Here is a 110,817-nt window from a genome sequence, read left to right as displayed (position 1 = left end):
AACTCCGGCACTCTTCAGCAGGAAAGTCGTCATCGACTTGTCGACGCAGCGCTCTATCGCCTGCGCTGAATTCCAGACGGGAACGCCAAGCTTGCCGAGCGCGTGCAACACGCCAAGGCGGCGCGTGACCGCCTCGAAAGATCCGGCCGAAATCGAGCGGACGATGACGGCATCGGGCAATTCGCCTGCGTCGAAGCCGGGAATGGCGAGGCCACTGTGGCTCGTCGTGTCGAAAGCGATGGTGGAAAGCGAGGCCGTCGTCACCTCAAAGCCTCTTTCACGCAAGGCAGAGAGGAGCCGTTTCGATTGCGGCCCGGCATTGTCGTTGACGACGAGTATTCTGGCCTTCACGCAATGATTCCCTTGCCGGCGCCAAGTTGTTGTTTCGACGCGTGATCTTCGGTGCCGCAGTCTGCAGCCTTTCGCGCCGGCTTTCGACCTGGCATCATGCGTCAGCCGAGGCTTTTTTCCAGCATTGCGAAATCGCGGCCGCCGCTTCTGAAGGTATCGCCGGTCTCGATTGCCGTCACCAGGACCTGCGCCGGGCTGAACAGCAGCGGGTCGATGGCATAAAAATCGCCTTTGAAATGCTTGAAGATGTCGGCGAAGGGGCGGCCATGATCCCGCGAGGCGCTGCTCGGCAGTTTATCGGCAAGCGCCTGCGCATCCTTTGCCGTTCCGCGCACGAAAAGCTGCGCCACGCCGCCATAGATGATGGCATCGTTGGTGCGGCCCATCGCGGTCAGGAAATCCGGATGGGGCGCCGGAATGGGGGCAGTGGCAACACCGTCGATGATATTGTCGAGCGGGAATTTGAGATCGTTGGCCTTGTGCAAGGCTACCTCAAGCACGCGGCTGACAATCTGCACCGCACCGGCAATGCTCTGGGTTGGCGCGTAGATGAATGTCAGTTTTTCGGGAGCGAGGCTTGTTGCCTTTGCCACCTTTTCGACGACCGATTCGGGTGGCGGCTTTGCGGTTTCCAGAATGATCACCGAAGCATTGGCGGTCTCGCGATAGGCGAGCGTGGAGAACAATGGCTCGACCCGTGCCAGCGCGCGAACAGGCCCGGAACCCATGGCGAAATACTCGCCGCTGGAAAGATTCCAGCCGGCATACTGGCTGGCGAGGCAGGCCAGGACAGGTTGCGAGGAACGGACTTCGACATGGAGCGGCCACTTGTCCGAACCCTGGTCCAGATTGGTGGTGATGACGCCGAGCCCGCCCATGGCCGCCTCGGCCATGCGCAGGCCGGCTTCGACACTGCCTTGCGCCTTTGCGCCGGCGTCGATCAGGCATTCGCCGAGAGGGCCTTTCGAAACGGAAACGCGCAAGCGCTCAGCATCGCGGATCATGTCCTGGACGATGCGTTGCGCATTGTCGTTGAGATATGCGGAACCGTCCTTCATGACGGGTCTCCTGCCCATTGGCGTTGCAATTCCCGCACGCGGCGGTTCAGGGCATGTTGGGCGACATGTGCACTTGGGCCGTTTGCGAAGATGGTGCAGACCGGATCACCGGCATCGAGGCTGGACCCGGCGGACTGGCGGTCGGCCACCCATTGGGGCCATGCCATCTGCGGAAAACTTGGAATCGGGCGGTCGGTGTAGGCAATCGTCGACGCCATGCAATCGGAAAAACCGGGCAGGCGGGGCGCTTCGCCGCGCGAGGCGCGCAGATGAGCTTCCATCAGCGGTGCCTCATCGGTGTCGAAGATGTCCAGCGTCGCGCCCGGGCGCGGATTGATTTCCAGAAGGTGATAGCCATTGTCGTTGCGAATGAAATCGGCGCTGCACAGGCCGACGAGGTCGGCTTGAGCGGTGAGTGCGGTCAGCCAGCCGCCAATCATTGCCGCATCCTTGCGGTCGAAGCGGCGCAGCCGTACCGCCCCGCCATAGCGATAGGGGGCGTGGGGTGCTGGCGACAGAAATTGGCGGCTGAAGCCTACGACGCGCGCGGAGCTTCCGTCGCCGACAAACAGCGCAGAGATGCTTTTGCCCGGAATGAAGCGCTGGAAATAGCGGCCGGCTTTTGCCTTCTCATTCTTCGCACGATGAATGTGCGTTCCGCCGGCGGCGCCTGCCGTCTTGACCAGCCAGTTCTCGGGATCAGCCGGCGGGTCGCGCCGCAGTTCCGGGTGCGGAATGCCGAGTGCCGAGCAATCGGCGGCGAAAGTCTCGGGGTCTTTTACCCGGCGAACGGCTTGCCCGCTGCTGCCGGCAAGCGGGAATTTCCTGGCGATCCGGTCGAGCGTGCCGGGCAGGCGCTCGAAGCCCGACCCGCAAACGATGGCGAGGGGCTCCTCACCGGCGGTGAGCTGCGAAAGCGTATCGATCATGCGCGCGCCGTCGATGCCGCTGTGCAGGTTGCCCGGCAGCCTTATGGCGCGGTCCGCCAGTTCCACGGTGTCGGCATCGCAGAACATGTCGGCGACCAGCGCGCGATAGCCGGCGCGCCGCGCCGCCGTTGCGAGCGCACGGCCGGAAATTGCCGCGATGACCACGGCCTTGGAGTTATTTTGCGATCTCGCGGGCAAGGGAAAATGCGTCCTGAAAATCGAATGCGACCGGCTTCTTGGCGTCGATCATCTTCTGAAACAAACCGAACTCGGTCTTGTATTTGACATTGCCGATGGCGAGTGCGCCGATGCCCAGGGCGCTCGCACCATCGATCGGATCGCTGTTGGCGTTGACCGTGAGGCCTTCTATGCCGGCGGGTGGGACGGCGTTCACATCGGCCGCAAGCAACAGCTTTCCCGCCCCGTTCAACTGCGCTTTCGAAAGCACCTGGACGCCTGCCTTGGCTGCGGCGAGTACGACTTCGCTGGCTTCCAGGATCGCCGTCTTCTTGGCTTCGGATGAGCCGTCTTCGGCATGGACCTCGACGCCGAACCGGCTCTTGATTTCCGCCGCGATCTTGCCGACGCGCTGCAGGCCGTCATGGCCGACGACCGTGACGTGCGCACCTTCCTTGGCAGCGATGACGGCGGTGCAGAAGCCGACGACGCCGGTGGCGCCGAAAACAGATATGCGCGTGTCCTTCAGCTTGCGGTCAAACTTCTTGTCCAGCGCCTTCTCGACCTTGGCGACCATGGCGGCTGCCGTGGTGAAGGAACCGGCCGGATCTGCGAACACCGAAACCACGAAGGGCGGCACCATGGCCTGCTTTGCCGCGTCGAACATGTCGAGTGCCAGCGAGACATCCTTGCCGGCAATGAAGATGCCGGTATTGGCACCCGCATCCGGCGGGCGCGAGAAGATGGCGTCCTGAACCAGGCCGGTGACTTCGGCGAGCGTGACGCCGGTGTAAGGCACGACCGCGTCGAAGCCGGCATCCACCGCCATGTTGACGTCGAAGGGGCTCATCTGCCGGAGCGGCGTGAGCATGTGCAGAATGTGTTTGGTGGCCATGTGTGGTCTTTCCGACGTTTCGGGTGGTGCCCTTCGACGTCTCAGCTTCCAACGAGGTCGAGTTCTGATGGCGCGATCTCCGCGCCCGAATTGCGACCCCGGACAATCTTTATCTCCACGCCGGTTTCGGCTGTTCCGGCAGCGGCACGCACCATCGCTTCGGCGGCGTCCTGCGAAGGTGCAAAGGCAAAACCTGTCGGCCCCCACGAACTCTGGCCGATGCCGACGGCGCCGGCTTCCGCCAGTCTGTTCGCGACGGCTTCCACCCTTTTGCTGGTGAAGACCCCGCCCTGTGCCGGCGCGAAGTAGGCACCGATGGTGGACTGGATCGCGGTGATGGCGGTGCCGAAGGCTGCGAGATTGTGCTCGATCATTGCCGGCATGACGCCCATCAGCACATGGCGGCAGATCTCGCCGGCGCTCGTCGTCGGGAATGGCGGCAGCGCGCGAAAGGCCTCGATCTCGTCTGCGCCATGAATGCCATTCAGGTGCGAATCGAGGATCAGCAGCACGCGCCAGTCGTCCGGGAAGGGCAGGCGGGCGATCACCGGCGGCTGCTTGCCGCTGTCATCCTTGCCGGCATCGATGATCAAGCCGCCGCTTTCAAAGCTGGCGATGCCTATGCCGGAGCGCTCGCCGCGGCCGAGAAGGATTGCGTCGGTGCCGGTTTCCAGCGGCAGGCGGTGCAGCGTTCGCAAGGCCGCCGCGACGGCGATGGCGATCTGGGTGCCGGAGCCGAGGCCGGCATGGCGCGGTATGGCCTGCTCGATCGAAAGCCGATGATGCGAGCGTATGCCGAGATGTCCGGAGAGCGTCGCCAGATGCTCGGCGGCGCGAGCGCTGTCCGGCCCCTCGACGATTGTCTCGGCGGCGCGCGAAAGCGTCAGCACCATTTCCGGCTCGCTCAGGGGCAGCCCAAGGCTGCCGAAGCGCCGTACGGCTTCGCCGCTCAGATCGAGGAATCCGAGATGCAGTCGCGCCGGCACCTTTATCGTTACGGAATTAGACATCTGCCCCCATGTGGGTGCATCATACATGCATCACAGAAGTTTAGGTGCCCGCCATCATGATAACTGCTTTCATCGATGGAGCAAGCGGGGGGAGAGGATATCTCTGCTCTTTCCGCGCACGGAGAAGCAACGGCATTCTGTGCAACAGGTGGAGACGGCAATGAGCGACGATGATGGAAAAGCCGCGAAAGAGCAGGTTTATTCGGAAGCTGAGGTTACCGAACGGCTGAAGAAGGACCTGCCGAACTGGCGCTACGAAAACGGCTGGATCAGGCGAAAGTACAAGACGCACAGCTGGAAATCGACGCTGATGGTGATCAACACAGTCGGCCATCTGGCCGAGGCGGCCTGGCATCATCCCGACATTGCGGCCTCCTATGCCTTCGTCGAGGTGAAGCTGATGAACCACGCGGCCAAGGGCATAACCGACAAGGATTTCGAACTCGCCCGGAAAATCGAGGATGTCGTGCAGTGGCAGCCGGCCAAGGAAGGCGGGGCGCTGGAAGGCACGCCGGCTACCGACCAGCGCTTCGCTTACGTCAAATACGACTGACGGCGCGGCAAAACGTCCGCACCCGGTTGTCTCGAGTGGGGTTTGCGCTCGAATTATTTTTAGCTACAGTCTGATCGGCACCAGAAAGTAAGCATTGCATGGCGGTTGCGTGGATCGGCGACCGGGATGTGCCTGTAGCGCAGGCGGCAAAGCATGCCGCCGGGCTTTTGGTGTCCAGTCTCAGTCCGGTTTTCAGTTTCGATACGGATGTGCACGGCACGCGCGCGGCGATCGCGCTCGCCGAGCGCGTCGGTGCGGCCTATGACCATATCGGCGGTGAAGCGCTGGCGCGGGAGACCGCGCTGTTCACCGACAAAGGCGGTATGTTCATCGCACCCGGCGAAACGCGGCGACGGGCCGATGTCGTCGTCATCGCAGGCAGCCTGCCTGCCCATCACCACGAGTTCGTCGCGGAGCTTGCAAGCACGGTTCCCGATCTTGGCGGCGGTGCTTCCCGACAGTTTTTCCTGATCGGGGCTGAAACCAAGGCGGCATATCTCAGCAAGGCCAAGCCGACGCGGCTTGCCGTGGCGGGTGCAGGCATTGACGCCACGCTGGCGGCACTTCGGGCTCAATGCGCCGGGCGCGGGGTGGCCAAGCCGGTGTCGAATTTCGAGCGCTTTGCAAAGGCACTGGCTGAGGCAAAGTTCCCCGTCTTCCTGTTTTGCGGCCAGTCGCTCGATCTGCCCGGGCTGGACATGCTGCAGGGGCTGATTGCCGACATCAACCGCAAGTCGCGCGCCTCGGCGCTTCATCTTCCCGCAAGCGAAAGCGGCTGGGGCAGCACGCTCGCCTCGACCTGGATGACCGGCTTTCCCATGCGCACCGGTTTTGCGCGAGGGATGCCGGAGCTCGATCCATGGCGCTTCGACGTGGCGCGGATGCTCGCTGCGGGCGAGGCCGATCTGCACCTCTGGACATCGGCGAAGGACCGGGTGCCTTCGATTATTAAGGGCGTTTCGTTGATCGCGCTCACGAAAGGCAAGAAGCCCGCGGCCGGCGCTGCAGTCACTATTTCCATCGGCGAACCGGGTGTCGACCACGATGCCGTTGCCTGGTCGAGCCGGATCGGTACGCTAGCCGCCGTCAAGGCGCAGGCCGCGACTGATCTGCCGGATGCTGCCTCGGTCCTGCGGCTGATTGCCGAACACCTGCCTGACGGAAAGGCGCTGCCATGCTGACGCGGATCAAGGGCGGCGAGATTATCGATCCCGTCAACGGACGGCTCGGCAAGGGCGATCTGTGGATCGAAGATGAGGCGATCGTCGAGGCGCCAGCCGGCAGGCGGGCCGACCGGACCATCGATGCCACCGGCTGCGTCGTCATGGCCGGAGCCATCGACATCCATTCGCATATCGGCGGCGGCAATGTGAACACAGCGCGCCTGCTGCTGCCTGAGCATCACGCGGCGCACGCGCCGAGACCAGCTCAGACACCGCTTTCCAATGCGGGATGGTCGACCTTCCAGACCGGCTGCCTCTACGCCAAGATGGGGTTCACCACCGTGGTCGAGCCGGCGATGTCGCCCGGCAGCGCTCTGCATACGCATCTTGAGCTTGCCGACATCCCGATCATCGACAAGGCGACACTGGCGATCCTTGGCAACGACGATTTCCTGCTGTCGATGATCCGCGACAAGGCGTCCTCGCAGATGATCGAGGATTACGTCGCCTGGACGGTCTCATCGAGCCGGGCGCTTGGCGTGAAGGTCATCAATGCCGGGGCCGCCGCGGCCTTCAAGGAGAATGTGCGGACCTTCTCGCTGGACGATGTCGTGCCGTCCTATGGCGTCAGTTCGCGCAAGATCGTGAAAACGCTGCAGGCGGCGGTGACCAAGCTCGGCATTCCGCATCCGCTGCATGTCCATTGCAACAATCTCGGCGCGCCGGGCGCGGCGGACACCGCTGCCGCAACGATTGCCGCCGCCGAGGGTGTGCCGCTGCATCTGGCGCATCTGCAATTCTATGGCTACGGCACCGAAGGCAAGCGCCGCTTCTCGTCGGAAGGCGCGCGGCTTGCCGAGCTGGTGAATTCGACGTCGGAAGTGACCATCGACATCGGCCAGGTGATGTTCGGCCAGACGGTGACGATCTCGTCGGACGTGATGCGGCAGTTCACCTCGCGCGGCACGGCGAGCCCAAAGAAGACGGTGATTTTCGATGGCGACGGCAATGGCGGCGGCATCGTGCCCTATCGCTACCGAGAGGATTTCTACGGTTCTGTGCAATGGGCGATAGGGCTGGAGCTTTTTCTCTTGATTAACGATCCATGGCGGGTGTTCTTCACCACTGACCATCCAAACGGCGCGCCGTTCACCGCCTATCCCGATCTGTTTGCGCTGCTGATGAGCCGCGATGCCCGCAATGCTGCGGCGGCCAACCTTTCGCAAAAGGCGTTGGCCCTCACCACCCTTGGCTCCATCGACCGCGAATACACGTTCGAGGAGATAGCGATCATGACGCGGGCAGCGCCCGCCAAGCTGCTTGGCTTGAAGGATCGCGGCCATCTCGGCGCCGGCGCGCTGGCCGACGTTGCCGTCTATCGCAAGGGCAAGGATATCGCGCAGATGTTCCGCGAGGCCGCCTTCGTCATCAAGAATGGCGAGGTGGTGGTCGAGGATGGCGCGATCAAGAATTATCGCTGGGGCAGGGCGCTGCGGCTCAACCCGCCACCGGACAAGGCGATGGTGCGGCGGCTGGAGGCCTATCACCAGGACCGCTACGGCCTGTCGCTCGACTGGTTCGATTTTCCCGATTCCGCCATCCGGCGCGATGAACCGTTCGGCGAGGTGTCATGCAACGCTTGATGGTCAATGGCGTGGCGATCGACGACACCTTCGCGGAAGCCTTCGGCATGCGCGCGACCGCCATCATCATCACCGGGCCGAACCGCAAATGGGCGCGGCAGGCGGCGATTTCGATGACCGGCTTCGCCACCTCGGTCATCGGCTGCGGCTGCGAGGCGGCGATCGATGTCGAGCTTCCGGCTTCGCAGACGCCGGACGGTCGGCCAGGCTGCCGGGTAATGATCTTTGCCGTCAGCACAGACGAATTGCAGAAGCAGCTGCAGAACCGGCTCGGCCAATGCGTGCTGACCTCGCCGGGTAGCGCGTGCTTTGCCGACCTGAAAGGCACGGCGGACCTTAAGCTCGGTTCGGCGCTGCGCTATTTCGGTGACGGCTGGCAGGTGTCGAAGAAGTTCGGCGGCAGGCATTACTGGCGCGTGCCGGTGATGGATGGTGAGTTCCTGTGCGAGGCGACGACCGGCCTGACCAAAGAGGCGGTCGGTGGCGGCAATCTGCTGCTGCTTGCCGAAAGCAATGCCAAGGCACTCGCGGCGGCGGAAGCGGCGGTTGCGGCGATCGAGAAGGTGCCGGGTGCGATCATGCCGTTTCCCGGCGGGGTCGTGCGCTCCGGCTCCAAGGTCGGCGGCAAATACAAGGGCATGACCGCCTCGACCAACGACGCTTTCGCGCCAACCTTGCGCGGCGTGGTGAAGAGCGAGCTCGATCCCGGCATCAACGCCGTGCTGGAGATCGTCATCGACGGGCAAACCAGCGATGCCGTGGCTGCCGCGATGAAGGCCGGGCTGGGTGCGGTCACGAAGCTCGGGCCGGCCAAGGGTGCCGCGCGCATCAGCGCCGGCAATTACGGCGGCAAGCTCGGCAAGTTCCACTATCATTTGAGGGATTTGCTGCCGTGAAAGCGCTGACCTTCACCCTTCGCGAAACGCCGCCGGAACGGCTCGACCTTTCGCTGCTGACGCCGGAAAAGCTCGCCGGCATGGATAAGAGCGAGATCGGCAAGATCCGGCTCGGTATGTCCAAGCACGGCTTGACCGTCGGCGATCTGTTCAAGGTTTCCGGCGGCGATTTGCAGAGCATCGTTTTCGAAGGTGGCAGCGAGCGGTTCGATCGTGTCGGCACCGGGCTGGTCGATGGCACGATCCGCGTCGTGGGCGATGTCGGCGCGCAGGTGGGTCGCCAGATGCGTGGCGGAGTTCTGACGATCGAAGGCAATGCCGGTCCTCACGCGGGCTCATGCATGCGCGGTGGTCGCCTCGAAATTATGGGCAATGCCGGCGATCATCTCGGCGGGCCGCTGGCCGGCGAACTCGCCGGCATGAATGGCGGCGTGGTGATCGTGCGCGGACGCGCAGGCGCTTTTGCTGGGGACCGGATGAGGCGCGGCGTGGCGGCGGTGTTGAAAGGCTGCGGCGAGTATGCCGGGGCGCGGATGATTGCCGGGACGCTGGTCGTCACTGGCGGTGTCGGGCGATTGCCGGGCTATCTCATGCGGCGCGGTTCGATCCTGCTTGATCGCGAGCCCGCAGAGCTGTCGCCGAGTTTTGTGGAGTGCGGTGCGCCTGACAGCAGCTTTGCGTCGGTCATGGATCGCTATCTGGTGACGGATGGTATTCTGAAGCGGCCGCTTCTCGGCAGGGCGCCGGGCAAGTTCGGCGGGGATAATGCTGTGTTCGGGACGGGGGAGATTTTGTTTCGGCGGTAGAGATTGATGCTGAGAGGTTGGCGCTGCCCCTCATCCGACCCTTCGGGCCACCTTCTCCCCGTAAACGGGGAGAAGGAAGAAACGGCAAGGTTGCGGCCAGCCTTCCTCTCCCCGTCGCTATACGGGGAGAGGATGCCGGCAGGCAGGTGAGGGGCAGCACTGACCTGAAACCAGAGACACTCTAGAGCTCTAATGCTCATGCTCGCAAAGATCGTGGTTCGCCAGCGCCTGGATGACGTAGCAATCCTTGACCTGATCGCCATGGCAATGGCTGGTGATGCGTTCCAGCTCGCTTTCGAGCCGCTTCAGCTTTTCGATCTTTGCGCGCACCGCCAGCAATTGCTCGGCGGCGATGCGGTCGGCTTCGGTACAGGGCTGTTCGGGGTGGGCGCTTAGCTCGATCAGTTCGCGGATCGCCTCGATCGTCAGGCCGAGGTCGCGGGCGTGGCGGATGAAGGAGAGGCGGTCCCGCTCCTCGCGCGTATAGCGGCGCTGGTTGCCTTCGGAACGCTCGGCGGCCGTAATCAGGCCCATCTGCTCATAGTAGCGGATGGTCGGAATTTTCACGCCGGTTCTGCGCGACAGGTCGCCGATGGTCAGCATTTTTGACTCCCTGAATAGCTCTAGTCTCTGGAGATGTGGAGCCTTTCTCGACGCAGGTCAAGCACGTGGCGCAGATCTGAGGGCCGGAAGCGAAAACATGAAAAAGGTCAAAAAGCCTCTTGTAGCTCTAGTTGCTATAGATGTTACGCCGCTTCTGAATGAACAGGAGCCGAACCATGTCTGCCCGGAAAACTACCCACTCTCACGCCGCTGAACCTGCGTCCTGCTGCGGTCATGACCATTCCGGGCATGCGAAAATTATCGAACATTCGCACAAGCACGATGACCATGGGCATTCCCATAGCCATGACCACGCGCATGATCATGACCACGATCACGGTCCGCTGCCGGTTGCGCCGACGGCGGCACAGAAAGCCTCCGGCCGCAGCTTTCGCGTCTTCGGCATGGATTGCGCCGAGGAAGTTGCGACGCTGAAGACGGCGGTCGGCCCGGTCGTCGGCGGCGACAGACACCTTGCCTTCGACGTGCTCAACGGTCGCATGACGATCCTCGACAGCGCCGGTTCGGTGCGAGATGCCGCGATCGTCTCGGCGGTGGCTGCGACCGGCTTGAAGGCCGAACCGTGGCAGGAGGGCGCACCGCCGGCCAAGGATGCGCGGCTGGGCGAACAAAAGCTCTTCACCACGCTCAGTGGCATCTTCCTGCTCGCCGGCTTTGCCGTGCATGTCGCGACGTCGCCGGGTCAGTCTTTCCTGGAAATCATGGGCGGTCATCACACCGCCGGCACGCCGCTGGCCGAGCAGGCGGCACTGCTGCTGTCGGTAATCACCGGCGCGCGCTTTGTCGCTATCAAGGCATGGTATTCGCTGAAACGCCTGTCGCCCGACATGAACCTGCTGATGATGGTCGCGGTAGCCGGTGCGCTGATCATCGGCGAATGGTTCGAGGCTGCGACCGTCGCCTTCCTGTTTGCGCTGTCGCTGCTCCTTGAAAGCTGGAGCGTCGGGCGGGCACGCAACGCGGTCTCGGCCTTGCTCGATCTGGCGCCGCCAGTGGTGCGGGTCAAGGACGCCAGTGGCGAGCGCGAAATGAAGGCAGCGGAGGTTGCCGTCGGCAACCGCTTCATCGTTCGCGGCGGCGATCGCATCGCGCTCGACGGGCGCATCGTTGCGGGCACGAGTGCCGTCAATCAGGCGCCGATCACCGGTGAGAGCATTCCCGTTTCGAAAGAGATCGGCGACGAGGTGTTCGCCGGCACGATCAATGGCGACGGGCTGCTGGAGGTCGAATCCACCAAGGCGGCCACCGACACGACGCTGGCGCGCATCATCCGCATGGTGTCCGATGCGCACAGCCGCCGCGCCGCTGTGGAGCAGTGGGTCGAGCGTTTCGCGCGGGTCTACACGCCTGCGGTCATGGTGCTGGCGCTGCTGGTTTTCGTGGTGCCGCCGCTGCTGTTCGGCGGGGCATGGGGCGCCTGGTTCTACAACGCGCTGGTGCTGCTGGTCATTGCCTGCCCCTGCGCGCTGGTCATCTCGACGCCGGTCTCCATCGTGGCTGCTTTGGCTTCCGCAGCGCGCAACGGCGTGCTCATCAAGGGCGGCACCTTCATCGAGCTGCCGGCAAAGCTCACGGCACTTGCGATGGACAAGACCGGCACGCTGACCAAGGGTGAGCCGCAGGTAACGCGCGTCATTCCGCTTTCCGGCCATTCCGAGGAAGAGCTGTTGCAAAGGGCAGGAGCTTTGGAGGCGAGAAGTTCGCACCCGCTGGCGCAGGCCGTCACCCAGTATCTCGCTACGAAGCAGGTCAAGGCGGTTGCCGCAGAAGACGTGAAGCTACTTCCCGGCAAGGGCGTGCAAGGGTCGTTCAACGGCAAGACCTATTGGCTGGGCTCCTGGCGCTACGTGGTGGAGCGCGGGCAGGCGGACGATGCGGTGGCGGCGCGAATTGCCGAACTGGAAAGTGCGGGTGCGACCACGGTCATCATCGGCAATGACGAGCATCTTTGCGGCATCATCGCGCTCGCCGACACGATCCGGCCGGAGGCGAAGGCGATCCTCTTGGCGCTCCATGCCGAAGGCGTGAAGGAAGTCATCATGCTGACCGGCGACAACCGCGCCGCTGCCAATGCCGTGGCGCAGGCTGTCGGCATCGATACCGTGCGGGCCGAATTGCTGCCGGAACAGAAGGTCGAGGCCATCGACGCGCTGACCAAGCGCCATGCGATGGTTGCGATGATCGGCGACGGCGTCAACGATGCGCCGGCCATGGCGCGCGCGCATTTCGGCATTGCCATGGGCGCGATCGGCAGCGATGCGGCGATCGAGACGGCCGATATAGCGCTGATGACGGACGATCTCTCCAAGGTGCCGTGGCTGATACGTCACTCGAGGCGAGCGATGTCGATCATCCGCCAGAACATTGTGTTTGCGCTGGGCGTCAAGGCGCTGTTCGTGGCCTTGACCGCATTCGGCATCGCTACGATGTGGGGCGCGATCGCTGCCGATGTCGGTGCTTCGCTGCTGGTCGTCGGCAATGCCCTGCGCCTGCTCAATGCAGGGGAGAAGACGGCTGCCGGCGGGGCACCATCAACTCTTCGTTAATCATGCTGACCAAGAATGGCAGCGATGATATGAACCGCCATGCCCGCAGTTCTGCCACACAATTATGGCAGGTCGAGGCTGGGTGACGGGTTTCCTTGGACGGATCGGGTTGGATTTGCTGCGTAGATTTGCGATTCTTTTGGCGATGGTGGTGCTCTCGGCAGTCCTTTCGGGCTGCGTGTCGAGCGTACTCGACGTCGACAAGAGAGCGATCCAGCCGATACCGGCCAAGCTGATGGGCCAGATGAATGCCAAGCAGATGAAGCCGTCTGATCCGATCCTGGTGCGCATCTTCAAGCAGGAAAGCGAACTGGAGATCTGGAAGCGTACGCGCAGCGGTCGCTACGCATTGCTGAAGACTTATCCGATGTGCCGCTGGTCCGGGAAGCTCGGGCCGAAGGTGCGGAACGGCGACCGTCAGGCGCCCGAAGGTTTTTACACCATCTCGGTGTCGATGCTTAATCCGAAATCGCAATATTATCTGTCGTTCAATCTTGGTTTCCCGAACCGGCTTGAAAGCGCGCTCGGCTACACGGGCGAGGCGCTGATGGTGCATGGTGCCTGCTCGTCGTCGGGCTGTTACGCCATGACCGACGATGGCGTCGCTGAAATCTACGCGGTCGCCCGCGAGGCGCTGAAGGGCGGACAGACATCCTTCCAGGTCCAGGCCTTTCCGTTCCGTATGACGGCGCAGAATATGGCCAAGTATCGTAGCGATCCGAACATCGAGTTCTGGAAGAACCTCAAGGAAGGCTACGACATTTTCGAAGTGTCGCGCCGCCAGCCGACGATTTCCGCCTGCGGACGCCGCTATGTCTTCGACGCGCAGTTCGAGGGCGGCGAGCCTGCCGATCCACTGGCTGCCTGCCCGCCCATGACGACGATCGAAGAGCCGGCCCTGCTCGCCAAGCGTGACGCCGAGATGCGCGCCATGGAGACGGCGATGACCACCAGCACGCCCGTTGCCGTTCATGCCTATTCGGATGGTGGCATGCATCCGAGCTTCCGGGCCATCCTGCAGCGCAACGGCGCCAAGGAACTCGCCAAGAAGACGTCGCGCACGCTGGTGCCGATCAGCCGACCCGATGCAGCGCTCGCCGATCCGCACACTCCAGGCGATTGACTTCGGGACGAGCCAAGCCGCTGATTTGACTGCCATTCACGTCTTTTTGATCGCGCGCTAACCTGTCGGACAGGGTTTTCATCGATAGTACGAAGCATGGGTAACATGCTGCTGCGATGCGTTGTGGGTTTCGTCGTGGCGCTGGTCATGACGATGCATGCCGGCGCAGCGGGTCGCATTGCATTTTCCGCTTTGCCCCATGAATCGGCACGGCCATGCGCGAAGGCGCAGCTCGCGGAGGCTGTTCTATCGGACGGCCAAACGGACGGCGATGAGCAGGAAGGCCGTCCGCCGCGCAAGACGTTCTGCAAGATAGATATGACCCATATTGTCGACGAGCCGGACGAAGCCGCGGTTCCGGCGGTACCTCTGGCGCGTCCGTTGGACGATTCACCTGCGGTTGCCGCCATATGGCCGGTTTCCGACAAGCCGCCGAACCTTCGAAGCTGCTGATCATCAAATCAAATTCGTGATCCACGTCTTCGAAGGGGTAAGACAATGTTCAATCGTCGTGTTTTCATGCTTGGCTTGGCGGCCAGCGCACTTGCACCAGAAGCGGCACTGGCCGCGAAACCAAAAAAGCAATTCGCAATCGATCCCAAATTCATGCCGCAGCTGGTCGATTTTCCGAGTGGCTATCCGATCGGCACCGTCGTTGTCGATCCGCGAAACAGGTTCCTCTATCTGGTCGAGGGGTTCGGGGTGGCGCGCCGCTACGGTGTCGGGGTCGGTCGGGCGGGGCTTGCCTGGTCGGGCAAGGCCGAGGTTGCCCGCAAGGCGAAATGGCCGAGCTGGACGCCGACCGCCAACATGATCAAGCGCCAGCCTGACAAATACGCCAAGTACTCCAACGGCGTCCCTGGCGGGCCTGGCAATCCGCTCGGTGCGCGGGCGCTCTATCTCTATCGCAACGGCCGTGACACCTATTACCGCATCCATGGCACGACGGAACCCTGGACGATCGGGACGGCGGTTTCAAACGGCTGCATCCGGCTGGTCAACGAGCATGTCGCAGACCTTTATGAGCGGGTGCCGGTCGGCGCGGCTGTCGTGGTTCTCTGACAAGAACTGGAACTGCGATACCAAAATGCCAACGGCTCCCCATGCGATTGCACGGGGAGCCGTTTTTATTGTCGCTTGCGGCTGGGATCAGCCAGCGTTGCAGAAGTGTTCCTGGCCGTCATAGCCGACATAGGTGCCCGACCGCGCGTCGAAGGTGCGGTAGCGGCCCTCGCAGTAGCGGTACCAGGCTGGCGACCAGGGCTCCAGCGGCGCTGCGTATTCCTGAACGTAGACCCGGCGGGGACGCTCGCGATAGACGCGGCGCGGCTCGACATAGGTGTAGTCCGGCTCGGCGTAGCGGTAGTCGGGCTCATAATAGCGGTAGCGCGGCGGGGGCGGCGGTGTATTCAGCGCGCCGACAGCCAGTGCGCCGACCGCCAGACCGAGCACGCCGGCCGCGAGTGCGTCGCCACCGTGGTTGCGGTGATGATAACGCCAGCGATCGTCTGCATTTGCCGCCGAAAAGGCTGTCAGCGTGGTTGCGACCACAGCGGTGCCAAGGATGGCGGTCTTGAGAAAGCGATTCATTTTGGTCTCCTTCACGCGAGCCCGATTTCTGGGGCGGGCCAAGCGTTGAGACGAGAAATAGGGCACCGCACCTGAATGCAGGCTGAACGGCTTTTATGTCTTAGTTAAGGTTTTCCGCTTTTCGGTGAATCTGGCAGCGAATGCGCCATGTCAGGCAAATACGGGCCGCTTTGCCTTATTGTCCCGGCCTCACGGCCAGGACATTCAAACCTTGTGGAGCCGCCAAACGGGCAATGCCGACGGCGTCAGGCGCCTGCGAGGGCTGGAGCCCCGGCACAGGCTGACGGGCCTCAACCGACCGTCAGATTGACCGCCTTGGGACCCTTGCCGCGCTTGTCCGGCTCGGTGTCGAATGTAACTTTCTGCCCATCTTCGAGACCGGGAAGGCCTGAGGCCTGTACCGCCGAGATGTGGACGAAGACATCCTTCGCGCCATCGTCCGGCGTGATGAAGCCGAAGCCTTTGGCATGGTTGAAGAATTTGACAGTGCCGGTCTGCGGCATGGGAAACTCCTTATTATCCCCTCATAGTCCAGTTCAGCCGGGACGAATCCCATGCTGTCGGACGCTTACAGGAGGAGAAGAAACAGTTTATCGCGCCGGGGCTCTGCCGAGGCCCTCTCGTTTCGCGATCCAGCCAGGAGTGCCTTGCAGCAACCCTCCCGGTGCAGGCCATTCCAGTCTCCGGGCCGGCAAATGCCCGAAGTCGAAATTTCTCCATTATTTTAGCGGTTGGGGCAAGCAAAAGTTTTTGCGCCCGGCGGCGGGTCGAATCGCACGCGGAGTTTTGTCCGGCGACAATTGCGGACAAAAAAGGCGAGACCGCGAGGTCCCGCCTTTTTCAAAAAAGCTGGAATGCCATCGCCGGGATGGCAGAAAGGCTCAGGCTGCGCTGAGGTTTACCGCCTTGGGGCCCTTGCCCATGCGGTCCGGCTCGACGTCGAAGGTGACCTTCTGGCCGTCGACCAGCGTGCGCAGGCCGGACGCTTCGATGGCGGAGATGTGGACGAACACGTCCTTGGCGCCGCCGTCAGGCGTGATGAAACCAAAACCTTTGGTTGCGTTGAAGAATTTTACAGTTCCGCTCTGGGACATTGGGAGAACTCCTTCACCCGTTTCGTTGGTCAGTCCCGGTCTTCCGTCTGGCGCCGGAGGCCGGGTTGGTGGCTGCTTGGCGGTCATGCATTGGCGCATGGCAAAACCCCCCGCCAATGAACGGGGCTGTCAGAGATTCACAGTGTCGGGGAAAGGGCTCGTGCAAAACGTTCCAGTCTCCGGGTCAGCAAACGCCCGAACGCAAAATTTATTGCACGGAAACGTGATCCTTGCAAGATGCCGGTACCGGGCGGAAAAACAGGGGCTTTGCAAAGCATAACGAAATCAGTCCCATGCACGGAATCCCGCAACGCCGGGGATTGCATTTAGCGGCAAAGTTGCGAGGATCGAAAAGCAGCGGCAAGCGTTGCTTTGGCGGATGGGGCCAAGGGAGAGGTCATGAATTTCTTTGCGACATTGTTTTCGCGCCGCGGCGCGGCGATCGTCGGCGCGGCCATGCTTTCGGCCTGTACCGTGGTCGAAGGGCCGGGTCCCGGCCCGGGGCCGTATCCTGGCCCGCGCCCGGAGCCGGGCCCTCGCTTCTGCACCCGCGAATACCAGCCGGTGTGCGCTCGCAGGGGTGGTGAGCGCCAGTCCTTCCCGAATGCCTGCGAAGCCGACCGCGCCGGCTTCCGCGTGATCCGCGACGGCCAGTGCCGTGGCGACGATGGCGGCGGTGGCATGGGGCCGGGCCCGCGTCCGCCTCGTCCGGAGTACCCGGGCACACGCCCGCCACGCCCCGAATATCCCGGTCCGGGCACGCGCCCGCCGAGGCCGGAACCTGAGCAGACCTTCTGCACTCAGGAATACAGGCCGGTCTGCGCGACGCGTCGCGGCAGCACCCGCACCTTCGGCAATTCCTGCGAAGCACGCGCGGCCGACTACCGCATCGTCGACCAGAACGGCCCCTGCTGAGGGACGGCTCACTGCATATGCCCTGCCGGACATGACCGGCAGGGTGCGATCGATGGCCCTCTTCGTTCCCGTCATCAGGCGCTGTTGACGCGATGTCATTCGGCCCGCCGAACATTGGGAGAAAGGCTTCGTTCGACTGGTGTCGGGTCACAATCGGAAACGCGATGAAAGTGCCGCGCCAAGCGCGCCCGTTCCGACACGTCATGTGTGCGGATGTCGGAATGGCAACCGCCGACCGGAATTGCCTGGATGTCGTCTTCTATGCTCGGAGGCGGCGACATTGCGGTGCTCGTGGCAGCAAAGCCGGCTGCTGCCGAAAGAATGAGGGCAAAGGCGGTGGGCGGGAATTTCGTCATGAAAAAGCGTCTCCGACTATATCGTCACAGCGCCGCACGCCCATCTGGAGGCAGGCCACGCTGAAGGTGTTCGAATCTGCGCGTCATGTTTGCCGAAGGCCGGGATCGGCTTTCGGCAAGCATGACGCGACAGGCCCAGTTTAACGGTGTGTTAAGCGGAGTGTTCTCCTCACGTTTCGTAACATCGCTGTAAGGTTAACGCACTGCGCGAACGGCCTGCTTCCCTGCGCGCCTGGGCTGTGCAGGCTGCGCCGGCACCAGTGCTTCGCGGGTGCTTGCCGCGCGGCGTTCCTCCAGTATCCAGGACAGGGCCATGCCCTCGCATACGGCCTCGAACCTCTGCACCAGAGCGTCCGGCCAATGCGCGCCGCAGGGTGGGCCTTGCTCGCCGATCGTCCCGGCCCGGCAAATGCCGCCGCGCCGGCAGGCGGCGTCGGCGCATTCTTCCGGGATGCCGGCATCGGTCGCCATGGCATGCAGGAGCGCCAGCATCTCGTTGCGCGGCCACTCGCGTGGCGCAAACAGCGCGGCGATCATTGCCGGTAGTTCGCCAACGATCTTTTCGATCTCCATCATGCGGTAGTCGGGGTAGGGGCGGTTGGTGATTTCGGACATTGGGTTCTCCTTTGGGGTTGGGGGTTGGCGTCCCTCCCCCTTGAGGGGAGGGTGGCCCGAAGGGCCGGGTGGGGTCGCTGCGGCAGTGCTCGACGCTTCTTTGCGTTGAACTCGGCATGAACGCCCCCCTCTGGCGCTTCGCGCTCCGGCCCTACGCTAGGGCTCCGGGCGTTCGTCACTCGAAAAGCCAAATCGTTGGCTTTTCGTTCGCTTCGCGAACCGTTCCTCACCCCCTCAAGGGGGAGAAGGAGAGGCGCGCTTCATCATCGCCACGCCCGGTTTTCACCGTCTGGCCATTGTCAAAGATCGGGAAGCGGGGCGCTTGGCCGTGCCTTCCTAATGTTAGTACGTGGCGCGACTTTCGCGCGCCGCTCGGTGTCTGTCCCGAAGTTGGCCGGTCACAACGCCCGCTCCATGTACATTCCATGGACAAGACGCCGCGGGTTCTCCGCATCCTGCGCGATCTGCCCTTGGTCCTTCCGCTGCAAGCTTATCACTTGCAGCTTCCAGCCAGGGCATGCGGCCGCAGGACGCCGGCCTGTGTCGGGCCCTCGGGTTCCTGGCTACCACACCAGGGCGGGAGGTCACCGCCGCTCTCCCCGATCCCGGTTCCAGAACCCGGTCCCGCAAGAGCGATGGGGAGGATTATGTGCGAGGTGTCTTGGGGTGGGGAAAGATTGGAGGTGAAAAAATGTGTGGGGTGAGTGGAAACAATGGGTTGAGGGGAAATTGGGTGGAAATCTTTCCCCCACAGTTTCCGCTGGTTTCAGCTTCGGCAGTTCTGCACCGCAGTGAACTTCATTGATGTTCCGGCATGGATTCCCGACACTCTCCGCTCGTTCCTCGCTCACGAGGTCGAGAATGACGAGCTTGTTGTTTGCCCGGGCGGCAAGCCGCCGACGTTGGAGATGGGCTGAGCTTGCTGGTTGCCCGGTGGCAAGCCGCCGACGGTGGAGATGGGCGGAGCTCGTTGGTTGCCTCGCCCGCAAATCGTCCGAGATCGGCAGCGATTCTTAGCTGCCGTGCCGGCAACTCACCAAGGCCGAAGATTAGCGGCAAGCCCAAATGCAATTCGTCATTCTCGACCTCGTGAGCGAGGAACGAGCGGAGAGTGTCGGGAATCCATGCCGGAACCGAGACGAGCTTCGGCGGTGCAGAACGCGCGTCAACATCAGGACCGGGCCGTGCTTGACGACGATCAGGCTAATGGGTCCCGGATAACCTCCGCTTCGCTCCGGTTTCCGGGATGACTGCGGAGAGGCACAGTCTTCCCTCATCCTTCGACAGGCTCAGGATGAGGGAAGAAAGGGCTCAGGATGAAGGCCGAGAGTAGCCCGTCAGGCCTGCTTCACCGGCGCGTTCATGGCCCAGTGGATGCCGAAAGGGTCGCGGAGCTGGCCCCAGCGGTCGCCCCAGAACATGACGTCGAGCGGCACTACCACTTCCATGCCGGCCTTGACCGCGCGGTCCCACCAGGTGTCGATGGTGTCGGTTTCGAGCAGGAGCTGCATGGTGTAGCCCTGCGGCGCCTGATGCGGATGGCCATGCTCGGGATAGGCGTCGCACAGCATCAGCGACGAGCCGTTGATGTAGAGATGGACATGCATGGTGCGGCCCTGCTCGTCCGGCGGAACGGCGAAGACCTGCCTGGCGTCGAAGGCCTTGGCGTAGAACTCGGCCACCTTCAAGGCGCCGTCGACCTGCAGATAGGCGACGAGGCCGCCAAGCACTTTCGGTGCCGGCTGTTCGAGGGTCTGGGCGGTTGCTTCGGACATGAAAATCTCCTGTCGTTCGGGTTGTGCCGTGCACGGCTGACACTATGACGAACGGGGAGGACGGAAACCGACAGGCGGTGGGAGATTTTTTGCTGCCATAAGGTGGCGGGGCTTCCGGGCTACTTCTCCCGTTGCGGGTAGATCGTTTCGCCGCGTTTGAGCATGTCGACGAAGGCGGCGATCTTCTTCCTGCGGCCGGCTTCGGTTTTCATGTTATGGGTGCGGAACGCCAGCGCGAAGCGGTTCTGTGCGCTGAGTTTTGCCAGCATCGCCTTGGCTTCCGGTTCGGCATCGATCGCGGCCTGAAGATCGTCGGGGATCTTCATGTCCTTGCCGCTCTTGTAGGCGCGGTCCCAGCGGCCGTCGGCCTTGGCGGCTTCGACTTCGCGCAGGCCATGCGCGGTCATGCGGCCCTCCTCGATCAGGCGGGCGACGTTGTCGACATTGATCTGGCTCCAGATGCTCTTCTTGCCGCGCCGCGTGTAGCGCTGCAGGAAGCTGTTCTCGTCGAGGCCCTTTCGTATCGCATCGATCCAGCCCCAGCACAGCACGACATGGATGGCCTCGACCGGCGTGATGGATTTCAGGCCGGAATTCACCTTGTGAATCCTGATCCAGACTTCGTCTTCACTGTCGTGATGCTGTTCGAGCCAGCGATAGAACACCTCGGCAGTCTCGAATGCGTGAACCTTGTCCGGATCGACCTTGAATGGTGCCATGGGCGGAATGCTCCTGTGCGGAAGACTCTGTGTCAAGCGGGACTGGCAGCGGCATGGAGCGCAAACCAGTTCTTTTTAATTCCTAGACTGCTTGCAAAACAAAATCAGTTATGGCATTGCTTGACTGGTTGTTAAAAGCAATCAGTTTGGAGGATCGAGACCGCGCAGTTTCTTCATGTCTTCACCTCGCTCGCTGGCGAGGAAGCAGAAAAATGAAGAAACAATGTCGGAATCGGCCTCGCTGAAACGTCCTTTGGACGTCAAACCGCAGAGGAGATCGAAAAATGTCTTATGTCGACGGGTTCGTGCTTGCCGTGCCGAAGAGCAAAATCGACGCCTACAAGGCGATGGCAAAAGTGGGGGGTGACGTGTGGATGGAACATGGTGCGCTGGCCTATGTGGAATGCATCGGCGACGATGTGCCCTATGGCGAGCTCACCTCATTTCCGCGCGCCGTGCAGGCCAAGGACGACGAGGTCGTCATCTTCTCATGGGTCGTCTATGCCTCACGCGAGGACCGGGATGCGATCAGCAAGAAGGTGATGGCGGACACACGCCTTAACGAATTCATGACCGACATGCCCTTCGACGGGAAGCGCATGATCTTTGGCGGGTTCCAGAGCTTTATGGCGCTGGAACAGGGCGGCCTTTAGATCGCTGCTCGGCTTCGCGTTGGTAGACGGCGAGGAAGGCCTTGCCCATGAGCGAGCTCTCGCCGTCGATCGCCTTTTGCAGAACCGTGGCGCGGATGGCCTGAATGCTCTGATCCTCGGGGGCGGCTGCGCCGGCGAACTCGGCGAGTTGCACGGCGAGGCGGGATTGTCCCGCCTCGGACAAGGCTGCTGCCCGTTCGGCCAGTTTTCTTGCGCCGCCGACGAGACCGGCCAGTTCCGAAGCGAGGTCGGATGCCGGAGCCGGCTTGAGATGCGCCGGGTTGCCGTCGAACCAGCCTGCGTAAAAATGATAGATGCTTCGGACCAGGAATTCCGGGTCATCGTATTTCGCGAGCAGGTAGGGTTTTGCGAGAAATTCAGCGGGCATCTTCACCGCTTGAAGAACCTCGTCAAGCGTGGCGCCCTTGTTCATCAGCGCCAGCGTCTCGCGCACGAGATATTCGAGCGCTTCGGCGCCATCCGCCAGTATCTGCTTTGCCCGCGCCTCTCCGAAAACCACCGGGCCATGGCCGGGGATTAGGACCGCGGGCCGAAGCTGCTCCATCTGCCGGAGCGCGACGGCCCATTCCGCCGCGTAGCGCTGCACCTTGCGGGGATTTCCGGCGTTGGGAAACACCCAGATCACGAAATCGCCGCTCGCCAGAACGCGCCGTTCGGGCAGCCAGACGAATGTGGCGTCGTCTGTTTCCCCGCGGCCATGAAAGAGCTCGATCCGCTCTCCTCCGACGGTAAGCGACGAGGTGTCGTCATAGACCTCGTCGGGGCGGCGCTGGCCGATTGGATAGACGTAGCCCGGCATGTTGAACTGCTGGCCCTGCACGATGCTGTTGAAGCCGTGCGACGCCTCATACCGCTCCATGCGCCGCTTCACGTTGCGATGGGCAATGATCCGGGGACGCGAAACGCCTCTTGCATCGGCCTCCGCGTCGATGGCGGTGACGCCGCTCGTGTGGTCGATATGGCCGTGGGTGAAGATGACGGTGTGGATCGGGCCGTCGTCCCAAGAGCGCACGACATCCAGCGTCTGCTTCGCCGTGTCCGGCTTCGCGGTGTCGATCAAGACCAGCCCTTCGGACGTGCGTATCGCCGTCACGCTGCCGCAGAAATAGGTGGTGTGGACCGTAATGATATTCTCGGCGACATGCGTGATTGCGCCGTGCGAAACCGCGGCGGTCCATTCCTCCATCTTGGCGCTGCCATCCCAAAGCCGCTCAAACAACGGGTCTTGGGTCATAGGAAATCCTCAGTGAAATCGTGTTGGCGCGAATGGAAACCGGCGATGCGGTTATTGCGCCGGCCGACCCGAGATGGTTCTAGTTCTAGGGTGTCGCGACTGCTGGTTCGCAGGGGTTGTCGGCGGCGGCAACCTTCACGTTCCCGCAGTCTGCCTCTTGAGTAACTACCGGATCGTTCCAGCCGAAGAACATCACGCCCAGAATGCTAAGGCCCATCGCCATCGCTACCCAAATCCCCGGTTCTCGCCACTTGGTTGCCATGCCGCTACCGCCCAGGCCGGCCCGTCTTGCCCGGACGCCGTTTCTGGCGGCGGGCATCAGTGGGGTCTTCGTAGGAGCCTATGCCGGCGCGCTCGCGGTTGATGGGTTTGGGGGAGTTGTCATCGGCCGCGTCGGCGCTGCCCCTCATCCGGCCATCCGGGCCACTACCCGGGGCCGAGCCGCGGGCCTCGGCCCGTCCCTCGGACCCCCGTGAACGGGGAGAAGGAAGATCCGGCTTCGCCGGCTTGACTCCTTCGACCGGCTTTTCGGTGCGGCGGACGGTCATTTCGTCGAGCGAGTTCTTCTTGAACAGCGATTTGTGGGCATCGTCGGGCAGGCCGTAATCGGCACCGTGGGCTTCCTGGGCCGACTGCTTCTTGAACAGCGAGCGCGACACTGCGCCGGCGGGTGTCGTCGCGTCGGTGCCGGGTCCCATGTCGTCGAGCGAGGGTTTGGCGAAGAGCGGCTTGGATGGCGGCGTCTTGCCGGCGCGGGTGGTGTGGTCGCCGGCGCGACCCATCTCGTCCAGCTCGGGCTTGGCGAAGAGCGACCGGCCCGAGGCCGCGCGCTGCTTGGTGCGCTCTTCCTGCGGGGAGGGCGCATTGTCGTCCACCGCGCGGTGGATCGCGCGGCCCTTGTTGTGCTTGCCCTTTTCGCGGCCGGAAACCGGGCTTTCCATGTCGGCATATTTGGCCAGCGGATCGTCGGAGACGGCCAATTCCATTTCGCGCAGGCGCTTGATCTCGTCGCGCAGGCGGGCGGCCTTCTCGAAGTCGAGATCGGCGGCGGCGTTGCGCATCTGCTTGTCCAGCGCTTCCAGATGGGCCTTGAGATTGTTGCCGACCATGTTGCCGTCGGCGGCGAAGTCCGAAATGTCGGCGCGGACGTGGTCCTTCTCGTAGACCGAATCCAGAATGTCGGAGATGCGCGACTTGACGCTTTCGGGGGTGATGCCGTTGGCCTCGTTCCACGCCACCTGCTTCTCGCGGCGGCGCGCGGTCTCGGCCATGGCTCGCTCCATCGAGCCCGTCACATTGTCGGCGTAGAGGATGACCTTGCCGTCGACGTTGCGCGCGGCGCGGCCGATGGTCTGGATGAGCGAGGTTTCGGAGCGCAGGAAACCTTCCTTGTCGGCGTCGAGGATGGCGACGAAACCGCATTCGGGAATGTCGAGGCCTTCGCGCAGCAGGTTGATGCCGACCAGCACGTCGAAGGCGCCGAGGCGCAGGTCGCGCAGGATCTCGATGCGCTCCAGCGTGTCGATGTCGGAATGCATGTAGCGCACGCGGATGCCGTTTTCATGCAGATATTCGGTGAGGTCTTCGGCCATGCGCTTGGTCAGAACCGTCACCAGCGTGCGGTAGCCGGCCTTGGTCGTCTCGCGGATTTCGCCGACGACATCGTCGACCTGGGTCTTGGCCGGGCGGATTTCCACCGGCGGGTCGATCAGGCCGGTCGGGCGGATGACCTGCTCGGCGAAGACGCCACCGGCCTCCTCCATCTCCCAGCCGCCGGGAGTGGCCGAAACGGCGACGGAAAGCGGGCGCATGGCGTCCCATTCCTCGAAGCGCAGCGGGCGGTTGTCCATGCAGGAGGGGAGACGAAAACCGTATTCGGCCAGCGTCGCCTTGCGCCGAAAGTCGCCGCGATACATGCCGCCAATTTGCGGAATGGTGACGTGGCTTTCGTCGACGAAGACGAGTGCGTTGTCGGGAATATATTCGAACAGCGTCGGTGGCGGATCGCCGGGCCGGCGGCCGGTGAGGTAGCGCGAATAGTTCTCGATGCCGGCGCAGGAGCCGGTAGCCTCCAGCATTTCGAGGTCGAAGCGGGTGCGCTGCTCCAGCCGTTGGGCTTCCAGCAGGCGGCCGGCCTTTTCCAGTTCGACAAGGCGGCCCTGAAGCTCTTCCTTGATCGACTTGATCGCCTGGTTCAGCGTCGGGCGAGGCGTGACATAGTGCGAATTGGCGTAGATTTTTACGCTTTTCAGGTCGCCGGTCTTGTGGCCGGTCAGCGGGTCGAATTCGGTGATGCTGTCGATCTCGTCGCCGAACATCGAAATGCGCCAGGCGGAATCCTCCAAGTGGGCCGGGAAGATTTCGATCGTGTCGCCGCGCACGCGGAACGAGCCGCGCACGAAGTTGATGTCCTGGCGCTTGTACTGCTGGGCGACGAGGTCGGCGAGCAGCGCGCGCTGGTCGAGGCGGTCGCCGACCGTCATCTGGAAGGTCATGGCGGTGTAGGTCTCGACCGAGCCGATACCGTAGATGCAGGAGACCGAGGCGACGATGATAACGTCGTCGCGCTCCAGCAGCGAACGCGTCGCCGAATGGCGCATGCGGTCAATCTGTTCGTTGATCGAGGATTCCTTCTCGATGAACGTGTCGGTTCGCGGAACGTAGGCTTCGGGCTGGTAATAGTCGTAATAGGAGACGAAATATTCCACCGCGTTTTCGGGGAAGAATTTCTTGAACTCCGAATAGAGCTGGGCGGCCAGCGTCTTGTTGGGCGCGAGGATCAGGGCAGGGCGCTGCGTCTCCTCGATCACCTTGGCCATGGTGAAGGTTTTCCCGGAGCCGGTGACGCCGAGCAGAACCTGCGTGCGATCATTGTTGCCAACGCCTTCGACCAGATCCTTGATCGCGGTCGGCTGGTCGCCTGCGGGCTCGAAGTCCGACACCATCTTGATCGCCACGCCGCCTTCGGATTTTTCCGGGCGGGCAGGGCGGTGGGGAATCCACATCTCGCCATTCTTGTGCAGCGGGTTGCCGGATTCGATAAGGGCGGAGAGTGCGGCGACCGTGGCGGTAACACCGCCCGAAGCCGACATCTTCTCGGCGTCTTCCAGTGAAATGTCGAGGCCGGCAACGGGATTGAGGCCGGCGGCCGAACGTTCGCGGGCGGTAGCTGCGCCGCCTATGGAGGTGCCGCGCGCCGATTTGGTGGGAGCGGACGAGCGCTCGGGGACGCGCTTGGGCGCCTTTCCCTCCCCCTTGAGGGGAGGGTGGCCCGAAGGGCCGGGTGGGGTCGTTGCGGCAGCGCTCGACGTTCCTTTGCGTCCAGCGCTTCCTGTACCGACCCCCTCTGTCGCCTGCGGCTCCTGCCCTTCGCTATGGCTCCGGGCGTTCGTCGCTGGAAAAGCCAAATCGTTGGCTTTTCCTCGGCCTTCGTCCGACCGCTTCTCACCCCCCTCAAGGGGGGAGATTCGCTCTGCCTCCTTCGAAATCTGCTCTGCCCAATCCGAAATCGAGCCGGTAAGCGGTGCGCCGGTGAACTCGGCTTGCGGCGCTTCGGAAAAGCCCTTGCGCTCCAGCGGTTCGGCGGCATCCATGAAATCGGTCAGCGCGCTGCGGCGCACGCCCTTCGCGGGGCGGTCGTCACGAGCGGCCGCTTCGCGCGGCGATTTCTTGTCGGGAGATTTGGCCATGACCGGAATATGGTGGGAGTCCGGTAAAATGAAAAGAGAAAGGTACATGAAAGGCAGGCGCAATGTTCGGCTGCTGACAGTAGGGTGTCAGGAGTCGGCAGTGGTTTGACGCGACAAACAAGCTGCGGCCGCTACGCCATAATTGCGCTATGAGGAGATTTTAGGGAAGACTCGTGAACGCCTTTGCGCAAAGGCAAATAACCCCATATGAGGGGTGCGGAAAAATCGACGCGCCCCACGCGGCTTTTCCTGCAATTGCAATTGATGGCCGCACAGGCCGATCGGAAAAGCCGACCGTTTATGAAGATAGCCCATCTCATAAGCCATGATGTCCTGAATGGCGTTGCGACGAGTACCAAAACCTTGATCGACAATCAGATCAAGGCTGGTCATGAGGTGATGCTGATTCACCCGCGCAAGAGCTGGATCGAGCGGCAGAAATTCGCCGGCCCGGTGAAGATGCTGCAAAGCAGCTTCCGGACCAACCCGACCGATCTGCGCAACACCGGCTATCCGATACGCGACTGGGGCCGCACGCTGGTTCATGCGCATGGCAGCCGGGCCAACAAATTCCTGATGATCTTCACCATTGCCGACGGCGCCCCTGCGGTGATGACGGCGCATACGCGGCAGTTCCAGATCCCGTGGCGTTTCGCCCATGCGGTCGTGGGACTCAGCCGGCAGACGGCGGACTATTACATCAAGCGCCTGCTGGTCTCCCCAGCCAGAATGCATATCGTGCCGAACATGTTCGACAGTGCGGCCTTGCAGCCGGTTTCACCCGAAGCCAGAAATCTTGCGCGCCAGAAACTGGGCATTCGAGAGAACACTTTCCTTCTGGGTTCCGTCGGCCTGATAGGGGTGCGCAAGCGCCAGATCGACATGCTCGCTATCCTGAAGCAACTGCTCGAGAAGGGCATCGATGCGGAGCTGATGCTTGTAGGTGGGCTGGACGGAAAAGAGGGCATGCCGGGCTGGCATGCGGCGCTCAAAGACCCCATCCTGAACGGCAAGGTCCACCTTGTCGGCCCTCGCGAGGATGCCGTGGAACTGGTGGCGGCGATGGATCTTTTCCTGTGCACGTCGATAGCCGAGGAGGCGCCTATCGCGCCGCTGGAAGCGATGGCACAGGCAATTCCCGCCATTTCCACCGATGTTGGCAATATGGAAGATCTGCTTCCGGCGGACCGCCTTTTCACGGTCGGTGACGTGGACGGCCTTTCGAAAGCGGCGGAACGTTTTGCGCGCAATCCGCAATGGCAGGTTGAGGCCGGCGCGGCGGACAGGCAAAAGGTCACCGAGCAACTGGCGCCGGAGGCGATGCTGCCGCAGATCGAGGATATCTATCTCGCCGCACTCAGCCGGGCGCGCGACCGCGGCTGGAAATATTTCAAGAACCCGGCCGACAGATGGGTGCCTGGCAAGGCGAGGTAAGCGCTAAAACTGCGCTGCCTCACTCGCAGTTGCCGATGGCGTTGCGGATCGTTTCGCCATGGCCGTCGAGATCGAAGGTGGCGAAGGTTTCAAAGGTCGAGCTGTCGGCTGCGGTCGTTGGGTTGAGATCGAAGGCGAGCGTCAGGAGTTTGCCGGCGGTCAGCGCACCGATCAGCGCGTCATCCAGCGGGGCCATGTAGCCTTCCGCCTCCTTGCCTTCGGAAAACAGCACGACCGCGTCGCCCGAACCGGCGGCGACCATTGGGAAGGCGCTGCCGTCGATGTCTGCGCGGATGAAGCCTGGCTTGTAGAAATAGTCGACGACCTCGCCGCCGGCGGCCGGTTTTATCGTGCCGTCGCCGCCGGAATAGACGTCGATAGCCGCGCCGTCGACGCAGTGGAGGACGACGGCCTGGATGGTGCTGTTGGTTTCCTTGGGAACCGAAGATATGCCGCCATCGATCTCCTGCCAGGCGGCAATTGCCGGACTGGACAAGAACAGCGCAAAAACAAGCGGCAGCACGGTTTTCATGGCCTGAAACTTACTCACGAAAACCCCGGCGCGACAAGGCCGTGCCGGGGTGAACTGCCTGGAGCGGTCCAACCGCTCCAGGTATTTGTTTTTACGCAATTCCGGACGGAAAACCGTTTCACACTTTTCCTGGAATTGCTCTGGGCGGCTGCTACCTTTACGGGCAGGGGAAGCCGGGTGCGATCTTGCAGTGGTTGCCAGGACGCGGCGGTCGCGGCTTCGGCGGCCTTGGCCGGTGCGGCGGGCGGTTCCAATGTGGAGGACGGTTCCAGTGCGGGGGCCGGTAATGCGGCGGGCGCACGATGATGGGTGGCGGAACGACGACCACCGGCGGGCGATAGCTTGCGCCCGACAGGTAGTTCGCCGAAACCCAGCCACGCAGGCCGCCGCCGCGGATGTTGCACCAGTTGGCCTCGCAGCCGCGCACATTGACCGTGGTGCCGGCACTGAGCGTTCCGATGCGGTCATAGCCGGTGCCCGGGCCCGAGCGGACATTCACATTGCCGGTGACATAGGCGTTGGCTGCGTTTGCTGCCGCAGGCAAAAGCACCACCCCGGCCAGCACGGCCGCGGCGGTGACCAGTTTTCGAAAATTCATGGACTGCCCCTCCAGAGCGGATTGCATTTCGAAGCGGATACAACCTAGCGCCGATTCCCCGCCTCTCCAATATGGCAGCGCGGTTATGCTTTATGCCTGGTAACGGGGCCTTCGCGTGCGTGCGCGCGGCTTTCTGTTGATGACTGATCAATCCATAGGCAGACGGCACAAGCTATGGTTGACGTAAGGTAAATTTGCTGATCTTTTGAGCAACAGGGCACCGGCATAGGACAGCGCACACGCGATGTGGCTGTCCTGATGAATCCCATAGGGAGGGAATTCACATGCCATTGCTCACCGCACTTGCACTCAGCGTTGGAATACTCGGCGGCATAGCCACCTGGCTTTTCGTCGGGCCATTGGCCGGACTTGGCCTGCAGATATGGGCGGCCTTCATCGCCTGGGGCGCCTATTACCATTCGGGCGGCAAGGAAGGCTCGCTCAAGACCAATATTCCAGCCCACATATGGGGCGCGATTCTCGGCTGGATCGCGCTTTACGGCATATCGCTGCTTGCCGGCTCGCTCGGCGTACCGCTAGCGGCGGGCATATCGGTTGCGGTCACCGTCATCGTTCTCATCATGGGTGCGAATGCGCCGCTGTTGGCCCAGATACCGTCGGCGGTCTACGGCTTTGCCAGTGTCGCAGCCTATGCGCTGCTCGCCGGCAAGATGGCGACGCTGACCTCGGCATCCCTCGTCGACAATCCGCTGATCAACATCATCGTGTCGATGATCGTCGGGGCGCTGTTCGGCTGGCTGTCGGAGAAGATCGCCGGGGCGTTGGTGGCCAAGCCTGCGGGGGTGGCTGCGTAGATCGTTCAGGTCTCGACGGAAACTGCCCCTCACCCTTACCCATTCCGGGGCGAGCCACGGGTCTCGCCCGTCCTTCGGACCCCCGTAAGTACGGGGAGAGGGGGTGCCAGCGTTGCGGCCAGCCTCCTTCTCCCCGTCACTATACGGGGAGAAGGTCGCGGCAGCGGGATGAGGGGCGGCTCTACCTGAGCCGGAAAGGCTCCGGGGACCGCACGCAGTCTCCACCGATCCTTCCGCGCGCGCAGCGCGGAAGGATTTTAACCGGGCATCCGTTGCTGTAGCGTGCGCGCAAAATCAGCGGGCGGCGCGGTGTCGAATTTTCCACTCTCTTACAAGCTGTCATGGCTGCCGCGTTTCCTGCGTCCGTCGCTGGGGGGCGATCGAACCGGTTTTGCGCCGATGGCGCGGCCGGCGCCGGCGAATGGCCGGCTGGTGCGGCTGGTTTTCCTCGGCGACATTTCGGCGGTTGCCAACCGGCGCGCGCCGCTGGTCGACCCGGCGCTCGGCAGGATCATCGCATCGGCCGATCTGGTGATCGCCAATTGCGAGAGCCCGGTGGTTGAAAAGCTATATGCGCCGTTCGGGACGAGTCTCGGGCTGCGTCACGCGATGACGCCGGCCTTTCTCGAAAGCGCCTTGGCTGCGTTGGACATCACGCCTGAAAAGCTTGTCCTGTCGCTGGCCAACAATCATGTGCTCGACCAGGGCGTTGCCGGTTTTGAGGAGACGGTGGCGACTCTCGGGCGTCTTGGCATCCGCACCATCGGCACGGAGGCAGACGGCTGGGTGAAGCCCTTCGAAGCCGCCGGGCTGACGGTGGGGTTCTCGGCCTTCACGCAGTGGCGTAATGCGGCGCGCGAGGATTTCGCCGGGCGGGTGCTGATGGTGGAGGATTTTGGCGGCTGGGATACGGAGGCGAAAGCGGGCGTCGATCTCATCTGCGCCGTGCCGCACTGGGATTTTGAGTTCCGGCATTTTTCGCAAGCAACGACGCGGACGTTTGCTCGAAAACTGGCGGCTGCCGGGGCAGGGTTGGTCGTCGGGCACCACGCCCATGTCGTGCAGCCGCTGGAGCAGATCGAAGGGGCGCTCATCGCCTATGGGCTGGGCGATTGCCTGGGCACCGCATGGGCGCGGCAGCCCTGGCCGGGGAGGATCGGCGCGATGCTGGTGGCCGATATCGGCACGGAGGGTGCGCGGCGCGGGCGGATTGCCGGCTTTGAGACGGTGCCGTTCATGCGGCTGCGCGCGGGCGACCGCGAGTGCCTCGTGCCGGTCGAAGCGCTGGAGGGCCGGCTGAAGGAAAAGGTCTCGGCGCGGCTTGGAGCGGTCTATCCGCCGGTCTGAACGGCGCGGCCGTAATGCAGTTTCATGCCGACGATCGCGACGATGAAAAGGAACGTCACGGCGTTGGCCATGATGACCGGCCACGAGCCGATGAACAGGCCGTAGAGCGTCCACAGGAAGACGCCGGTGGCGATCGTGCCGATGGCGACGAGCGAGATGTCGTCGGCCTTCTTTTCGCGACGGATTTTCAAAAGCTGCGGCAGCCAGCCGAGCGTGGTGATGACGGCGGCCAGCGAGCCGAGGATTTCGACGACGGGGTGCACGGAGCGACTTTCGAAAAGAGCGGAGGATTTCCCGACACTCATGCCAGAAAGCCCGATTCTTGTGAAGCGGGATCGTGAGGCTGGCCCAATCTTAGAATGCCGGGCCTTGCAAAGTCCCCCTCTCCGTCGCGCTTCGCGCGCCACCTCTCCCCCACTTCGTAGGGGCGAGGAACCCAAGTTCTGTGACGCCGCGACCTCGGAATTCTCGCGACCTCGGCGAGTTCCGGTTCCTCGCCCCGCTTGCGGGGAGAGGTGGCTCGGCGAAGCCGAGACGGAGAGGGGACTGGCTTGGACGCAATCATGCGCGCGCTTCGCCGTTATGTGATGCGCCTTATGGTTTTCCTTAAAAACCCGCGCTATCGGTGACGCCTTGAGGGAGATCACCATGGCGGATGGGCGCAAGAGATTTGGCATTTCGCGGCGGCTGCTGCTTGGCGCGGCAGTGCTGGGCGGTGCGGCGGCCTGGGGCGGCACGACGCTGGCGCGGCTGGCGCGCGACCCTTCCGGGGCGAAGGACGCCGGGCGAATTGCCGATATCGATGGCGTTTCGCTGCCATTGCAGCCGCTCGCCAATCCACCCGCCTTTGATGCCTCGCTGCCCTGGCTTTCGAAGGGCGGAACCATCAACGATGCCAGCGCGCTTTCGCGCACGCCGGTTTATGGCGTGGTCGAGGTCGGCGAGGAGGGTCATGTCGCGCGGGCGCTGGTTTTTGCGCGCGAGAGCGGGCTGAAGGTTTCGATCGCGGCGGTGCGCCACTCGATGGGCGGGCAGGCTTTTGACGACAACGCGCTGGTGCTGGACATGCGCAAGTTCAACAAGGTCACTGTGGATGCCGAGGCGAAGACCATGACCGTGCAGCCGGGCGCGACATGGCACGATATCCAGAACATCTTACATCCGCGCTTTGCCGTGAAGGCGATGCAGTCGACCGACATCTTTTCCGTCGGCGGCTCGATTTCGGTCAATGCGCATGGCATGGACCATCAGGCGGGATCGGTGGCGGGCTCGGTGCAGTCGATGCGGGTGATGCTGGCCGACGGCTCGGTCGTGACCTGTTCGGGCAGTGAGAATGCCGAGCTGTTTCGGCATGTGCTGGGCGGCTACGGCCTGTTCGGCGTCGTGCTGGAGGCCAAGCTCGATATCGTCGACAATGCCGTCTACCGGACCTCCCGCGAGATCATCCGCTCCGATGATTTCCCGGCCTTCTTTGCCGAGCATCTGGAGCAGGACAGGAATATCGGCCTGTTCTACGGGCATCTTTCGACGGCGCCCGGCAATTTTCTCGAGGACATGATCGTCTATCGCTACGACAAGGTGGGCGACCAGCCGCCGGCGGATATGCCCGCACTTGGCGAGCCGGACGGTGTCGGGATGAAGCGGGCAATCATGAATCTCGCCAAGCTGGGCGATACGTTCCAGAGCCTGAAATGGTACGCCGAAAAGAACCTCGAACCGAAATTCGAAAGCTGCACGGTGCCGCGTACGGCGGCGATGGGCGAGGGCGAGGCGTGCCTGGTGACGCGCAACAACCCGATGCATGATTCCGTGCCCTATCTGTTCAACGATCTCGCCTATGAGACGGATATCCTTCACGAATATTTCGTGCCGCGCGGCGAGTACGACGCCTTCATCGCCGGTGCGCGGGAGATCTTGCGCGGGCAGGATCTGCCGGTGCTGAACGCCTCGGTGCGCATCGTTCACCGCGAGGACGTGGCGCTGACCTATGCGCCGGAGCCGGCCTTCGCGCTGGTGCTCTACATCAACCAGAGCGCCGACGATGCCGGCAACGCCAGGATGCGAACGCTGACGCGGGCGATGATCGACCTGACGCTGAAACATCGCGGCCGGTTCTTCCTGCCGTATCAGCTTCATTTCACGCGCGCGCAGTTGCTGGCGTCCTATCCGGAGCTGCCGGCTTTTCTGGCGAAGAAGCGGGAGGTCGATCCGGGGGAGCTGTTTCAGTCGACGTTTTATCGGGCGTTGAAGACTGCGGTTGGGGTGGGGTGAGGGGGTAACCGTGACGGTTTGCTGCCTATCCCTTGGTAGCGTTTTACCCGTCTACGGGAGGTAATTGCGTTTGGAGGGACCCCCACCCCTAACCCCTCCCCACAAGGGGGAGGGGAACTCTGCTGCAAGTCCGCTCAGTCCAATCTTCACAGTGCTTGGTGGCCAAAGCGACGAAATCGTCCCCCTCCCCCTTGTGGGGAGGGGTTAGGGGTGGGGGTAAACACCGTTTATCCGACCTAATACACCAACCTCAAAACGCCGGCAGCTTGGCGGCGATCCAGCCGGTGGCCCAGCTTGCCAGATCGGCCGTGCTTTCGGCGGCGTGGCTGATGCCCTTGCGCACGACGGTGTAGCCGCCGGCAGTGCGGTACAGAACGGAGCGGCCGTCCTCGACCAGACCGGCATAGATGGGCGCGCTGCGGCTCGGCTCGACGGTCTGCGGCGCGGGCGCCGGGTCGGTCGCCTGGACGGAGGCGGTCTTGAAATCATCGGGCTGGTTCGAACGGCAGATGCCGGAGACCAGCGGATAATCGACGGTTTTCTCGTGCAGGATCTGCTTTTTCAGCGCGGCCTCGCAATCGGCCACGGAGGCGTATTGCGGCGGCGTCTCGCGGATGAACTCGCAGAGCTTCGCATCGCAGTCGCAGCCGACGATCGTCATGGCTATGAGCGCGGTCTTGATCATGGTGTCCTCGGAAGGATGTTGACCAGAACAACTTGCGCCCGGTTCGCGGCGGGATTTGGCTTGAATCGCGGAATAAGTGTGGTGAAGCGCAACTGAATGTTGCTGGAAATGCAACTGAGGCCCTGATTCTGGATATTGCGCTAACGCCTTGATTTGCAATCAGCTACTCAGCTCACCTGAACTCAATAATCGTAAACATGTTCCAGCTTCGCCCCGTCTTCTGCAAGCGTCGGCAGGACGGCGTGCAGTGAGCGAACCGCGACGGTCAGGCCGGTGCGGCGGCGGCTTGGCTCGGCCGGCAGCTGGTAGGAAAACAGTTCGCGGGCGCCGGCCGGGATTTCGACTTCGCCGTTGGACAGCACGGTGACGAGGATTTCGTCATTGCCGCCGATTTCGACAAAGCTGAGACCTTTCTCGATCAGGCGCGGGATCATGTCGGTGAAGACCTGATAGCGCTTCGTCACAAAGACTACGCCGTCCGTGCCGAAATCCTTTTCGAGTTTCGTGTCGGGTTCTCCTGCGATTGCCTCGGCGACCGGACCCTTGGCCCAGACATGAATGTCGAGGAAGGCCGGATCGGCGGTGGCCGACAGCGCCGACTTGATGATGTCTGCATAGCCCTGCTTGATGGTGTAGGCGAGGCCGAAGGCGATCTTGCGCTCGCTGGTGCGCAGCTGGTCCTCGTTAGCGGCATTGCCCACAGCCATCAGGCCGGCGCGTTTTTCGGCATAGGGAAACTGGTACCACGGCACCTGATCGAGAAAGGCTGCGTATTCCGTGGCGATCCGGGCCTGATAGACGTCTACCGCGATGCGCCGGCCCGAGGTCGCCTCGGTGATGCGGCCGATGGTGTTTTCATAGGCCCACTGGATCAGGTGCTCGATGGTGTGGCTGGTGCCGATGACGGCGAGCATCTGGTGGTTGGCGAAGTTGAACGGCTTGTCCGAGGTGGCGCGGATGACCATGGCATAATCCTGCCAGAAGCGGCCGATGGTGGACCAATAGGGAAAGCCGCTTTCACGATCGTTGCGGACGAAGCCGGCATATTCGCGCGCGGCGTAGACGATCGACCATTCGGGATAGGTGAGATAGGTCGATTCTTCAGGCCGCTGGTAGCCAGGGATTTCGGTGCGGACCTGATCGGCAAGCGCCTGCGGCGGCGCGCCCTGCTCGATGCCGGCAAGCGGGGTCTGGTCGATGCTGCTGGTGGTCAGGAAACCATAGGCAAGGCCGAGCAGCGGGATCGCCAGCACGACGACGAGGATGATGAGCAGCGTCTTGACGAGGCGCTTCAGCAGGCGGAGCAGAAACATGCGCTCAGGCCACTGCCAGCTTTTCGTGCACGCGCTTCGACAGCCAGTAGCCGACGAAGACGGCAAAGCCGCCAATGGCCAGATGCGGCGCATTGGCGAAGAAGCGGGTCGGGAACTCGACATCGCCGAAGGAGCGGAAGCCGTCGATGAAGATACCGCCGTCAAGGCAGCCGGAGCCGGTGACGAGGCCGAGCACGCCGTCGAACAGGTAGATCGCACCGAACAGCTTGAAATACAGCACCGACTGGCGATGCGAGACGAAAGCGGCGATCAACGCCCAGACGCCAGAGAAAGCGTGGAGCAAGTCATCATACCATTGTAGCGAGAACAGCCCGAACAGATAGCCATTGGCGTCGTTGAAAGCCGGCACATAGCCGATGCCGACAACGAAAAAGAACATGGCGGCGTAGAAGATCGCCAGCTTCTGGATGAGTGTCATGGTTGTCCCCGTTACTCGCGAACGTCCCCGGTTCGACGATCGCAATCTAACCGATTCCGTTCACCAAAGCGTGATGTTCGGACCATGTCCACAGATATGGGCGAGGGGATGACGACGTCTAAGCCGCAGCTTCGATCGTCACCGGCACCTGCTATTTTCTTCGAAAAAACCCTATTGACTTAGAGTGCACTCCAACCCCTAGCCTTGTGAGCGTCGTGACGAGACAGGGCAAAACCATGAAGATTGGCGAACTCGCAAAGCGGTCGGGACTGTCGGCTTACACCATCCGTTACTATGAGCGGATCGGGCTGCTTCCCTATGCCGACCGGGACCAATCGAGCCAACGTGACTACGACGCCTCGATCCTGACTTGGATCGAATTTCTCGGTCGCCTGAAAACGACCGGGATGCCGATCCGGCAGATGCTGCAATATGCGGCTTTGCGGGAGCAGGGCGCCGATACGGACAGGCAGCGCCGCGAATTGCTGGAACAGCATCGCGAGCGCGTGCGCAATCATGTGGCTGAGCTTCAGGCCTGCCTTCTCGTCCTCGATACCAAGATCGCCGGCTATGCCGGCTCTGAAAAAAGGACGAAAACCCATGACGCAGAACAAACAGGACAGCAGATTCGAACGCGGCAAGCGGGCGCTCGCTGAAATCGACGGCGCAGGCGGCGAAAAGGTCATTGCAGCACTGGCCGATATCGCGCCCGATTTCGCCCGCTACATTATCGAGTTCCCCTTTGGCGATATCTACTGCCGCGAGGGGCTCGGCTTGCGCGAGCGCGAGATCGCGACCATCGCGGCACTCACGGCGCTGGGCAATGCCAGCCCACAGCTCAAGGTGCATATCGAGGCCGGACTGAATGTCGGGCTGACCCGCGACGAGATCACCGAGGTGATCATACAGATGGCGGTCTATGCCGGCTTCCCGGCGGCCCTCAACGGGCTGTTCGCGGCCAAGGAGGTTTTTGCGCATCGGAGTGAAGTTGAGGCTGTCGGGCAGGAGCGCGCGGCATGAGGAGGATGATGCGCAGCATGCTTGCCGGCAGCACGCTCCTGCTCGGTTCTGCAGCCTTCGTGGGCCCGTTGGTGACGCCTTCTGCCGTGCAGGCAAGCACGGCTGCGGCCGAGAAGTTGTGGGAAGGTTTCAGCGCTCCGACCGGCATTGCCAGAGCATCGGACGGCACCGTCTATGTGTCGAACTGGAGCGGCGGCGTGGTCGAGCGCATGACGCCGGATGGCTCCCGCTCGGTGCTGGTGGATGGCGTGGCTTCACCCGCCGGCATCGCCGTCGACAGCGAGGGCAGCGTGTTCGTCTCCGCCTATTCGGGCGATCATATCATCCGGGTAGGACTGGACGGTTCAACCGCGCGCGTCGTGGAAGGGCTGGCGACACCTGCCGGCATCGCCTTTACCAAGGACGGGCGGCTGCTCGTTGCCAATCGGGCTTCCGGCGAAATCCTGTCGGTCGATCTGGCGAGCGGGGAGCGGCGCGTGGTCGCCAGCGGGCTGTCGCTGCCGGTGGGTGTGGTCGAGATGGCGGATGGCAGCATCGTCGCTTCGCAATATGGCGGGCGGGTGACGCGCGTCTTGCCGGACGGCTCGGTTTCGGAAATGGGAGAGAGCTTTTCGCGGCCGGGCGTCGGCATACTTGCCGCCGGGGCGGATGCGGTTTTCGTCATCGACAATGGTGCGAGCCTGGTGCGTCGTGTCGCCTTCGATGGTGCGTCGCAGGTTGTGGCGGACGGCCTCGAAGGCAGCGCAGTCGCGCTTGGCCGTGGCGGCGAAGGCGAACTGCTGGTCGGCACCTGGGGCTCGGGAGCCGTTTACCGGGTCAAGCTGCAGGATTAGGCTGTCGGTTTGAGAAACTGATTCAGCCGCCTTGCGAAATGATTCCGGATCGCCGGCCAAGGCCTTGATCCGGAATCGCTTTTTGCTTCACGGAAACAGCGGATCCTGCATCATGTCGAGATGCAGGTCCTTGCCGGTCCAGGGATGGGCCTCGCAGACGGCCTCGTTGAGCTCGACGCCGAGGCCGGGTTCCTTCGACGGGATGACATTGCCGTCCTGCCACTCGATCTTCTTCTTCAAAAGCGTCTCGTGGAAGCCGTCCCACTGCTTCAGCGATTCCAGGATGAGGAAGTTGGGCAGGGTGGCGGAAAGCTGGACGTTGGCGGCGCCGACGATCGGGCCGCAATAGCAGTGCGGGGCGATCTGGATGTGATAGGCCTCGGCCATGGCCGCGATCTTCTTGGTTTCGAGGATTCCGCCGGAGCGGCCGAGATCGGGCTGCAGGATGGTGGCGGCGCGGTTTTCGATGACGCGGGCGAATTCGAATTTGGTCGTCAGCCGCTCGCCGGTGGCGATCGGGATAGAGGTGCCGCGCGCCACCTGCGCCATGACTTCGGGCATATCCGGCGGCACCGGCTCTTCGAACCACAGCGGGTCGTAAGGCTCGATGGCCTTGGCCATGCGTAGTGCGCCCGACGCGGTGAACTGGCCATGCGTGCCGAACAATATGTCGGCGCGGTTGCCGACCGCCTCGCGGATCGCCTTGATCATGGCCGCCGAGCGCTCGATGTCGATCAGTCGCGGCTGGTGGCCGTCGAAGGCGGTGTAGGGACCGGCGGGATCGAGCTTCACCGCGTTGAAACCCTGCTCGACATAGGCGAGCGCGCATTCGGCGGCGAGACCGGGATCGTTGTAGACATTCTTGTCCGGGTTGTCGGCTTCGGCAGGCACCGCACTTCCGGTGTGCGGATAGAGATAGGTGTAGGAGCGCAGGGTCTCGTGCACCTGGCCGCCGAGCAGCTTGTAGATCGGCTTGTTGGCCTCCTTGCCGATGATGTCCCAGCAGGCGATTTCGAGCGCCGAAAAACAGCCCATGACGGAAATGTCCGGCCGCTGCGAAAAGCCTGAGGAATAGGCGCGGCGGAAGAAGGTTTCGATGTCGTGCGGGTCACGTCCGACGAGATAGCGCTCGGCCAGATCCTCGATCATTTTTGCGGTGACGTGTGGGCCGAAGGTGGCGTTGTAGGCCTCGCCATAGCCGACGACATTCGAGTCCGTCGTCAGCTTGACGAAGATGAAATAGCGCCCGCCGATGCCCGGCGGCGGATTGCCGACGACGAAGGTTTTAACGTCGGTGATTTTCATGGGCCTCTCCTCGGTCGTGGCGTGTTGCTTGTCAGGTCGGCGCTGCCCCTCACCCTTACCCTCTCCCCGTATAGTGACGGGGAGAGGGGGGCGTCAGCGTTGGAGCTTCCTCCTTCTCCCCGTCACTATACGGGGAGAAGGTGCCGGTAGGCGGATGAGGGGCAGCGCCAAGGTTGGCAGCAGTTTAACCAACATGATCCTCCAGTATCATCGCAGCGCCCTTGGCGCCGGTCATGATGGAAGCGGCGTTGGTGTTGCCGCTGATGTTGTCGGGGAAGATCGAGGCGTCGACGATACGCAGGCCGGAAAGGCCGTGCACCTTCAGGCGCGGGTCGACGACCGATTGCGATGCGTCCGGCCCCATGCGGCAGGTCGAGACCGGGTGGTAAACGGTGCCGGAGCGGGCTCGGAAATCGGCGACCAGCTCTTCGTCGGTCGTGCATTTGGGGCCGGGCAGCACCTCCTCCTCGATGATCTCGCTCATTGCCGGCATGGCGGCAATCTTGCGCACGAACTTCACCGCGTCGAGCATTTCGGTGACGTCGGTGTTGGTCGAATAGGCGTTGGGCGCGATTCTGGGGTAGTCGAGCGGGTTTTTCGTGCGGATCATGATCGAGCCTCGGCTCGAGGGGCGGCAGTTCGACAGGCCGATGGAAAAGCCCGGCCAGGGGTCGGGCGTGAGGATAGGGCGCTCGCCGACCCGTGGCAGAACGGTGGAGAAAGCCTGGAAATAGAGCTGCATGTTTGGGCGGGTCTGCGCGGCATCGGTGCGGAAGAAACCGCCGCCTTGGTTCATGCTCATAGCCAATGGGCCGCCGCGCGTCAGGATGTATTGCATGCCGACCAGCATCTTGCCCCACCATGGGCGAAGGATCTGGTTGAGCGTCGGCAGCCTGCCCCGAAAAGTGTAGTTGATGCCCTGATGGTCCTGGAGATTGTCGCCGACATGGTCGTTGGCGTGGACGACCGGTATGCCGAGACCTTTCAGGAGGCTGGAGGGGCCGACGCCGGAAAGCTGCAAAAGCTGCGGCGTGTTGATGGAGCCGGCGCTGAGGATCACCTCGCGGCCGGCGCGCGCGGTGAGCGTCTGGCCGCCGCGCTGATATTCGATGCCGACGGCGCGGGTTCCCTCGAACAGGATCTTGGTCGCCAGCGCATTGGTCTCGACGCGGACATTGGCGCGCTTCATCGCCGGGCGCAGGAAGGCACGCGCCGCCGACATGCGGCGGCCATTCTTCGTGTTGATCTGATAGACGCCGACGCCCTCCTGGGTCCTGCCGTTGAAATCCTGATTCAAGGCGAGGCCGGCCTGCTCGCCGGCTTTCAGGAAGCGGTGGGTGAGGGGGTGGACGCGGGTGCGATTGTCGGTGACGTGGACCGGCCCGCCGCGCCCGCGCCATTGGTCGGCACCGGCCTCGTTGTCCTCGATCGCCTTGAAAACCGGCAGGAGGTCGTCGAAGCCCCAGCCGGGATTTCCGGCGGCAGCCCAGGCGTCGTAATCCTCGCGCTGGCCCCTGATCCAGACCATGGCGTTGATGGAGCTGGAGCCGCCGAGCAGCTTGCCGCGCGGCCAGTGGTCGACATTGCCGGCGAGACCGGGATCGGCCTCGGTCTTGTAGTTCCAGTTCACGGCAGGATCGAAAAACGTCTTGCCGTAGCCGAGCGGCATCTGCACGAAGAAGCGGCGGTCGGTGCCGCCGGCTTCGAGCACCAGCACGGAGAAGCGGCCATCGGCCGACAATCGCTCGGCGACCACGCAGCCCGCTGAGCCTGAGCCGACGACAATGAAATCATAGGTTTGCATGTGAAACGAAAGGCCGCCCGTGAACTGGCTCAGATATTGATTCAGCCTAGCGTTCGGCGAGGAGCTTCGACACCCCGGCATCCGGCATGGCTTGTGAAAAAAGCGACCGGTGCTTGCTGTAGTTTGTGTTAGCTGCCATCGATGGGGCGGGCATTTACGGAGATTCACGATGGTTCATTACGCAGACGGTCAACCGACGGGCGAGCTCACCTTGCGCACGCTGGCGATGCCGTCGGATGCCAATGCTGCCGGCGATATTTTCGGCGGCTGGGTGATGGCGCAGATGGACCTTGCTTGCGGCATACGCGCCGCCGAGCGCGCCAAGGGGCGCGTGGTGACGGCGGCGGTGAAGGAAATGTCCTTCGCCAAGCCGATGAAGATCGGCGACACGCTGTGCATCTACACCCATGTCAACCGCGTCGGGCGCACGTCGATGACGCTAAAGGTCGAAGCCTGGGCGCAGCGCTATCTGCAGGATCTGATGGAGAAGGTGACCGACGCCGATTTCATCATGGTGGCGCTGGACAAGGATGGGAAGCCGAAGCCGGTGCCAGCTGAGTGAATAGTGAATAGTGAATAGTGAATAGTGAATAGCGAATTGCCTTGCCGATAGAGCGAAGCAGTTCAAATCCACTACTCACTACTCACTACTCACTACTCACTACTCACTACTCACTCACTGATCACGCAGCCTTCTTCCCCTTCGCCCGTTCCGGGCAGGCGGCGTCGAATCTCGCGCGTGCCGCGTTGACGCGCGCGGTGTTCAGCCGTGCCCATTCGCCCAGCGCGTTGACGGGTACGAGCAGTTCGTGGCCGAGTTCGGTCAGTTCATAATCGACACGCGGCGGGATGGTCGGGAACATGGTTCGGGTGACGAAGCCGTCGCGCTCCAGCCCGCGCAGGGTCGTCGTCAGCATCTTTTGCGAGATGCCGCCGATGATGTGGCGCAGTTCGTTGAAGCGCATCGGCCCGTCGCCGAGCCTGCTCACCACAAGAACGGTCCATTTGTCGCCGATGCGCTGCAGGATATCGCTGACGGCGCGGCAGTCTTCGGTGTGATGCAGGTGCCTAGGTTTCAAAAAAGTGCCTCCTTGTGCACTGAATGATCAGTCACCAATATAGTGCGGGTATCCAATGGATACCAAGTGTTTCATAGGGAAAACTATCATGTCCAAGCCGAAAATAGGAATCATTATCGGTTCGACGCGAGCTGTCCGCTTCGCCGACGTTCCGACCGAGTGGTTCGCCAAGATCGCCAAGGCCCGCACCGACATCGACGTAGAAGTCATCGACCTGCGCGATTTTCCACTGCCCTTCTTCGAAGAAGTGGCCTCGTCCGCCTGGGTGCCGTCGCAGAATGAAGTAGCACTGCGCTGGCAGAAGAAGATCGCCAGCCTCGACGGCTTCATCTTCACGGCTGCGGAATACAACCACGGCCCGACGGCCGTGCTGAAGAACGCGCTCGACTATGCCGCGACCGAGTGGAACAAGAAGCCTGCCGGCTTCGTCGGCTATGGCGGCGTCGGTGGCGCGCGTGCGGTCGAACAGCTCCGGCTCCACGCCGTCGAGCTGCAGATGGCGCCGACCAAGGCGGCCGTTCACATCGTCTGGGCCGATTTCCTTGCGGTGAAGCAGGGCGAAAAGAAGCTCGAGGATCTCGAGCACCTCAACCAGGCTGCCCATGGTTTGATCGAAGAGACGGTGTGGTGGGCCAAGGTGCTGAAGGCTGCGCGCCTGGCCGATGCCGAGGCTGCTGAATCGGAAGCGGCGTAAAATACTCCTCCCAAGGATGAAAAGAGGGTGGCGGAAACGCCGCCCTTTTTGTTGGGAGCAGCCGTAGCGGCGGGGCGTTAATCGTCGTTGGCTTTGCGGCTTCATGCCCCCTCTCCGTCGCGCTTCGCGCGCCACCTCTCCCCCATTTCATGGGGGCGAGGAACCCAAGTTCTGCGAGGCCGCGACATTTCAAGACTTGGGTTCCTCGCCCCTGCGAAGCGGGGGAGAGGTGGCTCGGCGAAGCCGAGACGGAGAGGGGGTTAATTCGCTACGCGAATCAGCTTTGATTCAAACCGCGTCCGCAAGCCATTGTTCTTGCGGTCAAAAACGCTTCCCGCAGATCGCCGCTACGCCGGCAGCTTCGAGGCGATGACCTTGTCGATGCGGCGGCCGTCGAGATCGACGACTTCGAAGCGCCAGCCCTGCGCGTCGACGCTTTCGCCGGTGGCGGGCAGGTGGTGCATGTGCGACAGCACGTAGCCGGCGACGGTTTCGTAGTCGCGGTTTTCCGGCAGGTCGATGCCGAGCTGGTCGGCCATCTCGTCGGCCTGCATGTAGCCGGCCAGCAGCCACGAGCCGTCCTCGCGCTGGACCGCTCCTTCCGATTCGTCCTCGTCGAGATCGGCGCGGAAGACGCCGGTGATCGCTTCGAGAATGTCGGCCGGCGTGACGATGCCTTCGAAATGGCCGTATTCGTCATGCACCAGCGCCATCGGCACATCGGATTGTTTCAGCGTGGTCAAAACGTCGAGTGCGTCGGCCTGGTCGTGGACGATGGGGGCGGCGCGGACATGCTTGCGCGCGTCGAAGGCGCGGCCGGCCAGAAGGGTCGCCAGGATTTCGCGCGTCTGCACGACGCCGACCATGGCGTCGACCGAGCCCTCGCCGGCAGGCAGGCGCGAATGCTGCGTTTCCATCAGCAGTTTCTTGAGCGTTGTCTCGTCGGAATTGAGATTGAGCCAGTCGACCTCGGTGCGCGGGGTCATGACCGCACGCACGGCGCGGTCGCCGAGCCGCATCACGCCGGCGATCATGCGGCGCTCGTCGGATTCAATGGTGCCGTGATGCTCGGCCTCGGCCACCAGCATCTTGATCTCCTCGTCGGTGACCTTTTCCTCGCTCTCGCCACGCTGGCCGAGCAGCCACAGCACCGAGCGGCCGGAAATGTCGAGCAGCCAGACCAGCGGTGCGCCGACGACGGCAATCACGCGCATCAGCGGCGCGACCCTGACAGCAACGCCTTCGGGATTGCGCAGTGCGATCTGCTTGGGCACCAGTTCGCCGATGATCAGCGAGCCATAGGTGATGATGGCGACGACAAGGCCGACGCCGAGCGCATCGGCAATGCCGTCCGGCACGCCGTTGGCCGCCAGCACCTGGGTCAGGCGCTGGCCAAGCGTGGCGCCCGAAAATGCGCCGGACGCAACGCCGACCAGCGTGATGCCGATCTGCACCGACGACAGGAATTTGCCGGGATTGGAACCGAGTTCAAGCGCGCGCCCCGCACCCTTGACGTTGCGGTCGATCATGGCCTTCAGCCGTGCCGGCCGGGACGAAACGATCGCCAGCTCCGACATGGCCAGAAGGCCGTTCACGCAGATGAGGACGACGACGATAGCGACTTCGATGTATAGCATTGATGCTCAATAGCATTGAGGCGGGGCGCTAGAAAATAGGGTGTGGCACTTTTCAGCGCGGTATTGTTTCAGGGTTTTCGGTTCAGATCGCAAATTGTGGCCATGCCGTCGGTAAAATAGCGGTCGCCGCCGCCGTTGCGGCCGGTCTGGGTCGCGCCTACTCCATCGGCGCTGTGGCAGGCCTCGATCGAGCCGGCAGCCTTGAGGTCGGAGATGAGCAGATCACGCTCGGCGTCGATGTCGGGGCCGATATGATGAGTGATCTGCCCGGTGTCATGGCTGAGGCCGACATCGCGGTCGAAGCTCGCCGATCCCAGCCAGAGCGGTCGATCGTCGCCGTCGGGCGGCGGGACCATCCAGAGGCGGACATGGTGGCGTTGATCGGCGCTTGCGCCGACCGATTTCTCGAAAACCACATCCTGCCTGCGCCCGTCGAACAGCAGCGTGCTGACCGGAGCATCGGCATAGGGGCGGTCGAAGAGGACGCTTTCGCCGATCTCGAGGCTAGAGCGCCAGGTGATCGCGTCGGCCGGGTTCCATCCGGCTGCCGCGAAGGCGCGCATGAGATCGGGCTTGGAGCCGACGAGCCCGACATTGATCGGATCGCCCGGAATGCCTTGCGGGGTGGTCGTCACCATCGCCTCGGGCAGCTTTCGGTCGTGCTCCCTGACCGTCCAGAATTCGGGTGCTGCCATATAAGCGACGAGGCCATAGGCCAGCGCCAGCGTGACAAGATAGTTGGCGACACGCCGGGGCAATCTGTGTCGTGACATGCGGCAGGCACCAGGCTGTAACGCAGCCGCGCTGCGTCAACGTTTGCATTCACGCAGAGATTATGCCCGGCGCTGGAATTGGCAAGAATGGGCCTTTTGCACTCACCGGCACGCGACGTAGCCGTTCCTGCGCGGCTTGATGTCGAAATGGAAATGGTTGCGGTGATCGTAGTTGTAGCCGGGGCCGAGCACGGTGGTGAAGTAATCGCAGCCGTCGGCGCGCACGGTGTTGAGAAAACCCTTTTCGCGGAAGGCGAACCAGCCGGGCTTGCGCACGTCGATATCCTTGCCGTTGCTGAGCTCGATGCGCATCACGTCGAGCGCATTGCCTTTGGAATGTTCGGATGCCGTCCGGGTGCCGGCGATGCGGCGGCAGGAATAGCTCGATCCCTGATGGATCGTCTTCACGCCCGACCAGTAGCGCATGCGTGCGGACGGCACGAGCTCCTTGCGGGTCCAGCGCGAGAAGGTCGCCGCCATGCTGCAGCTCAGCGTCGCCGCCGGCTTCATCTGGACGCTGCCGATGGCGGAAACTTTCACCGGAAAATCGATCCCGCAGCTGCCTTCGTGGATGGGAGCGAGGTTCTGGAAGGTGACGCCGAGGCGCTTGAGGTCGTTGCGGCAGGCGACTTCGTCGGCGGGCATGACAGTCGACCGCGCTGCCGGCGGGTCCATGCGCGGATAGCCGACCATCATCGGATTGGAAGGCACCAACGTCTGCAGGCCTCTCGGCTTGACCGAGGCGGGCGGAATGACGGCGGCGATTTGCGGCTGTACCGGTTCGATGGAAGGCTGGATGGTGGCCGCGGCCGGCTCATCGACTTCCGAATCCATCGTGGCTTCCGCGGGTTCGGGCTCGATCGGCGTATCAGCCGCCCCGAACGACGGTTCGACAGGTGCAACTGCCGGCGCAAGGTTTGGCTCGACCGGCTCCAGCATCGGCTCGACAGGGGCGAGGGCAGGGGCAGATGGCCTGACCCGTGGCGCGACGGCGGCGGTCTGCGTACCGACATCAACTTCCGGCCGCATCGACATCAGGCTGTCGGTGGTGCAGGACGCGACCATCGCCACCAGCAGCACCGCGCCGCCGGTAGTCGCCAAGCGCGCGCTGCCGAGCCGCCGCGCCCACGCCAGCGCGGAAGGAGTTTTCTGGGCCATGACCGGTTCCCTGTCCCTTGAATTTCAAGGATAGCGGCCGAGGGTAAAGGAAAGGTCAGCGGTCAAATTTACGCTTGTGACTTGAATGAGGCAGTCACTGGCAAAACGTGCCGCCGTGTTTGCGCGGGGCGAGGTCGAAGTGGAAATGCAGCGAATGGTCGGCGTCACTGCCAGGGCCGAGCACGGTCTTGAACGGGCCGCAGGCGGCCTTGCGGATTTCGGCGAGGAATTTCGCCGCCTTCTCGTCGGGTGCTGGTTCGACGTCGATCTTCGTGTCTTTTGAAAGCGTGAACTGGGCGATGTCGAGCGCGTTGCCGAAGGCGTGTTCCGACAGTTTCCTGGTGCCATTGCGCGGGCGGCAGACGTAGGCGGAGGCTTGCGAGATGGATTTCAGCTCCTCGCCATAGGCGGCCTTGGCGGCGGGAGAGATGACATCCTTGGCGAATTTGGCCGAGGCCTCTGCAAGGGCGCAGTTCATCAGTGCACCGGGTGCGAGCTCGATCGTTTTGCCGAGCGATTTGACGGTGATCGGCCAGGGCATGGCGCAGCCGGCAGGGTCGCTCTCAGGCTTATGCTCCTCGAACTCGACGCCGAGATCTTTGATGCGCGCGCGGCAGGCCAGTTCTTCCGCCGGCATGGTGTCGGCGCGCGGGGCATTCGAGCGCGGATCGGGGAGGTACTTCGGCTCGGATTTTTCTTCGGATTCGGGCGGGTTCTCGCCGGGCTTGGCCTTTTCCTCCGGCGTGGTTGGTTTTTCGCCTGGTTTGGCCTCGTCCGGCTTGGGGGCTTCGGCGGGTGGAAGCGGCTTCTTGTCTTTGGAAACCTCGTCGGGTTCCTTCGGATTCTCCGTCGGGACTGGGGCCGTCGCCGGAATTTCCTGCTTTTCAGACTCGCCCTTGTCAGCGGGCGTCTTTTCGTCCGGCTGTTCGGGGTTCTCGGTCGGCAAGGGTGCGGTTGCCGGGGCAGTGACCGGCTCGGTCTTCTTGTCTGCGTCGGGTTCGGCGTCGCCCTTCTTGTGAGGGCGCGGTTCCGGCACGGGCGTGTCGCCAAGTTTTTGCGGCGGGATGTTGCCGGCCGGAGGTTCGTGAACCTTCGGCACCGGCACTTCCTGCGGCAGCGCAGGCGGCTTGTTGTCGGCGGCGGTGATGAAAAGCAGCGATACCGCCAGCAAGGGCAGGATTTTCAGGAAATTACCGCGCGGTGAAACCTTCATCGCGGTGGCAACGGCAATGGCGGGTTTTTGGTTGCGCGCCAGCGATCACTCTGCGTGACAGGGCCGTTACGCGCCGACGGCCTCCAGGCCTTCCTCAAGCCAGTCGCCCAGCATCGGCATGCCGAGCAGATATTTGGCGGTGCGCTTGTTGCCGCGCTGGCGCGCCTCGGCAAGCGCCTCGGCCCATTCCGATGCGTCGTAGTCGCCGCGGCCTATCCACATCAGCGCGATCAGTTCGGCGGCTTCGTCGACATTCAGGTCGTTGATCAGCTCCGAGAGTTCCTCGGCCATCAGGTTGTCGGCCTTTTCCTCGGCCAGCCCGTCATGGTGGTGGTTGTCGCGGGTGTCGCCGTCGAGCTCGACCTCGTGCTCGTTGCCATCGGCATAGTCGTCCTTGATGGCCGCACTGATGGCGTTGGCCTTTTCAATGAAAAGGCGCACGGTGTCGGGACCGATCGTCAGTTCCCATTCTTTGTCCAGCCGTTGCTGCACAGGAACTACCTCCTTGCCGGATGATACCTGATTTGCGGGCTACGTCACGCCCCCGCCGTTTTTGAGGGATTTGAAGGCTTTCGCCGCCGTCGGCCGGACATTGACAGCGGCTCGCTTCCCATTGAAATGGCTCCTCCCTCCAACACGGTTTCTCCCATGGCATCCCTGCTGTCGCCCAAGATCCTGCCGATCCTGATGCTCGTCGCCTCGAACGTCTTCATGACCTTCGCCTGGTACGGGCACCTGAAGTACAAGACTTCGCCGATCTACATCGCGGTGATCGCCAGCTGGATGATCGCCTTCTTCGAATACTGGTTCGCAGTGCCGGCCAACCGCATCGGCAGTGCGGTCTATTCGGCGGCCGAGCTGAAGACCATCCAGGAGGTGGTGACGCTGACGGTGTTCGCCGTGTTCTCGGTGTTTTACCTGAAGGAAGCGCTGACCATAAACCACGTCATCGGCTTCGCGCTGATTGCGGGTGGCGCGGCCTTTATTTTCAAAGGCTGAGACCTTTTGATAATTCTACTCTGACGGCCAACTGACGCAGCTTTCTGCGCTTCCGGTGCTCACGGACCAAAACGTCCGCTCCGCTCCGGTTCTCGAAAACCACGCCATTTGTCTCGTCAGAGCGAATTCTTAAAAGGTCTCGGTGGCCGGCTTTTTCGCAAACAGCGGCGGCAGAACCTCGACGGAGAGGATCGCGATGAAGATCAGGCCGCAGCCTAGAAGACCGGTGGCGGGCAGGCGCTCGCCCAGGAACAGGGCGCCGAACAGCCCGGCAAAAACGGCTTCGGACGACAGGAAGATCGCTGCCTGCGAGGCCGTCGTGTAGCGCTGGCCGATGATCTGGAGCGTGAAGGCGAGGCCGCCGGAAAAGATGCCGGCGTAGAGGATTTCAGGCAAAGCAAGGCGTATCGCCTGCCATTCGATAGGCTCGACCGCCAGCGCTATCGCCAGGCCCAGAACGGCGACGACGCCGGATTGCGTGACGGCCAGCGTGAGCGGCCGGCCGGTGGGGGCAGCCGCGCGGCCGATGAAGATGAGCTGGAGCGCGCAGAAGCCGGCAGCAAGCACGGTCAGCCAGTCGCCGGTGTTGAACGCGGTCGCGCCACCGCCCGACAGGAACCAGATGCCGGCCATCGCAGTAATCGCGGCGGGCCAGACGATCGGATGCGGCCAGTTGCGGAACAGGATGACCGCGAACAGTGGCGTTATCACCACGTAGAGCCCGGTGAGGAAGCCGGAATTGGTGACGGTGGTGTGGAGCAGCCCGATCTGCTGGAAGACGATGGCGCCGAAAAGCATCAGGCCGATCCAGCCGAAGGAAAGCCAGTTGCGCGTGGTCAGCGGGGTTGCCGCGCGGCCGGATTCGCGCAGGGCGAAGGGCAGGATCGCCAGCGCCGCCATCGTGAAGCGCAGGCCGGTGAACAGGAATGGTCCGATCGCCTCCATCGCCGTCGACTGGGCGACAAAGCCCATGCCCCAGATGGCACCGGCAAGCAGCAGAAGGAGATTGGCCTGAATTCTTGTCATTTCACGCGCATTTACAGAAGGCTGGAGAATATCGCCAGCGTGTCTTAGCATCGCCGGGCGCGGCCGCATGAGCCACGCGGGGGACAATGGGGGGTTCAGCGTGCGGCTGATTTCGATAGTGACGGTTCTGTTTTTCTGCGGACTTTCGGCTGCGAGCGCCGATGCCTACAAGGAGTTCAAGGATTTTAACGTATCCTGTTCGGTGGCCATGACCTGCACGATCCAGACGCTGGCCAACGCGCCCAAGCAGCCGCCGGTCAACGCGTTTTCGCTACTGCGCAAGGCGGGACCGGACACGCCGCTCGATATTCTTGTCGCGGCGCAGGATGAATTGAGCGCCGGGTCGGACATCCGCTTGTCGGTGGACGGCAAGCAGGTGCTGATCTTGCCCGTCGCCAAGGGCGTTCGCGGTGAGAACACGGAATACACATTTGCGGGCGGTGCGGATTCGCTGAAACTGCTGGAGGCCCTGCGCAACGCAAGCAAGCTCGAAATCGCCTACACGGCCAAGGGCGGGGCCGGCACATCATCCTTTTCGTTATCGGGGCTGGTTGCGGCGCTGATTTTCACCGACGAGATACAAGGCCGGCTGAAGGCCAAGGACGCGCTGCAGGTGAAGGGCGACGGCACGAGCCCGGCGGCTGCCGTGCGGGAGATCGCCACCGTTGCCGATATTCCCGAGGCGATCCGCGATGAATTCAAGGGACCGGACGGCACCTGCAGCTTCTCGGATGATGACGGTTTCGACAATATCGGCGGTTTCGACGCCGATGTCGGCGACGACGCGCATTTTCTGGCGCTGCCCTGCGGCGACGGCGGCGCTTACAACCAGCCCTATGCCTTTTTCGCCAGCCAGTCCGGCAGCATCGACCAGATGGCTCTGCCGGATATGGCGCCCGATGGCCCGACGACGACGTCGCAGGCCTGGAACATCGACTGGGACCAGCAGAAGCGCATCCTGACAGCCTTCTTCAAGGGGCGCGGTCTTGGCGATTGCGGCGGCTGGAACAAATGGCGGCTGGACAATGGCGGGGAGGGCCTTGTGTTCGTTCTTCTCGAAGCGCGCTCGAAGGACGACTGCGACGGCAATTACGACAACGGCCCGGAAAACTGGCCGGCAGCGTGGCCGGTGGGCAAGAAGTGAGCGCCAGCGGGAGGCAAAAAAAAGCCCGTCCCGGAGGTAACCGGTGCGGGCAATGAAGCCTGGGAGGCCTAGGCTGCTAACGTAGGGGCATTGCGGCGCGCCGAATATGAACTGCTTCACACGGCTCGCGGAAAATGCCGCCAGACCGGTGGGAAAGCTCTACCGCATATTGTCGGGATGAAAGCGGGGGCGCGATGCGTTAGTATGGAAATGGGAGCATTTCAGGAGGACTTTCCATGCAAACCCGGATTGCCATCTATGCCGCTTCGCTGATCGTTGCAGTTCCGCTTTTTGCCGTGCCAGTGTTCGCCGCGGGCGGCGAGGCGCCGACGGTTCCGACCTGCGCGAAGGGGCAGGTCTATGATCAGGCGAAGAAAAAATGCGTCAAGCAGAAGGCCGGCTATACCGATGACAACAGTCTCTATCTGACCGGACGCCAGCTTGCCCTGGCCGGCCGTTATGGCGAGGCGATCAGCGTCTTGAGTCTGGCCGCAAACAAATCTGACCCGCGCATCCTGAATTATCTCGGCTATTCGCACCGGAAGATGGGCCGCGTGACTGTCGGGCTCGGCTATTACCAGGAAGCACTGAAGGCCGATCCGAACTACACGCTGGTGCGCGAATATCTCGGCGAGGCGCATCTGCAGCTCGGTGACGTCGCATCGGCCCGCCAGCAGCTTTCGGAGATCGAAAAGCGCTGCGGCAAGGGCTGCGAGGAATATGCCGAACTGTCCAAGCAGATCGACGCCTTCGAGAAGACGAAGTCCTGATTTTTCAGGATTGGAAATTCAGTGAAGAGCCCGGCCGTCATGCGACCGGGCTTTTTTGTCATCTAACCGGCGGATAGCCGGATGATGGCGCCGTCGCTTTCGTCGGTGAGCAGCCAGACCGAGCCGTCGGGCGCGACGTTGACGTCGCGGATGCGGCCGAACTCAGCTTCGAACATGCGTTCTTCGCCGGTGATCTTGCCGGCATCGTCGCGTTCCAACCGCGACAACTGGCCGAATTTCAGCGAGCCGACGAGCAGGTCGCCTTTCCATTGCGCGAACATGTCGCCCTGATAGCTGGCGAGGCCGGATGGTGCGATGGAAGGGTCCCAGTAGAATTGCGGCTGCTCGAAGCCGGGCGCTTCGGTGCCCGTGCCGATCTTTGCGCCGGAATAATCGACGCCGTAGGTGATAACCGGCCAGCCATAATTCTTGCCGGCTTCGGGATAGTTGATCTCGTCGCCGCCTTTTGCACCGTGCTCGACGGTGACCAGCGCATTTATGACCGGATCGAAGGTCGCGCCCTGGATATTGCGGTGGCCCTTCGACCAGAGGATGGGAAGGCCTTTCGCACCGTTGGCATCGGGATTGTCCGCAGGGACAGACCCGTCGGCGTTGATGCGAATCACGGCGCCAGCGCTGTCCTGCATGTCCTGCGCCCTGTCGCCCTGGCCGCGGTCGCCCGTGGTGATGAACAGGGTGCCGTCAGGCCGGAAGACCAGCCGCGAGCCGAAATGGTGCGACGTGCCGGTCTTCTTCGCCATGGAGAAGATGGTGGTGAGGTCTTCGAGCTTTGCGCTTGCGCCGTCGCGGACGAGTTTCGCGCGCGCGACCGACGTGCCCTGGCCGCCTTCGCCCGGTTCTGAATAGGAGAAGAAGATCAGATTGTCGGTAGCGAAGTCGGGCGATAGCGCGACATCGAGCAGGCCGCCCTGTCCGCTTGCCGCCACCTGCGGCACTCCGGCTACAGGTTCGGACAGCTTGCCGTCGGCGATGATGCGCATGCGGCCGTCGCGCTCGGTCACGATTGCCCCGCCATCGGGCAGGAAAGCGAGACCCCACGGATTTTCGAGGCCATCCACGACGGTTTCGGCCAGGATTTTGGCCTTTTGCGTGTCGAATGTCTGCTGGGCGAGGGCCGGAGTGATGGATGATCCTGCAAGGAGGCCAAGCAGGACGGCGGAGCTGGCAAGGGTTTTTGTCGGGCTCATGCTACCCAAGGTAGGGGAAGACGAATGCGAGGCAAGGCGTGCCGACGCGGCGTCGGGTAAACATTGCAGCTTGGCGATCACAAGCCGGTGAGTTCCGCGTGAGGTGCCGGTGCCCGGAGAACCGCGAAAGGAGCGCCTGCCGGCACAAGAATTTTGCCGGGTTCTTTTTTTGACGTGAAAAACGCGAGAAGATCGCTATATTAAATGGAACTGTATGGACGGTTCCTGTGGCCAAGGCTGCCGGACCGTTTTCTTTTTGTGCTCGCCCGCATGTTTTCAGGGATGGATTGGAGGCGAGTGAATTGAGGAAAGGCCGATTGAAATGAACAAGGTCCCGATGACCGCCGCCGGATTCGCAACGCTGAAGGAAGAGCTGCGGTGGCGCCAACAGGACGAGCGTCCGCGCATCATCGAGGCAATCTCGGAGGCGCGCTCGCATGGCGACCTTTCGGAAAACGCCGAATATCATGCCGCCAAGGAGTCGCAGAGCCTGAATGAAGGCCGGGTCAACGAACTTGAAGACCTGATCGCGCGCGCCGAAGTCATCGATATCTCCAAGCTGTCCGGCGACAAGATCAAGTTTGGCGCCACCGTTCGGCTGGTCGATGAGGATACCGAAGAGGAAAAGACCTACCAGATCGTCGGCGACCAGGAGGCTGACGTTAAGTCTGGCCGCATCTCCATCTCCTCACCGATCGCGCGGGCGCTGATCGGCAAGGAAGTCGGCGAAACCATCGAGGTCAATGCGCCCGGCGGGCCACGTGGCTATGAGGTTGTCGCAGTCCAGTTTATCTGAGGATAAACGGATGAACGCCAAGGGTGCAGCGGCAGCCCCATCGGCTGCCGCCGGACGCTCGGCTGTGCCCGACATGTCGACCGTTGAGGTCATCGCTCCCAATCTCAAGCAGCGCCTTTCCGGTGTGACCAGCACGATCATCCAGCTGGTGCCGGTGCAGGCACGCACGCTGGGCATCGTCACGATCGGTCCCGGCCTGCCTGATAGCCTGCCCAAGATGCGCTGGTGGCAGCTTTCCAGCCTGAAGAAACGCCCGAAATCGGGTCGGGATCGCATCTGGCATGCGCGCCGCAATACGGAAATGGTCGCGGGTCTGCTGCTGCGGGATGTGCTGCGCGCGCCTTTGAAACTCGTCTTCACCTCGGCTGCGCAACGCGACCACCGGCCTTTCACCAAATGGCTGATCCGGCAGATGGATGCCGTGATCGCCACCGGTGAGAAGTCGGCAAGTTTTTTGAAAGTTCCCCATACCGTTGTCATGCATGGCGTCGACCTCGATGTGTTCCGTCCTCCAGCGGGCGACGACGACGCGTTTGCGGCCTCCGGCTTGCCCGGCAAATACGCCGTCGGCTGCTTCGGGCGCGTGCGGCACCAGAAGGGCACCGACCTGTTCGTGGATGCGATGATAGGGCTGCTGCCGCATCATCCGGACTGGACGGCGGTGATAACCGGCCGCGTCACGGCGGAACACAAGGCGTTTGCCGACGAACTCAAGGAACGTATCGCCAAGGCTGGACTTACCGACCGCATCCGGTTTCTCGGCGAGGTGGACGACATCAAGCCGTGGTATCGCCGCGTCTCGCTCTATGTCGCGCCGTCGCGCAATGAAGGTTTCGGGCTGACGCCGCTGGAGGCGATGGCCTCGCAGACGGCGGTGGTGGCGAGCGATGCGGGTGCCTATGCCGAGATGATCGTGCAGGGCGAGACCGGCGCGCTTGTGCCGGCCGGCGACGGCAATGCGCTGCGCGAGGCGATCCGGCCGTATCTTGCCGATCCGGCTTTGACCGAAACACATGGCATCAATGCGCTGGCCGAAGTCCGGGCGCGGTTTCCGCTCGAGCGCGAGGCCGAGGGCGTGCGCCGCGTCTACGACCATGTCTGGGCCATGCGATGAACGCCGAGGCCTTCATCATCCATCTTCAGCGTGCCGAAGGGCGGCGGCCGCAGGTCGAGGCGCTGAAGGCCACGCTTCCGTTGACGGTGAATGTCATTGATGCGGTCGATGGGCTGAAGCTGAGCGAGAGCGACATCGACGCCGTCTATCGCCGCAACGTCCATCGCCCGCGCTACCCGTTCGAGCTTCGTGCCGCCGAGGTCGGATGTTTCCTGTCGCACCGCAAGGCATGGCAGGAGATCGTCGATCGCGGGCTCGATGCCGGCTTGATCGTCGAGGACGATGTCCAGCCGGAGGGCGAAGGTTTTCGCGAGGCGCTGACCATGGCGCTGAAGACGATCAAGCCCGGCGACTACATCCGCTTTCCCTATCGCAGCCACACCGACAAGGGCCGGCAGGTCGCCGGCTGGACCGGTGCCATGCTGGTCGAGCCGGATCATGTCGGGCTCGGCATGCAGATGCAGCTTGTCGGGCGTGATGCGGCCGCAGAATTGCTGAAAGCGACCGAGATTTTCGACCGCCCGGTCGATACGACCATCCAGATGCGCTGGCTGACCAAGGCGCGCATTCTTGCCGTGTCGCCCGTCTGCATCCGCCAGATCGATCATCTGCTCGGCGGAACGGTCGTGCAGAAAAAGTCGAAGCCGCTGAGCGAGGTGATTTCGCGCGAGATCAAGCGGGCTTGGTATCGCCTGGCGCTCAGGGCGATCGTCGAAAAGCGCAAGCTCGCCAGTCGTTAGAGCATGATCCCGAAAAGTTGCAGACTTTTCGGACAAGATCATGCGTCAAAAACAAAACGGGCGCCCGTATGGGGACGCCCGTTTCTTTGTAGTCTGCCGAGGATCAGATCGGCTTGAAGGCCGGGTCGATCTTCAGCGCTTCAGTGCGCCACTCGTCGCCATAGTCGACGTCCTGCCAGTCCTTGAACCATGGGCCGCCGCTCGTGAAGTGGACGGCCTTGGGCAGGCCCTTGGCCGGCTTTTCGTTCCAGCCTTCGAGCCAGTTCCATTCGATCGGCAGGTCGCCGATCTCGTCGTCGGCTGCCCACTGCATGCGGTGCAGATAGGCGCCGGTCTGGCTGTTGATCAATTCCGGGGTCAGCTGGCGCGTCGAAGGATGCGCGCTGTTGAAGAACATGAAGGACGACCAGTTCTTGCGCGGATAGCTGGTCTGCACCTTGCCATCCATCTTCACGCCATCCTTGGGCTGATAGTCGTGCTTGGCGCACAGAACCGCCTTGGACGGGTCCTGATAGTTCCGCAGGTCGGCGAGATCGCCGAAGAACAGGAAGTCGCAGTCGCAGAAAAGCGCCCAGCCTTCATAGCCGGCAAGATGCGGCGTGAAGAAGCGGGAATAGGTGAATTCGGTCGAGGCCAGCGGATCGATGTCGCGCGAATACAAGCCCTTGGCGACGAGATCGTCGAGCTTGATCGGCTGGATATCCAGCGGAATGGAGGAGTTTTTCAAGGCTGTCGCTTTGGCGACCTCATAAGCGATCGGTTCGCGGGAATCCCAGCCAATGAAGATTCTCAATGCTTCACTCATTTGCTTGTCCGTTTCCTTTCTCGATGTGGGGCTACTTAGATTTGCGTCCACAAAACTCTAATTGACGCCCTCGTCGATGAGGACAATGCGGCCCTGGTCGACCTGTTCGCCAACCCAGCGCCGCTCGTCGGCCCAGGCATGACGTTGCCATCCCTGCCATGTAAAGCCGCAGACCTCTATACGCCACTCTTGGGCAGAATAATGCTCAAGCGCATGCCAGATACCGAAAAAGCCGGTGCTGGGAAACACTTCATGCATCTTGTCGGCTGGAACGCCGAGGATGCGGCAGCCCTCCATGTAGAATTGCGGCGGCATGATGCGGATTTCCTTGCCGGCGGCGCCGAATTTCTCGATCGCGGGCAAGGTCCAGTCGGTGCGGCGGCCTTTCAGTTGCGACAGGATGTTGGGCCGGCGGAAGTAGCGCGCGATGATGTGCGGGTGATAGGCAAACATCAGCTCCTTCGTCGCGCGGAAGATCGGCGATTCGATCAGCGCGGGATCCTCGAGCCGGCGCTGCATCGGCTTGCCGGAATTGGCCATGATCAGCCGGTCGGTGCGGACGCCGCTCATGCCGATCGAGGATTTCGGCTCGTTGAAGCGGATGACGAAATCGGCAGCATCGATCTCGGCGGAAAAGTCGCGCGACAGCGGGCCGTTGCCGAGGATAACCATGCGTTTTGACGGAGCGGACGGCATGAGAGGCACTTAAGTCCGATCGCCGATCGCCACCACGCCCTCGTCCTTGACCTGGCGGATGGTGAGTGCGGTGCGCACGGTGTCGACATTGGGCGTCGAGGTGAGATCCTCGATGACGAAAGCCTGGAACGCGGCGAGGTCGCTGGCGACGCAATGGAGAAGGAAGTCCGAATCGCCCGAGACCATCCAGGCCTGGCGCACGATGGGCCAGAGCCGGGTGCGGTCGGCGAAGGATTTCAGCTCGACCTCGGCATGATGATGCAGGCCGACAAGGCAGAAGGCGACGACATCGAGCCCAAGTGCGGGGCTGTTGAGCAGAGCGCGATAGCCGCGGATGATGCCCGAATCTTCCAGCCGCTTCACCCGCCGCAGGCAGGGGGGAGCCGAGATGCCGACGCGCCGCGACAATTCGACGTTGGTCATGCGGCCCTCATCCTGCAACTCGCGCAGGATTTTCCAGTCGATGGCGTCGAGATCGGCCTTGAGAGGCATCATTGTCCTTTCGGTGCATTGGGCGCAAGAATCTGTCGCGATCGTGTAATTAAACTATAAGATTGGTTCCGTCAGGCCCCGGACGAAGGAAATTTTCCCGGCAGGTCGACGCCGAAACGGCAGGCACGAACGGCCGCGAGGCAAAGCTTTCCGGGGACTATCGATTCGTTGCCTTGCTGCCACACCCGGCAACACCTAGATTAACGGCAAATATTTCGTTGAAATCGCTCTGCCGCTTCCAGTTTACGAAGGCTGTCCCATGACGACCAAACACGCGCCTGTTCTCATCATCGGTTCCGGTCCGGCTGGATATACGGCCGCGATCTATGCCGCCCGCGCCATGCTCAAGCCGGTGCTGGTCGCAGGCATGCAGCAGGGCGGCCAGCTGATGATCACCACCGATGTCGAAAACTATCCGGGCTTCGGCGATCCGATCCAGGGGCCGTGGCTGATGGAGCAGATGCTGAAGCAGGCCGAGCATGTCGGCACCGAGATCGTCAACGACTTGATCACCGAGGTCAATCTCGACGTGCGGCCGTTCCGGCTGAAGAGCGATTCGGGAACGGAATATACCTGCGACGCGCTGGTCATCGCCACCGGCGCGCAGGCCAAATGGCTCGGCATTCCGAGCGAGCAGACCTATATGGGCTTCGGCGTTTCGGCTTGCGCGACCTGCGACGGTTTCTTCTATCGCGGCAAGGATGTCGCGGTGATCGGCGGCGGCAATTCGGCGGTCGAGGAAGCGCTCTATCTGTCCAATCTGGCCAAGAGCGTGACGGTCATCCACCGGCGCAACGATTTCCGCGCCGAACGCATCCTGCGCGACAGGCTGTTTGCCAAGGACAATATCAAGGTCATCTGGGACACGGTCGTCGATGAGATCACCGGACAGCCGGGCAAGGCGCCGATGCCGCCTTCGGCCGACGGGTTGAAGCTTCGCAACGCCGTGACCGGCGAGGAAAGCCATTTGAAGGTCGACGGCGTGTTCGTGGCGATCGGCCATGCGCCGGCGGTGGAGCTGTTCGTTGGCAAGCTCAAGCAGAAGCCGAACGGCTATCTGTGGACCGCGCCCGATTCGACGCGCACCGACGTGCCGGGCGTGTTTGCGGCGGGCGACGTGACCGACGATGTCTATCGCCAGGCGGTGACGGCCGCCGGGCTTGGCTGCATGGCAGCACTGGAAGCGGAAAAGTATCTGGCGGGCATCGAGGTGCACAGAGAAGCGGCGGAATAAGCAGAAGACCGGCCCCAATGTTTGTGGATTGAATCAGGATCGCTGTCTAAATCGTTGTTTTGACGCATTCTTGTCCAAAAGCCTGCAACTTCGGGAGTATAAATAAGGGCCGGCGGAACGAGGGGAACCATGGCACTGGATTGGGATAAGCTACGCGTGTTTCACGCCGCAGCGGAGGCGGGTTCGTTCACACATGCGGCCGAGACATTGCGTCTTTCGCAATCGGCGATCTCGCGGCAGGTGAGCGCGCTGGAGCACGATGTCGGCGTGCCGCTGTTTCATCGCCATGCGCGCGGGCTGGTGCTGACCGAACAGGGCGAGATGCTGTTTCGCACGGCGCATGACGTGCTGATGAAGCTGGAGTCGATCAAGACCCGGCTGACCGAGGCCAAGGACCGGCCATCCGGCGTGCTTCGCGTGACGACCACCGTCGGGCTCGGCGCCGGCTGGCTGACGGAGCGGGTGCAGGAGTTCCTCGAACTCTATCCCGAAATCCACCTGCAGCTGATCCTCGCCAACGAGGAACTGGACCTGACCATGCGGCAGGCCGATTGCGCAATCAGGCTGAGGCAGCCGCAGCAGCCGGACCTGATCCAGCGCCGGCTGTTCACCGTGCATTTCCACCTCTACGCCTCGCCGGCCTATATCAACAAATACGGCAAGCCGGACACGATGGCTGAGCTGAAGAACCATCGCATCGTGACTTTCGGACTGCCGGTGCCGACGCATCTGAGCGAGTTGAACTGGCTGGAGACCGTCGGCGATTTCGAAGGCGGGCAGCGCGTGGCCAATCTGCAGATCAACGATCTGCTGTCGATCAGGCGGGCGGTGCAGACGGGGGCGGGCATCGCCATGCTGCCGGACTATCTGGTGAACAAGGACACCGAACTGGTCCAGGTGCTGCCGCAGACCGAGGTGCCATCCTTCGACACTTATCTGGCTTATCCGGACGCGATGAAGAACCAGGCCAAGCTGCATGTCTTCCGCGACTTCGTCATTGCCAAGGCGCGAAGCTGGTCCTTCTAATTTTCTATCTATCTCTCCATGGTGTGAAGCGCGGCCACCAGCCGGGAACCGCGCGGCGGTAGGCTTCGTATGAGGCGCCATAGCGGCGCGCCAGCGTCGGCTCTTCGTAGGTTTTGACGAAGGCGAACATGGCCGCGCCGGCGACGCAGGCATATAGGGCGACCGGCCAGTGCGCGAAGATAAGGGCCTGTCCAAGGATGATCGACAGCACGGCGACATACATCGGGTTTCGGACATAACGGTAGATGCCGCCAACAACCAATTTCTCGGTCGGCGCGACGGGGGCAGGCGTGCCTGATCCTTCGAGTGCAAAGCGGGTAAATGCGTGGAGCAGCACTGCCAGTCCGGCAATGACGAGCAGCGATCCCGCTGCAACGAAACCGGCAATGGAAGAGAACGGCAGGCCATAGCGGTCGGTGAGCAGCCATGGCAGCAGCCCGGCCACGACACCTGGAGCCAGGATCAGGAAGAGCACACTGCCTGCAATCGCGGATGGCTTGCGCATGCGTAAAACTTAATCCCTTTTGTCTGGTGGCTATAAAATAGGCAGTAAGTCTCAGCTTTTCCTCTTCAGACTGCAAGTCTACGGAACCAAGAAAACAAACGGGCGTGGCTGCTTTCTCCTTGGATTCCCTTGGTCCTATGCCTTCGCCCCGGCGATTGGACCACAGCCTGCGTCATTTTGCATGGCAGCCTTGCAAGGTTTTTGCTTGTTTTATGGGCAGGAGAGGCGCATATAACAATCATCTCCTGGGCGCGTTCCTCCTCCCATTAGCGCCCGAGAGTGTTCCCCTCTGGAGGTTTAGCCTTAATCGGCACTTCCAATCAAACTCAGCCGGGTCTTTCAGATCCGGCTTTTTTGTTGCCTGTCGTCAGCCGGCCGGTCCGCGATATCTGCTTCCAGGAGTGGACCAGATGCACCGTCGGTTTCCCGCGGGCCTTATCCTTCAGCACTGAATGAAACACGCTGCCGCTCTCCTGATTTCGAGAACGTTGCTCTCGTGTTTGTGAACACGCAGGCAGGCTCGTTGCGTTACCTTCGCTGTATGGGAGCGCATATGACGCGTAACATGACGCATCGGCATCCTTGCTGTGAAAAGGGCCGGGCGGCGTAACAGTGACATGTAACCTCGGGTAACGTGCCGCACGGGTTTCGAATTTGCTAGGCATTGCTTAGGACGCGGCGTTGGGCCGTCGGGAGATGGGGGCATCACTCGGCCGGACCAGGGCTTAGGCAGCCGTCGCGTCCAGCCAGTTTCTCGCTGCGTGTTTCGTAGCGCATATGTATCGGAAAGTGTTGCGGCGGACCTGACGTGCCGCTTTTCCTCCCCACCCACTCCCCATGGGCGGTACGGTCCGCAAAGGCGGCGTCTGGATGTTGGTCCAGGCGCCGTTTTGCTTTTCATCGTTGATCTATGCGGCCTTGCCGTTGGCGTTCATCGCCTCGTCCGCCAGCCTGCCGGTCAGTTCGGCCATGTGGTCGAAACCGGCGCGGTAGCTGGCAACGCCGGCAGTGGCCGAGCGCAGTTCGATGATGAGGTCGCTGATCTCAGCCTGCGGCATGGTTGCTTCAACGACATCCCAGCCCGGCCAGCCCGGCCGTGCGTCATAGCCGAGAATCTGGCCGCGCCGCTGCGGCACGATGCCGGTGATCTTGGCTGTCGCATCCGAAGGCGTGAAGATCTCCACCTTCATCACGGGTTCGAGCAGCACCGGCGAGCAGGCGGCCATGCCTTCCTTCATGGCGAGCTTGGCCGCCATCTGGAAGGCCATGTCGGAGGAATCGACCGCATGGTAGGAGCCGTCGGAGAGATTGACCGCGACATCCACGACCGGAAAGCCGAGCGGGCCGGATTTCAGATAGTCGCGAACGCCGGTCTCGACCGACTGGATGTAGGTCTTGGGCACCACGCCGCCGGTGATCGTATCGGTGAACTGGAAGCCTGAGCCGCGGGGCAGGGGTTTTATCTCGACCACCACATCGCCGAACTGGCCATGGCCGCCCGACTGTTTCTTGTGGCGGCCGCGCTGCTGGACGCCTTTGCGGATCGTCTCGCGATAGGGCACGGCTGGCGTGTGGCCTTCGACCGCGATCTGGTTCTTGCCTTCCAGCCGCTCTACCGTGACGCGCAGATGCATTTCGCCATGGCCGGACAGGACCGTCTCGCTCGAATCCTGCTGGTGGCGCAGGCCGAGCGAGGGGTCTTCCTCGGCGAGGCGCTGGATTGCCGCCGACATCTTCACCTCGTCCTTGCGCTCCTTCGGGCGCAGCGCAAAGGCATAGACCGGCTGCGGCGCCTCGAAGGCGATGAGGGGCGCGATGCCGCCCTTGGCCGAGGTCAGCGTCTGGCCGGTGCGCACGCCATCGAGCTTGCCGAGCGCTACCGTGTCGCCGGCCTTGGCCGAGGGCTGCTTGGCCTGGTCCTTTCCGAGCATCCGGTAGATGCCGGACACCTTGGCGCTGTCGCCGCCTTGCCCGAACAGTTCGGTGCCGTCGGCGACGCTGCCGGACAGGATGCGCGCGACGGACAGCTTGCCGCCATGGGCGGTGTGAACTGTCTTCATCACCTGGACGAGCGTTGCAGCACCATCAGGTGCGCCGAGCCGTTTGCGCGTCGCCTCGATGTCGGGCGCATCGTGGCGGATCGCCTTCAGGAGACGCAGCACGCCATTGCCCTTCTCGGCGGTGCCGATCAGCACCGGGGTGACGGAGCCGTCGCGCAGGTCGGCCGAAAGGTCGTCGAAGACGGCATCCTTGGGCGGCTCGATCTCTTCGAGCAACTGCTCCATCAACTGGTCGTCATGGTCGGCCAGCGTTTCCAGCATGGAGAAACGCGCCTCGAGCTCGCGCGCCTTCTCGTCGCCGGGAATCTCGGCGACCTCGCTCTCGGCATATTCGCGGTAGATGTAGGCGCGCTCCAGCGCCAGATCGATCGAGCCGATGACGATGTTGTCCTTGCGCAGCGGTATCTGGCGCAGCAGCAGCGGCGCGGTGCTTGCCGGCTGCAGCATCTTCAGCGTTTCGCGCACGCCGGCGATCGCCTTGTCGACCTTGTTGAGGAATAGGATGCGCGGCACGCCGAGTTCATCGAGCTTGCGCATGATGAGCTGCAGGGCGGGTATCTTCTTCTCGTCGGCTTCCGCGACAACGACGGCAAGGTCGCAGGCGGCAAGCACCGGTTCGGCCTCGAAGGCGAATTCGATCGAGCCGGGACAATCGACGAAGGTCAGGCTGTCGCCCATGAACTCGGTGGTGGCGAAGGTCGCCTCGACGCTCATGGCGTGTGCCCGCGCTTCGGCGGAATGATCTGAGACGGTGTTTCCCGATGAGACCGGGTTCTGGCGGGCTATGGTGCCCGTTCGGGCAAGTATGGCTTCAAGAAGGGTTGTTTTTCCGCTTGCAAAGGGACCGACGATGGCAATGCATTTCGGTCCCGTGCGTCTTCCTCCGGCGCGATTTCCCATGGTCTGGCGACCTCCTCCTCACGTGTTGACACCGAGGCGGCGGCCGGCCTCCTCCCGGCCGTCGCGCGGCGGGACAGGCTTGTCCCGTCGAAAGGCCATCGTCACATGGCGACGGGCCGAGGGCAAGGGGATTGGAGAAGCGCCATGCCAATTGCGCCATCAAATGTCGCATTCGGCTCCGTGACCTGATTGGTGGTCCGGCCAATATCCCCTTGGGGAATGCAACAACCGTCAAACGGTGCTGGAGGAAATTTTCTGCCATGTCCGATGAACTGAAATTCCTGAGCCATCATGTCATTCGCGGGCGGCTCTCGCGCCGTGATTTTCTCGGCCGTGCGGCAGCGCTCGGCGTCACCGCGACGTTTGCCAATTCGCTGCTTGCGGGTGCCGCGCGGGCCGAAGGCCCGGTCAAGGGCGGCCAGTTGAAGGGCGGCCTCGTCGGCGGGGCTGCCACCGACAGCCTTGATCCCGCGACCTGGGCAAGCCAGGTGCCCTACACGTTCGGGCGCTGCTGGGGCGAGCAGATGCTGGAAGTGTCGCCGACCGGCGAGATCGAGCCGCGGCTGGCAGAGGAGTATCACGCCTCCGACGACGCCAAGACCTGGACCTTCAAAATCCGCAAGGGCGTGACCTTCCACAATGGCAAGGACCTGACGCCGGCCGATATCGTCGCGACGCTGGAGCGCCATGCCGACGCCAATTCGAAATCGGCGGCGCTGGCTTTCGTCAGCAGCTTCGAGACCGTGAAGGCTGACGGCGACAATGTCGTCATCGTGCTGAAGGAGCCGAATGCCGATCTGCCCTATGTCGTCGGCGACTATCATCTGATGATCCAGCCGAATGGCGGCAAGGACAACCCGACCGAGGGCATCGGCACCGGGCCTTACAAGGTGGCCGTCAACGAACCCGGCGTTCGCCATGTCGGCGAGCTTCACAAGGGCTATTGGGGTTCGGACAAGCGCGGCCATGCCGACCAGATCGAGATCATTGTGATCAACGATGCCACCGCGCGCACGTCTGCCCTGCAGGGCGGGCAGGTGCATATGATCAACCGCGTCGAGCCCAAGATCGTCGAGCTGGTCAAGCGCGTGCCGGGCGTGGAAATCCGCAACGTGCCGGGCAAGGGGCACTATGTCTTCATCGCCCATTGCAATACCGCGCCCTTCGACAACAACGATCTCAGGCTCGCGCTGAAATACGCCGTCGACCGCGAGGAGATGGTGCAGAAGATTCTCGGCGGCTACGGCTCGGTCGGCAACGACATGCCGGTGACGGCAGCCTATGCGCTGTTCTCCGACGACATCGAGCAGCGCAAATACGATCCCGACAAGGCGGCGTTCCACTTCAAGAAATCCGGCCATGATGGCGCAGTGCTGCTGCGCACCTCCGACGTGGCGTTTCCGGGTGCTGTCGATGCGGCGCAGCTCTACCAGCAGAGTGCCGCCAAGGCCGGCATCACCATCGAGGTCAGGCGCGAGCCGGGCGATGGTTACTGGTCTGAAACCTGGAACAAGCAACCCTTCTCGATGTCCTACTGGACGGGGCGGCCGACGCAGGACCAGGTCTATTCGATCGCCTATCTCAAGAATGCCGAATGGAACGACACGCGCTTCTTCCGCGACGATTTCGACAAGCTGATCCTCGGCGCGCGCGCCGAACTCGATCAGGCCAAGCGCAAGCAGATGTACCGCGACGCCGGTGTCATGCTGCGCGACGAGGGCGGGGTGATCGTGCCGATGTTCAACAACTATGTCGATGCCACCAGTGACAAGGTGGGCGGCTGGGTCGATGATCCGAACGGCGAATTGATGGGCAGTCATGCCCTGACCAAGTGCTGGCTGAACGCATGAGAAAAACGGGATGCTTAACGCCGCCTGCCTACTGAGTTGATCGATCGGCGGCGCAAGATGCCGTCGTCCCGGAAGCTGGGCTGTGCTGGTCAATGGTTCCCGGGTCTCCCTTCGCTTCGCTGCGGTCGCCCGGGATGACGACGGTTCGGCGGACGACAAGGCCGGCAATGTGGCTCATTGCGCTCAGGATGATAAAGAGCAACAGTGCCGCCCGCTTCCGCGAAAGGGAGCGGGCGGTTTGTTTTAGGCATTCGCGTAGACGAAGGAGTACCCGACCATGAAGATCATCGCTTGCGGCAGCGTGCCGACGGTAACCGCTCCGGAGAACTACTTCACCGGACGTGTTCTCCAGACGCCCCTGATGATGGAGCCGGAAGAGCCGGCGCGACTGCGCACCGTTCTGGTGAATTTCGAGCCGGGCGCTCGGACTGCCTGGCATACGCATCCGCTTGGCCAAACGCTTCATGTCGTTTCCGGTGCCGGTCGCGTCCAGAGCTGGGGCGGGCCGATAAAGGAAATCAGGGCCGGCGATACGGTCTTCTTTGCTGCTGGCGAAAAGCACTGGCACGGTGCAGGGCCAAAAACGGCCATGTCGCACATCGCCATGCAGGAAGCGCTCGATGGCGTCACCGCCGACTGGCTGGAGAAGGTGTCTGACGAGCAGTATGGCGGCTGAGGCCGTCCGGCTGAAGCGGGCTAAGGCCGAAGCATTTTCAGAAACAGTGCCGACAGCTTTGCCGCGAGCTCGTTTCCGTCCCGATTGCCGGTCTCGATCGCCTCGTCGACGGCGCCATGCAACCCCTGGAACAGCACGATTGCCGTGAGGCGCGGGTCTTCGAAGGACCAGATGCCTGCATCCGATCCGCATTCGAGCAGGGCTGAAAGATCGACAACCACAGGGTTGTCGCCCTTCATGCGCCGTTGGTCGGGGCGGTAGTCGTGAAAGACCACGTCGTGCAGCTTGTAGTCGTCCAGATAGGCGGCGACGCCGGCATGGACCCAGCTTCGCAACCTGGCATTCCAGTCGCCTTCCGGTGACGTGTCGATGGCGGTTCGCACGCGTGCGCAGAATCCCTCGACGAAGCGCTCGCGCAGGGCTGCGACGAGATCTTCTTTCGACGAAAAATAGAGATAGAAAGTGCCCTTGGCGACTTCGGCGCTGGTGGTGATCTCGTCGATCGTGGTCGGGCCCACACCCTTGGCGATGAACAGGGCCGCAGCGGCCTGAAGAATCTCGTCGCGGCGCACCTCCGCCGGCTTGGTCCGCGGCTTCAGCGCCTTCTTGCGCATCGTTGCTGATGTGTTGGCGATCATGCTCACCCTGATGATTTCTCAACCAGATAACCCGATGAGGTCGATCTCTACAAGCATTTTATAACGATTCCAAAGTGACTTATATGAATTGACTGACCGTCGGTCAGTGAGATAGATGACTTGAAAACTCATATTTGTAGTCGTCATGTCCAGTCGCCGCACCTACCTTGTCGCCGCCGTTTATCTCGGCACTTTCGTTGCCCTGCTCGATGTGAGCATCGTCAATGTCGCCCTGCCGACGCTGCAGGCGGCGCTGGCGACCGATTTCGCCGGCCTGCAATGGGTGGTCGATGCCTATACGCTCTGCCTCTCTGCCTTCATGCTGTCTGCCGGCCTGATCGGCGACCGTTACGGACGCAAGCGCTCGTGGCTGGCGGGAATTGCCATTTTCATCGTCGGGTCGTTGATCTGCGCTGCCGCGTCCAATCTGCCGGTATTGCTGGTGGGGCGGGTGGTGCAGGGCATAGCCGGCGCGCTGGTCATTCCCGGCGCACTGTCGATCCTGGTGCAGGCCTTTCCCGATCCGCGCGAGCGTGCCGGGGTCATCGGTGGCTGGGCGTCGTTTGCGGCCATCTCGCTGCTCGTCGGGCCGATCCTCGGCGGCATCCTGGTCGAGACCGTGGGATGGCAGAGCATCTTCCTCATCAACCTGCCGCTCGGCCTGGTCACCCTCGTTCTGGGATCCGCCTCGATCGAGGAGACGGCGCATCCCGACCATGCTCATCTGGATATCGCAGGGCTGATGCTCAGCGTGCTGTGGCTGGGCGCGCTGACCTTCGGTTTCATCGAAGCCGGTGAACATGGCTGGGGCTCGATGCGAACGATCGCGGCACTGGTTCTTGGTGCGGCTGGATTGGCCGCGTTCCTGACATACGAGGCGCGCACGGCGCTGCCGATGCTGCCGCTTGGCCTGTTTCGCGACATCCGTTTTGCGGTGACGAATGTCGCGTCCTTCGCGCTCGGCTTCACCTCCTACACGAGCATCTTCCTCTACTCGCTGTTCCTGCAGCAGGTGCAGGGCTGGTCGCCGACGCAGACCGGCCTATGCATGGCGCCGCTGTTCCTGGTCCAGATGGTGGTTTCACCGGCCATCGGCAGGCTGACGGCGCGATATGGGCATACTGCCCCGATGAGCGTCGGCTATCTGCTGATCGGCGCGTGCCTGACGGGCATGTGCCTGGCGGATGCTTCCACGCCCTATGCCGCGATCGGCCTTCTGTTTGCGATTGGCGGTCTCGGCAATGCGCTGGCGATCCCGACCACGAGTGCCGTCGCCATGTCTGCGGCACCGCGCGAACGCTCGGGCATGGCGTCGGCGATCATCAATGCCACGCGCCAAAGCGGGGCGGCCATCGGCATCGCGCTTCTCGGTGCCTTGATGAGCATGCGCGCGACGACGCTGATGGCGGAGAGCCTTGCAAAGGCCGGCGTTGCGGATGCTGGAACGGTCGCCCGGGCCACGGTTTCGCGGCATGATTTCACAACCAGCCTGGCCATGGGTGAGAGCGGTCTGCGTGAACTGTTCACAGCCGCTTATGCAGGCGGGTTCCACGCGGCCGTGCTGGTCGCCGGGATATTTTCGTTTCTGATTGCAGCACTTGTCGTCATTGTGCTGGGTCGCGCGGAAGCCCGTTCATTGGCTGCAGCGAAACAGGAAGCATGAAGCGACCTGCTTGCGGCCAAGAAAAAACCCGGCGCGAAGCCGGGTTTTTCATTTTCGATCTATGCGCGATCAGGTCAGCGAAGCGGTGAAGCGCTGGATGCGCGTGCAGGCTTCTTCCAGCAGCGCCTCCGAAGTGGCGTAGGAGATGCGGAAGTTGGGGCCGAGGCCGAAGGCCGAACCCTGCACGACCGCCACGCCTTCCGCTTCCAGAAGTTCGGAAGTGAAGACGGCGTCGTCGGTGATGACCGTGCCGGCTTGCGTCTTCTTGCCGATCAGTCCTGCGCAGGACGGATAGACGTAGAAGGCTCCTTCCGGGGACGGGCAGGTGATGCCGCGCGCCTGGTTGAGCATCGACACGACGAGATCACGGCGCGCCTGGAACACCGCCTTGTTCTTGGCGATGAAGTCCTGCGGACCGTTCAGCGCCTCGACCGAGGCCCACTGCGCGATGGTGCAGGCGCCCGACGTCTGCTGGCCCTGGATCATGTCCATCGCCTTGATGAGCTGGATCGGACCGGCCGCATAGCCGATGCGCCAGCCGGTCATGGCATAGGCTTTCGATACGCCGTTCATGGTCAGCGTGCGGTCGTAGAGTTTCGGCTCGACCTCGGCGATGGTCTTGAAGACGAAATCGCCATAGGTCAGGTGCTCATACATGTCGTCGGTCAGCGTCCAGACATGCGGATGCTTGAGCAGGACGTCAGCGATCGCCCGCAACTCGGCCTCGGTGTAGGCCGCACCCGACGGGTTCGACGGCGAGTTCATCAGCAGCCACTTGGTCTTCGGCGTGATCGCCTTTTCCAGCTCCGCGGCCGTCAGCTTGAAGCCGTTGTCGATCGAGGTCTCGGCAAAGACCGAGGTGCCGTTGCAGATCGCAACCATCTCGGGATAGCTGACCCAGTAGGGACGAGGGATGATGACCTCGTCACCGGGGTTCAGCGTCGCCATGAAGGCGTTGAACAGGATCTGCTTGCCGCCGGTGCCGACGATGGTCTGCTCCGGCTTGTAGTCGAGATTGTTCTCGCGCTTGAACTTGGCCGCGATGGCCTCGCGCAGCGGCGCGATGCCGGACACCGGCGGATACTTGGTCTCGCCGCGGCGGATCGCATCGATGGCCGCATTCTTGATGTTGTCCGGCGTATCGAAGTCGGGCTCGCCCGCGCCAAGGCCTATCACGTCCCGGCCCGCATTTTTCAGCTCGCGCGCTTTCTGGGTGACCGCGATGGTCGCAGAAGGCTTTACGCGTGAAAGGGCATCGGCAAGGAAGGCCATGACGTTTTATCTCCGGTTCATGGATGGGCCAGTTTTCAGCCGCGCTTCTCATGTCGGATTGTGCGGAGAATCGCAAGTGTTGCGTGGCCATGGCCAAGACAAATCGCCGTGTTGGCCGATTCATGGATTTATTAACGCGCAATAAAACGTTGCATGGCAATCTCCGGCGTCAATCCGGAGCAGCATCGTGTCGCGCAGTGTCGGCCTCAATCACGTCATCCGAGGCGATGACGGCACCGCTACAGGCGTGTGGGGCGCTTTCACGCTGGAAACGGCCTTTCAGCCAATCTTTGCCTTCCGTGATGGCAAGCTGGAAATCGTTGCCTATGAAGGCCTGCTGCGGCCCTCGCGCGATGGCGCGCCGGTGGCGCCGACGACTTTCTTCAACGAGATCGCTGCCGTGGACCGACTGGCGGTCGAGACGCTGACGCGCACGCTGCATTTATTGAATGCCGCGATCTGGCTGGACGCGGACGCCACGATCTTCGTCAATTTCGACCCTTCCATCTTCACCGAGCGATCCGTCGTCGACAATGCTTTGCGCGACCTGCGCCTGGTGCTGCATGAGGCCGGCATCGAGCCCTACCGCGTTATCTGCGAAGTGACGGAGCAGAAGGCCGCCTCGCAGGAGGTGCTTTATGCGTTCGTCGAGGCGCTGCGGGCAAATGGTCTGAGGATTGCCATCGACGATTATGGCGCGGCTGAGTCCGACATCACGCGGATCCGGGAATTGCGGCCAGACATCGTGAAATTCGACGCGCAGTGGATCGCCCGGCTGATGGAAACGGGAGCCGGTTTCGCGCTGCTGACATCCATGGTCGAGAACTTTGCCGAGCAAGGCATTATGACCGTGTTCGAGGGCATCGAGGAGGGCTGGCAGTTGGACCTCGCCGAACGATCCGGCGCTTCCATGGTGCAGGGTTTCGTGCTGGCGCGGCCGGAAACGGTGGCGGCCGGGGCATCGCCCTTGCCGGAAGCACCGCCGACCGAGCCGGCCATCGAGCCGCAACTCCTAGTGAAACCCGTCCGCAGTGCCCGGCGCACGGACAAGAAGTTCGGCCGAAGGAGGCCATCATGACATCCGCATCAGGCCTTTTGGCTGCCATCGACGAGGCGATTTTCGTCGACGAAGTGGGTATCGAAATCGGCGTCATGGGCGATCTTCGGCTGAAGAGCGCCTGCCAGCCGATTTTTTCGCGCTCGGATGATGCGCTGGTGACGGTGGGGGTCAAATCCGTGCCGGCGTTTTTCCTGCACGGCCGGCCTTTGACGGCCGAGGAGTTTCGGGATGGTGCGGCCTCTCCATCCGCCGAATTCGCCGAGATGCTGCTGCGGGTTCTGCATCTGCGGAACTATCGCAATATCGGCCTTGGCGACGTCGATATGTTTATCGATTTCGATGCGGGATCGTCCGATCTCGATACCTTCCTGAGCTTCCTGCCGACTGCCGCGTGGGAACCGGAATGCGCCGTGTTGTGCCCGGATATGCTGGTCTGCGAGCTCGACAATGTCATGCAGTTCGAAGCGGAGCATGTTTTGCAGCTCGCGGAGCAAATGCGCTGGAAGGGCATTCGGACAGGCTTGCGCGTTTATGGCGTCGGGCAGGCCGGCGACGATGAGATCGAGTTGATCCGCCCGGATGTCGTGCGCGTGGACGAGACATGGTTCGGCGAGATTTGCCGGGACAGCGCGACAGTGCGGCTGTTTGCACCGATCGTTTCAGCCTTGCAGGATCAGGGTGTGAAGGTGCTTGTCGAAGGCATAGCCGACGCTGCGTCGTTGCGTGTCGCGCTGGATGCAAATGTCGATCTGTTCCAGGGCGACCTTCTTGCGCTTGCGGCACTGGCCGGAACGGTTTTCGACGAGAAGCCCCTGCCGATCGCGCGGCTGCTTGGGCGCAACGTGGTGCGGCTGTTCGGATGATTCATCAGCAGCGCTGATAGACCCGTCATTACAAATCACTGGATGGATTTTGCGGCAGCGATAATCTGCGCGCAAAGCAGGAGAGATGGATGACGCGAATCTATGGCATGGTCGACAGTGGCAATTGCTACAAGCCGCGGCTGCTTCTGGCCAAGCTCGGCCAGACCTTCGAGCATGTAGAGGTGAGTTCGCACAATGGGGCGACGCGCTCGGCGGACTACCTGGCGAAAAACCCGAATGGCATGGTGCCGCTGCTTGAGCTGGAAGACGGGCGGCTTCTGGCCGAATCGAACGCGATCCTGCTCTATTTCGCCGAAGGCACGCGGTTCCTGCCGTCTGACCGCTATCTGCGCGGACAGGCCTATCAATGGCTGTTCTTCGAACAGTATAGCCACGAGCCTTATATCGCCGTGCGCAAGGCGCTGCTGACGTTTCCCGAGCGCGCGAAGGACGCGACGCCGGAGCGACTGGCCCTGACGCTTGAACGCGGCAACAAGGCGCTCGGCGTCATGGAAAAGCATCTGGTCAAGAATGCATTCTTCGCAGGCGATGCGATGAGCGTCGCCGACATCGCGCTCTATGCCTATACGGCCGATGCCGGCAAGGGCGGCTTCGACCTCGATGCCTATCCGGCGGTGTCGGCCTGGCTGGAGCGGGTGAGGGCGGACCCGGGGCACGTATCGATCGACTGGCTGCCTTGAGGAAGGGATCAGCCGGTCATTCCCGGCAGGCGAGCCGCCAGAGTATCGATCAACAACCGCATCCTTGTCGGCAGATGCGGAGTCCGCGGCCACAGCGCGGAACTGTCGAAGACCAGAGGATCGATGTCTCGTAAAATAGGCACGAGTTCACCGTCGCGAACGCGATCCCGTATGAGCCAGCATGGCAACCAGGCCAGGCCCATGCCGGCCGTTGCCGCATCGGCAATCGCATCGAGATCATCGAATTTGATACGGCTCTGAAGCGGCAGTTCGTAGCTTTCACCGCTGATGCTGCGGAAGCACCATGATCTGATCCGGCCGCCGAGCGAATAGACAACGGTATCGTGATCCGCGATCTCGGCGAACGTTGCGGGACTGCCCCGCTGTTCGAGATAGTGGGGTGAGGCGCAGATGGTCATGCGCTGGCGAGCGACCCGGCGCATCATCAGCCCGGCATTGTCGCGCACCGGGCCATTGCGGATTGCAAGATCGTAGCCTTCTTCCACGAGATCGACGGTCCGGTCGGTGAAGGACGCTTCCAAGTCCAACTTCGGATACTGTCGCGCCAGTTCCATGAGGACGGGCACGACGCAACGCCTGCCGAACAGAACCGGCACGCTGATCCTGATGCGGCCGGCCGGTTCGTTGCGGCCGGTCTCGATGGCGGTTTCAGCGGCTTCGAGTTCCCGCAACGCCCGCAAGCAGCGCTCATAAAAAACCTGGCCGTCGTCGGTCAGGTTGAAGACGCGGGTGGTGCGATGGCATAGCCGGACGCCCAGGCGCCCTTCCAGCCGGACGACGGCCTTGCCGACTGCCGAGCGCGACAGGCCCAGTCGTTCGCCCGCGGCTGCAAAGCCGCCAGCCTCGACGACGGCGACAAACTCCTGAATGCCGGAGAGACGATTTGTCATTCTGCACTCCATTGTATCTCAATAGGATACAATGAGAAGACAAATTGCCACCACTGGAGATTTTTGAGATCGCCTATGTTTCTGCCGAACTCCATTTTCGGAGTGCAGCATAGGGAAATTGCAGATGACCGACTTGATGAAACATTGGTCGATTGACGCGGCCGGCCGGGAAAACCTCAAATTTGTCGAGAGTCCGATCCCGACGCCGGGGCCTGCGGAAATCCTGGTCCGGGTTGCTGCTGTCTCGTTGAACTATCGCGACAAGCTGCTGGTGGACGACGGCTTTGGACTCCAGCGGATGGTCACGCCGCTGACGCCCGGCTCGGACATGGCAGGGAAGGTGATCGCCGTGGGCTCGTCGGTCGACAGGTTCCAGCCGGGTGACCGGGTTATATCGACGTTCATTCCGGGCTGGATCGATGGGGTCGGTCCGGGCAATGCACGCCAGCCCACTCACGGATCGCTTGGCGGCGGCTACCAAGGTGTTCTGGCGGAATATGTCGCGCTCAATCAGGAGTGGGCGGTCAAGGTTCCTGGAGGCCTGAGCGATGTGGCTGCGAGCACCTTGCCCTGCGCCGGCCTCACGGCCTGGACCGGGCTTGTCGAGCGCGGGAACCTCCATTCCGGCCAGACCGTCCTGGTGCAGGGGACGGGCGGTGTCGCGCTCTTTGGTGCGCAGATTGCGCTGGCGCATGGCGCCGAAACGATTGTGATATCGGGAAGTGACGAGAAACTGACGCGGGCCAGGGAACTGGGCGTCCACCATGCCATCAACCGCAATAAGCATGACTGGGTCGAAGAGATCTATCGCATCACCGGTGATCGAGGCGTCGACCACATTCTCGAAATCGTTGGCGGCGCGCATCTCGACCAGTCGCTGCGGGCCGCGGCGGTTGGCGGTCGCATCTCACTCATCGGGGTTCTGGAAGGTTTTGAGATTTCCGGCGGCTTCGCGTCTTTTGCGCAAAAGCGCCTCGTCGTGGAAGGGATACAGGTGGGACACCGCCGGGCGCTGGAAGATTTTGCCCACGCCGTCGAAATGAATGGCATCAAACCTGTCGTCGACGCCGAGTACGGGCTTGTCGATCTGCCGGCGGCACTCGATCATCTGACGCGTGGGCCGTTCGGCAAAATCGTCGTCACCGTGAACTGAACTGCGGACAACAAAAAGGCGGGGAGTTACCCCGCCTTCCGCGCCCAAAACAGGCTGATCTGGAATTCATTGACCAGGTCTGGCGGCTATCTGCCGCTTCAGCTCCTGGCCTTGACCTCCGGCGCGCTTGTCGCGCGGCCGCCAGTACATCCGTGACTTGCCGTGCGCTTCGAACCTTTCAGTCCGAGGCGCGCGTAAAATCAGCCGGCCTTGGAAAGAGAACCAGCAGACGACTTGCCGGTGCGGCGGTCCTGCTCGATCTCGAAGTTGATCTTCTGACCTTCGACGAGGTTCGACAGACCAGCGCGCTCAACAGCGGAGATGTGGACGAAAACGTCCGCGCCGCCTGCGTCAGGCTGGATGAAGCCGAAACCCTTGGTCGAGTTGAACCACTTTACGGTGCCAGTAGCCATTTTATATTTCCTTGCGTTTGCAACGTTATTTAACCAAGCGAACTTGGTCGCCTTGTATCGAGATTTTGGAGATAGACGTCAGCAAACGCGAATAAATCGCGGGACTACCATATCGATCGGCCGAAATATCAACGGGGCTGATATAATGCGTATTGCTCGCCAGCACAAGAGCCAGAGAAGATGATCGTTCACCGGGATGTGATCGGCCAGCATGAGCACTTCCGTCGATCCCGCTCGTTCCTGTCTATAGGAACACTTGGTGATGCATGCGCAGGGAGGTGACTTTGAAACGTGTTTTGCTCGTTCTTTGCCTGTCTTTGATCGCGGTCGAGGCGCAGGCGATTTCCCGCTATACCTCTACCAGCATGAGTTGCGGCGAGGTTCAGGCCACCGTCCGGCGCGATGGTGTTGCGCTGCTGCGTTATCGTTCGGAGCGCAATCCTTCCATCCTGCGCTATGACCGCTATGTGGCGGATCGCCGGTTCTGCAAAAGCGATGAGAGCGCCGAGACCGTCTTCGTTCCGACGGCCGACCGGTCCTGTCCGGTGCGTCGTTGCGAGCGGGTGGACCCGGAGGATCGCTTCATGATCCTGCGCCGCGACTGATATTCAGGTGAGGGCGGCCTGCGAACGGCTATTTTCTGCGCTTCCGGTACTCACGTACCCAAACGTACGCTCCGTTCCGGTTCTCGAAAATAACCGTTCTCGACTCGCCCTGACCTGAATCTCAACGCACCTAGAGATTCAGAATCCAAAAGATGCCTGTGCGGGCGGCGGCGGGCCGACCCGCACGCCTTCCATGGTCAGAAGCTTCTCCTTGGTGGCCGAGCCGCCGGGAGCCGAAAAGCCGCCGATCTTGTTGCCGGCTGCAAGAATGCGATGGCAGGGCACGACGATCGGCACCGGGTTGGAGCCCAGCGCCTGGCCTGTTTCGCGCGCCAGCCCGGTGTGGCCTGCGCGTTGGGCCAGCTCGCCATAGGTCGTCGTCTCGCCGAAACCGAGCTTCCGCGCCGCGTCGTAGATCGCCAGCCGGAACTCGTCGATGCCTGCGAGGTCGACCTTGATGTCGGAAAAATCCACCATCTCGCCAGCCGCGTAGCGCGTGATTTCATCGACTGCGGCAATGATGTTCATCGGAAGGGCACTCGACGCCTGTTGCGACGGCTCACCGGACTGTGAGATTCGCGACATCGTCGCCAGCAGCCGCCTTTCGGTGGCGGCGCGGTCGCGCTCGGGCAACTGCACCCGCGTCAGGCCCCGCTCGCTCCAGGCGATGCCGATCCAGCCGATGGCGGTTTCGAAGAGATGATAGGGTATGGTCATCACGTTTCCAAAAAACCGAGGTGTTTCATACCACAAAGCCGCCTGGTACAAAGCGGGAACATCCCGTTATCAGTGGACTGCGCGAAGCCTCCTGACAGACTGGCGGATGCAGTTGCAACCGGGCCGTGTTGCCGAAATGGTGCGGCTGATGTATGGGGTTTCCAATCGTTAACAATTGATTTGCAGACAACGAGCGCGGCTTTGCCTTCTTTTCTGAGATTTCCTCTCGTTGCAGCGGTGCTGTCGCCCTTGGCGCTAGCGGCCTGCGCGACGACTGGAGAAGACACGGCAACAAGCCTTGCCATGGCGCCGACGGTCGATCTGGCGCTGCCTGACACCGTTTCGATCTTGCCGAGTTCCTATACACAGACCGAGGCGCGCGAAGAGGCCTATCCGGCCGAGACCGTCACGGCCAATGCCTTTGTGACCCCGGATACGCCCGCTGGCCCGGTCACTGCGCAAAGCGGCACCGTGGTGGACAAGCTCATCACCAAATACGCCGCGATCTATGAAGTGCCGGAAACGCTGGTGCGCAGCGTGGTCAAGCGCGAGAGCACCTTCAATCCGCGCGCCTATAATCGCGGTCACTGGGGGCTGATGCAGATCAAGCATGCGACCGCGCGCGGCATGGGCTATGACGGCCCGGCGAACGGCCTTCTCGATGCCGAGACCAATCTGAAATATGCGGTGAAATATCTGCGCGGTGCCTATCTGGTGGCCGGTGGCGACCACAGACGCGCCGACCGTCTTTACCAGACCGGCTATTATTACGATGCCAAGCGCAAGGGCCTGCTGGAAGAGACGGGCCTGGGCACAGATCGCCGCCGCATGCGCCGCCCGGACCCGGCGCCTGAGATGAACCCGATGGCTGGGGCCTCGGTGCCTGAGCTGATCCCGGGCGCTGCTGGGTCAACACCTGCGGCTATTCCCGCCACGGCGCCGGTGTTTCCTCCTGCGCCAACCCCGCTTCCTGCCGCTGCACCGGTTCCGAAGCCGGCTGCCGCTCCCGGCGCTGCCTGATACCTAGACGCCCTTCGTTTCAGCATGCGTTTTGACCGGCAAGCGGATTTCCGTTTCCGGTCTGATGCGGTAAGTCGGCATGGTCCGAATGCAAGGGGATCGCATGCTCACGCTTCACCATCTCAACAATTCGCGCTCGCACCGCATCCTGTGGCTGCTGGAAGAACTCGGGCTCGAATACGATCTGGCTCTCTACCAGCGTGACCCGAAAACCATGCTGGCGCCGCCTGAGCTGAAAAACGTCCACCCGCTCGGCAAGGCCCCGGTACTGACGGACGGAGAGCTGACGGTCGCCGAATCGGGCGCGATCATTGAATATCTGCTCGACCGGCACGACGACGGCACGCTGCGGCCTGCACCGAGCACACCGGAGCGCGTGCCCTATCTCACCTTCATGCATTTTGCCGAAGGTTCGGCGATGCCGCCGCTGCTCTTAAAACTCTATTTTTCGCGCATGGGTGAGGCGGCTGCCGCCGTCCTCCCGCGCATCGATGGCCAGATCGCCGAGATCCTGACCTTTCTGGACGGTGAGCTTGAGAACCGCGATTTCTTTGCCGGTGACGACTTTACCGCCGCCGACATCCAGATGAGTTTTCCGCTGGAAGCCGCTGTGGCGCGCGGCGGGCTCGACCATCGCTTCCAGAACCTCACCGGCTTTCTCCAGCGCATCCATGCCCGCCCGGCCTATCAGCGAGCCGTTAAACGTGGAGGAGCGGTAACGCTGGGGCGCTGAGACTATGGCGGATGAGCAGGTGGTGCGGTTTCGCCGCGACCTGGGCGGCGATTTTCCAGCGCCAAAATGGCCGACTGCGTTCTCGATGCGTAGCTTTCGGACCGCCGATGCCCGAGCCCTGCACACGCTGCTGAGCGAGGTGTTCGATGACGGCGAGGAGGGTCCTTTCGACACCTGGTGGCAGAAAGTGTCGAACGATGCCGACTTCGACCCGGCGCTGTGCTTCCTGGTGTTCGACGGCGACGACCGGCTGGTTGCGGCAGCCTTATGCTGGACCAGCGCTTATCTGAAGGACCTTGCCGTTCGCCCGGAGGCGCGCCGGCGCGGGCTGGCCGAAGCATTATTGCTGCAGGTCTTCGGCACGTTTCAGGCGCGAGGTGCCGCATATGTCGATCTGAAGACCGACCTCGTCAAAAACCCCGATGCCGTGCGGCTCTACGAGCGGATGGGCATGCGCCGCGTTTCGCTCGAAGGCTAATTGCGCAGCCGCGTTCAGGCAGCCAGCGGCAGACGGCCCAAAATGCTGTTTTTCTTCTGTAGGAAGCGCAGAAGCCGGTCATTGTAATCCGCCACGACGGCGTTCTTGACCGAAGGGCGCGCGGCCAGCGCCTCGCGCCATTTCTGCACCTTGGGCAGACCATCGAAAACCTCGAGATCGGCGAGGCGGTCGATGACTTCGAAATAGCGGAAGGCCGGGGCGAAGACGGCATCGACGATGGAAAAATCCTTGCCGGCGAAATAGGGGCCGTCGCCAAGTTCGCTTTCGACGCGGGAGAGCTTTTCCTTCAGCGCCACGCGGGATGCATTGAAGGTGGCTTGGTCGGCGGTCACTTCCAGCGTCCAGATGTCGCCCAGAACTGCCGAGCCGAATTCCATCCAGGCGCGGTGGCGCGCCCGGGTTACCGGGTTGGCCGGGTGCAGGGCAGGCGGGTTGGTCTCATCGAGATATTCGACGATGGCAGCGCTTTCGAACAGCACGTCGTCGCCGACCTTCAGCAGCGGAACCTTGCCGCGCGGCGAGATATTCAGGAACCATTCCGGCTTGTTTTCGAGATCGACGTCGACGCGCTCGAAAGGCACGTTCTTTTCGGCCAGCACGATGGCGGCGCGCTGCACATAGGGGCAGAGGTCGAAGGAGATCAGGGTGAGGTTCTTCGTCATGACGGGAGCTCCGTGAATTGGATGCAATTGCATCTAATTAAGCGGGCGCCTATGTTCTGTCAATCTTGATGCAGATGCATGAAATCAACTATGTGTGAGAGATGGACAGACAACCGGACGACACGACCATCGCGGCCTGGATCGGCCTTTCGCGCGCGCAGCGCGTGGCAACGGCCAGCATCGAGGCGCAACTGAAGGCGGCGGGCTTTCCGCCGCTTGCCTGGTATGACGCGCTGTGGGAACTGGAACGCGCCGGCGGCGAGGGGCTTCGGCCCTTCGAACTGGAGCGGGTGCTGCTGTTCGAGCAGTACAATCTTTCGCGGCTGATCGACCGTCTGGAAAAGGCCGGGCTGGTGGTGCGCCGTGCCTGTCCCAATGACAAGCGCGGCCAGGTGCTGGCGATCACGCCCGAGGGTTTGACCCTTCGCCGCGACATGTGGGGTGTCTATGGGCCGGCGATCGAGGCGGCGGTGGGCGCGAAGCTCGATGCGGGCGAGGCCAAGGCGTTGGCAGGATTGCTGGCCAAGCTCGCCATAACTTCTGCGTGAAGCGCGAACGCCGGGAAGGCTTCCGCCTATCTTTTGCCGTTCACGCTCCCTACCTCGCTTCCATGGACAGACGCACAGCACTTGCCCTTCTTGCCACCGCCGCGACGCCATGGCCGGCTTTCGCCCAGACGCCGACCGAGCCTGCAACGCCGCGACCGCTGCCAGATCTGCTTGATGAGGCGGAACGGCTGACCTCGCTCAAGACCGTGCTGGTCATGCGCGGCGGTGAAACGATTGCAGAACGCGGCTATCGCGGCAATTCGCTGACTGCTCCGACCAACATCAAGTCTGCCTCGAAATCGATTGTCTCGGCGATGGTCGGCATCGCCATCGACAGGAAGCTGCTGCAAGGGCCAGACCAGAAGATCGCGCCGCTGCTGCGCGCCGATCTGCCGGCCAAGCCCGATCCGCGCATCGAGGACATCACCATCGGCAATCTGCTTTCCATGCAGGCAGGGCTGGGGCGCACTTCGGGGCCGAATTACGGGCGCTGGGTTTCCAGCCGCAACTGGGTGCGCACCGCACTCGCCATGCCCTTCGACGACGAGCCGGGCGGGTCGATGCTTTATTCCACCGGCTCGACGCATCTTTTGTCGGCGATCCTGACGCGGGTTGGCGGGAAATCCACGTTGGCGTTGGCGCGCGACTGGCTGGGGCCGCTCGACGGCTTTCGCATCGCTGCCTGGGACCGCGACCCGCAAGGCATCTATGTCGGCGGCAACCAGATGGCGATGAGCGCCCGCTCGCTGGGCACCTTCGGCGAACTCTACCGCAACAGCGGCAAGACGCCCGAAGGCCGGCAGATCGTGCCGGCGGCATGGGTCGAGCAATCCTGGCAGCCGCGCACCACTTCGCGCTTCAACGGTGATGGCTACGGCTATGGCTGGTTCCTGCGCGAGCTTGGCGAGCGGCCGGTCAGCTATGCCTGGGGCTATGGCGGGCAGATGCTCTACATCGTGCCGTCGCTGGAACTCACCATCGTCATGACCTCGGCCGAGGACAACCCTTCCGCCCGCACCGGCTACCGCGACGACCTCCACGCGCTGGCAAGCGGCATCATCGAAGCCACTGCGGCGACTTGAAGCGCGGCATCGCCGCACTTGCAGGCAGTGGCGCGATGCTGTCATCCTCCTCCATGAAAAGAGGAGGCAGCTATGACTGACTGGAAACGCGAAGGCGGATGCCGCTGCGGGCAGGTGCGCTTCAAGGTGAGTGCCGCGCCGCTGGTGACCATGGCCTGTCACTGCACCGGTTGCCAGAAGATGAGTTCGTCGGCCTTTTCGCTGTCTGCCGCCATCCCCGCCGAGGGTTTTGAAGTGACGCAGGGCGAGCCGGTGATCGGCGGGCTGCATGGCGCTTCAAGACACTATTTCTGCCCGCATTGCATGAGCTGGATGTTCACGCGGCCGGAAGGCATGGACTGGTTCGTCAACCTCCGCTCGCCCCTGCTGGACGATACGAGCGGCATGACGCCCTTCATCGAGACATGGACCAGCGAAAAGCTGCCCTTCGCCCAGACCGGCGCCCCGCACAGCTACGAGGCCCTGCCGCCGATCGAGGCATATGAGGGGCTGATGAAGGAGTATGGGGCGTGGACGGCGAAGTGAGTGACCAGCCGTAGAGGGCCCGTGTCGCAGTATCGCCTGGCTTTTTTCAAAGAACATTTTTCTTGGCTCATGACTCGCTTTCTCGACCCGGTTTCGCCGGTCGAGGCATGACGAGGGAAGACGGGCGGTCGTCGGATCGCTCGTTTTTGTATTATTATTGCGATCTTTCGACCGCCCGTTCAGTGCTCTTGTCCCGCTCAGTCGCCTCCACATTCGCGTAGCCAGCCGCCGCCAAGACCCGGGCTTAGGGGTTCATCACCCAGCAGCGCTACCGTTGCGCCACCAGCCCGGACACCGCCGTCCCCCACGCTCATCCGGTTCATGACCCGTGTTCCCGGTGAGGACGATGGAGGGATTATCGATCAGTCTGAAAGGGTGTGGATAAAAAACTCGTTTTCGGTATCGTCTGACAATAAAATCAATGACTTGTACCGAATGCACCGTGAATTTTATCCTCCGCCCGCGTTAGATATCCGGCGCGTTGCCGATGCGGGTCTTGAGGTCGAGCGCCCAGGCGCGGCCTTCGTCACCGCCCCAGAGAAGCCAGGCGATGTAGCCGGCCGAGGGGTTTTCCTCATTGCCGAAATTCTTGGCGCGCTTGTCGACCTCGTGACGGGCGAAATAGCTCACCATGCGCTTGATGACGGAAGGCTGGAGCGCACGCCGCGCAACCAACTCCTGCGCCCGCCCGACGCCGATCTCCGTTCCACCGCGTTTGAATTTGGCGCGAAAGGCGAGGCCTTTGGCGGCGTTGTCGGCGACGGGTTGGGGTGGGACGAGGGAGATTTCGTCGTTGGGTTCCATGTGCCTGCCGTCTATTTATTCGGAGTGACTTCGGAGTGGCTGCCCACCTTACATATTTGCAGTCTTGATAAGCTTCACCACTTCTTCGACACGTCGCTTAAGGTCGAGTATCCCAAAATTAGCGGCCGATTTACAAACCAATCTGGCAACTTTGATCTTGTCGATATCTTGTTCAATTAATGGTTCATCGTTGACCGATGCGCCTGCGGTATTTTTCCTGCTCTTGGGTCCGATGCGCTTGAAGAACAACGCATGGTCGAATGATCCACCGTCGCCTGGCTTATCGTATAGCTTTGGATAGCAATCCTTTACTGCCTGCTGAAGCTTTGTATGATCGATATAATTTTCGATCTCACGCCCTTTCGTAATCCAGCTAACGCCGGAACCCTTCCCCAACTCTCGTTGCAAACGAAGTTTCGTTTGATTGATTGACGCGTTTGAACTGGCTTTATCACTGTCCATAACCAGTGCCATATGTCGATTCAACGAGCGTAACCCAATAAACTCTTCCACCTCATCTGACTCGGCGCTCAGATGGCTAAGAAGTCGTCCACCGTAAAACATGATTGAGTAATGGATGCCTTCGATCAATTCCGGCGCGAGCGCGGAAATCCAATGCCGAATATATATTCGATCTGACGGCCCTTCGACCCAAATAACCGCGTTCGCTTGCACGATGTCTGATGCTTTGTAACCCAAATCCATACATATATTGTGTCGCTCGCTTCTTAGAACGGACTCGCGTATCCAAGTTTGTTCCCCGTTGTTGGATACGTGAAAAATGGCTGCGCCAGGTGTATCGATAAAGCTAGCTGAATGTGTTGCAACAAAGTACTGATTGTTAGTATTATTTTTTAAGTAAGATATTAGTTTTCTTTGCAATAGTGGATGAAGATGTATTTCTGGCTCCTCTATGCAAATAATTTTCTCCTCGGTCAAGGTGCAAAAGGATGCAATCATTATTACCTCGTGCACTCCCATCCCAAGCGAAGCAATTGGAAGAACTTTATTGTCCATATGAACGAGTACGTGTTCCCGATTGTGTGGTATCTCGATACGAGAATCCTCTTTTCCTGTAACGTCCTGTAGAAATCTGTTAATCTTTTGAAATAACTCCGTCTCGTGACGTTTGTCGTGATCGGGGCTTTGTATTTCTGCTAAACGATCAATAAGCCCGGCTCCCGAGAAGTCATCAAATTTCGTTCCGCTCTTACCTATCTGGCGCAATGCTGGAATTAATTTTACTTCGGGTAGAGAGAGGTCTTGATTTCGAAGTAATTTGTTAAGTGTTTCTGGAATCCAATGACTCGGACCACCCCCGCTCTGCGCCGTTAAGTGGTTCCACAGACTGCTCCAAACAGATTTGGTCAAAACGGTCTGCCAATTCTCAAAATCCAATTTCGGATCTAGATCCCAAGTATTGTTCGAAATATTTCGTCTAAGCCATACAAATTCATTTTCAGAAAGTTCATTGACGATCTTTTCGATTGCTTCGAGAAAATGACTCCCTTTGACACCCTTTTGACTATTTTCTTGGAACTCTTTCTTCGGTATACCTATCGCAATCGATAGATTTCCAGTAATCTTTCCTCTGTATTCGTCTAAAGGTGATTGAATAACAGTTGGAGATCTGCTGTGAGAATCTTGGAACGGAATGTAGTTTGAGATGAAGTTTAAAACCGTTGATTTACCAGCGTTGTTAGCGCCAATGAAAAAGTTGAACTCCTTGAACGGAGCCATGGACTGCGCTTCACTGCCAATTCCACGATAGAATTGAAGTGAAAGTCCTTTTAGGAAGATAGCCAAGCCATATGCTCCCAATTTCTAGGTAAGGTTATTTCTCTCGGTTTTAATTGTATTCGAAAACTGTTCTCTTAAGATGGTTGATTGTATTTTTGTGCCGCAACGGAGTCGTGCCGTCTATATAAATCCTCTAACGAGATATTGTCCTGTACTTCTAAAAATACTCCTGCAACGGCCGAACCTCCAAGCTCCCAGCCCTCAACGCCGCAATCGCCTCCGCCACCGCGGCCATACCCGCCAGCGTCGTATAATACGGCACTTTCTGCATCAAAGTCGCGCGGCGGAGCGACTTCGAGTCTGAGACCGCTTTCTGGCCGTCGGTGGTGTTGAAGACGAGCTGGACCTGGCGGTTGCGGATGGCGTCTTCGATGTGGGGGCGGCCTTCGAGGACTTTGTTGATCTTTTCTGCGGCCACGCCGTTTTCGGCGAGGAAGCGCTGGGTGCCGCCGGTGGCGAGCACCTTGAAGCCCTGTTCGGCGAGGCGCTTGACGGCGGGCAGGATGCCTTTCTTGTCTTCGTCGCGCACCGACACGAACAGCGTGCCCGAGCGCGGCAGGTCGACGCCGGCGCCTAGCTGCGCCTTGGCGAAGGCCAGCGCATAGTCGCGGTCTAGGCCCATGACCTCGCCGGTCGAGCGCATTTCGGGTCCGAGCAGGATGTCGACGCCGGGGAAGCGGGCGAAGGGGAACACCGCTTCCTTGACCGCGATGTGGCCGGGGTTGCGCGCGTTGGGCTTTTCGCCGTAGGCGGCGAAGGCGTCGTCCAGCGTCTGGCCGGCCATGATGCGGGCGGCGACCTTGGCGATCGGCTTGCCAATGGTTTTCGCCACGAAAGGCACGGTGCGCGAGGCGCGCGGGTTCACTTCCAGCACATAGATGGTGCCGTCCTGAATGGCGTATTGCACATTCATCAGGCCGCCGACTTTCAATGCCCTTGCAAGGGCGGCAGTCTGGCGCTCCAGCTCGTCGACGGTCTCGTCGCTCAGCGAATGAACCGGCAGCGAGCAGGCACTGTCGCCCGAATGGATGCCGGCCTCCTCGATATGCTCCATGATGCCGGAGACGAAGGTGTTGCTGCCGTCGCACAGGCAGTCGACATCGACCTCGATGGCGTCGGTCAGATAGGTGTCGAACAGCAGCGGGTTCTTGCCCAGCAGCGTGTTGATCTGGCCGGTCTTGTCGTTGGGGTATTTCTGCTTGATGTCTTCCGGCACCAGGCCGGGCACGGTGTCGAGCAGGTAGGTCTGCAGCATCTGCTCGTCATGGATGATCTGCATGGCGCGGCCGCCAAGCACATAGGACGGGCGCACGACCAGCGGGAAGCCGAGCTCGCCGGCGACAGTGCGCGACTGCTCGACCGAATAGGCGATGCCGTTCTTGGGCTGGGCGAGGTCGAGCTTCTGCAACAGCTTCTGGAAGCGGTCGCGGTCTTCGGCCAGGTCGATCATGTCGGGCGAGGTGCCGAGGATCGGAATGCCGGCCTTTTCCAGCGCTTCCGCCAGCTTCAGCGGCGTCTGGCCGCCGAACTGGACGATGACGCCGTGCAGCGTGCCGGCAGTCTGCTCGGCGCGCAGGATCTCCAGCACGTCCTCGGCGGTCAGCGGCTCGAAATAGAGCCGGTCGGAAGTATCGTAGTCGGTCGAAACGGTCTCGGGGTTGCAGTTGACCATGATCGCTTCATAGCCGGCCTCGCGCAGCGCAAAGGCGGCATGGCAGCAGCAATAGTCGAACTCGATGCCCTGGCCGATGCGGTTGGGGCCGCCGCCGAGGATGACGACCTTCTTGCGGTCGCTGACTTGCGCCTCGGAGCGCGTCTCGCCGGCGAAGGGCACTTCGTAGGTGGAGTACATGTAGGCGGTGGGCGAGGCGAATTCGGCAGCGCAGGTGTCGATGCGCTTGTAGACCGGGTGAACGCCGAGCTTCTGGCGCTGCTTCTGCACGTCCTGCGCCTCTTTCTTCACCAGCGAGGCGAGGCGGGCGTCGGAGAAGCCCATCGACTTCAGCATGCGCAGATTGGCGGCGTCTTCCGGCAGGCCGTGCTCGCGGATGCGCGCTTCCATGTCGATGATGCCGGCGATCTGCTCGAGGAACCACGGGTCGATCTTGCACATTGCGTGCACGTCTTCCAGCGAGGTGCCCATGCGCAGCGCCTGGGCGACCATGCGCAACCGGTCGGGCGTCGGCGTGCCCAGCGCCGCACGGATGGCGTTCTTGTCCTCGCCGTGCGCAAGGCCGGGGATTTCGATCTCGTCGAGGCCGGTGAGGCCGGTTTCGAGGCCGCGCAGCGCCTTCTGCAGCGATTCCTGGAAGGTGCGGCCGATGGCCATGACCTCGCCGACCGACTTCATGGCGGTGGTCAGCGTCGGCTCGGCGCCAGGGAACTTTTCGAAGGCAAAGCGCGGAATCTTGGTGACGACGTAGTCGATGGACGGCTCGAATGAGGCCGGCGTCGCGCCGCCGGTGATGTCGTTCTCAAGCTCGTCCAGCGTGTAGCCGACGGCGAGCTTGGCCGCGATCTTGGCGATGGGGAAGCCGGTGGCCTTGGAGGCAAGTGCAGACGAGCGCGAGACGCGCGGGTTCATCTCGATGACGACGAGGCGGCCGTCGGCCGGGTTGACGGCGAATTGCACGTTGGAACCGCCGGTCTCGACGCCGATCTCGCGCAGCACCGCGATCGAGGCGTTGCGCATGATCTGGTATTCTTTGTCGGTGAGCGTAAGCGCCGGGGCGACGGTGATCGAATCGCCGGTGTGGACGCCCATCGGGTCGAGGTTCTCGATGGAGCAGATGATGATGCAGTTGTCCGCTTTGTCGCGAACCACCTCCATCTCGTATTCCTTCCAGCCGAGCACCGATTCCTCGATGAGGACTTCGGTGGTGGGGGAGGCATCGAGGCCCGAGCCGATGATGTCGAAGAATTCGGTGCGGTTGTAGGCGATGCCGCCGCCGGTGCCGCCCATGGTGAAGGAGGGGCGGATGATGGCCGGCAGGCCGACATGGTCGAGCGCCTGGGCAGCGATCGCCATGGCGTGATTGATGTAGCGCTGCTTGCGGTCGCCTTCGCCGAGGTTCCAGGCGGTTTCGAGCGCGTCGAGGGCTGCGTCGAGATCGGCGGGATTGGCGGCTTTGACGGCAGCGCGCTCGGCCTCGTGCTTCTTGCGGTCGGCGTCCTTGACGTCGGAAGCGTTGGCCAGCATCGACTTTGGCGTCTCGAGCCCGATCTTGGCCATCGCCTCGCGGAACAGCGAGCGGTCCTCGGCCTTGTCGATGGCGTGGGCATCGGCGCCAATCATCTCGACATTGTAGCGGTCGAGCACGCCCATGCGGCGCAGCGACAGAGCCGTGTTGAGCGCGGTCTGGCCGCCCATGGTTGGCAGCAGCGCGTCGGGACGCTCCTTGGCGATGATCTTTGCGACGACTTCCGGGGTGATCGGCTCGATATAGGTGGCGTCGGCCAGCTCCGGGTCGGTCATGATGGTGGCCGGGTTGGAGTTGACCAGGATGACGCGAAAACCTTCCTCCTTCAGCGCCTTGCAGGCCTGGGTGCCGGAGTAATCGAACTCGCATGCCTGTCCGATAACGATGGGACCTGCGCCGATGATCAGGATGGACTTGATGTCGGTGCGTTTTGGCATGGTGGCTCGGTCCGTTCGTGGTCGCTCTGCGCAAAAGACCGGCGCGGGAATGCCCGGCCGGTGCGCATCAGAGTCTGTTGTCAGGCTAAGGGCGCCTTATAGGCAAATGATTGGGCGGTTGTAACCCCGAAAATACGTGAATCTTTGCGGCGTTTCGGCAAGGCAGCCATGCAAGGGGAAGCAAGGCGGTTGGGCAGGGGCTTTACCCCCTCTCCGTCTCGGCTTCGCCGAGCCACCTCTCCCCCGCTTTGCGGGGGAGAGGAACCTAAATCCTGACATGCAGGGCCAAGCAAAACTTGGGTTCCTCGCCCCGCTTGCGGGGAGAGGTGGCTCGGCGAAGCCGAGACGGAGAGGGGAACTTGGCGTGGCGTTCAGCCGTGCTCCACCGCCAGCGCCGCATCCTGCGCTTCGGCGATGCCGCGGGCCTTACTGCTCGTAGGTATAGGAGGCGCACATTTCTTCATTGCTCGAAGGGGCTTCGTCGCCTGTAAAGACGGCTATGAGAGAGCGGCCGCCATCATCCCAATTTGCGATGTAGGTGACTGCGCCGGATCCGCATAGGCGGTTGCCGTTTTCGAGTACCGGGTCGCCCGGGCGACTGACTTGATAGACAGATGCAGGAATTTCCTCGCCATCAACGACGAAGGTGTCGCTTACGAGGCCTGAGAAGCTCAGCGTTTTGCCGTTCTCAAAGGTAATGCTGAAGTCATCGAACTGAATGTCGCCGGTCACGCTCATCGCGGTGTTGCTCACTGCCACGTAAGAATCCTCATCGGTATAGGCGTGTGCCGTGACGACGGAAGATGTGGATATGAGTGCGGCCAGTAAGGCAGTCTGAAAAGTTTTCATGTCACGCTGTTACTGGGAAACCGCCGCCATTTCCAGTCGCCTGAGGCCAAGTAGTAACGCGACCTGAATCGCGACGCATTCTGATGCGCGCGGAACATCTTGCGGGAGCTTAATACATAAGGGAAATAGGCGGTTGGATCGGGGCTGTCCCCCTCTCCGTCTCGGCTTCGCCGAGCCACCTCTCCCCATTTCATGGGGCGAGGAACCCAAGTCCTGAAATGTGGCTGCCTCGCAGAATCTAGGTTCCTCGCCCCGCTTGCGGGTGGCTCGGCGAAGCCGAGACGGAGAGGGGGAGTTGGCGCGCTGCTCAGCCCTGCTCGAGCGCCAGCGCTGCATCCTGGGCTTCGGCGATCTTCTGCACCATCGGAAGGCTGACCGCTGCCGTAATGATCGAATCGAGCAGGCCGGGGAAGCGGGCGTTGAGGTCGTCGCGGCGCAGCGTGATAAGGCGGGTGGTGCCGACGGCTTCGGTGCGGGTGACGCCGGCTTCGCGCAGTTTGGCGAGGTGGTAGCTGATGTTGGTCTTGGAGCCGAAATCGGTGAACTGCATGCAGATGGTCGGCTGGCCTTCGCGCAGCGCGAGATAGCCGATGATGGCGAGGCGCGTCTGGTCGCCGAGCACGGCCAGCACATTCGGCAGTGAAATCTGGTCGGCGGTGGGATGGGGCAAGGTCATGGCTGAAAACTAGCTGCGCAGGCGTTCCGGTTCAATGCTTTGTCCGCCCTCCTGACATCAGGCTGACAGGAAGCATGTGCGACCACATTGACATGGCGGGCAATCAAGTTCAATAGTTCAATAACTTTTGAACTAAGGATCGGTCCTATGGACAAGCGTCTTATCTGGCTGGCGGTCGGCTCCTTCACCATGAGCACGGTCGGCTTCGTGTTTTCGAGCCTGCTGCCGTTCATCGCAGCCGACACGCACACCACCATTCCAAAGGCCGGCTATCTCATCACCGTCTTCTCGCTTTCCTATGCCATCGGGGCGCCGCTGCTTTCGGCACTTGCGGGCGCTGCCGACAGGCGGCGCGTGCTGACGGCCGCGATGCTGACCTTCGTGGCCGGCAACGCGATTGCGGCGACCAGCGTATCGTTCACGACATTGCTGCTTGCGCAGATCGTCATGGGCATGGCCAGCGGCCTGTTTGCCGCCACTGCGCAGGCGACCGCAGTCTCATTGGCCGGGCCGGAGCATCGCGCCCTGGCGATTTCCGTGGTGGTGGGCGGCACGACTTTCGCGGTGGCGCTGGGCGCGCCACTGGGCGCGCTGATTGCTGCGGTTTGGGGCTGGCGCGGCACATTCGGTGCGATTTCGGTGCTGGCGCTGGCTTGTGCGACCGTACTGTGGTTCCGCCTGCCGCGCGGGCTGTCGGGAACAAAGCTGACGCTTGGCGAGCGCTTCAGCATCATCGGCCGGGCCGGTATCGCACCATCGCTGGTGGTGACCTTTCTGTACCTCGCCGGCGGTTTCATGATCATCTCCTACCTAGCGCCGCTGGCGATAGATGGGGCAGGGCTGTCAAAGCTGTCATTGCCTGGCCTTCTGCTTGCCTTCGGCGTCGGTGCAGTGATCGGCAATCTGTCCAGCGGCTATCTTGCCGATCGCATCGGCGCGACGCGGATGGTCGTGGGTTCACTCGTGGCTTCGGTGGCGATTGCGCTGGCCATAGCGTTCGGCCTGCATCTCCTGCCGCACCACCTGGCCGGGCCACTGCTGATCGGCATCATGCTGCCCTGGGGCATCATCGGCTGGGCATTCCCGCCGGCGCAGGCAAGCCGCATCGTCGGCTATGCGCCCGAGGTTGCCCATCTGACGCTCTCGCTCAACGCCTCGGCGCTGTATCTCGGCATCGCGGCAGGCACGGCGCTTGGCGGCAGAGTTCTGGAATATGCCGCCCCGGCCGATCTCGGCTACGTCGCTGCCATCTTCCCGGTGGCAGCACTTGCGGTGCTTTATGCCGGGCTGCGCTCGCATCGCCGCTTTGTTGCGACGACTGCTACGCCGGCGGAATAGCGAGAATCAGGCCTGCATGAAGCCTGTGCGAAGAGCATAGGCCCATTCCAGTCGTCCCGCTTGCTCGGCCTGCCGGGCCGCACTTTCCCAATCATAGGTCACGGCAAAGAACTCGAAGTGCATCGTGCCATCGGCGTCGATCTCGACCATGCCATAGCGCGCGTGCGGCGAACCTTGTTGCGAAGCGTGCGCCGGTTCGGTGTCGTCGAAATAAGCGGGCTCGCCGACGCTTCCGGGATTGAAGATCATTCGGCCGTCCGAAAGCCGCACAAGTTCGGGGCGATGGCTGTGGCCGCAGAGCAGTAGCCTGTAGGCGGGATCGAGGCGGCCAAGCCTTTTCTCGATCGCCGCGAGCGGCGCCCGCACGAGATGGCCGTCGACGATGGCGTCGGCAAGATAGCGCTCGTCATGATCGGGCCTTGCGTGGAATGCGAGCACCGAAGGCGCGATCTCCAGCTGGAGGGGCAGGGCGGCGAGTGTGTCGCGCTGTGGCGGCGTCAGCTGTTCATGGGCGAAACGGTCGGAGGGCCACATGTCGTCCGAAACCTCCTCGGCGACGCGGCGGTCATGATTGCCGCGCACGGTCGGTGCGCCGAGCTTTTCGAGACGCTCAAAAGTCTCACGCGGCCATAGCGGGCCTGAAACGCAATCGCCGAGATTGACGGTCAGGTCGGCACCGCCGCGGCGCTTAAGATCGTCAAGCACGGCGTTGAGTGCTGCGACGTTGCCGTGAATGTCTGCGATGACTGCTATTTTCATGAACCGACTCCAGATGCCGGCAATCTTTTAACTGCCGCAATCGGGAATGTCAGTGGCTTCAGCCGAGAACGAAATCGAACAGCAGCTTTATGTTCAGCAGCGCGATGACGACCGCAATCAGCATGGCGAAGGCGGTGAGGTAACGCGGCGCTACGAGCGCGCCCATCTTGGCCTTGTTTGCGGTGAACATAACCAGTGGGAATACGGCAAAGGAAAGCTGCAGGCTGAGCACGACCTGGGTGAGGATCAGCAGTTTCGCCGTACCGCTGTCGCCGTACCAGATGGTGACGCCGGCCGCGGGGATGATGGCGATGGCCCGCGTGATGAGGCGGCGCAGCCATGGCGGCAGCTTGATGTGGAGAAAACCCTCCATGACGATCTGGCCGGCAAGCGTCGCCGTCACCGTCGAGTTGATGCCGCAGCAGATCAGCGCGATGCCGAACAGGGTCGGCGCGATGGCGAGACCCAGCAGCGGCGCGAGCAGGGAATGCGCCTGGCCGATCTCGACGATGTCGGTCTGGCCGGCCTTGTTGAAGGTTGCAGCCGCCAGGATCAGGATCGCGGCGTTGATGAGCAGCGCAAACATCAGCGCGACCGTGGAATCGATGGTGGCGTATTTCAACGCCTGGCGCTTTTCCGGCACGGTGTCGCCATAGGCGCGGGTCTGGACGATGCCGGAATGCAGATAGAGATTGTGCGGCATGACGGTGGCGCCAAGGATGCCGAGAGCGAGATAGAGCATCTCGGGATTCGTCACGATCTCGGTTGTGGGGGCGAAGCCCCGTATGACGCCGCCCCAGTCGGGATCGGCCAGCGCGATCTGCACGGCGAAACAGGCGGCGATGACGCCGAGCAGCGTGATGATGAGCGCTTCGACCCAGCGGAAGCCGAGTTTCTGGAGATAGAGGATGAGGAAGACGTCGAGTGCGGTGATGAGCACGCCGATTTCCAGCGGAATGCCGAAGATCAGGTTGAGGCCGATGGCCGTGCCGATGACTTCGGCAATGTCGGTGGCGACGATGGCGATCTCGGCCATGAACCACAGTACATAGGCGACCGGCTTGCCGTAGGCGTCGCGGCAGGCCTGGGCGAGATCGCGGCCCGAGCCGATGGCGAGCCGCGCGCAGAGCGCCTGCAGCACGATCGCCATGATGTTGGAGACGAGTGCGACCGTGAGCAGGGCGTAGCCGAACTTCGAGCCGCCGGCGAGCGAGGTCGCCCAGTTGCCGGGGTCCATGTAGCCGACGGCAACGAGATATCCGGGGCCGACGAAGGAGATCGCCCTGCGCCAGCCTGGACCGCTGGTTCTGACGGCGATGGAGCGATGGACGTCCGAAAGGGATGCCTCACCGCGCGGCTGGCGCCAGCCGAGGTCTTCCATCGTGCGGGGCTTGAAATCCATTCCTGGCTCTATGGCTGAGAATTCTTGCAATTGCAAATCATTCTCAAAATGGCTTGAAAACATCACAAGCGCAAGTGGTGGTGTCGGAATATTTTGACGCAGTGCAGAACGTGCTTAGGCAATGGTGCGGAAGGTACTGCAATTGCCCGGAACGACGGCGGATCTATCGCATATGGGTACTCTGACGGACTTGAGCGGTGTTCTACCCCCACCCCTAACCCCTCCCCACAAGGGGGAGGGGGACTTTGCGGGCGGCCATGCCGCACGAAACCATCGTTGATCGGCACCTTGAGAGTATGCCAGCGGATTCCTCTCCCCCTTGTGGGGAGGGGTTAGGGGTGGGGGTCTTTTCATACGCAATAGCTCCTCGGAACGACGGCGAGGATGGCGCGTTGGTGCTAGCCGGAATGTTCCGGCCTCAGCGTGGAGGAAAAATCATGGGCGTCAAGGAAGCACCGACCGCAAAGGGCAAGGCCGCCGCCAAGGGCCTCAAGCAGGCCACTGCCAAGGAAGAACGCAAGGTGGAGGCAAAGACCGGCAGCGACCTGAAGAAGGGCGAAAAGCGCTTCGAAGAGCGCTCACGCAGTTCGGATGGAAAGAGCGCCGGAACAAAGCAGAAGTAGGTGGTCTGGTCCTTGGGTGGCGAACGGTTCGCTAGAGCTCGATCAGCGTCTTGAACCCGCCATAGATCATGCGTTTGCCGTCGAAGGGCATCGAGTGCGGATCGTCGATCTTGAGGCGGGGGTCGGCCATCACCTTCTTGTTGATCTCGTCGCGGGCTTCGCGCGATTCGTAGGTGATCCAGGAGAAAACGATCGTTTCGCCTTCCTTCTGCAACACTGCGCGCGGGAAGGACGTGACTTCGCCATAGGGCACATCGTCGGCTACCGTCTCGACGAAGGAAAGAGCACCGTGATCCTTCCAGATCTCGCCGGCCGTCTGCGCCATCTGCTTATAGTCCTCCAGCTTCTCGGTCGGCACGGCGAGAATGAAACCATCGACATATGGCATTGGGTCAACTCCTCCTGACAAACTTACTGTGTTCAACGGCTTGAGAGAGGGCGAAGTTCCGCGGGCGTCTTATGGAGACTAACGCCATCAGATATTGCGGGCCAGCATCTGGATTGGCGCGATCGAGCCAGCGGCAAGGGCTGCCATGACATTGCCCAGCCGCTGCGGTGTCGCGGGGCCCATCAGCGTATGCAGGCTGAGTGGAGGGGCGCCATTTTTGGCGGCGTTTTCGCGCATTTCGCGACCGAGCGTCAGGGCCATCTGACGCCGGTTCTTTTCGGTCACGATCATAAGACCGGCTTTGGTCAGGAGATTGCGGTAGGTGGCGGGTGCCTCGACGAAGCTGGTTTCCAGCGTGTCGGCCCAGGGCATCGGGTAGGGCAGGTCTTCGCCGCTGACATTCATGATGTCGTAGACGCCGAATACGCCGCCCTTCTTGAGAATGCGATGGACCTCGCGGAACGCGCCGGCCTTGTCGCCGATGTTCATGCCGACGTGGATAAGGGTGGCGCGGTCGAAGCTGGCGTCTTCGAAGGGCAGGGAAAGGGCGCTCGCCTGCCGGAACGACACCAGATCGGCGAGCCCGCAGCGCCCGGTGAGCGAGGTCGCGACGCTGACATACTCGTCCGTGACATCGACGCCGACGACGGTGCAGCCGTGATGCTCGGCAAAATAGCGCGCCGGTCCACCGATGCCGGCACCGACATCGAGCAGTTTCATGCCCGGCGAAATGGCAAGGTCGTTGGCCAGATCGATGGTGGCAGCGAGCCAGCCGAGGTGGAACTCGTCGGCGCCGGAAAGGTCTGCGGGGTCGAGGCGGTCAACATCCTTTCCGGCTGTCTTCAGCGCGTCGAGGATCGCGCGTTCAAGCGCGCCGTGGCTGTAGTGCCTCGCAACGTCCTCCTCGGTGGTCATATTTGACCTCGCCTGAAAGCCGGCTGGGTTTATCGCATTGAAGCTACTCCTTTTTCATCTGCTTGAAAACGAAGATCGCTCCGAGTTGCGCCTATCGGGCTTGTGCCTGCGTTCCAAATTTCTTGTGACTTGATGCAACCGTTGGAGTAATTGTCTGTTTAGGTCAGCTCGCAGCAGCGGGCATGCATGGGCGCGGCGAAACAGGGAAGAGGTTGGCATGCTTTGGAAAGGTCGTCGGCAGAGTGAGAATGTTGAGGACGAGCGCGGCCAGGGCGGCGGCTTCGGCGGTGGCGGGCTTGGACGCGGCGGCGGCTTTCGCATCCCGATCGGCGGCGCAACAGGCGGCGGCGGACTTTCGGGCATCATCATCCTGGTGGTACTCTTCTTCGCGCTGAAGGCCTGCGGCATCGACCCGATGGCGATATTGGCCGGCGGCGATGGTGCTATCCCCGGTGGCGGCGGCCAGATCAGCCAGACCGAACCGAAATCCAATGATGAGATGAAGCAGTTCGTCTCCACCGTGCTCGCTGAAACAGAAGACGTCTGGAGCGGCATCTTCCAGGCCGAGGGCCTGAAATACGAAGATCCGACGATGGTGCTGTTTTCGGGCCAGACGCGTTCGGCCTGCGGTTTTGCTTCGGCTGCTTCCGGCCCGTTCTACTGCCCCGGCGATCGCAAGGTCTATATCGACCTGGCCTTCTACGACCAGCTCGATCGCCAGTTCGGCGCTTCGGGCGATTTCGCGCAAGCCTATGTGCTGGCGCATGAGGTCGGCCATCACGTACAGAACCTGACCGGCATCCTGCCGAAGTTCAATCAGATGCGCCAACAGATGGGTGAGGCGCAGGCCAACCAGATGTCGACACGCGTCGAACTGCAGGCCGACTGCTTTGCCGGAATCTGGGGTCACTTCACTGCGCAGAAAGGTCTGCTCGAGCAGGGCGACCTTGAAGAAGCGCTGAATGCCGCCCAGCAGATCGGCGACGATACACTGCAGCGCAAGACGCAAGGCTATGTCGTGCCGGAAAGCTTCAACCATGGCACCTCCGCACAACGCGTGACCTGGTTCAAGCGGGGCTTCCAGAGCGGCAAGCTCGCGGATTGCGACACGTTCAACAATCCGGTCTGAACGGAGCGTTATAATTCTTACGAAGCCCGTTCCGGCCAAGCCGGGGCGGGCTTTTTGATTCAAACCTTGCCGGCGTCGCGGTCGCGCACTGCCTTGGCGTGCCATTCGCGGTCGATCGATCCTTCCTCGGCCTTGTGGAAGAACTGCGAGCAGACGAGCCAGCCTTTCAGCGGCCGCAACAGCGCGGTGCAGGCGAGAAGGGTCAGAGGCAGGGTGGTCAGCAGATGAACCCAGATCGGCGGCTCATAGGTCAGCTGCAGCCAGAGCGCGAAGAGAAGGGCGGGCACCGCGACGATCGTCATCGAGAAGAAGGCCGGGCCATCGGCCGGATCGGCAAAGGAATAATCAAGGCCGCAGACTTCGCAGCGTGGTGCAAGCTTTACGAAGCCCTGAAACAGATGACCTTTCTGGCAGCGCGGACAAAGCCCGAGAATACCCGTCTTGGCCGGGTTGGTGGTGGGGGTAAAGCTGGTGCTTTCCATGGCGGACCTCATGATCTGCCTGAGATATAAGCCTGCCTGCGCCTTCTACCCCTGTGACATAGGCGTCCTGCGGCAAAAAGCCAGTGGCTGCATGCTTTGCAGGCCTGATGCTACCCCTCGATCCAGGCTGCCGGCACAGCGAGGGCGGCGGCAAGTCTGGCCGCGGTATCGTCTGATGCGGTACGGCGGCGTCCCTCAAGGTCGGAAAGAAAGCCTTGAGTAAGGCCGGCCTTGTCGGCGAGATCGCTTTGGGTCAGCCCGCGCCACTTGCGCAATGCCTTCAAGCGGCTATCACCGCGCAATATTGCCATCGAAAGCTCGGCTGGAAACGGTTCCGTGCCTGACAGTTCGGCCTTGCGGGCGTCGTAGATCGCGGCGTCGGCTGCATCTTCCGCCGCTTCGTCGGCAGCGCGCAGAAGAGCGTCGTAGTCGGCCTTGGGAAGGACAACCAATTCTTCGCCGCCAGGGGTCTTGATGATTTGAGGTGCGTTCATTTTGCCGTCTCCTGTATCAGTTCCGGCGGTATGTGGTGGTTTCGCGCTTGCCGATATAGATCGCCAGGATGGTCGTCTGGTCTTCATCGAAGAGGACACGGTAACGGCCAATTCTCAGCCGATGGCCGTTCCGGCCGCCAAGACGCTTTACATCGCCGCGGCCATTTACGGCATAGTCGATCAGGCCGTCCGAAACCTGCCGGCGCGCCTCATCGGGAAGATTATCCAAATCCCGCGCCGCCGAGGCGGTCAGCACGATTGTCTTCATAAATGCAATATAGCGATATTATCGCAAATAATCAAGCGATAATATCGCTCGACATCAGCGCTCGGCCAACGCCGGTTCGCCCTTGCGCTCGCGGATGAGGTTGACGAAGCGGCGGAACAGATAGTGCGAATCCTGCGGGCCGGGCGAGGCTTCGGGGTGATGCTGGACCGAGAACACAGGGCGGCCCTTGAGCGCTATGCCGCAGTTCGAGCCGTCGAACAGCGAAACGTGAGTCTCTTCAACGCCTTCCGGCAGCGATTTCGCGTCGACCGCGAAGCCGTGGTTCATCGACACGATCTCGACCTTGCCGGTGGTGTGATCCTTGACCGGGTGGTTGGCGCCGTGATGGCCCTGGTGCATCTTCTCGGTCTTGCCGCCGAGCGCCAGCGCCAGCATCTGGTGGCCGAGGCAGATGCCGAAGACAGGGATTTCGGTCTTGAGCAGGTCCTTGATGACCGGCACGGAATATTCGCCGGTGGCGGCGGGGTCGCCGGGGCCGTTGGACAGGAAGATGCCGTCCGGCTTCATGGCGAGGATTTCGTCGGCGCCGGTCTTGGCCGGCACGACGGTGACTTTCGCGCCGAGGCCGGCGAGCAGCCGCAGGATGTTGCGCTTCACGCCGTAGTCGATGGCGACGACGTGCATGGTCGGGGCATCCTGCTCGGCGTAGCCTTCGTTCCAGACCCAGGGCGTCTCGCGCCAGACCGAGGACTGGCCGGAGGTGACTTCCTTGGCGAGGTCGAGGCCGACGAGGCCGGACCAGGCGGCTGCGCGGGCCTTCAGGTCGGGGAGATCGAACTTGCCGTCCGGCGCATGGGCGATGATCGCGTTGGGCGAGCCCTTTTCGCGGATGAGGGCGGTGAGCGCGCGGGTGTCGATGCCGGACATGGCGACGATGCCGCGCTTCTTCAGCCACGCGTCGAGATCGCCGGCTGCACGGTAGCTCGACGGGTTGGTGACATCAGCCTTGAACACCGCGCCGACAGCGCCGTTGCGCGCGGCGGGGTTCAAGTCTTCGATGTCCTCGTTGTTGGTGCCGATATTGCCGATATGCGGGAAGGTGAAGGTGACGATCTGGCCGGCATAGGACGGGTCGGTGAGGATTTCCTGGTAGCCGGTGAGCGCGGTGTTGAAGCAGACTTCAGCCACCGCCGAACCCGTCGCGCCAAGGCCGCGGCCCTCGATGACCGTCCCGTCGGCCAGAACCAGCACTGCGGTCGGCACTTCGGTTGCCCAGGGGGCGGTGGTCGCGGCCATGTCAGCTACTCCGTGTATCGTTCATCTCGATGGGCATCGTCAGCGGGCGGAGGCAGTGCCGCGCCCTTGCAAGATGGCCCGCGAAGGGCCATATGGCGCAACGAAAAGCACGGGCTGCCGCGACAATCGCAAACCCCCGTGCACACCCAAAAACTAGTCCATGCAAGGCGCGGACAATAGGCGAAGGTGTTGACGCGGTCAATGAGCGCGCAAACGATTGCGGTTAAATATTTTCCCTAACGATATCAGGGATTTAACTGCATGCATTGGTTTGCTTTGTTCGTTCGGCGGCATTAGAGGCTGCACGCATCCCATGGAATCGGGATGCGGCTTCGAACTGCCGTCGAGCCGCCGAAAACCGGTTCCCCCGTTTCGGGAACATGGTCTATTGTTCGCTGCCCATTAAGGAGTTACCGCCATGCGCGAGATCATCGCCCAGGCCCTCAAGACCGCGCTGAAAGCGCAGGACAAGCGCCGCACCTCGACGCTGCGGCTGATCAATGCCGCGATCCAGGATCGCGACATCGCCCATCGCGGCATCGGCAAGGACCCGGTGAGCGACGAGGAGATAATGCTGATCCTGGCCAAGATGGTGAAGCAGCGCGAGGAGTCCGCCAAGGCCTTCGAGGAAGGTAACCGGCTGGAGCTTGCCGCACAGGAGCGCGACGAGATCGAGATCATTCGCGACTTCATGCCCAAGCAGCTCGGCGACGAGGATGTGAAGCAGGCATGTCAGGCGGTGATCGATGAGGTCGGCGCCGAGGGCCTGCGCGACATGGGCCGTTGCATGAACGCGCTGAAGGACAAATATGCCGGCAAGATGGACTTCTCCAAGGCCAGCGGCATCGTGAAGACGATGCTGCAATAGGCGGCGATTGGGGACTGTCCTCTCGCACCGGTCGATATCAGCCTGGCTTTTCAACCTGAAGAGTCAGGCTGATCTGTGAAGAAAGGCCTGTTAAGCCGTCCGTTCCGGCTCAATGCCTTGCACCACCCCCCGGTATCTGATTCCCTACAGTTGATCCGATTCGGGGCAGGGGCGCTGCAGAGGAAATGACAATATGAGCACCTCCAAGAAACCGGAAATCTCGGAAATGCGGCCGAAGCTGACGGTCATTGGCGTCGGCGGTGGCGGTGGCAATGCCGTCAACAACATGATCGCCGAGGGCCTGGAGGGCACGGACTTCATCGCGGCCAACACCGACGCGCAGGCGCTGACCATGTCGAAGGCGCCGCGGCTGATCCAGTTGGGCGCGCTGGTGACCGAGGGTCTGGGGGCTGGATCGCTGCCCGAGATCGGCCAGGCGGCGGCTGAAGAATCCATCGACGAGATCATGGACCACCTTGCCGGCACGCATATGTGCTTCGTCACGGCCGGCATGGGCGGTGGCACCGGAACCGGTGCGGCGCATGTGATCGCCAAGGCAGCGCGCGACGCCGGCATCCTGACTGTCGCTGTCGTGACCAAGCCATTCACCTTCGAGGGCAAGCGCCGCATGCAGATGGCCGATCGCGGCATCGAGCTTCTGCGCCAGGCCGCCGACACGGTCATCGTCATTCCGAACCAGAACCTGTTCAGGATCGCCACCGAAAAGACCAGTTTTGAGGATGCCTTCGGCATCGCGGACCGCGTTCTTTATTCAGGCGTGAGCTGCATAACCAATCTCATCGTCAAGGAAGGCCTGATCAATCTCGACTTCGCCGACGTGAAAACCGTCATGAAGGACATGGGCCGCGCGATGATGGGCACGGGCGTCGGCACCGGCGAGGGCCGGGCCAGAAAGGCTGCCGAAGCCTCCATCGCCAACCCGCTGCTCGACGAGAACTCGATGAAGGGCGCAAGGGGCGTTCTGGTGTCGATTTCGGGCGGCCTGGACATGACTCTGTTCGAGGTGGATGAGGCCGCTACCCGCATCCGCGAAGAAGCGGGCGACGAGGCCGATATCATCGTCGGCGCCATCTTCGACGAAACGCTCAAGGGACAGTTCAAGGTGTCTGTCGTGGCCACGGGGTTGGAGCCGCCGTCGGCACAAGCCGATCCGATCGTCAACATGCGCGGACAGCCGGCGCTGGATCAGATGCAGACGACGCATTGACCGGCTGAAATGCGGGGCGTACGTGCCGCGTCTTCGGATCTGACAGAGTGCATTCCATGACCATCGAGCTCGTAAAGCCGTCGCTCGAATATCTGCCCACCTATGTGCAGGCGCTGGAGCGCGGCTGGTCGCCTGACAATGTGAGCCCGGCAGCAACCATTCGCGCGCAGCTGGATGCGATCGACCGCGATGCCGCTGCCTTCGTGGCAAGCCTGGACGATCCTGAGGCGAAAGGCGGGCCGATTACATTGCCCGATGGCAAGCAGGTGCCGCGCCTGCCGGGCTATCGCCGCTGGATGTGGGATGGCGAGTTGGCTGGCTCCATCGGATTTCGCTGGCAGCAGGGCACCTCGGCACTGCCGCCGCATGTGCTTGGCCATATCGGCTATGCGGTCGTGCCGTGGAGACGGCAGCGCGGCTATGCCACGCAGGCTTTGGCGCTGCTTCTGCCACAAGCGCGGGCGCTCGGGCTCGACTATGTCGAGATCACCGCCAAGCCGGACAATCTGCCGTCTCAGAAGGTCATCACGGCTAATGGTGGCGTGCTGGTGGAGCGCTTCTTCGAGGATGCCGCCTATGGCGGCGAGGAGAGTTTGCGGTTCCGGATCGCGTTGTGAGGGGGGCTCGGACCTAGGACAATCGCATCTGGAATTCGACCCCCACTCCGTCTCGGCTTCGCCGAGCCACCTCTCCCCCGATCGACGGGGGAGAGGAAACGCCGTCCGCAAGGCTGGCTCCTTTCCTCTCCCCTTTTGAGGGGGAGAGGTGTCACGCGAAGCGTGACGGAGTGGGGGTCTGCTGTGCCATATGCAATTGCCTTCCCTTGAAGGGAAGGTATCACCCAGTCTTAAGCCGTGACCCGCTCAGCAACCCCTGTTCCTCCAGAACCGGATAGACCATCGACGCCAGCAGTGAGTTGATCTGCTTGAGGTCGCGGATGGTGTCGAGGTGGATGGAGCTGGTCTCGACGCTCTTGGCGGTGCCGTCGCGCAGGCGCACGAAATGGCTGTTGCTGGTTTCCTTCTCGAAATCGCGCAGCCGGTCCTTTTCCTGTACGAGCTGGCGCGCGGTGGTGGCGTCGCGCGATATCAGCACATTGAAGGCAAGCCGGGCATTGGCCAGCACCGAGGCGTGGAAGGCGGTGAGTTCACGCCAGCCCTCGTCGGTGAACTCCAGCCCGCGGTCGAACTTCTTCTGCACATGGACAAGCATGTTGCGCACGATGATGTCGCCGACCTGCTCCAGCTTGACGCAGGCGCCGATCAGTTCCTGGCAGCGCAACGCCTCGTCCTCTGTCATCTGCCGTGCCGTCGCCTTGGCGAGGTAGAGCTTTATCGCCGCGTGCTTGCGGTCGACGCGATCGTCCAATGCGGCAAGCGCCCTGATCTTGTCTGGGTCGGCCTTCTCGTAAAGCTCGATGATGCGCTTCAGCATGATCTCGACGGTTTCGCAGACACGCACCACCTCGCGCGTGGCGTTGGCGAGCGCCTGGCTCGGCGTATCGAGGGCGGCTTCGTTGAGTGCGCTGAGTTCGACCGTGGCAAGCGACTCCGCCGATTCCGGCGGGGTGCCGAGCGCCACAATGCGCTCCGACGCCTTGTAAACGAGGCCGGCGAGCGGAATGCCGGCAATCAGGATGATGACGTTGAAGAGGATATGCGCGTTGACGATCTGGTCGGGTGCGGTAGCACCCAGGAACGAAACCGACGGCTTGAACATCATGAACAGGATGAGCATGACCACCGAGCCCATGCCGCGCATCAACAGGTTGCCGATGGGCACGACGCGGATGGCGGGCTCGGCCGTGCGGGTGAGCAGCGGTGCGATGAGCGACGAGCCGAGGTTGACGCCCAGCACCAGCGCCACGCCGAGTTCCGGCGTGATGAAACCGCGGCCAGCCAGCGTCGCCATCAAAAGCACGGCTGCGATGCTTGACTGGAACAGCCAGGTGACGAGCCCGGCGAGAAGAAAGGCCGTGATCAGGTCTGTGGAGAAATAATTGACGATGACTGGCAGGAGGCGGCTCTCGCGCAGGGGCTCGGATGCCTGGCCGATCATCTCCAGCGAGAGGATCAAGAGGCCGATGCCGACCAGTATGCGGCCGATCTGACGCCAGTCGCGCCGTTCGGTGGCCATGAACATGACGGTTCCGGCGACCAGGCACAGCGGCACCAGCAGCGTGAGATCGAAGGTCAGCAGCTTGACCACCAGCGCCGAACCGATTTCGGCACCGCGCACGGCAAGCTGGCCGGCCGCACCCGAAACGATGCCGGACCCGGCGAAGGAACTGACCAGCAGGGTGACGGCAGTGGAGCTTTGCAGCGCGATCGCCAGCCCGGTGCCGGCCAGAACCGCCATGATCGGATTGCGCATGGTGGCGCGCAGGCGATGGCGCAGAACGTCGCCATAAGCGCGCTCGACACCGGTTTTCACCATGCGGGTGGCAAACAGCATCAGCGCAACCGCGCCGGCGAGATGGAGAAGGACGACCGATCCGCTCATGGGCGCGCACTTTCAGCGCAAGCAACCACCGGCGCCTGCGCGAGGCGCCTTGAAAGGCAGTCTGTGATGCGAATCGAAGTCATGATCTGTCCGGCATTAGTTTAGCCGGATAATATTTTTCGTCCATGGTCATGGGCCGTTTCCTGCCGACGCAAAGTGTCGGAAATGAAGCGGTTGGCCCGTTCAACCGGCTTTCTTGTTCTTTAATGTCTCGCGCATGAAATGGCGCAGCACCGCATTGATGCGCGTCTGATAACCCTTGCCAGTGGCCTTGAAGAAATCGAGGACATCGGAATCGAGGCGAATGGAGACGGCTTGCTTCGGCTGCGGATAGACAAGGGTTGCCTGCGACCAGTCGATATCGACGAAATCGGCCCAGTCAGGATCGTCGCGCATCTGTGCTTCGATCTCTTCATCGGTCATCGCATCGACGCGCGCCCAATCGGAGCGCGTGCCTTGACGCTTTGTCCGCTCCAGCGCCTCCTCAAGGGAAGTAGTGACGGTATGCTCTTTGCTCATCTTTCCTGGCCGCTCTGGCAGATATGATCCGGCATTTTTCGCCCCGCATTGTATAGATGACGGCGATTACTCGGCCGGAAGCGGGGCATATCGCCAGCGTGCGGACTTCTCCATCTCTGTCGGACCGAACTTCGATGTGTGGTTGCGACAATGCGATCGCCGCTTCGTCGAAATCGATACCGTGCTTTTGAATGTTGCTTTGCTCTTTGCCGAGGTTCCATTCGAACCCGCTGAATTCCAACGTCTCGATGCGGTGCACGAAGTCTCCGCGAGTTGAGGCCGATTATTCATTCCATCGGCACGTCATGCGCCTCAGTGTGTATATACAATTGTAATTCGATCAAAACAACCTGTGAAAAGCGGGTATGTCCGAACTTGGTTGTCGTCGGCCTGGCAGATCATGCTTATATGGCGTGAAGAGAGAACCGAAAAATGCGCTTCCCGCCCTCATTCCTTGACGAGATACGCGATCGCGTGCCGATTTCGTCCGTGATCGGTATGCGCGTGTCGTGGGAAAGGAAGAAGACCAACGCGTCGCGTGGCGATTTCTGGGCGTGCTGTCCGTTTCACGGTGAAAAGTCGCCGAGCTTTCACTGCGAGGACAAGAAGGGCCGCTATCACTGCTTCGGCTGCGGTGTTTCGGGCGATCATTTCAAATTCCTGACCGAACTCGACGGCATGAGCTTTCCCGAGGCCGTCGAGCGCATCGCCGACATGGCCGGTGTGCCGATGCCGGCGCGCGACGCCAACGAGGAGCGGCGTGAGCGCGAGCGGGCCTCGCTGCACGACGTCATGGAAATGGCGACGAAGTTCTTCGAGGAGCGGCTGCAAAGTGCCGATGGCGCCAAGGCGCGGGCTTATCTTCGTGACCGTGGCCTGACGCCGGCGACGCAGCAGGCGTTCCGGCTGGGCTTTGCGCCGGACAGCCGCAATGCGCTGAAGGAACATCTGGCCAGCAAGGGCGTCGAGAAGACGCAGATCGAAGCCTGCGGCCTTGTCCGGCATGGCGACGATATTCCCGTCTCCTATGACTGGTTTCGCGACCGCATCATGTTTCCGATCCCGGATTCCCGCGGTCGCATCATCGCCTTTGGCGGCCGGGCGCTGGCGCCTGATGCGCTTGCCAAATACATGAATTCGCCCGACACCGAGCTCTTCCACAAGGGCAACGTGCTCTACAATTTCGCCCGTGCCCGCAAGGCGATGGGCAAGGACGGCACGGTGATCGCCGTCGAAGGCTATATGGACGTGATCGCGCTGGCGCAGGCCGGTTTCGAGAATGCGGTGGCACCGCTCGGGACTGCGCTGACCGAAAACCAGCTCGAACTGCTGTGGCGCATGACCGGCGAGCCGGTGCTGTGCTTCGACGGCGACCAGGCCGGCCTGCGCGCCGCCTGGAGGGCTGCCGACATGGTGCTGCCGATGGTGCAGGCCGGGCGCACGGCGCGGTTCGCGCTTCTGCCGGAAGGCAAGGATCCCGACGATCTGGTCAAGGCCGAAGGGCCGGAGGCGTTCAAGGCGGTGCTGTCGGAGGCGCGGCCGCTGGCGGAGCTTCTGTGGATGCGCGAGACCTCCGGAGGCGTCTTCGACACGCCAGAGCGTCGCGCCGATCTCGAAAAGACGCTGCGGGAGCTGACGTCGCGCATTCAGGACGAGAGCGTGCGCTATCACTATGCGCAGAACATGCGCGAACGGGTGCTGAGTTTCTTCGGCTCGCAGCGCGGCAACAGGCAGCAGCGGCCGGGCGACCGCGACAAGGGGCGCTTCGGCGGCGGGCAGGGCGGCCAATGGTCGCGCGGTGGTGGTGTCGCCAACGGGCGCACCGCGATCTCGGAGAGCCTCGGCCGCTCGTCCCTGGTCAAGCGGGCGGGCGAAGTCATGTCGGTTCGCGAGGCGGTGCTGATCGTTGCGCTGGTCAACCATCCGGCGTTGGTCGAGGAGCATTTCGATCACGTCGAGCGGCTCGATCTTGCCAATGCCGACCTGCGCAAACTCCATACCGCACTGATCGATGCCCTGGCGCATGGCGCGGGCAATAGCAGGGATGCGGTGATCGAGACGATCGGCCGCGCCGGATGCATCGATGTGTGGGAGCGTGCGGTGACGCTTACCAAGCGGGCGCGGCAGTGGCCGGCGCTGGAAGACGCCGCAATCGAGGACGCCCGCGACGCCTTTGTCCAGGTGCTGCACTTGCACCGCAGCGCGCGCACTCTACATAAGGAGCTGAAAGTAGCTGAGACGGCTCTCGCGACTGACCCCACAGACGAAAACTACCGCCACCTGGTGGAAATCCAGGCGCAGTTTCGTGACGTGCAGGCGACCGAAGCGCTGATCGAAGGCTTTGGCATATCGTCGGGTCGGGCCGGCCGTGCTTGATGAATTGGTTTGATGCACTATTTTGCCGGCGTGGTTGGCAAAGCTGTGTGGAAGCCGGTGAGGCAGGAAGGTCGCAATCCTTCAATTGATTCGCTTTTTTAACGCGAATCATGCGACAGGCGCTTGACCTTCCGTCGGATTGGCGGAATCAGAACGATTCGAAACGTTAATGCGCGGGCACGTCCGCACCCAAACATGACAAAACGGAGTACTGATCTGGACGGCGCAGGCAACCCGCCCCAGTTATCAGGGTTAATCAGGACTTAAGACACGCGCTGCTACTGGCTCGTGAATCGCAGTAAAGCGTGTGTTGATTTGCCCGGGTTATCGGAGTCTCGAAGGCTTCGCAACATCCGGCTTGGAGAAAGCAAAAGAATGGCGACAAAGGAAAAGGAAGAGGTCGAGACCGAACGCGAAGGCGCCACCGATGGCCCTCTGCTCGACCTTTCCGATGATGCTGTCAAGAAGATGATCAAGGTCGCGAAGAAGCGCGGCTATGTGACCATGGATGAGCTGAACTCGGTGCTGCCCTCGGAGGAAGTGACCTCCGAGCAGATCGAGGACACCATGGCCATGCTTTCGGACATGGGCATCAATGTCGTCGAGGATGACGAGGCCGGCGAAGAGGCCGAAGGCGAAAGCAATAATGCTGCCGACGCCGAGGAGGACGCCAACGAGCTTGCCGAGCAGACCGGCACGGCCGTTGCCGCCACCACGACCAAGAAAGAGCCGACCGATCGCACCGACGATCCCGTCCGCATGTATCTGCGCGAGATGGGCTCGGTGGAGCTTCTGTCGCGCGAAGGCGAAATCGCCATCGCCAAGCGCATCGAGGCCGGCCGCGAGACGATGATTGCGGGTCTTTGCGAAAGCCCGCTGACCTTCCAGGCCATCATCATCTGGCGTGACGAACTCAACGAGGCCAAGATCCTGCTGCGCGAGATCATCGATCTCGAGGCCACCTATGCCGGCCCCGAGGCCAGGCAGGCACCGACGCTGGAGCGCCAGGAAGAGCTGGAACGCCCGAAGACGCCCGAGGACCGCAACCCGCCGCGCCGTTCGCGCGACGATGACGACATCACCAATGTCGGCGGCGAAAACCGCTCGGAAGAAGAAGACGAGGACGAAGACGAGGCCAGCCTGTCGCTGGCAGCCATGGAAGCGGAGCTTCGCCCGCAGGTCATGGAGACGCTCGACGTCATCGCCGACACCTACAAGAAGCTGCGCAAGCTTCAGGACCAGCAGGTGGAAAACCGCCTTGCCGCGCAGGGCACCCTGTCGCCCAGCCAGGACCGCCGCCTGAAGGAGCTGAAGGACCAGCTCATCACCGCCGTGAAGTCGCTGTCGCTCAACAACGCCCGCATCGAGGCGCTGGTCGAGCAGCTCTACGACATCAACAAGCGCCTGGTGCAGAACGAAGGCAAGCTGCTTCGGCTGGCTGAAAGCTTTGGCGTGCGCCGCGAGGAGTTCCTGAAGGAATACCACGGCTCCGAGCTCGACCCCAACTGGACGCGCTCGATCTCCAATCTCACGTCGCGTGGCTGGAAGGAATTCACCACGCGCGAGAAGGATACGATCCGCGACCTTCGCGCCGAGATCCAGAATCTCGCCACCGAAACCGCCATCTCGATCGCCGAATTCCGCAAGATCGTGAACCAGGTGCAGAAGGGCGAACGTGAAGCTGCGATTGCCAAGAAGGAAATGGTCGAGGCCAATCTGCGTCTCGTGATTTCCATCGCCAAGAAATACACCAACCGTGGCCTGCAGTTCCTCGATCTTATCCAGGAAGGCAATATCGGCCTGATGAAGGCGGTCGATAAGTTCGAATACCGCCGCGGCTACAAGTTCTCGACCTACGCGACCTGGTGGATCAGGCAGGCGATCACCCGTTCGATCGCCGATCAGGCTCGTACCATCCGCATTCCGGTGCATATGATCGAGACGATCAACAAGATCGTGCGCACCTCGCGCCAGATGCTTCACGAGATCGGCCGCGAGCCGACGCCGGAAGAACTGGCCGAAAAGCTTGCCATGCCGCTGGAGAAGGTGCGCAAGGTTCTCAAGATCGCCAAGGAGCCGATCTCGCTCGAAACGCCGGTTGGCGACGAGGAGGATTCGCACCTCGGCGACTTCATCGAGGACAAGATGGCGATCCTGCCGATCGACGCGGCAATCCAGGCCAATCTGCGCGAGACGACCACGCGCGTTCTGGCCTCGCTCACGCCGCGCGAAGAGCGCGTGCTGCGCATGCGCTTCGGCATCGGCATGAACACCGACCACACGCTGGAAGAAGTCGGCCAGCAGTTCTCGGTTACGCGCGAACGTATCCGCCAGATCGAAGCCAAGGCGCTGCGCAAGCTCAAGCATCCGAGCCGCTCGCGCAAGCTGCGCAGCTTCCTCGACAGCTAAATTGCGCAATAATGCACGACATGAAAAGGGCGGCTCAGGCCGCCCTTTTTCGTTGGCATCCACCGTTGAGCTAGCTTGCCGGTATTTTAGCATCGGCTCATAATATGGGTGGCAGAAGCGGAGGGCTATAAACCCGGCCGCCTGACACGGCGCTGACCCGAGTCACGGCACCGGAGGGAGGTGTACCGTGACGACCTACATCATGCTTCTGAACTGGACGGAAACGGGCGTGAAGAACGTGCGCGAATCGCCGCGCCGGCTCGATGCCGCGAGAAAGCAGCTCGCCGACATGGGCGGCTCCTTCAAGGCATTCTACATGACCATGGGCGAGCACGACATGGTTGCCGTCTGCGAGGCGCCGGACGATGCAGTCGCGGCGCGCTTCGCGTTGCAGCTCGGCATGGGCGGCAATGTGCGCAGTTGCACGCTCAAGGCGTTTCCGGAAGCGGCTTACCGCGAGATCATCGCCTCGCTGGGCTAGGCGTGTGTGCCACAGACTTTCGGCCCCGTATTGCCTCGACTGGTTTGCCCGAACGGGTTAACTTATATCCTAGGCAAGAAACGAGGTGTGCATGTCCTTTTTGAAGCGTCTTTTCGGTGGCGGCGGTGGCGGCGAGACCAGTCAGGTAGCGCCGGTCGCCGGCAGGGAGATCGAGCACAACGGATTTCGCATCCAGGCAACGCCTTTCAAGGAAGGCGGGCAGTTCCAGACCTGCGGCGTCGTCTCGAAGGAAATCGACGGCGTCGTCAAGGAGCATCGGTTCATCCGTGCCGACCGTTTTGCGTCTCTGGACGATGCGATCGACGTCGCCTTCAAGAAGGGCAAGCAGCTGATCGAGGAACAGGGCGACAAGATCTTCGGCTGACTCTCAACACGCCATGCAGCCACGGGCTACATGTTTATCGCGGCATTGGGGATGACAAGCTGATCCTTGTTGATCAGGACGATGGGCGCGTCGGCGCCCTCAACCGTCACGACCAGAAGCCGAACGTCCCACTGGCCGCCGGTGCGAATGGCATTTGAGGTTACCGTGCCGGTGCCTTTGTCGCCCTGAACGGGAATGCTGAGCTGTGCTGAGCCGGTGCCGCCGGCCTGAATGTCGACGCTGCCGCCGATCCAGAATTTGTCCGAGATATTGCTGCCCAGCGCGTTCTGGACTTCCGGGTTGGCGCGCACGGCGTCCATGCTGATGTGATAGGCACCGCTGTTCTTCATCGTCATGGGAACGGTGACGATCATGGCTGCTGCGGCGACGAAGCCGAGAACCCAGATGATCAGGCCGGCGATCGCCCATTTGCGCTGGGTTCTGCGGAAATGCTCGGCGTCGCGCCAGTAGCGGTTGCGCCAGGCCCAGCGGCTGCCCCGCAATCCCAGCACGATGATCATGATGATGTTGACCCCAGGGATCAGGGCGAGAAGCGCAATGAAGGTGCTGTTGCCGATGCCCCAGATCCAGTTGAGGAAAAACGCGCCCCAGTTCCAGCGATCGAGTTCGGCCGGGATCTCGGCGGGGGTGTTCAGCGCTTCACGGGCCATTTCATTCTCCGGTCATTATCGTCCGATTCCCCAACGCTCGTGCTTGGCCTTTGTACATGCCCCAAGGGGCGAACAAAACCACCAGTTGCGTCCAGATCACGTGTTTTGCGCACCGTCAATCAGCAGGCCGTCGATCATTGCGGCGAGGGCGGCTGTGTGATCCTGCCTTGATGCGCCGGTCTCTATGGCAAGCGCTGCGCGGTCGAAGGCTGCCGATAGCAGTACTGTTATGGCGTCGAGCGGCAGCTTCTTCATCACGCCCTCGCGCATGGCTATCGCAAGGCCGGCCCGCAGGGTGCGGGTGCCGTTCTGGCCGTCGATTGCGTCCATGACAGCGCGGCCAAGCACTGCCGGCCCGTCGAGCAGCAGCAGCCGCGTTCGGCCGGGCGCGCTCATGGCGACCAGAAAAGCCTCGCCGCCCCTTATCAGGGCTTCGCGGGCGGACAGCGTTTCGGGGGAGGCGCGTTCTATTTCGTCAGCCACGGCCTGCGCCTCCTGTTCGACCACGGCCCGGAACAGCGCCTGCTTGTCGGAAAAATGATGGTAGAGCGCGCCGCGCGTGACGCCGGCGGCTGCGACGATCTCCGGTGTACCGGTTTCGGCGTAGGATTTATCGATGAAAAGCTTTCGCGCTGCGGCAATGAGGTCCGCGCGTGTTGCTTCGGTGCGCTCGCGGTTGGAACGCCGACTGGTTTCTAGTTGCATACATGCAGCCTGTATGTTATTTCGAAGTTACATGCAGACTGTATGTATTTCCAGAGGAGATTGGAAGCCATGAAAACCACCAGCTATTATCCAGTCATCATGACGGACGATGTCGCCGGGACTGCGAGCTTCTACAAGGAGCACCTGCGCTTTGCGCCGCTGTTCGAAAGCGACTGGTATGTTCATCTCCAGTCGTCCGAGGACAAGCGCGTCAATCTCGGCATCGTCCAGGCCGATCACGAGACGATTCCAGAGCCTGCGCGGGGTAGGAGTGCGGCCGGCCTGCTGATCAATTTCGAGGTGAAGGACCCGGACGCGATCTATGCGCGCATTCTCGCGGCAGGCCTGCCGATCCTGCGGACGCTGCGTGACGAGCCTTTCGGCCAGCGCCATTTCATCATCGCCGATCCGAACGGCGTGCTGATCGACGTGATCAAGCCGATCCCGCCGAGCAAGGAGTTCGCGGCGCAGTATCTGGAGGGGGCGGCTGGTTGAACCTGGAGCGGGCAGGGCTGTTTCGCCTGCCTTTTTCTGATGGACCACGAACTCGGTGTCGCACCCCCACCCCTAACCCCTCCCCACAAGGGGGAGGGGAATCTTGCTGGACCGTCGACCAGTCTCAATCGTCACCGTGCTTGGTGATCAAGGCGATGAAATCGTCCCCCTCCCCCTTGTGGGGAGGGGTTAGGGGTGGGGGTCTTTCTCAAAGACAACATCCGCGAAAAGGACGAATTCTTGATCCCTTCTGCCGTTTCGGAAAAGAATGGTAGAGAGGTGATGTCATGCGCTGGTTTCGAAATGCTTTGTCTTGTGCCCTTACGGCGATGGTCCTGTCCGGCTGCGCGATGGGTGGCGGCGTTTTCGGTACAACGATTGCCGACGGTACCGCGACGACGCGGGTCAAGACCGGATCGGTGGGCGTGGGAACGTCAGGCGTCACGACGGGATCGACGGATACGGTGGTGACGACAAACTGAACGTGCAGGCATAAGGGGAGGGATAAAAATGTCGCTGAAGAACAAGACGCTTTTCATTTCGGGCGGTTCGCGCGGGATCGGGTTGGCGATCGCGCTGAGGGCTGCGCGCGATGGCGCCAATGTCACCATTGCCGCCAAGACCGCCGAGCCGCATCCCAAGCTGCCGGGCACGATCTACACCTCGGCCGAGGAAATCGAAAAGGCCGGCGGCAAGGCGCTGCCGGTTATCTGTGATATTCGCGAGGAGGCGCAGGTGGCGGAAGCGGTTGCGAAGACCGTGGAGAAATTCGGCGGCATCGATATCTGCATCAACAATGCCAGTGCGATCCAGCTCACCGGGACGCTCGAAACCGACATGAAGCGCTATGATCTGATGCACCAGAT

The 110,817-nt window shown here is 62.1% G+C and carries 115 protein-coding genes and 1 pseudogene (2 of these 116 only partly in view); 55 read left to right on the top strand and 61 right to left on the bottom strand.

All coding sequences use genetic code 11. The features are described 5' to 3' along the window. The 5 genes from BM413_RS11300 to BM413_RS11280 form a co-directional block, all read right to left on the bottom strand. A protein-coding gene (locus BM413_RS11300) for an ATP-grasp domain-containing protein (RefSeq protein WP_091913338.1) crosses the window boundary here: on the bottom strand, nt 1-351 show its beginning. The gene continues 606 nt to the left of window position 1, outside the view; the window shows 351 of its 957 coding nt (coding positions 1-351); its start codon is at nt 349-351; its stop codon lies beyond the left edge, outside the window. Nucleotides 352-452: 101 nt separating this feature from the next. Further along, complete coding sequence (gene mch, locus BM413_RS11295) at nt 453-1,409, bottom strand: methenyltetrahydromethanopterin cyclohydrolase (protein WP_091913336.1); 957 nt, start codon at nt 1,407-1,409, stop codon at nt 453-455. Then, nucleotides 1,406-2,536, bottom strand: a complete 1,131-nt coding sequence (locus tag BM413_RS11290; protein WP_244537838.1) for an ATP-grasp domain-containing protein — start codon at nt 2,534-2,536, stop codon at nt 1,406-1,408. Before BM413_RS11290 ends, mch begins: the two co-directional genes overlap by 4 nt. Further along, nucleotides 2,514-3,410, bottom strand: a complete 897-nt coding sequence (locus BM413_RS11285) for an NAD(P)-dependent methylenetetrahydromethanopterin dehydrogenase (protein WP_091913334.1) — start codon at nt 3,408-3,410, stop codon at nt 2,514-2,516. Before BM413_RS11285 ends, BM413_RS11290 begins: the two co-directional genes overlap by 23 nt. 41 nt (nt 3,411-3,451) lie before the next feature. Beyond that, nucleotides 3,452-4,420: a beta-ribofuranosylaminobenzene 5'-phosphate synthase family protein gene (locus BM413_RS11280; protein ID WP_091913332.1), complete on the bottom strand. Its 969-nt coding sequence runs from the start codon at nt 4,418-4,420 to the stop codon at nt 3,452-3,454. Between the two features lie 160 nt (nt 4,421-4,580). On the opposite strand from BM413_RS11280, the gene BM413_RS11275 reads away from it, so the two are divergent. The 5 genes from BM413_RS11275 to BM413_RS11255 all read left to right on the top strand — a co-directional run bounded on the left by BM413_RS11275 (nt 4,581) and on the right by BM413_RS11255 (nt 9,481). After that, on the top strand, nt 4,581-4,973 hold the full coding sequence (locus tag BM413_RS11275) for a 4a-hydroxytetrahydrobiopterin dehydratase (RefSeq protein ID WP_091913330.1): 393 nt from the start codon (nt 4,581-4,583) through the stop codon (nt 4,971-4,973). Nucleotides 4,974-5,071: 98 nt separating this feature from the next. After that, entirely contained in the window at nt 5,072-6,154 is a 1,083-nt protein-coding gene (locus tag BM413_RS11270; protein WP_091913328.1) for a molybdopterin-binding domain-containing protein, read from the top strand. Beyond that, nucleotides 6,148-7,779 (top strand): formylmethanofuran dehydrogenase subunit A, encoded by a 1,632-nt coding sequence (locus BM413_RS11265; protein ID WP_091913326.1) that lies wholly within the window; start codon nt 6,148-6,150, stop codon nt 7,777-7,779. Before BM413_RS11270 ends, BM413_RS11265 begins: the two co-directional genes overlap by 7 nt. After that, nucleotides 7,767-8,675: a formylmethanofuran--tetrahydromethanopterin N-formyltransferase gene (gene fhcD / locus BM413_RS11260; protein WP_091913324.1), complete on the top strand. Its 909-nt coding sequence runs from the start codon at nt 7,767-7,769 to the stop codon at nt 8,673-8,675. Before BM413_RS11265 ends, fhcD begins: the two co-directional genes overlap by 13 nt. Continuing rightward, complete coding sequence (locus tag BM413_RS11255) at nt 8,672-9,481, top strand: formylmethanofuran dehydrogenase subunit C (protein ID WP_091913322.1); 810 nt, start codon at nt 8,672-8,674, stop codon at nt 9,479-9,481. The genes fhcD and BM413_RS11255 overlap by 4 nt, the downstream gene beginning before the upstream one ends. A gap of 189 nt (nt 9,482-9,670) precedes the next feature. Here BM413_RS11255 and BM413_RS11250 read toward each other — a convergent pair whose 3' ends face one another. After that, the gene (locus tag BM413_RS11250) at nt 9,671-10,084 is read right to left on the bottom strand and encodes a MerR family transcriptional regulator (protein ID WP_091913320.1); all 414 of its coding nucleotides are present in this window, start codon (nt 10,082-10,084) and stop codon (nt 9,671-9,673) included. Nucleotides 10,085-10,260: 176 nt separating this feature from the next. Here BM413_RS11250 and BM413_RS11245 point away from each other — a divergent pair, with 176 nt between their 5' ends. From BM413_RS11245 to BM413_RS11230, 4 genes are all read left to right on the top strand, one after another. After that, the gene (locus BM413_RS11245; protein WP_091913318.1) at nt 10,261-12,651 is read left to right on the top strand and encodes a heavy metal translocating P-type ATPase; all 2,391 of its coding nucleotides are present in this window, start codon (nt 10,261-10,263) and stop codon (nt 12,649-12,651) included. Nucleotides 12,652-12,796: 145 nt separating this feature from the next. After that, nucleotides 12,797-13,774, top strand: a complete 978-nt coding sequence (locus BM413_RS11240) for a L,D-transpeptidase family protein (protein ID WP_091913316.1) — start codon at nt 12,797-12,799, stop codon at nt 13,772-13,774. Between the two features lie 96 nt (nt 13,775-13,870). Further along, complete coding sequence (locus tag BM413_RS11235) at nt 13,871-14,227, top strand: hypothetical protein (RefSeq protein ID WP_139238576.1); 357 nt, start codon at nt 13,871-13,873, stop codon at nt 14,225-14,227. Nucleotides 14,228-14,293: 66 nt separating this feature from the next. Then, nucleotides 14,294-14,836, top strand: coding sequence for a L,D-transpeptidase (locus tag BM413_RS11230; protein ID WP_091913405.1), 543 nt, complete (start codon nt 14,294-14,296; stop codon nt 14,834-14,836). Nucleotides 14,837-14,923: 87 nt separating this feature from the next. On the opposite strand, the gene BM413_RS11225 is transcribed toward BM413_RS11230, so the two are convergent. The 3 genes from BM413_RS11225 to BM413_RS11215 all read right to left on the bottom strand — a co-directional run bounded on the left by BM413_RS11225 (nt 14,924) and on the right by BM413_RS11215 (nt 16,458). Further along, nucleotides 14,924-15,364: a BA14K family protein gene (locus BM413_RS11225; RefSeq protein ID WP_091913311.1), complete on the bottom strand. Its 441-nt coding sequence runs from the start codon at nt 15,362-15,364 to the stop codon at nt 14,924-14,926. A gap of 290 nt (nt 15,365-15,654) precedes the next feature. Beyond that, entirely contained in the window at nt 15,655-15,867 is a 213-nt protein-coding gene (locus BM413_RS11220; protein WP_024925394.1) for a cold-shock protein, read from the bottom strand. 378 nt (nt 15,868-16,245) lie between these two features. After that, complete coding sequence (locus BM413_RS11215) at nt 16,246-16,458, bottom strand: cold-shock protein (RefSeq protein ID WP_008835623.1); 213 nt, start codon at nt 16,456-16,458, stop codon at nt 16,246-16,248. Between the two features lie 399 nt (nt 16,459-16,857). Here BM413_RS11215 and BM413_RS11210 point away from each other — a divergent pair, with 399 nt between their 5' ends. Further along, nucleotides 16,858-17,373 (top strand): Kazal-type serine protease inhibitor family protein, encoded by a 516-nt coding sequence (locus BM413_RS11210; RefSeq protein WP_091913309.1) that lies wholly within the window; start codon nt 16,858-16,860, stop codon nt 17,371-17,373. A 95-nt stretch (nt 17,374-17,468) separates the two neighbouring features. Here the strand turns inward: BM413_RS11210 and BM413_RS11205 are convergent, their stop codons facing one another. From BM413_RS11205 to BM413_RS11190, 4 genes are all read right to left on the bottom strand, one after another. Then, nucleotides 17,469-17,729, bottom strand: a complete 261-nt coding sequence (locus tag BM413_RS11205; protein ID WP_091913307.1) for a hypothetical protein — start codon at nt 17,727-17,729, stop codon at nt 17,469-17,471. Between the two features lie 195 nt (nt 17,730-17,924). Then, nucleotides 17,925-18,344, bottom strand: coding sequence for a hypothetical protein (locus BM413_RS11200; RefSeq protein WP_091913305.1), 420 nt, complete (start codon nt 18,342-18,344; stop codon nt 17,925-17,927). Between the two features lie 1,337 nt (nt 18,345-19,681). Continuing rightward, on the bottom strand, nt 19,682-20,119 hold the full coding sequence (locus BM413_RS11195) for a VOC family protein (RefSeq protein WP_091913303.1): 438 nt from the start codon (nt 20,117-20,119) through the stop codon (nt 19,682-19,684). Nucleotides 20,120-20,238: 119 nt separating this feature from the next. Continuing rightward, nucleotides 20,239-20,838, bottom strand: coding sequence for a YdeI/OmpD-associated family protein (locus tag BM413_RS11190; RefSeq protein ID WP_091913301.1), 600 nt, complete (start codon nt 20,836-20,838; stop codon nt 20,239-20,241). 284 nt (nt 20,839-21,122) lie between these two features. Here BM413_RS11190 and BM413_RS11185 point away from each other — a divergent pair, with 284 nt between their 5' ends. Then, nucleotides 21,123-21,491, top strand: coding sequence for a DUF1428 domain-containing protein (locus tag BM413_RS11185; protein ID WP_091913299.1), 369 nt, complete (start codon nt 21,123-21,125; stop codon nt 21,489-21,491). Here the strand turns inward: BM413_RS11185 and BM413_RS11180 are convergent. From BM413_RS11180 to BM413_RS33100, 3 genes are all read right to left on the bottom strand, one after another. Beyond that, nucleotides 21,463-22,746, bottom strand: a complete 1,284-nt coding sequence (locus BM413_RS11180) for an alkyl sulfatase dimerization domain-containing protein (RefSeq protein WP_091913297.1) — start codon at nt 22,744-22,746, stop codon at nt 21,463-21,465. The genes BM413_RS11185 and BM413_RS11180 overlap by 29 nt on opposite strands. A gap of 266 nt (nt 22,747-23,012) precedes the next feature. Then, nucleotides 23,013-26,435: an excinuclease ABC subunit UvrB gene (gene uvrB / locus BM413_RS11175; RefSeq protein ID WP_244537837.1), complete on the bottom strand. Its 3,423-nt coding sequence runs from the start codon at nt 26,433-26,435 to the stop codon at nt 23,013-23,015. 147 nt (nt 26,436-26,582) lie between these two features. Next, complete coding sequence (locus BM413_RS33100; RefSeq protein WP_162931514.1) at nt 26,583-26,828, bottom strand: hypothetical protein; 246 nt, start codon at nt 26,826-26,828, stop codon at nt 26,583-26,585. 3 nt (nt 26,829-26,831) lie between these two features. On the opposite strand from BM413_RS33100, the gene BM413_RS11170 reads away from it, so the two are divergent. Next, nucleotides 26,832-27,869 carry a glycosyltransferase family 4 protein gene (locus BM413_RS11170; protein WP_244537836.1) on the top strand — a complete coding sequence of 346 codons (1,038 nt, stop codon included), beginning with the start codon at nt 26,832-26,834 and terminating at the stop codon, nt 27,867-27,869. A 19-nt stretch (nt 27,870-27,888) separates the two neighbouring features. Here BM413_RS11170 and BM413_RS33095 read toward each other — a convergent pair whose 3' ends face one another. Both BM413_RS33095 and BM413_RS11160 read right to left on the bottom strand, forming a co-directional pair. Next, nucleotides 27,889-28,419 (bottom strand): hypothetical protein, encoded by a 531-nt coding sequence (locus BM413_RS33095; RefSeq protein WP_175544303.1) that lies wholly within the window; start codon nt 28,417-28,419, stop codon nt 27,889-27,891. A gap of 139 nt (nt 28,420-28,558) precedes the next feature. Next, a complete protein-coding gene (locus BM413_RS11160; RefSeq protein WP_091913292.1) occupies nt 28,559-28,999 on the bottom strand; it encodes an SH3 domain-containing protein in 441 nt (146 codons plus the stop codon). Nucleotides 29,000-29,283: 284 nt separating this feature from the next. Between BM413_RS11160 and BM413_RS11155 the strand changes: the two genes are divergently transcribed. After that, the gene (locus tag BM413_RS11155; protein WP_091913291.1) at nt 29,284-29,814 is read left to right on the top strand and encodes a DUF1097 domain-containing protein; all 531 of its coding nucleotides are present in this window, start codon (nt 29,284-29,286) and stop codon (nt 29,812-29,814) included. A 309-nt stretch (nt 29,815-30,123) separates the two neighbouring features. Next, nucleotides 30,124-31,161 (top strand): CapA family protein, encoded by a 1,038-nt coding sequence (locus BM413_RS11150; RefSeq protein WP_091913404.1) that lies wholly within the window; start codon nt 30,124-30,126, stop codon nt 31,159-31,161. Here the strand turns inward: BM413_RS11150 and BM413_RS11145 are convergent. After that, a complete protein-coding gene (locus tag BM413_RS11145; protein ID WP_091913289.1) occupies nt 31,146-31,466 on the bottom strand; it encodes a SemiSWEET family sugar transporter in 321 nt (106 codons plus the stop codon). The two genes, BM413_RS11150 and BM413_RS11145, sit on opposite strands and share 16 nt — an antisense overlap. Nucleotides 31,467-31,809: 343 nt before the next feature. On the opposite strand from BM413_RS11145, the gene BM413_RS11140 reads away from it, so the two are divergent. Beyond that, on the top strand, nt 31,810-33,432 hold the full coding sequence (locus tag BM413_RS11140; RefSeq protein WP_091913287.1) for an FAD-binding oxidoreductase: 1,623 nt from the start codon (nt 31,810-31,812) through the stop codon (nt 33,430-33,432). Between the two features lie 250 nt (nt 33,433-33,682). Here the strand turns inward: BM413_RS11140 and BM413_RS11135 are convergent, their stop codons facing one another. The 3 genes from BM413_RS11135 to BM413_RS11125 all read right to left on the bottom strand — a co-directional run bounded on the left by BM413_RS11135 (nt 33,683) and on the right by BM413_RS11125 (nt 35,869). Next, nucleotides 33,683-34,117: a hypothetical protein gene (locus BM413_RS11135; protein ID WP_091913285.1), complete on the bottom strand. Its 435-nt coding sequence runs from the start codon at nt 34,115-34,117 to the stop codon at nt 33,683-33,685. Between the two features lie 182 nt (nt 34,118-34,299). Then, nucleotides 34,300-35,430: a hypothetical protein gene (locus tag BM413_RS11130; RefSeq protein WP_091913283.1), complete on the bottom strand. Its 1,131-nt coding sequence runs from the start codon at nt 35,428-35,430 to the stop codon at nt 34,300-34,302. A 4-nt stretch (nt 35,431-35,434) separates the two neighbouring features. Beyond that, the gene (locus BM413_RS11125) at nt 35,435-35,869 is read right to left on the bottom strand and encodes a hypothetical protein (protein ID WP_091913281.1); all 435 of its coding nucleotides are present in this window, start codon (nt 35,867-35,869) and stop codon (nt 35,435-35,437) included. A gap of 236 nt (nt 35,870-36,105) precedes the next feature. Between BM413_RS11125 and BM413_RS11120 the strand changes: the two genes are divergently transcribed. Genes BM413_RS11120 through BM413_RS11110 form a run of 3 tightly spaced genes read left to right on the top strand, consistent with a single transcriptional unit; the run spans nt 36,106 to nt 37,722 of the window. Further along, nucleotides 36,106-36,525, top strand: coding sequence for a MerR family transcriptional regulator (locus BM413_RS11120; RefSeq protein WP_091913279.1), 420 nt, complete (start codon nt 36,106-36,108; stop codon nt 36,523-36,525). Next, nucleotides 36,470-36,889, top strand: a complete 420-nt coding sequence (locus tag BM413_RS11115) for a carboxymuconolactone decarboxylase family protein (protein ID WP_091913277.1) — start codon at nt 36,470-36,472, stop codon at nt 36,887-36,889. The genes BM413_RS11120 and BM413_RS11115 overlap by 56 nt, the downstream gene beginning before the upstream one ends. Further along, on the top strand, nt 36,886-37,722 hold the full coding sequence (locus tag BM413_RS11110; RefSeq protein ID WP_210188926.1) for a Vgb family protein: 837 nt from the start codon (nt 36,886-36,888) through the stop codon (nt 37,720-37,722). The genes BM413_RS11115 and BM413_RS11110 overlap by 4 nt, the downstream gene beginning before the upstream one ends. An 87-nt stretch (nt 37,723-37,809) precedes the next feature. Here the strand turns inward: BM413_RS11110 and BM413_RS11105 are convergent, their stop codons facing one another. Beyond that, nucleotides 37,810-39,027, bottom strand: coding sequence for a mandelate racemase/muconate lactonizing enzyme family protein (locus BM413_RS11105; RefSeq protein WP_091913275.1), 1,218 nt, complete (start codon nt 39,025-39,027; stop codon nt 37,810-37,812). Nucleotides 39,028-39,211: 184 nt separating this feature from the next. Next, nucleotides 39,212-40,831: a GMC family oxidoreductase gene (locus BM413_RS11100; protein WP_091913273.1), complete on the bottom strand. Its 1,620-nt coding sequence runs from the start codon at nt 40,829-40,831 to the stop codon at nt 39,212-39,214. 169 nt (nt 40,832-41,000) lie between these two features. Between BM413_RS11100 and BM413_RS11095 the strand changes: the two genes are divergently transcribed. Further along, nucleotides 41,001-41,393, top strand: a complete 393-nt coding sequence (locus BM413_RS11095; protein ID WP_091913270.1) for an acyl-CoA thioesterase — start codon at nt 41,001-41,003, stop codon at nt 41,391-41,393. 121 nt (nt 41,394-41,514) lie between these two features. On the opposite strand, the gene BM413_RS11090 is transcribed toward BM413_RS11095, so the two are convergent. Then, complete coding sequence (locus tag BM413_RS11090; protein ID WP_091913268.1) at nt 41,515-41,910, bottom strand: winged helix-turn-helix transcriptional regulator; 396 nt, start codon at nt 41,908-41,910, stop codon at nt 41,515-41,517. Between the two features lie 88 nt (nt 41,911-41,998). Between BM413_RS11090 and BM413_RS11085 the strand changes: the two genes are divergently transcribed. Next, complete coding sequence (locus tag BM413_RS11085; protein WP_091913266.1) at nt 41,999-42,604, top strand: NADPH-dependent FMN reductase; 606 nt, start codon at nt 41,999-42,001, stop codon at nt 42,602-42,604. Nucleotides 42,605-42,951: 347 nt separating this feature from the next. Here the strand turns inward: BM413_RS11085 and BM413_RS11080 are convergent, their stop codons facing one another. The 5 genes from BM413_RS11080 to BM413_RS11060 all read right to left on the bottom strand — a co-directional run bounded on the left by BM413_RS11080 (nt 42,952) and on the right by BM413_RS11060 (nt 47,877). Continuing rightward, nucleotides 42,952-44,241, bottom strand: coding sequence for a hemolysin family protein (locus BM413_RS11080; RefSeq protein WP_091913264.1), 1,290 nt, complete (start codon nt 44,239-44,241; stop codon nt 42,952-42,954). A 68-nt stretch (nt 44,242-44,309) separates the two neighbouring features. Then, entirely contained in the window at nt 44,310-45,014 is a 705-nt protein-coding gene (locus BM413_RS11075) for an LssY C-terminal domain-containing protein (RefSeq protein WP_091913262.1), read from the bottom strand. A gap of 102 nt (nt 45,015-45,116) precedes the next feature. Continuing rightward, a complete protein-coding gene (locus BM413_RS11070; RefSeq protein WP_091913260.1) occupies nt 45,117-46,172 on the bottom strand; it encodes an extensin family protein in 1,056 nt (351 codons plus the stop codon). Between the two features lie 94 nt (nt 46,173-46,266). Beyond that, the gene (locus tag BM413_RS11065) at nt 46,267-47,385 is read right to left on the bottom strand and encodes an extensin-like domain-containing protein (protein ID WP_091913257.1); all 1,119 of its coding nucleotides are present in this window, start codon (nt 47,383-47,385) and stop codon (nt 46,267-46,269) included. 66 nt (nt 47,386-47,451) lie between these two features. Further along, complete coding sequence (locus BM413_RS11060) at nt 47,452-47,877, bottom strand: DUF3775 domain-containing protein (protein ID WP_091913255.1); 426 nt, start codon at nt 47,875-47,877, stop codon at nt 47,452-47,454. 156 nt (nt 47,878-48,033) lie between these two features. Here BM413_RS11060 and BM413_RS11055 point away from each other — a divergent pair, with 156 nt between their 5' ends. Further along, nucleotides 48,034-48,384, top strand: coding sequence for a DMT family protein (locus BM413_RS11055; protein WP_091913254.1), 351 nt, complete (start codon nt 48,034-48,036; stop codon nt 48,382-48,384). Between the two features lie 129 nt (nt 48,385-48,513). Here the strand turns inward: BM413_RS11055 and BM413_RS11050 are convergent, their stop codons facing one another. Further along, nucleotides 48,514-49,410 carry a DMT family transporter gene (locus BM413_RS11050; protein WP_091913252.1) on the bottom strand — a complete coding sequence of 299 codons (897 nt, stop codon included), beginning with the start codon at nt 49,408-49,410 and terminating at the stop codon, nt 48,514-48,516. Between the two features lie 67 nt (nt 49,411-49,477). Between BM413_RS11050 and BM413_RS11045 the strand changes: the two genes are divergently transcribed. Together BM413_RS11045 and BM413_RS11040 are read left to right on the top strand one after the other, a co-directional pair. Continuing rightward, entirely contained in the window at nt 49,478-50,554 is a 1,077-nt protein-coding gene (locus BM413_RS11045) for a DUF1176 domain-containing protein (protein ID WP_091913250.1), read from the top strand. Nucleotides 50,555-50,790: 236 nt separating this feature from the next. Continuing rightward, nucleotides 50,791-51,324: a tetratricopeptide repeat protein gene (locus tag BM413_RS11040; protein WP_091913248.1), complete on the top strand. Its 534-nt coding sequence runs from the start codon at nt 50,791-50,793 to the stop codon at nt 51,322-51,324. Between the two features lie 62 nt (nt 51,325-51,386). On the opposite strand, the gene BM413_RS11035 is transcribed toward BM413_RS11040, so the two are convergent. Further along, nucleotides 51,387-52,532: a PQQ-dependent sugar dehydrogenase gene (locus tag BM413_RS11035; protein WP_091913246.1), complete on the bottom strand. Its 1,146-nt coding sequence runs from the start codon at nt 52,530-52,532 to the stop codon at nt 51,387-51,389. A 322-nt stretch (nt 52,533-52,854) separates the two neighbouring features. Between BM413_RS11035 and greA the strand changes: the two genes are divergently transcribed. The 3 genes from greA to BM413_RS11020 all read left to right on the top strand — a co-directional run bounded on the left by greA (nt 52,855) and on the right by BM413_RS11020 (nt 55,182). After that, a complete protein-coding gene (gene greA, locus BM413_RS11030) occupies nt 52,855-53,328 on the top strand; it encodes a transcription elongation factor GreA (RefSeq protein WP_091913244.1) in 474 nt (157 codons plus the stop codon). Nucleotides 53,329-53,392: 64 nt separating this feature from the next. After that, complete coding sequence (locus BM413_RS11025; protein ID WP_091913400.1) at nt 53,393-54,442, top strand: glycosyltransferase family 4 protein; 1,050 nt, start codon at nt 53,393-53,395, stop codon at nt 54,440-54,442. Beyond that, nucleotides 54,439-55,182 carry a glycosyltransferase family 25 protein gene (locus tag BM413_RS11020; RefSeq protein ID WP_091913242.1) on the top strand — a complete coding sequence of 248 codons (744 nt, stop codon included), beginning with the start codon at nt 54,439-54,441 and terminating at the stop codon, nt 55,180-55,182. The genes BM413_RS11025 and BM413_RS11020 overlap by 4 nt, the downstream gene beginning before the upstream one ends. 103 nt (nt 55,183-55,285) lie before the next feature. Here BM413_RS11020 and BM413_RS11015 read toward each other — a convergent pair whose 3' ends face one another. From BM413_RS11015 to BM413_RS11005, 3 genes are read right to left on the bottom strand one after another with little or no spacing between them, the layout of a single operon-like run. Continuing rightward, the gene (locus BM413_RS11015; RefSeq protein ID WP_091913240.1) at nt 55,286-55,987 is read right to left on the bottom strand and encodes a glycosyltransferase; all 702 of its coding nucleotides are present in this window, start codon (nt 55,985-55,987) and stop codon (nt 55,286-55,288) included. A gap of 57 nt (nt 55,988-56,044) precedes the next feature. Beyond that, nucleotides 56,045-56,683: a hypothetical protein gene (locus BM413_RS11010; RefSeq protein WP_091913238.1), complete on the bottom strand. Its 639-nt coding sequence runs from the start codon at nt 56,681-56,683 to the stop codon at nt 56,045-56,047. A 9-nt stretch (nt 56,684-56,692) separates the two neighbouring features. Then, nucleotides 56,693-57,175 carry an Lrp/AsnC family transcriptional regulator gene (locus tag BM413_RS11005; RefSeq protein ID WP_091913399.1) on the bottom strand — a complete coding sequence of 161 codons (483 nt, stop codon included), beginning with the start codon at nt 57,173-57,175 and terminating at the stop codon, nt 56,693-56,695. 259 nt (nt 57,176-57,434) lie between these two features. Between BM413_RS11005 and trxB the strand changes: the two genes are divergently transcribed. Together trxB and BM413_RS10995 are read left to right on the top strand one after the other, a co-directional pair. After that, nucleotides 57,435-58,409 carry a thioredoxin-disulfide reductase gene (trxB, locus tag BM413_RS11000; RefSeq protein WP_091913236.1) on the top strand — a complete coding sequence of 325 codons (975 nt, stop codon included), beginning with the start codon at nt 57,435-57,437 and terminating at the stop codon, nt 58,407-58,409. A 129-nt stretch (nt 58,410-58,538) separates the two neighbouring features. Then, complete coding sequence (locus BM413_RS10995; protein WP_091913234.1) at nt 58,539-59,435, top strand: LysR family transcriptional regulator; 897 nt, start codon at nt 58,539-58,541, stop codon at nt 59,433-59,435. 4 nt (nt 59,436-59,439) lie between these two features. On the opposite strand, the gene BM413_RS10990 is transcribed toward BM413_RS10995, so the two are convergent. Beyond that, complete coding sequence (locus tag BM413_RS10990) at nt 59,440-59,940, bottom strand: methyltransferase family protein (protein ID WP_091913232.1); 501 nt, start codon at nt 59,938-59,940, stop codon at nt 59,440-59,442. A gap of 908 nt (nt 59,941-60,848) precedes the next feature. After that, nucleotides 60,849-62,900, bottom strand: coding sequence for an elongation factor G (locus BM413_RS10985; protein WP_091913231.1), 2,052 nt, complete (start codon nt 62,898-62,900; stop codon nt 60,849-60,851). 260 nt (nt 62,901-63,160) lie between these two features. On the opposite strand from BM413_RS10985, the gene BM413_RS10980 reads away from it, so the two are divergent. Next, nucleotides 63,161-64,750 (top strand): ABC transporter substrate-binding protein, encoded by a 1,590-nt coding sequence (locus tag BM413_RS10980; protein ID WP_091913229.1) that lies wholly within the window; start codon nt 63,161-63,163, stop codon nt 64,748-64,750. A 277-nt stretch (nt 64,751-65,027) separates the two neighbouring features. After that, complete coding sequence (locus tag BM413_RS10975; protein WP_091913227.1) at nt 65,028-65,426, top strand: (R)-mandelonitrile lyase; 399 nt, start codon at nt 65,028-65,030, stop codon at nt 65,424-65,426. A 20-nt stretch (nt 65,427-65,446) separates the two neighbouring features. Here the strand turns inward: BM413_RS10975 and BM413_RS10970 are convergent, their stop codons facing one another. Further along, on the bottom strand, nt 65,447-66,064 hold the full coding sequence (locus BM413_RS10970; RefSeq protein ID WP_091913225.1) for a TetR/AcrR family transcriptional regulator: 618 nt from the start codon (nt 66,062-66,064) through the stop codon (nt 65,447-65,449). A 145-nt stretch (nt 66,065-66,209) separates the two neighbouring features. Here BM413_RS10970 and BM413_RS10965 point away from each other — a divergent pair, with 145 nt between their 5' ends. Next, nucleotides 66,210-67,727, top strand: coding sequence for a DHA2 family efflux MFS transporter permease subunit (locus BM413_RS10965; RefSeq protein ID WP_091913223.1), 1,518 nt, complete (start codon nt 66,210-66,212; stop codon nt 67,725-67,727). Nucleotides 67,728-67,796: 69 nt separating this feature from the next. Here the strand turns inward: BM413_RS10965 and BM413_RS10960 are convergent, their stop codons facing one another. Further along, complete coding sequence (locus tag BM413_RS10960; RefSeq protein WP_091913221.1) at nt 67,797-68,999, bottom strand: pyridoxal phosphate-dependent aminotransferase; 1,203 nt, start codon at nt 68,997-68,999, stop codon at nt 67,797-67,799. Nucleotides 69,000-69,186: 187 nt separating this feature from the next. Here BM413_RS10960 and BM413_RS10955 point away from each other — a divergent pair, with 187 nt between their 5' ends. The 3 genes from BM413_RS10955 (at nt 69,187) to BM413_RS10945 (ending at nt 71,623) form a co-directional block, all read left to right on the top strand. Beyond that, the gene (locus BM413_RS10955) at nt 69,187-70,077 is read left to right on the top strand and encodes an EAL domain-containing protein (RefSeq protein WP_091913219.1); all 891 of its coding nucleotides are present in this window, start codon (nt 69,187-69,189) and stop codon (nt 70,075-70,077) included. After that, complete coding sequence (locus tag BM413_RS10950; protein ID WP_091913217.1) at nt 70,074-70,922, top strand: EAL domain-containing protein; 849 nt, start codon at nt 70,074-70,076, stop codon at nt 70,920-70,922. Before BM413_RS10955 ends, BM413_RS10950 begins: the two co-directional genes overlap by 4 nt. A gap of 89 nt (nt 70,923-71,011) precedes the next feature. Then, nucleotides 71,012-71,623, top strand: coding sequence for a glutathione S-transferase family protein (locus BM413_RS10945; RefSeq protein ID WP_091913215.1), 612 nt, complete (start codon nt 71,012-71,014; stop codon nt 71,621-71,623). An 8-nt stretch (nt 71,624-71,631) separates the two neighbouring features. Here the strand turns inward: BM413_RS10945 and BM413_RS10940 are convergent, their stop codons facing one another. Continuing rightward, nucleotides 71,632-72,534: a LysR family transcriptional regulator gene (locus tag BM413_RS10940; protein ID WP_091913213.1), complete on the bottom strand. Its 903-nt coding sequence runs from the start codon at nt 72,532-72,534 to the stop codon at nt 71,632-71,634. Nucleotides 72,535-72,658: 124 nt separating this feature from the next. Here BM413_RS10940 and BM413_RS10935 point away from each other — a divergent pair, with 124 nt between their 5' ends. Continuing rightward, on the top strand, nt 72,659-73,687 hold the full coding sequence (locus tag BM413_RS10935) for a zinc-dependent alcohol dehydrogenase family protein (RefSeq protein WP_091913211.1): 1,029 nt from the start codon (nt 72,659-72,661) through the stop codon (nt 73,685-73,687). Between the two features lie 200 nt (nt 73,688-73,887). Here BM413_RS10935 and BM413_RS10930 read toward each other — a convergent pair whose 3' ends face one another. Continuing rightward, nucleotides 73,888-74,100 (bottom strand): cold-shock protein, encoded by a 213-nt coding sequence (locus BM413_RS10930; protein WP_091913209.1) that lies wholly within the window; start codon nt 74,098-74,100, stop codon nt 73,888-73,890. Between the two features lie 266 nt (nt 74,101-74,366). Between BM413_RS10930 and BM413_RS10925 the strand changes: the two genes are divergently transcribed. Continuing rightward, the gene (locus tag BM413_RS10925) at nt 74,367-74,705 is read left to right on the top strand and encodes a hypothetical protein (protein WP_244537835.1); all 339 of its coding nucleotides are present in this window, start codon (nt 74,367-74,369) and stop codon (nt 74,703-74,705) included. A 138-nt stretch (nt 74,706-74,843) separates the two neighbouring features. On the opposite strand, the gene BM413_RS10920 is transcribed toward BM413_RS10925, so the two are convergent. Continuing rightward, nucleotides 74,844-75,422 (bottom strand): methylated-DNA--[protein]-cysteine S-methyltransferase, encoded by a 579-nt coding sequence (locus BM413_RS10920; protein ID WP_091913207.1) that lies wholly within the window; start codon nt 75,420-75,422, stop codon nt 74,844-74,846. Between the two features lie 474 nt (nt 75,423-75,896). Between BM413_RS10920 and BM413_RS33580 the strand changes: the two are divergent. From BM413_RS33580 to BM413_RS10905, 3 genes and pseudogenes are all read left to right on the top strand, one after another. Beyond that, a pseudogene (locus BM413_RS33580) lies at nt 75,897-76,232 on the top strand (lytic transglycosylase domain-containing protein); the annotation flags it as partial. A gap of 313 nt (nt 76,233-76,545) precedes the next feature. Beyond that, on the top strand, nt 76,546-77,175 hold the full coding sequence (locus BM413_RS10910; RefSeq protein ID WP_091913203.1) for a glutathione S-transferase family protein: 630 nt from the start codon (nt 76,546-76,548) through the stop codon (nt 77,173-77,175). Nucleotides 77,176-77,179: 4 nt separating this feature from the next. Beyond that, on the top strand, nt 77,180-77,653 hold the full coding sequence (locus BM413_RS10905; RefSeq protein ID WP_091913201.1) for a GNAT family N-acetyltransferase: 474 nt from the start codon (nt 77,180-77,182) through the stop codon (nt 77,651-77,653). A gap of 14 nt (nt 77,654-77,667) precedes the next feature. Here BM413_RS10905 and BM413_RS10900 read toward each other — a convergent pair whose 3' ends face one another. Further along, nucleotides 77,668-78,336 (bottom strand): glutathione S-transferase family protein, encoded by a 669-nt coding sequence (locus BM413_RS10900; RefSeq protein ID WP_091913199.1) that lies wholly within the window; start codon nt 78,334-78,336, stop codon nt 77,668-77,670. Between the two features lie 101 nt (nt 78,337-78,437). Between BM413_RS10900 and BM413_RS10895 the strand changes: the two genes are divergently transcribed. From BM413_RS10895 to BM413_RS10885, 3 genes are all read left to right on the top strand, one after another. After that, entirely contained in the window at nt 78,438-78,884 is a 447-nt protein-coding gene (locus BM413_RS10895) for a MarR family winged helix-turn-helix transcriptional regulator (RefSeq protein ID WP_091913197.1), read from the top strand. Nucleotides 78,885-78,946: 62 nt separating this feature from the next. Next, nucleotides 78,947-79,966, top strand: coding sequence for a serine hydrolase domain-containing protein (locus BM413_RS10890; RefSeq protein ID WP_091913395.1), 1,020 nt, complete (start codon nt 78,947-78,949; stop codon nt 79,964-79,966). Between the two features lie 72 nt (nt 79,967-80,038). After that, nucleotides 80,039-80,491, top strand: coding sequence for a GFA family protein (locus BM413_RS10885; RefSeq protein ID WP_091913195.1), 453 nt, complete (start codon nt 80,039-80,041; stop codon nt 80,489-80,491). Nucleotides 80,492-80,956: 465 nt separating this feature from the next. Here BM413_RS10885 and BM413_RS10880 read toward each other — a convergent pair whose 3' ends face one another. The 5 genes from BM413_RS10880 to BM413_RS10860 all read right to left on the bottom strand — a co-directional run bounded on the left by BM413_RS10880 (nt 80,957) and on the right by BM413_RS10860 (nt 88,257). After that, nucleotides 80,957-81,295 (bottom strand): hypothetical protein, encoded by a 339-nt coding sequence (locus BM413_RS10880; RefSeq protein WP_091913194.1) that lies wholly within the window; start codon nt 81,293-81,295, stop codon nt 80,957-80,959. Between the two features lie 48 nt (nt 81,296-81,343). Then, entirely contained in the window at nt 81,344-83,101 is a 1,758-nt protein-coding gene (locus BM413_RS10875) for an ATP-dependent nuclease (protein WP_139238575.1), read from the bottom strand. Between the two features lie 151 nt (nt 83,102-83,252). Further along, the gene (carB, locus tag BM413_RS10870) at nt 83,253-86,732 is read right to left on the bottom strand and encodes a carbamoyl-phosphate synthase large subunit (protein WP_091913190.1); all 3,480 of its coding nucleotides are present in this window, start codon (nt 86,730-86,732) and stop codon (nt 83,253-83,255) included. Nucleotides 86,733-87,158: 426 nt separating this feature from the next. Further along, nucleotides 87,159-87,581: a hypothetical protein gene (locus BM413_RS10865; protein WP_091913188.1), complete on the bottom strand. Its 423-nt coding sequence runs from the start codon at nt 87,579-87,581 to the stop codon at nt 87,159-87,161. Nucleotides 87,582-87,888: 307 nt separating this feature from the next. Further along, nucleotides 87,889-88,257 (bottom strand): ArsR/SmtB family transcription factor, encoded by a 369-nt coding sequence (locus BM413_RS10860; protein WP_091913186.1) that lies wholly within the window; start codon nt 88,255-88,257, stop codon nt 87,889-87,891. Between the two features lie 147 nt (nt 88,258-88,404). Between BM413_RS10860 and BM413_RS10855 the strand changes: the two genes are divergently transcribed. Next, complete coding sequence (locus tag BM413_RS10855; protein ID WP_091913184.1) at nt 88,405-89,595, top strand: MFS transporter; 1,191 nt, start codon at nt 88,405-88,407, stop codon at nt 89,593-89,595. A 6-nt stretch (nt 89,596-89,601) separates the two neighbouring features. On the opposite strand, the gene BM413_RS10850 is transcribed toward BM413_RS10855, so the two are convergent. Both BM413_RS10850 and BM413_RS10845 read right to left on the bottom strand, forming a co-directional pair. Next, nucleotides 89,602-90,354: a metallophosphoesterase family protein gene (locus tag BM413_RS10850; protein ID WP_091913182.1), complete on the bottom strand. Its 753-nt coding sequence runs from the start codon at nt 90,352-90,354 to the stop codon at nt 89,602-89,604. A 58-nt stretch (nt 90,355-90,412) separates the two neighbouring features. Continuing rightward, nucleotides 90,413-91,756, bottom strand: coding sequence for an Nramp family divalent metal transporter (locus tag BM413_RS10845; RefSeq protein WP_091913180.1), 1,344 nt, complete (start codon nt 91,754-91,756; stop codon nt 90,413-90,415). A 437-nt stretch (nt 91,757-92,193) separates the two neighbouring features. On the opposite strand from BM413_RS10845, the gene BM413_RS10840 reads away from it, so the two are divergent. Beyond that, a complete protein-coding gene (locus BM413_RS10840; protein WP_091913178.1) occupies nt 92,194-92,379 on the top strand; it encodes a hypothetical protein in 186 nt (61 codons plus the stop codon). Nucleotides 92,380-92,410: 31 nt separating this feature from the next. Here the strand turns inward: BM413_RS10840 and BM413_RS10835 are convergent, their stop codons facing one another. Further along, entirely contained in the window at nt 92,411-92,767 is a 357-nt protein-coding gene (locus BM413_RS10835) for a DUF1428 domain-containing protein (protein WP_091913176.1), read from the bottom strand. 87 nt (nt 92,768-92,854) lie between these two features. Further along, on the bottom strand, nt 92,855-93,682 hold the full coding sequence (locus BM413_RS10830; RefSeq protein WP_091913174.1) for a class I SAM-dependent methyltransferase: 828 nt from the start codon (nt 93,680-93,682) through the stop codon (nt 92,855-92,857). Between the two features lie 217 nt (nt 93,683-93,899). Between BM413_RS10830 and BM413_RS10825 the strand changes: the two genes are divergently transcribed. After that, nucleotides 93,900-94,811, top strand: coding sequence for a KPN_02809 family neutral zinc metallopeptidase (locus tag BM413_RS10825; RefSeq protein WP_091913172.1), 912 nt, complete (start codon nt 93,900-93,902; stop codon nt 94,809-94,811). 59 nt (nt 94,812-94,870) lie between these two features. Here BM413_RS10825 and BM413_RS10820 read toward each other — a convergent pair whose 3' ends face one another. From BM413_RS10820 to carA, 4 genes are all read right to left on the bottom strand, one after another. Next, nucleotides 94,871-95,293: a DUF983 domain-containing protein gene (locus tag BM413_RS10820; protein WP_091913170.1), complete on the bottom strand. Its 423-nt coding sequence runs from the start codon at nt 95,291-95,293 to the stop codon at nt 94,871-94,873. Between the two features lie 110 nt (nt 95,294-95,403). Further along, the gene (locus BM413_RS10815; protein ID WP_091913168.1) at nt 95,404-95,787 is read right to left on the bottom strand and encodes a helix-turn-helix domain-containing protein; all 384 of its coding nucleotides are present in this window, start codon (nt 95,785-95,787) and stop codon (nt 95,404-95,406) included. 16 nt (nt 95,788-95,803) lie between these two features. Beyond that, nucleotides 95,804-96,043, bottom strand: a complete 240-nt coding sequence (locus BM413_RS10810; RefSeq protein ID WP_348272899.1) for a type II toxin-antitoxin system RelE family toxin — start codon at nt 96,041-96,043, stop codon at nt 95,804-95,806. 66 nt (nt 96,044-96,109) lie between these two features. Next, a complete protein-coding gene (gene carA, locus BM413_RS10805; protein WP_091913164.1) occupies nt 96,110-97,312 on the bottom strand; it encodes a glutamine-hydrolyzing carbamoyl-phosphate synthase small subunit in 1,203 nt (400 codons plus the stop codon). Between the two features lie 418 nt (nt 97,313-97,730). Between carA and BM413_RS10800 the strand changes: the two genes are divergently transcribed. From BM413_RS10800 to BM413_RS10790, 3 genes are all read left to right on the top strand, one after another. Continuing rightward, nucleotides 97,731-98,180 carry a GatB/YqeY domain-containing protein gene (locus BM413_RS10800; protein ID WP_091913162.1) on the top strand — a complete coding sequence of 150 codons (450 nt, stop codon included), beginning with the start codon at nt 97,731-97,733 and terminating at the stop codon, nt 98,178-98,180. 193 nt (nt 98,181-98,373) lie between these two features. Beyond that, entirely contained in the window at nt 98,374-99,408 is a 1,035-nt protein-coding gene (ftsZ, locus tag BM413_RS10795; RefSeq protein ID WP_091913160.1) for a cell division protein FtsZ, read from the top strand. A 56-nt stretch (nt 99,409-99,464) separates the two neighbouring features. Next, the gene (locus BM413_RS10790) at nt 99,465-100,025 is read left to right on the top strand and encodes a GNAT family N-acetyltransferase (protein WP_091913158.1); all 561 of its coding nucleotides are present in this window, start codon (nt 99,465-99,467) and stop codon (nt 100,023-100,025) included. A gap of 220 nt (nt 100,026-100,245) precedes the next feature. On the opposite strand, the gene BM413_RS10785 is transcribed toward BM413_RS10790, so the two are convergent. The 3 genes from BM413_RS10785 to BM413_RS10775 all read right to left on the bottom strand — a co-directional run bounded on the left by BM413_RS10785 (nt 100,246) and on the right by BM413_RS10775 (nt 102,688). Then, on the bottom strand, nt 100,246-101,910 hold the full coding sequence (locus BM413_RS10785) for a Na/Pi cotransporter family protein (RefSeq protein WP_091913156.1): 1,665 nt from the start codon (nt 101,908-101,910) through the stop codon (nt 100,246-100,248). A 183-nt stretch (nt 101,911-102,093) separates the two neighbouring features. Beyond that, complete coding sequence (locus BM413_RS10780; RefSeq protein WP_091913154.1) at nt 102,094-102,429, bottom strand: BrnA antitoxin family protein; 336 nt, start codon at nt 102,427-102,429, stop codon at nt 102,094-102,096. Next, on the bottom strand, nt 102,395-102,688 hold the full coding sequence (locus tag BM413_RS10775) for a BrnT family toxin (RefSeq protein WP_244537834.1): 294 nt from the start codon (nt 102,686-102,688) through the stop codon (nt 102,395-102,397). Before BM413_RS10775 ends, BM413_RS10780 begins: the two co-directional genes overlap by 35 nt. Before the next feature lie 173 nt (nt 102,689-102,861). On the opposite strand from BM413_RS10775, the gene dnaG reads away from it, so the two are divergent. The 4 genes from dnaG (at nt 102,862) to BM413_RS10755 (ending at nt 108,080) form a co-directional block, all read left to right on the top strand. Then, the gene (gene dnaG / locus BM413_RS10770; protein WP_091913152.1) at nt 102,862-104,805 is read left to right on the top strand and encodes a DNA primase; all 1,944 of its coding nucleotides are present in this window, start codon (nt 102,862-102,864) and stop codon (nt 104,803-104,805) included. Between the two features lie 375 nt (nt 104,806-105,180). After that, complete coding sequence (gene rpoD / locus BM413_RS10765; protein ID WP_091913150.1) at nt 105,181-107,214, top strand: RNA polymerase sigma factor RpoD; 2,034 nt, start codon at nt 105,181-105,183, stop codon at nt 107,212-107,214. A gap of 187 nt (nt 107,215-107,401) precedes the next feature. Continuing rightward, nucleotides 107,402-107,695, top strand: a complete 294-nt coding sequence (locus BM413_RS10760) for a GYD domain-containing protein (protein ID WP_091913148.1) — start codon at nt 107,402-107,404, stop codon at nt 107,693-107,695. Nucleotides 107,696-107,786: 91 nt separating this feature from the next. Continuing rightward, the gene (locus BM413_RS10755) at nt 107,787-108,080 is read left to right on the top strand and encodes an HlyU family transcriptional regulator (RefSeq protein WP_091913146.1); all 294 of its coding nucleotides are present in this window, start codon (nt 107,787-107,789) and stop codon (nt 108,078-108,080) included. A 26-nt stretch (nt 108,081-108,106) separates the two neighbouring features. Here BM413_RS10755 and BM413_RS10750 read toward each other — a convergent pair whose 3' ends face one another. Beyond that, nucleotides 108,107-108,751, bottom strand: a complete 645-nt coding sequence (locus BM413_RS10750) for a cytochrome c oxidase assembly factor Coa1 family protein (protein WP_091913143.1) — start codon at nt 108,749-108,751, stop codon at nt 108,107-108,109. A 96-nt stretch (nt 108,752-108,847) separates the two neighbouring features. Next, nucleotides 108,848-109,456, bottom strand: coding sequence for a TetR/AcrR family transcriptional regulator (locus BM413_RS10745; RefSeq protein ID WP_091913141.1), 609 nt, complete (start codon nt 109,454-109,456; stop codon nt 108,848-108,850). Nucleotides 109,457-109,525: 69 nt separating this feature from the next. Between BM413_RS10745 and BM413_RS10740 the strand changes: the two genes are divergently transcribed. The 3 genes from BM413_RS10740 to BM413_RS10735 form a co-directional block, all read left to right on the top strand. Then, nucleotides 109,526-109,951 (top strand): VOC family protein, encoded by a 426-nt coding sequence (locus BM413_RS10740; RefSeq protein ID WP_091913139.1) that lies wholly within the window; start codon nt 109,526-109,528, stop codon nt 109,949-109,951. Nucleotides 109,952-110,238: 287 nt separating this feature from the next. Further along, nucleotides 110,239-110,433 carry a hypothetical protein gene (locus BM413_RS32460; protein WP_139238574.1) on the top strand — a complete coding sequence of 65 codons (195 nt, stop codon included), beginning with the start codon at nt 110,239-110,241 and terminating at the stop codon, nt 110,431-110,433. 28 nt (nt 110,434-110,461) lie between these two features. Beyond that, nucleotides 110,462-110,817: the beginning of an SDR family oxidoreductase gene (locus BM413_RS10735; protein WP_091913137.1), read on the top strand. Its footprint extends 514 nt past the window's final position; 356 of the gene's 870 nt are visible here — the first part of the coding sequence; the start codon lies at nt 110,462-110,464; its stop codon lies off the right edge, out of view.

Origin of the sequence: Mesorhizobium sp. YR577, from assembly GCF_900116595.1 — a bacterium.
Lineage (GTDB): Bacteria > Pseudomonadota > Alphaproteobacteria > Rhizobiales > Rhizobiaceae > Mesorhizobium_M.
This window is presented reverse-complemented; position numbering and strand designations above follow the sequence as displayed.

Coding starts and splice junctions, on each gene's coding strand:
- mch (WP_091913336.1), bottom strand. CDS start 1,409: ATGAAGGACGGTTCCGCATATCTCAACGACAATGCGCAACGCATCGTC.
- BM413_RS11285 (WP_091913334.1), bottom strand. CDS start 3,410: ATGGCCACCAAACACATTCTGCACATGCTCACGCCGCTCCGGCAGATG.
- BM413_RS11280 (WP_091913332.1), bottom strand. CDS start 4,420: ATGTCTAATTCCGTAACGATAAAGGTGCCGGCGCGACTGCATCTCGGA.
- BM413_RS11275 (WP_091913330.1), top strand. CDS start 4,581: ATGAGCGACGATGATGGAAAAGCCGCGAAAGAGCAGGTTTATTCGGAA.
- BM413_RS11270 (WP_091913328.1), top strand. CDS start 5,072: ATGGCGGTTGCGTGGATCGGCGACCGGGATGTGCCTGTAGCGCAGGCG.
- BM413_RS11265 (WP_091913326.1), top strand. CDS start 6,148: ATGCTGACGCGGATCAAGGGCGGCGAGATTATCGATCCCGTCAACGGA.
- fhcD (WP_091913324.1), top strand. CDS start 7,767: ATGCAACGCTTGATGGTCAATGGCGTGGCGATCGACGACACCTTCGCG.
- BM413_RS11250 (WP_091913320.1), bottom strand. CDS start 10,084: ATGCTGACCATCGGCGACCTGTCGCGCAGAACCGGCGTGAAAATTCCG.
- BM413_RS11245 (WP_091913318.1), top strand. CDS start 10,261: ATGTCTGCCCGGAAAACTACCCACTCTCACGCCGCTGAACCTGCGTCC.
- BM413_RS11240 (WP_091913316.1), top strand. CDS start 12,797: ATGGTGGTGCTCTCGGCAGTCCTTTCGGGCTGCGTGTCGAGCGTACTC.
- BM413_RS11235 (WP_139238576.1), top strand. CDS start 13,871: ATGGGTAACATGCTGCTGCGATGCGTTGTGGGTTTCGTCGTGGCGCTG.
- BM413_RS11230 (WP_091913405.1), top strand. CDS start 14,294: ATGCTTGGCTTGGCGGCCAGCGCACTTGCACCAGAAGCGGCACTGGCC.
- BM413_RS11225 (WP_091913311.1), bottom strand. CDS start 15,364: ATGAATCGCTTTCTCAAGACCGCCATCCTTGGCACCGCTGTGGTCGCA.
- BM413_RS11220 (WP_024925394.1), bottom strand. CDS start 15,867: ATGCCGCAGACCGGCACTGTCAAATTCTTCAACCATGCCAAAGGCTTC.
- BM413_RS11215 (WP_008835623.1), bottom strand. CDS start 16,458: ATGTCCCAGAGCGGAACTGTAAAATTCTTCAACGCAACCAAAGGTTTT.
- BM413_RS11210 (WP_091913309.1), top strand. CDS start 16,858: ATGAATTTCTTTGCGACATTGTTTTCGCGCCGCGGCGCGGCGATCGTC.
- BM413_RS11205 (WP_091913307.1), bottom strand. CDS start 17,729: ATGACGAAATTCCCGCCCACCGCCTTTGCCCTCATTCTTTCGGCAGCA.
- BM413_RS11200 (WP_091913305.1), bottom strand. CDS start 18,344: ATGTCCGAAATCACCAACCGCCCCTACCCCGACTACCGCATGATGGAG.
- BM413_RS11195 (WP_091913303.1), bottom strand. CDS start 20,119: ATGTCCGAAGCAACCGCCCAGACCCTCGAACAGCCGGCACCGAAAGTG.
- BM413_RS11190 (WP_091913301.1), bottom strand. CDS start 20,838: ATGGCACCATTCAAGGTCGATCCGGACAAGGTTCACGCATTCGAGACT.
- BM413_RS11185 (WP_091913299.1), top strand. CDS start 21,123: ATGTCTTATGTCGACGGGTTCGTGCTTGCCGTGCCGAAGAGCAAAATC.
- BM413_RS11180 (WP_091913297.1), bottom strand. CDS start 22,746: ATGACCCAAGACCCGTTGTTTGAGCGGCTTTGGGATGGCAGCGCCAAG.
- uvrB (WP_244537837.1), bottom strand. CDS start 26,435: ATGGCCAAATCTCCCGACAAGAAATCGCCGCGCGAAGCGGCCGCTCGT.
- BM413_RS33100 (WP_162931514.1), bottom strand. CDS start 26,828: ATGACCAGCCTTGATCTGATTGTCGATCAAGGTTTTGGTACTCGTCGC.
- BM413_RS11160 (WP_091913292.1), bottom strand. CDS start 28,999: ATGAATTTTCGAAAACTGGTCACCGCCGCGGCCGTGCTGGCCGGGGTG.
- BM413_RS11155 (WP_091913291.1), top strand. CDS start 29,284: ATGCCATTGCTCACCGCACTTGCACTCAGCGTTGGAATACTCGGCGGC.
- BM413_RS11145 (WP_091913289.1), bottom strand. CDS start 31,466: ATGAGTGTCGGGAAATCCTCCGCTCTTTTCGAAAGTCGCTCCGTGCAC.
- BM413_RS11140 (WP_091913287.1), top strand. CDS start 31,810: ATGGCGGATGGGCGCAAGAGATTTGGCATTTCGCGGCGGCTGCTGCTT.
- BM413_RS11135 (WP_091913285.1), bottom strand. CDS start 34,117: ATGATCAAGACCGCGCTCATAGCCATGACGATCGTCGGCTGCGACTGC.
- BM413_RS11130 (WP_091913283.1), bottom strand. CDS start 35,430: ATGTTTCTGCTCCGCCTGCTGAAGCGCCTCGTCAAGACGCTGCTCATC.
- BM413_RS11125 (WP_091913281.1), bottom strand. CDS start 35,869: ATGACACTCATCCAGAAGCTGGCGATCTTCTACGCCGCCATGTTCTTT.
- BM413_RS11120 (WP_091913279.1), top strand. CDS start 36,106: ATGAAGATTGGCGAACTCGCAAAGCGGTCGGGACTGTCGGCTTACACC.
- BM413_RS11115 (WP_091913277.1), top strand. CDS start 36,470: ATGACGCAGAACAAACAGGACAGCAGATTCGAACGCGGCAAGCGGGCG.
- BM413_RS11110 (WP_210188926.1), top strand. CDS start 36,886: ATGAGGAGGATGATGCGCAGCATGCTTGCCGGCAGCACGCTCCTGCTC.
- BM413_RS11105 (WP_091913275.1), bottom strand. CDS start 39,027: ATGAAAATCACCGACGTTAAAACCTTCGTCGTCGGCAATCCGCCGCCG.
- BM413_RS11100 (WP_091913273.1), bottom strand. CDS start 40,831: ATGCAAACCTATGATTTCATTGTCGTCGGCTCAGGCTCAGCGGGCTGC.
- BM413_RS11095 (WP_091913270.1), top strand. CDS start 41,001: ATGGTTCATTACGCAGACGGTCAACCGACGGGCGAGCTCACCTTGCGC.
- BM413_RS11085 (WP_091913266.1), top strand. CDS start 41,999: ATGTCCAAGCCGAAAATAGGAATCATTATCGGTTCGACGCGAGCTGTC.
- BM413_RS11080 (WP_091913264.1), bottom strand. CDS start 44,241: ATGCTATACATCGAAGTCGCTATCGTCGTCGTCCTCATCTGCGTGAAC.
- BM413_RS11075 (WP_091913262.1), bottom strand. CDS start 45,014: ATGTCACGACACAGATTGCCCCGGCGTGTCGCCAACTATCTTGTCACG.
- BM413_RS11070 (WP_091913260.1), bottom strand. CDS start 46,172: ATGGCCCAGAAAACTCCTTCCGCGCTGGCGTGGGCGCGGCGGCTCGGC.
- BM413_RS11065 (WP_091913257.1), bottom strand. CDS start 47,385: ATGAAGGTTTCACCGCGCGGTAATTTCCTGAAAATCCTGCCCTTGCTG.
- BM413_RS11055 (WP_091913254.1), top strand. CDS start 48,034: ATGGCATCCCTGCTGTCGCCCAAGATCCTGCCGATCCTGATGCTCGTC.
- BM413_RS11050 (WP_091913252.1), bottom strand. CDS start 49,410: ATGACAAGAATTCAGGCCAATCTCCTTCTGCTGCTTGCCGGTGCCATC.
- BM413_RS11045 (WP_091913250.1), top strand. CDS start 49,478: ATGAGCCACGCGGGGGACAATGGGGGGTTCAGCGTGCGGCTGATTTCG.
- BM413_RS11040 (WP_091913248.1), top strand. CDS start 50,791: ATGCAAACCCGGATTGCCATCTATGCCGCTTCGCTGATCGTTGCAGTT.
- BM413_RS11035 (WP_091913246.1), bottom strand. CDS start 52,532: ATGAGCCCGACAAAAACCCTTGCCAGCTCCGCCGTCCTGCTTGGCCTC.
- greA (WP_091913244.1), top strand. CDS start 52,855: ATGAACAAGGTCCCGATGACCGCCGCCGGATTCGCAACGCTGAAGGAA.
- BM413_RS11020 (WP_091913242.1), top strand. CDS start 54,439: ATGAACGCCGAGGCCTTCATCATCCATCTTCAGCGTGCCGAAGGGCGG.
- BM413_RS11015 (WP_091913240.1), bottom strand. CDS start 55,987: ATGAGTGAAGCATTGAGAATCTTCATTGGCTGGGATTCCCGCGAACCG.
- BM413_RS11010 (WP_091913238.1), bottom strand. CDS start 56,683: ATGCCGTCCGCTCCGTCAAAACGCATGGTTATCCTCGGCAACGGCCCG.
- BM413_RS11005 (WP_091913399.1), bottom strand. CDS start 57,175: ATGCCTCTCAAGGCCGATCTCGACGCCATCGACTGGAAAATCCTGCGC.
- trxB (WP_091913236.1), top strand. CDS start 57,435: ATGACGACCAAACACGCGCCTGTTCTCATCATCGGTTCCGGTCCGGCT.
- BM413_RS10995 (WP_091913234.1), top strand. CDS start 58,539: ATGGCACTGGATTGGGATAAGCTACGCGTGTTTCACGCCGCAGCGGAG.
- BM413_RS10990 (WP_091913232.1), bottom strand. CDS start 59,940: ATGCGCAAGCCATCCGCGATTGCAGGCAGTGTGCTCTTCCTGATCCTG.
- BM413_RS10985 (WP_091913231.1), bottom strand. CDS start 62,900: ATGGGAAATCGCGCCGGAGGAAGACGCACGGGACCGAAATGCATTGCC.
- BM413_RS10980 (WP_091913229.1), top strand. CDS start 63,161: ATGTCCGATGAACTGAAATTCCTGAGCCATCATGTCATTCGCGGGCGG.
- BM413_RS10975 (WP_091913227.1), top strand. CDS start 65,028: ATGAAGATCATCGCTTGCGGCAGCGTGCCGACGGTAACCGCTCCGGAG.
- BM413_RS10970 (WP_091913225.1), bottom strand. CDS start 66,064: ATGATCGCCAACACATCAGCAACGATGCGCAAGAAGGCGCTGAAGCCG.
- BM413_RS10965 (WP_091913223.1), top strand. CDS start 66,210: ATGTCCAGTCGCCGCACCTACCTTGTCGCCGCCGTTTATCTCGGCACT.
- BM413_RS10960 (WP_091913221.1), bottom strand. CDS start 68,999: ATGGCCTTCCTTGCCGATGCCCTTTCACGCGTAAAGCCTTCTGCGACC.
- BM413_RS10950 (WP_091913217.1), top strand. CDS start 70,074: ATGACATCCGCATCAGGCCTTTTGGCTGCCATCGACGAGGCGATTTTC.
- BM413_RS10945 (WP_091913215.1), top strand. CDS start 71,012: ATGACGCGAATCTATGGCATGGTCGACAGTGGCAATTGCTACAAGCCG.
- BM413_RS10940 (WP_091913213.1), bottom strand. CDS start 72,534: ATGACAAATCGTCTCTCCGGCATTCAGGAGTTTGTCGCCGTCGTCGAG.
- BM413_RS10935 (WP_091913211.1), top strand. CDS start 72,659: ATGACCGACTTGATGAAACATTGGTCGATTGACGCGGCCGGCCGGGAA.
- BM413_RS10930 (WP_091913209.1), bottom strand. CDS start 74,100: ATGGCTACTGGCACCGTAAAGTGGTTCAACTCGACCAAGGGTTTCGGC.
- BM413_RS10925 (WP_244537835.1), top strand. CDS start 74,367: ATGCGCAGGGAGGTGACTTTGAAACGTGTTTTGCTCGTTCTTTGCCTG.
- BM413_RS10920 (WP_091913207.1), bottom strand. CDS start 75,422: ATGACCATACCCTATCATCTCTTCGAAACCGCCATCGGCTGGATCGGC.
- BM413_RS10910 (WP_091913203.1), top strand. CDS start 76,546: ATGCTCACGCTTCACCATCTCAACAATTCGCGCTCGCACCGCATCCTG.
- BM413_RS10905 (WP_091913201.1), top strand. CDS start 77,180: ATGGCGGATGAGCAGGTGGTGCGGTTTCGCCGCGACCTGGGCGGCGAT.
- BM413_RS10900 (WP_091913199.1), bottom strand. CDS start 78,336: ATGACGAAGAACCTCACCCTGATCTCCTTCGACCTCTGCCCCTATGTG.
- BM413_RS10895 (WP_091913197.1), top strand. CDS start 78,438: ATGGACAGACAACCGGACGACACGACCATCGCGGCCTGGATCGGCCTT.
- BM413_RS10890 (WP_091913395.1), top strand. CDS start 78,947: ATGGACAGACGCACAGCACTTGCCCTTCTTGCCACCGCCGCGACGCCA.
- BM413_RS10885 (WP_091913195.1), top strand. CDS start 80,039: ATGACTGACTGGAAACGCGAAGGCGGATGCCGCTGCGGGCAGGTGCGC.
- BM413_RS10880 (WP_091913194.1), bottom strand. CDS start 81,295: ATGGAACCCAACGACGAAATCTCCCTCGTCCCACCCCAACCCGTCGCC.
- carB (WP_091913190.1), bottom strand. CDS start 86,732: ATGCCAAAACGCACCGACATCAAGTCCATCCTGATCATCGGCGCAGGT.
- BM413_RS10865 (WP_091913188.1), bottom strand. CDS start 87,581: ATGAAAACTTTTCAGACTGCCTTACTGGCCGCACTCATATCCACATCT.
- BM413_RS10860 (WP_091913186.1), bottom strand. CDS start 88,257: ATGACCTTGCCCCATCCCACCGCCGACCAGATTTCACTGCCGAATGTG.
- BM413_RS10855 (WP_091913184.1), top strand. CDS start 88,405: ATGGACAAGCGTCTTATCTGGCTGGCGGTCGGCTCCTTCACCATGAGC.
- BM413_RS10850 (WP_091913182.1), bottom strand. CDS start 90,354: ATGAAAATAGCAGTCATCGCAGACATTCACGGCAACGTCGCAGCACTC.
- BM413_RS10845 (WP_091913180.1), bottom strand. CDS start 91,756: ATGGATTTCAAGCCCCGCACGATGGAAGACCTCGGCTGGCGCCAGCCG.
- BM413_RS10840 (WP_091913178.1), top strand. CDS start 92,194: ATGGGCGTCAAGGAAGCACCGACCGCAAAGGGCAAGGCCGCCGCCAAG.
- BM413_RS10835 (WP_091913176.1), bottom strand. CDS start 92,767: ATGCCATATGTCGATGGTTTCATTCTCGCCGTGCCGACCGAGAAGCTG.
- BM413_RS10830 (WP_091913174.1), bottom strand. CDS start 93,682: ATGACCACCGAGGAGGACGTTGCGAGGCACTACAGCCACGGCGCGCTT.
- BM413_RS10825 (WP_091913172.1), top strand. CDS start 93,900: ATGCTTTGGAAAGGTCGTCGGCAGAGTGAGAATGTTGAGGACGAGCGC.
- BM413_RS10820 (WP_091913170.1), bottom strand. CDS start 95,293: ATGGAAAGCACCAGCTTTACCCCCACCACCAACCCGGCCAAGACGGGT.
- BM413_RS10815 (WP_091913168.1), bottom strand. CDS start 95,787: ATGAACGCACCTCAAATCATCAAGACCCCTGGCGGCGAAGAATTGGTT.
- carA (WP_091913164.1), bottom strand. CDS start 97,312: ATGGCCGCGACCACCGCCCCCTGGGCAACCGAAGTGCCGACCGCAGTG.
- BM413_RS10800 (WP_091913162.1), top strand. CDS start 97,731: ATGCGCGAGATCATCGCCCAGGCCCTCAAGACCGCGCTGAAAGCGCAG.
- ftsZ (WP_091913160.1), top strand. CDS start 98,374: ATGAGCACCTCCAAGAAACCGGAAATCTCGGAAATGCGGCCGAAGCTG.
- BM413_RS10790 (WP_091913158.1), top strand. CDS start 99,465: ATGACCATCGAGCTCGTAAAGCCGTCGCTCGAATATCTGCCCACCTAT.
- BM413_RS10785 (WP_091913156.1), bottom strand. CDS start 101,910: ATGAGCGGATCGGTCGTCCTTCTCCATCTCGCCGGCGCGGTTGCGCTG.
- BM413_RS10780 (WP_091913154.1), bottom strand. CDS start 102,429: ATGAGCAAAGAGCATACCGTCACTACTTCCCTTGAGGAGGCGCTGGAG.
- dnaG (WP_091913152.1), top strand. CDS start 102,862: ATGCGCTTCCCGCCCTCATTCCTTGACGAGATACGCGATCGCGTGCCG.
- rpoD (WP_091913150.1), top strand. CDS start 105,181: ATGGCGACAAAGGAAAAGGAAGAGGTCGAGACCGAACGCGAAGGCGCC.
- BM413_RS10755 (WP_091913146.1), top strand. CDS start 107,787: ATGTCCTTTTTGAAGCGTCTTTTCGGTGGCGGCGGTGGCGGCGAGACC.
- BM413_RS10750 (WP_091913143.1), bottom strand. CDS start 108,751: ATGGCCCGTGAAGCGCTGAACACCCCCGCCGAGATCCCGGCCGAACTC.
- BM413_RS10745 (WP_091913141.1), bottom strand. CDS start 109,456: ATGCAACTAGAAACCAGTCGGCGTTCCAACCGCGAGCGCACCGAAGCA.
- BM413_RS10740 (WP_091913139.1), top strand. CDS start 109,526: ATGAAAACCACCAGCTATTATCCAGTCATCATGACGGACGATGTCGCC.
- BM413_RS32460 (WP_139238574.1), top strand. CDS start 110,239: ATGCGCTGGTTTCGAAATGCTTTGTCTTGTGCCCTTACGGCGATGGTC.